Annotated in this window: 90 protein-coding genes and 7 pseudogenes (1 of these 97 running past the window's edge); 55 read left to right on the top strand and 42 right to left on the bottom strand. The window is 59.5% G+C overall.

Features of this window, described 5'->3' with window-relative positions:
- Positions 1-287 carry the final stretch of a winged helix-turn-helix domain-containing protein gene (locus tag E4K65_RS04615; protein WP_135173095.1) on the top strand. The gene continues 1,426 nt to the left of window position 1, outside the view, so only the last 287 of its 1,713 coding nucleotides appear in the window; its start codon lies beyond the left edge, outside the window; the stop codon is at positions 285-287.
- A gap of 15 nt (positions 288-302) precedes the next feature.
- Here E4K65_RS04615 and E4K65_RS04620 read toward each other — a convergent pair whose 3' ends face one another.
- The gene (locus E4K65_RS04620; RefSeq protein ID WP_135173096.1) at positions 303-1,061 is read right to left on the bottom strand and encodes a helix-turn-helix domain-containing protein; all 759 of its coding nucleotides are present in this window, start codon (positions 1,059-1,061) and stop codon (positions 303-305) included.
- Positions 1,062-1,130: 69 nt separating this feature from the next.
- Here E4K65_RS04620 and E4K65_RS04625 point away from each other — a divergent pair, with 69 nt between their 5' ends.
- On the top strand, positions 1,131-2,009 hold the full coding sequence (locus E4K65_RS04625; RefSeq protein ID WP_283813811.1) for an autotransporter outer membrane beta-barrel domain-containing protein: 879 nt from the start codon (positions 1,131-1,133) through the stop codon (positions 2,007-2,009).
- Positions 2,010-3,170: 1,161 nt separating this feature from the next.
- On the opposite strand, the gene E4K65_RS04630 is transcribed toward E4K65_RS04625, so the two are convergent.
- The 3 genes and pseudogenes from E4K65_RS04630 to budC form a co-directional block, all read right to left on the bottom strand.
- Entirely contained in the window at positions 3,171-3,353 is a 183-nt protein-coding gene (locus tag E4K65_RS04630) for a hypothetical protein (protein ID WP_135173098.1), read from the bottom strand.
- Between the two features lie 174 nt (positions 3,354-3,527).
- On the bottom strand, positions 3,528-3,809 hold the full coding sequence (locus E4K65_RS48465) for a hypothetical protein (RefSeq protein ID WP_135173099.1): 282 nt from the start codon (positions 3,807-3,809) through the stop codon (positions 3,528-3,530).
- A 379-nt stretch (positions 3,810-4,188) separates the two neighbouring features.
- Positions 4,189-5,126: pseudogene (gene budC / locus E4K65_RS46920) on the bottom strand (meso-2,3-butanediol dehydrogenase).
- A gap of 111 nt (positions 5,127-5,237) precedes the next feature.
- Between budC and E4K65_RS04660 the strand changes: the two are divergent.
- A complete protein-coding gene (locus tag E4K65_RS04660; protein WP_135173103.1) occupies positions 5,238-5,798 on the top strand; it encodes a type 1 glutamine amidotransferase domain-containing protein in 561 nt (186 codons plus the stop codon).
- A 5-nt stretch (positions 5,799-5,803) separates the two neighbouring features.
- A complete protein-coding gene (locus tag E4K65_RS04665; protein WP_135173104.1) occupies positions 5,804-6,256 on the top strand; it encodes a PPC domain-containing DNA-binding protein in 453 nt (150 codons plus the stop codon).
- Positions 6,257-6,465: 209 nt separating this feature from the next.
- Here the strand turns inward: E4K65_RS04665 and E4K65_RS04670 are convergent, their stop codons facing one another.
- Positions 6,466-6,768 (bottom strand): plasmid stabilization protein, encoded by a 303-nt coding sequence (locus E4K65_RS04670; protein WP_167770518.1) that lies wholly within the window; start codon positions 6,766-6,768, stop codon positions 6,466-6,468.
- Between the two features lie 129 nt (positions 6,769-6,897).
- Positions 6,898-7,146 carry a hypothetical protein gene (locus E4K65_RS04675; protein WP_135173106.1) on the bottom strand — a complete coding sequence of 83 codons (249 nt, stop codon included), beginning with the start codon at positions 7,144-7,146 and terminating at the stop codon, positions 6,898-6,900.
- An 857-nt stretch (positions 7,147-8,003) separates the two neighbouring features.
- Between E4K65_RS04675 and E4K65_RS04680 the strand changes: the two genes are divergently transcribed.
- The 3 genes from E4K65_RS04680 (at position 8,004) to E4K65_RS04690 (ending at position 9,288) form a co-directional block, all read left to right on the top strand.
- The gene (locus E4K65_RS04680) at positions 8,004-8,210 is read left to right on the top strand and encodes a cold-shock protein (RefSeq protein ID WP_135173107.1); all 207 of its coding nucleotides are present in this window, start codon (positions 8,004-8,006) and stop codon (positions 8,208-8,210) included.
- Between the two features lie 597 nt (positions 8,211-8,807).
- On the top strand, positions 8,808-9,008 hold the full coding sequence (locus tag E4K65_RS04685; protein ID WP_135173108.1) for a hypothetical protein: 201 nt from the start codon (positions 8,808-8,810) through the stop codon (positions 9,006-9,008).
- A gap of 49 nt (positions 9,009-9,057) precedes the next feature.
- Entirely contained in the window at positions 9,058-9,288 is a 231-nt protein-coding gene (locus tag E4K65_RS04690; protein ID WP_135173109.1) for a DUF6894 family protein, read from the top strand.
- An 88-nt stretch (positions 9,289-9,376) separates the two neighbouring features.
- On the opposite strand, the gene E4K65_RS04695 is transcribed toward E4K65_RS04690, so the two are convergent.
- Positions 9,377-9,619 carry a hypothetical protein gene (locus tag E4K65_RS04695; protein WP_135173110.1) on the bottom strand — a complete coding sequence of 81 codons (243 nt, stop codon included), beginning with the start codon at positions 9,617-9,619 and terminating at the stop codon, positions 9,377-9,379.
- A 273-nt stretch (positions 9,620-9,892) separates the two neighbouring features.
- On the opposite strand from E4K65_RS04695, the pseudogene E4K65_RS04700 reads away from it, so the two are divergent.
- Positions 9,893-10,494: pseudogene (locus E4K65_RS04700) on the top strand (transposase); the annotation flags it as partial.
- A gap of 96 nt (positions 10,495-10,590) precedes the next feature.
- Here the strand turns inward: E4K65_RS04700 and E4K65_RS04705 are convergent.
- Complete coding sequence (locus E4K65_RS04705; RefSeq protein WP_135173227.1) at positions 10,591-11,229, bottom strand: LabA-like NYN domain-containing protein; 639 nt, start codon at positions 11,227-11,229, stop codon at positions 10,591-10,593.
- A 693-nt stretch (positions 11,230-11,922) separates the two neighbouring features.
- Between E4K65_RS04705 and E4K65_RS04710 the strand changes: the two genes are divergently transcribed.
- A complete protein-coding gene (locus E4K65_RS04710) occupies positions 11,923-12,159 on the top strand; it encodes a hypothetical protein (RefSeq protein WP_135173111.1) in 237 nt (78 codons plus the stop codon).
- A gap of 87 nt (positions 12,160-12,246) precedes the next feature.
- Positions 12,247-12,456: a DUF2934 domain-containing protein gene (locus tag E4K65_RS04715; protein WP_347340944.1), complete on the top strand. Its 210-nt coding sequence runs from the start codon at positions 12,247-12,249 to the stop codon at positions 12,454-12,456.
- Here the strand turns inward: E4K65_RS04715 and E4K65_RS49970 are convergent.
- Both E4K65_RS49970 and E4K65_RS04725 read right to left on the bottom strand, forming a co-directional pair.
- Positions 12,446-12,826 (bottom strand): hypothetical protein, encoded by a 381-nt coding sequence (locus tag E4K65_RS49970; protein ID WP_135173112.1) that lies wholly within the window; start codon positions 12,824-12,826, stop codon positions 12,446-12,448. The genes E4K65_RS04715 and E4K65_RS49970 overlap by 11 nt on opposite strands.
- Before the next feature lie 489 nt (positions 12,827-13,315).
- Positions 13,316-13,516, bottom strand: coding sequence for a hypothetical protein (locus tag E4K65_RS04725; protein ID WP_135173113.1), 201 nt, complete (start codon positions 13,514-13,516; stop codon positions 13,316-13,318).
- 313 nt (positions 13,517-13,829) lie between these two features.
- Between E4K65_RS04725 and E4K65_RS48475 the strand changes: the two genes are divergently transcribed.
- The 3 genes from E4K65_RS48475 to E4K65_RS04735 all read left to right on the top strand — a co-directional run bounded on the left by E4K65_RS48475 (position 13,830) and on the right by E4K65_RS04735 (position 15,530).
- The gene (locus E4K65_RS48475; RefSeq protein WP_235885492.1) at positions 13,830-14,027 is read left to right on the top strand and encodes a hypothetical protein; all 198 of its coding nucleotides are present in this window, start codon (positions 13,830-13,832) and stop codon (positions 14,025-14,027) included.
- Positions 13,997-14,242, top strand: a complete 246-nt coding sequence (locus E4K65_RS48480) for a LysR substrate-binding domain-containing protein (protein WP_235885489.1) — start codon at positions 13,997-13,999, stop codon at positions 14,240-14,242. Before E4K65_RS48475 ends, E4K65_RS48480 begins: the two co-directional genes overlap by 31 nt.
- 415 nt (positions 14,243-14,657) lie before the next feature.
- Positions 14,658-15,530: a YihY/virulence factor BrkB family protein gene (locus E4K65_RS04735; RefSeq protein WP_135173114.1), complete on the top strand. Its 873-nt coding sequence runs from the start codon at positions 14,658-14,660 to the stop codon at positions 15,528-15,530.
- Between the two features lie 452 nt (positions 15,531-15,982).
- Here the strand turns inward: E4K65_RS04735 and E4K65_RS04740 are convergent, their stop codons facing one another.
- Positions 15,983-16,165: a hypothetical protein gene (locus E4K65_RS04740; RefSeq protein ID WP_135173115.1), complete on the bottom strand. Its 183-nt coding sequence runs from the start codon at positions 16,163-16,165 to the stop codon at positions 15,983-15,985.
- Positions 16,166-17,121: 956 nt separating this feature from the next.
- On the opposite strand from E4K65_RS04740, the gene E4K65_RS04750 reads away from it, so the two are divergent.
- The 3 genes from E4K65_RS04750 to E4K65_RS04755 all read left to right on the top strand — a co-directional run bounded on the left by E4K65_RS04750 (position 17,122) and on the right by E4K65_RS04755 (position 18,975).
- Positions 17,122-17,586, top strand: a complete 465-nt coding sequence (locus E4K65_RS04750; RefSeq protein WP_135173229.1) for a hypothetical protein — start codon at positions 17,122-17,124, stop codon at positions 17,584-17,586.
- Positions 17,587-17,718: 132 nt separating this feature from the next.
- Positions 17,719-17,874, top strand: a complete 156-nt coding sequence (locus tag E4K65_RS46930) for a hypothetical protein (protein ID WP_167770520.1) — start codon at positions 17,719-17,721, stop codon at positions 17,872-17,874.
- An 873-nt stretch (positions 17,875-18,747) separates the two neighbouring features.
- Positions 18,748-18,975, top strand: a complete 228-nt coding sequence (locus E4K65_RS04755; RefSeq protein ID WP_135173116.1) for a hypothetical protein — start codon at positions 18,748-18,750, stop codon at positions 18,973-18,975.
- A 1,190-nt stretch (positions 18,976-20,165) separates the two neighbouring features.
- On the opposite strand, the gene E4K65_RS04760 is transcribed toward E4K65_RS04755, so the two are convergent.
- Positions 20,166-20,366: a hypothetical protein gene (locus E4K65_RS04760; protein ID WP_135173117.1), complete on the bottom strand. Its 201-nt coding sequence runs from the start codon at positions 20,364-20,366 to the stop codon at positions 20,166-20,168.
- A gap of 921 nt (positions 20,367-21,287) precedes the next feature.
- Between E4K65_RS04760 and E4K65_RS46935 the strand changes: the two genes are divergently transcribed.
- The 3 genes from E4K65_RS46935 to E4K65_RS04775 all read left to right on the top strand — a co-directional run bounded on the left by E4K65_RS46935 (position 21,288) and on the right by E4K65_RS04775 (position 22,804).
- Positions 21,288-21,452, top strand: a complete 165-nt coding sequence (locus E4K65_RS46935; protein ID WP_167770521.1) for a hypothetical protein — start codon at positions 21,288-21,290, stop codon at positions 21,450-21,452.
- A gap of 590 nt (positions 21,453-22,042) precedes the next feature.
- Positions 22,043-22,555 (top strand): hypothetical protein, encoded by a 513-nt coding sequence (locus E4K65_RS04770; RefSeq protein WP_235885469.1) that lies wholly within the window; start codon positions 22,043-22,045, stop codon positions 22,553-22,555.
- A gap of 39 nt (positions 22,556-22,594) precedes the next feature.
- Entirely contained in the window at positions 22,595-22,804 is a 210-nt protein-coding gene (locus E4K65_RS04775) for a hypothetical protein (RefSeq protein WP_135173118.1), read from the top strand.
- Between the two features lie 561 nt (positions 22,805-23,365).
- Here E4K65_RS04775 and E4K65_RS04780 read toward each other — a convergent pair.
- Positions 23,366-23,578: a hypothetical protein gene (locus tag E4K65_RS04780; RefSeq protein ID WP_135173119.1), complete on the bottom strand. Its 213-nt coding sequence runs from the start codon at positions 23,576-23,578 to the stop codon at positions 23,366-23,368.
- 167 nt (positions 23,579-23,745) lie between these two features.
- On the opposite strand from E4K65_RS04780, the gene E4K65_RS04785 reads away from it, so the two are divergent.
- A complete protein-coding gene (locus E4K65_RS04785; protein WP_167770522.1) occupies positions 23,746-24,057 on the top strand; it encodes a hypothetical protein in 312 nt (103 codons plus the stop codon).
- Between the two features lie 218 nt (positions 24,058-24,275).
- On the opposite strand, the gene E4K65_RS04790 is transcribed toward E4K65_RS04785, so the two are convergent.
- Complete coding sequence (locus E4K65_RS04790) at positions 24,276-24,914, bottom strand: hydrolase (RefSeq protein ID WP_135173121.1); 639 nt, start codon at positions 24,912-24,914, stop codon at positions 24,276-24,278.
- Positions 24,915-25,107: 193 nt separating this feature from the next.
- Here E4K65_RS04790 and E4K65_RS49455 point away from each other — a divergent pair, with 193 nt between their 5' ends.
- A complete protein-coding gene (locus E4K65_RS49455; protein ID WP_283813807.1) occupies positions 25,108-25,242 on the top strand; it encodes a hypothetical protein in 135 nt (44 codons plus the stop codon).
- 18 nt (positions 25,243-25,260) lie between these two features.
- On the opposite strand, the gene E4K65_RS48485 is transcribed toward E4K65_RS49455, so the two are convergent.
- Positions 25,261-25,488, bottom strand: coding sequence for a hypothetical protein (locus E4K65_RS48485; protein WP_135173231.1), 228 nt, complete (start codon positions 25,486-25,488; stop codon positions 25,261-25,263).
- Positions 25,485-25,712 carry a hypothetical protein gene (locus E4K65_RS04800; protein ID WP_135173122.1) on the bottom strand — a complete coding sequence of 76 codons (228 nt, stop codon included), beginning with the start codon at positions 25,710-25,712 and terminating at the stop codon, positions 25,485-25,487. Before E4K65_RS04800 ends, E4K65_RS48485 begins: the two co-directional genes overlap by 4 nt.
- A 236-nt stretch (positions 25,713-25,948) precedes the next feature.
- On the opposite strand from E4K65_RS04800, the pseudogene ku reads away from it, so the two are divergent.
- The 4 genes and pseudogenes from ku (at position 25,949) to E4K65_RS46940 (ending at position 28,981) form a co-directional block, all read left to right on the top strand.
- Positions 25,949-26,908, top strand: a pseudogene (ku, locus tag E4K65_RS04805) (non-homologous end joining protein Ku).
- Complete coding sequence (locus tag E4K65_RS04810; protein ID WP_135173123.1) at positions 26,856-27,098, top strand: hypothetical protein; 243 nt, start codon at positions 26,856-26,858, stop codon at positions 27,096-27,098. The pseudogene ku and the gene E4K65_RS04810 overlap by 53 nt, the downstream one beginning before the upstream one ends.
- Positions 27,099-27,130: 32 nt before the next feature.
- Entirely contained in the window at positions 27,131-27,868 is a 738-nt protein-coding gene (locus tag E4K65_RS04815; RefSeq protein ID WP_135173124.1) for an HAD family hydrolase, read from the top strand.
- Between the two features lie 849 nt (positions 27,869-28,717).
- Positions 28,718-28,981, top strand: a complete 264-nt coding sequence (locus E4K65_RS46940) for a hypothetical protein (protein WP_028171502.1) — start codon at positions 28,718-28,720, stop codon at positions 28,979-28,981.
- Positions 28,982-30,052: 1,071 nt separating this feature from the next.
- Here E4K65_RS46940 and E4K65_RS04835 read toward each other — a convergent pair.
- Both E4K65_RS04835 and E4K65_RS04845 read right to left on the bottom strand, forming a co-directional pair.
- Positions 30,053-31,069 carry an ATP-dependent DNA ligase gene (locus E4K65_RS04835; protein ID WP_135173232.1) on the bottom strand — a complete coding sequence of 339 codons (1,017 nt, stop codon included), beginning with the start codon at positions 31,067-31,069 and terminating at the stop codon, positions 30,053-30,055.
- 916 nt (positions 31,070-31,985) lie between these two features.
- Entirely contained in the window at positions 31,986-32,216 is a 231-nt protein-coding gene (locus E4K65_RS04845; RefSeq protein WP_135173126.1) for a DUF6894 family protein, read from the bottom strand.
- 450 nt (positions 32,217-32,666) lie between these two features.
- Here E4K65_RS04845 and E4K65_RS04850 point away from each other — a divergent pair.
- Both E4K65_RS04850 and E4K65_RS46945 read left to right on the top strand, forming a co-directional pair.
- Positions 32,667-33,743 (top strand): annotated as a pseudogene (locus E4K65_RS04850) (flavodoxin family protein).
- A gap of 16 nt (positions 33,744-33,759) precedes the next feature.
- A complete protein-coding gene (locus E4K65_RS46945; protein ID WP_167770523.1) occupies positions 33,760-33,933 on the top strand; it encodes a hypothetical protein in 174 nt (57 codons plus the stop codon).
- A gap of 9 nt (positions 33,934-33,942) precedes the next feature.
- Here the strand turns inward: E4K65_RS46945 and E4K65_RS04855 are convergent, their stop codons facing one another.
- The 8 genes from E4K65_RS04855 to E4K65_RS04895 all read right to left on the bottom strand — a co-directional run bounded on the left by E4K65_RS04855 (position 33,943) and on the right by E4K65_RS04895 (position 40,856).
- A complete protein-coding gene (locus E4K65_RS04855; RefSeq protein ID WP_135173233.1) occupies positions 33,943-34,665 on the bottom strand; it encodes a DUF72 domain-containing protein in 723 nt (240 codons plus the stop codon).
- Positions 34,666-34,720: 55 nt separating this feature from the next.
- On the bottom strand, positions 34,721-34,948 hold the full coding sequence (locus E4K65_RS04860; RefSeq protein WP_135173127.1) for a con-10 family general stress protein: 228 nt from the start codon (positions 34,946-34,948) through the stop codon (positions 34,721-34,723).
- A gap of 82 nt (positions 34,949-35,030) precedes the next feature.
- On the bottom strand, positions 35,031-35,264 hold the full coding sequence (locus E4K65_RS49720) for a DUF305 domain-containing protein (protein WP_135173128.1): 234 nt from the start codon (positions 35,262-35,264) through the stop codon (positions 35,031-35,033).
- Between the two features lie 72 nt (positions 35,265-35,336).
- Positions 35,337-35,504 carry a DUF305 domain-containing protein gene (locus E4K65_RS49975; protein WP_135173129.1) on the bottom strand — a complete coding sequence of 56 codons (168 nt, stop codon included), beginning with the start codon at positions 35,502-35,504 and terminating at the stop codon, positions 35,337-35,339.
- 274 nt (positions 35,505-35,778) lie between these two features.
- A complete protein-coding gene (locus tag E4K65_RS04875) occupies positions 35,779-36,471 on the bottom strand; it encodes a hypothetical protein (protein WP_135173130.1) in 693 nt (230 codons plus the stop codon).
- 665 nt (positions 36,472-37,136) lie between these two features.
- Positions 37,137-39,344 (bottom strand): xanthine dehydrogenase family protein molybdopterin-binding subunit, encoded by a 2,208-nt coding sequence (locus E4K65_RS04885; protein WP_135173132.1) that lies wholly within the window; start codon positions 39,342-39,344, stop codon positions 37,137-37,139.
- Between the two features lie 7 nt (positions 39,345-39,351).
- Positions 39,352-40,368 carry an FAD binding domain-containing protein gene (locus E4K65_RS04890; RefSeq protein ID WP_135173133.1) on the bottom strand — a complete coding sequence of 339 codons (1,017 nt, stop codon included), beginning with the start codon at positions 40,366-40,368 and terminating at the stop codon, positions 39,352-39,354.
- Positions 40,365-40,856 (bottom strand): (2Fe-2S)-binding protein, encoded by a 492-nt coding sequence (locus E4K65_RS04895; RefSeq protein ID WP_167770547.1) that lies wholly within the window; start codon positions 40,854-40,856, stop codon positions 40,365-40,367. Before E4K65_RS04895 ends, E4K65_RS04890 begins: the two co-directional genes overlap by 4 nt.
- Before the next feature lie 584 nt (positions 40,857-41,440).
- Between E4K65_RS04895 and E4K65_RS49725 the strand changes: the two genes are divergently transcribed.
- Positions 41,441-41,926, top strand: a complete 486-nt coding sequence (locus E4K65_RS49725) for a hypothetical protein (protein WP_347340941.1) — start codon at positions 41,441-41,443, stop codon at positions 41,924-41,926.
- Complete coding sequence (locus E4K65_RS49730) at positions 41,923-42,192, top strand: hypothetical protein (protein WP_347340942.1); 270 nt, start codon at positions 41,923-41,925, stop codon at positions 42,190-42,192. The genes E4K65_RS49725 and E4K65_RS49730 overlap by 4 nt, the downstream gene beginning before the upstream one ends.
- A 408-nt stretch (positions 42,193-42,600) precedes the next feature.
- On the opposite strand, the gene E4K65_RS04910 is transcribed toward E4K65_RS49730, so the two are convergent.
- Positions 42,601-43,533: a LysR family transcriptional regulator gene (locus E4K65_RS04910; RefSeq protein ID WP_135173135.1), complete on the bottom strand. Its 933-nt coding sequence runs from the start codon at positions 43,531-43,533 to the stop codon at positions 42,601-42,603.
- A 130-nt stretch (positions 43,534-43,663) separates the two neighbouring features.
- On the opposite strand from E4K65_RS04910, the gene E4K65_RS04915 reads away from it, so the two are divergent.
- From E4K65_RS04915 to speB, 5 genes are read left to right on the top strand one after another with little or no spacing between them, the layout of a single operon-like run.
- Positions 43,664-44,521, top strand: coding sequence for a transporter substrate-binding domain-containing protein (locus E4K65_RS04915; protein WP_135173136.1), 858 nt, complete (start codon positions 43,664-43,666; stop codon positions 44,519-44,521).
- 30 nt (positions 44,522-44,551) lie between these two features.
- Positions 44,552-45,205: an amino acid ABC transporter permease gene (locus E4K65_RS04920; protein ID WP_135173137.1), complete on the top strand. Its 654-nt coding sequence runs from the start codon at positions 44,552-44,554 to the stop codon at positions 45,203-45,205.
- Position 45,206: 1 nt separating this feature from the next.
- Positions 45,207-45,857, top strand: coding sequence for an amino acid ABC transporter permease (locus E4K65_RS04925; protein WP_135173138.1), 651 nt, complete (start codon positions 45,207-45,209; stop codon positions 45,855-45,857).
- A 5-nt stretch (positions 45,858-45,862) separates the two neighbouring features.
- Positions 45,863-46,651 carry an amino acid ABC transporter ATP-binding protein gene (locus E4K65_RS04930; RefSeq protein WP_135173139.1) on the top strand — a complete coding sequence of 263 codons (789 nt, stop codon included), beginning with the start codon at positions 45,863-45,865 and terminating at the stop codon, positions 46,649-46,651.
- Between the two features lie 18 nt (positions 46,652-46,669).
- On the top strand, positions 46,670-47,626 hold the full coding sequence (gene speB / locus E4K65_RS04935) for an agmatinase (RefSeq protein ID WP_135173140.1): 957 nt from the start codon (positions 46,670-46,672) through the stop codon (positions 47,624-47,626).
- Positions 47,627-48,498: 872 nt separating this feature from the next.
- Here speB and E4K65_RS04940 read toward each other — a convergent pair.
- From E4K65_RS04940 to E4K65_RS04965, 6 genes are all read right to left on the bottom strand, one after another.
- The gene (locus tag E4K65_RS04940) at positions 48,499-49,845 is read right to left on the bottom strand and encodes an integrase arm-type DNA-binding domain-containing protein (RefSeq protein ID WP_135173141.1); all 1,347 of its coding nucleotides are present in this window, start codon (positions 49,843-49,845) and stop codon (positions 48,499-48,501) included.
- A 540-nt stretch (positions 49,846-50,385) separates the two neighbouring features.
- Positions 50,386-51,735, bottom strand: a complete 1,350-nt coding sequence (locus tag E4K65_RS04945; RefSeq protein ID WP_235885471.1) for an undecaprenyl-phosphate glucose phosphotransferase — start codon at positions 51,733-51,735, stop codon at positions 50,386-50,388.
- Between the two features lie 237 nt (positions 51,736-51,972).
- A complete protein-coding gene (locus E4K65_RS04950; RefSeq protein WP_135173143.1) occupies positions 51,973-52,920 on the bottom strand; it encodes a hypothetical protein in 948 nt (315 codons plus the stop codon).
- Between the two features lie 120 nt (positions 52,921-53,040).
- Positions 53,041-54,186 (bottom strand): acyltransferase family protein, encoded by a 1,146-nt coding sequence (locus E4K65_RS04955; RefSeq protein ID WP_135173144.1) that lies wholly within the window; start codon positions 54,184-54,186, stop codon positions 53,041-53,043.
- The gene (locus E4K65_RS04960; protein WP_135173145.1) at positions 54,183-55,196 is read right to left on the bottom strand and encodes a hypothetical protein; all 1,014 of its coding nucleotides are present in this window, start codon (positions 55,194-55,196) and stop codon (positions 54,183-54,185) included. Before E4K65_RS04960 ends, E4K65_RS04955 begins: the two co-directional genes overlap by 4 nt.
- Before the next feature lie 29 nt (positions 55,197-55,225).
- Positions 55,226-56,455, bottom strand: coding sequence for an O-antigen ligase family protein (locus tag E4K65_RS04965; RefSeq protein WP_135173146.1), 1,230 nt, complete (start codon positions 56,453-56,455; stop codon positions 55,226-55,228).
- Positions 56,456-56,569: 114 nt separating this feature from the next.
- Between E4K65_RS04965 and E4K65_RS04970 the strand changes: the two genes are divergently transcribed.
- The 3 genes from E4K65_RS04970 to E4K65_RS04980 all read left to right on the top strand — a co-directional run bounded on the left by E4K65_RS04970 (position 56,570) and on the right by E4K65_RS04980 (position 60,005).
- On the top strand, positions 56,570-58,213 hold the full coding sequence (locus tag E4K65_RS04970; protein WP_167770524.1) for a GumC domain-containing protein: 1,644 nt from the start codon (positions 56,570-56,572) through the stop codon (positions 58,211-58,213).
- Between the two features lie 70 nt (positions 58,214-58,283).
- Positions 58,284-59,207 (top strand): glycosyltransferase family 2 protein, encoded by a 924-nt coding sequence (locus tag E4K65_RS04975; protein WP_135173148.1) that lies wholly within the window; start codon positions 58,284-58,286, stop codon positions 59,205-59,207.
- Positions 59,208-59,279: 72 nt separating this feature from the next.
- Complete coding sequence (locus E4K65_RS04980) at positions 59,280-60,005, top strand: FkbM family methyltransferase (protein ID WP_135173149.1); 726 nt, start codon at positions 59,280-59,282, stop codon at positions 60,003-60,005.
- 36 nt (positions 60,006-60,041) lie between these two features.
- Here E4K65_RS04980 and E4K65_RS04985 read toward each other — a convergent pair whose 3' ends face one another.
- The 3 genes from E4K65_RS04985 to E4K65_RS48500 form a co-directional block, all read right to left on the bottom strand.
- Positions 60,042-61,328 (bottom strand): lipopolysaccharide biosynthesis protein, encoded by a 1,287-nt coding sequence (locus tag E4K65_RS04985; protein WP_135173150.1) that lies wholly within the window; start codon positions 61,326-61,328, stop codon positions 60,042-60,044.
- Between the two features lie 211 nt (positions 61,329-61,539).
- The gene (locus E4K65_RS04990) at positions 61,540-62,550 is read right to left on the bottom strand and encodes a glycosyltransferase family 2 protein (protein ID WP_135173151.1); all 1,011 of its coding nucleotides are present in this window, start codon (positions 62,548-62,550) and stop codon (positions 61,540-61,542) included.
- Positions 62,551-62,965: 415 nt separating this feature from the next.
- On the bottom strand, positions 62,966-65,458 hold the full coding sequence (locus E4K65_RS48500) for an Ig-like domain-containing protein (RefSeq protein WP_135173152.1): 2,493 nt from the start codon (positions 65,456-65,458) through the stop codon (positions 62,966-62,968).
- A gap of 792 nt (positions 65,459-66,250) precedes the next feature.
- Between E4K65_RS48500 and E4K65_RS48505 the strand changes: the two are divergent.
- Both E4K65_RS48505 and E4K65_RS48510 read left to right on the top strand, forming a co-directional pair.
- A pseudogene (locus tag E4K65_RS48505) lies at positions 66,251-67,318 on the top strand (acyltransferase family protein); the annotation flags it as partial.
- A 225-nt stretch (positions 67,319-67,543) separates the two neighbouring features.
- Positions 67,544-68,455, top strand: coding sequence for an aldo/keto reductase (locus E4K65_RS48510; protein ID WP_430649022.1), 912 nt, complete (start codon positions 67,544-67,546; stop codon positions 68,453-68,455).
- 49 nt (positions 68,456-68,504) lie between these two features.
- Here the strand turns inward: E4K65_RS48510 and E4K65_RS05005 are convergent, their stop codons facing one another.
- Positions 68,505-69,671 (bottom strand): acyltransferase family protein, encoded by a 1,167-nt coding sequence (locus E4K65_RS05005; RefSeq protein WP_135173154.1) that lies wholly within the window; start codon positions 69,669-69,671, stop codon positions 68,505-68,507.
- Between the two features lie 254 nt (positions 69,672-69,925).
- Here E4K65_RS05005 and rfbF point away from each other — a divergent pair, with 254 nt between their 5' ends.
- The 6 genes and pseudogenes from rfbF (at position 69,926) to E4K65_RS48515 (ending at position 74,475) form a co-directional block, all read left to right on the top strand.
- Positions 69,926-70,768 (top strand): glucose-1-phosphate cytidylyltransferase, encoded by an 843-nt coding sequence (gene rfbF / locus E4K65_RS05010; protein WP_049823846.1) that lies wholly within the window; start codon positions 69,926-69,928, stop codon positions 70,766-70,768.
- 13 nt (positions 70,769-70,781) lie between these two features.
- Positions 70,782-71,840, top strand: a complete 1,059-nt coding sequence (locus E4K65_RS05015) for an NAD-dependent epimerase/dehydratase family protein (protein WP_135173155.1) — start codon at positions 70,782-70,784, stop codon at positions 71,838-71,840.
- 285 nt (positions 71,841-72,125) lie between these two features.
- Complete coding sequence (locus E4K65_RS05020; protein WP_135173156.1) at positions 72,126-72,896, top strand: LuxR C-terminal-related transcriptional regulator; 771 nt, start codon at positions 72,126-72,128, stop codon at positions 72,894-72,896.
- Between the two features lie 290 nt (positions 72,897-73,186).
- Positions 73,187-73,323, top strand: a pseudogene (locus tag E4K65_RS05025) (transposase); the annotation flags it as partial.
- A gap of 489 nt (positions 73,324-73,812) precedes the next feature.
- Positions 73,813-74,106, top strand: a pseudogene (locus E4K65_RS49735) (hypothetical protein); the annotation flags it as partial.
- 96 nt (positions 74,107-74,202) lie between these two features.
- Positions 74,203-74,475: a helix-turn-helix domain-containing protein gene (locus E4K65_RS48515; protein ID WP_235885472.1), complete on the top strand. Its 273-nt coding sequence runs from the start codon at positions 74,203-74,205 to the stop codon at positions 74,473-74,475.
- 128 nt (positions 74,476-74,603) lie between these two features.
- Here E4K65_RS48515 and E4K65_RS05035 read toward each other — a convergent pair whose 3' ends face one another.
- Positions 74,604-76,013 carry a glutamate-1-semialdehyde 2,1-aminomutase gene (locus E4K65_RS05035; RefSeq protein ID WP_135173234.1) on the bottom strand — a complete coding sequence of 470 codons (1,410 nt, stop codon included), beginning with the start codon at positions 76,011-76,013 and terminating at the stop codon, positions 74,604-74,606.
- A 364-nt stretch (positions 76,014-76,377) separates the two neighbouring features.
- Here E4K65_RS05035 and E4K65_RS05040 point away from each other — a divergent pair, with 364 nt between their 5' ends.
- The 5 genes from E4K65_RS05040 (at position 76,378) to E4K65_RS05060 (ending at position 80,475) form a co-directional block, all read left to right on the top strand.
- Positions 76,378-76,560, top strand: a complete 183-nt coding sequence (locus E4K65_RS05040; protein ID WP_135173158.1) for a hypothetical protein — start codon at positions 76,378-76,380, stop codon at positions 76,558-76,560.
- 30 nt (positions 76,561-76,590) lie between these two features.
- Entirely contained in the window at positions 76,591-77,172 is a 582-nt protein-coding gene (locus E4K65_RS05045; RefSeq protein WP_135173159.1) for a dTDP-4-dehydrorhamnose 3,5-epimerase family protein, read from the top strand.
- Positions 77,173-77,342: 170 nt separating this feature from the next.
- Positions 77,343-78,578, top strand: a complete 1,236-nt coding sequence (locus tag E4K65_RS05050; RefSeq protein WP_025576302.1) for a class I SAM-dependent methyltransferase — start codon at positions 77,343-77,345, stop codon at positions 78,576-78,578.
- Positions 78,579-78,607: 29 nt separating this feature from the next.
- Positions 78,608-79,969 carry a DUF4910 domain-containing protein gene (locus tag E4K65_RS05055; RefSeq protein ID WP_135173160.1) on the top strand — a complete coding sequence of 454 codons (1,362 nt, stop codon included), beginning with the start codon at positions 78,608-78,610 and terminating at the stop codon, positions 79,967-79,969.
- 173 nt (positions 79,970-80,142) lie between these two features.
- Complete coding sequence (locus E4K65_RS05060; RefSeq protein ID WP_235885473.1) at positions 80,143-80,475, top strand: VanZ family protein; 333 nt, start codon at positions 80,143-80,145, stop codon at positions 80,473-80,475.
- Positions 80,476-80,522: 47 nt separating this feature from the next.
- Here the strand turns inward: E4K65_RS05060 and E4K65_RS05065 are convergent, their stop codons facing one another.
- The gene (locus tag E4K65_RS05065) at positions 80,523-82,556 is read right to left on the bottom strand and encodes an HlyD family type I secretion periplasmic adaptor subunit (protein ID WP_135173162.1); all 2,034 of its coding nucleotides are present in this window, start codon (positions 82,554-82,556) and stop codon (positions 80,523-80,525) included.
- Positions 82,557-82,625: 69 nt separating this feature from the next.
- Positions 82,626-84,767 carry a type I secretion system permease/ATPase gene (locus E4K65_RS05070; protein ID WP_135173163.1) on the bottom strand — a complete coding sequence of 714 codons (2,142 nt, stop codon included), beginning with the start codon at positions 84,765-84,767 and terminating at the stop codon, positions 82,626-82,628.
- A 349-nt stretch (positions 84,768-85,116) separates the two neighbouring features.
- On the opposite strand from E4K65_RS05070, the gene E4K65_RS05075 reads away from it, so the two are divergent.
- The 4 genes from E4K65_RS05075 to E4K65_RS05090 all read left to right on the top strand — a co-directional run bounded on the left by E4K65_RS05075 (position 85,117) and on the right by E4K65_RS05090 (position 89,998).
- On the top strand, positions 85,117-86,472 hold the full coding sequence (locus tag E4K65_RS05075; protein ID WP_235885474.1) for a glycosyltransferase family 4 protein: 1,356 nt from the start codon (positions 85,117-85,119) through the stop codon (positions 86,470-86,472).
- A 1-nt stretch (position 86,473) separates the two neighbouring features.
- Entirely contained in the window at positions 86,474-87,607 is a 1,134-nt protein-coding gene (locus E4K65_RS05080; RefSeq protein ID WP_135173164.1) for a radical SAM protein, read from the top strand.
- A gap of 17 nt (positions 87,608-87,624) precedes the next feature.
- Positions 87,625-88,830, top strand: coding sequence for a glycosyltransferase family 4 protein (locus tag E4K65_RS05085; protein ID WP_135173165.1), 1,206 nt, complete (start codon positions 87,625-87,627; stop codon positions 88,828-88,830).
- 400 nt (positions 88,831-89,230) lie between these two features.
- Entirely contained in the window at positions 89,231-89,998 is a 768-nt protein-coding gene (locus E4K65_RS05090) for a hypothetical protein (protein ID WP_135173166.1), read from the top strand.
- 39 nt (positions 89,999-90,037) lie between these two features.
- On the opposite strand, the gene E4K65_RS05095 is transcribed toward E4K65_RS05090, so the two are convergent.
- Positions 90,038-90,265: a cold-shock protein gene (locus tag E4K65_RS05095; protein ID WP_025576101.1), complete on the bottom strand. Its 228-nt coding sequence runs from the start codon at positions 90,263-90,265 to the stop codon at positions 90,038-90,040.
- 875 nt (positions 90,266-91,140) lie between these two features.
- A complete protein-coding gene (locus E4K65_RS05100) occupies positions 91,141-91,386 on the bottom strand; it encodes a DUF1488 family protein (protein WP_167770526.1) in 246 nt (81 codons plus the stop codon).
- Between the two features lie 404 nt (positions 91,387-91,790).
- Between E4K65_RS05100 and galE the strand changes: the two genes are divergently transcribed.
- A partial coding sequence (gene galE / locus E4K65_RS05105) for a UDP-glucose 4-epimerase GalE (protein WP_135173167.1) occupies positions 91,791-92,677 on the top strand: 887 nt, incomplete at its 3' end.

Below are 92,677 nucleotides of genomic sequence, written 5' to 3' on the forward strand. Positions count from 1 at the left end.
GCTATCTCGCGAATTGCTATTATCTTGCCGGGCGATATAGAGAGGCGTTGGAAACCAGCCGGACAGCGGTGGACCGTTTGCCAGCGGTGTATCAAGCGCGCGTCTGGCACGCGGCCGCGGCGGCACAGGTAGGACTGGAAGATGAAGCCAGAACGGCCGCGGCCGCGGCAATGCGTCTTCGCCCCGATTTGACGATCGCCCGCTTCCTGAACACGATCCAGCTCGCATCAGCCGGAGATTCGGAGCGCTTGCGCGAGGGGCTGAGCAAGGCGGGTTTGCCTGAATAGCCGGTTCTTTGCAAATCAGTCGCGGTCCGTTCGAAGAGTGCGAGCCGCATTTCGGACATCGCTCGGCGTGCAACCAAACCTCCGGTGGAACAACCTGTTGAAGTGCGCCACGTTGGCAAACCCGCAGTCAAACGCGATGGTGCTGACCGGCAGATCCACCGGCGCGCGGCGGCGAAGCGCCTTGTAGGCAGCGGCAAGCCGCTGCTCGATGAGATACGCCGTGAACGTCAAGCCGCTTTCCTCGAATATCTGCTGCACGTAGCGGACGCTCAGCCCGTGCCGCGCGGCGATGGTGTGCACCGACAGCTCCGGCCAGCGCAGATTGGCCGCAATGTCGTCTTTGATGGCTTGCAGCCGGGCGGCGGGAAGGCCGCGCGTCCTGGCCTGTTCGGCCGCATCGCGCGTCGGCCCCAGCGCGAGCGCCAGAAGATCGCAGACGTGGTCCGCAAAGGCGGTTGCGAGCTCGGGCGTGGTCACGACATTGTCGCGGCGCGCGAGCTCGAGATACCGTACCAGCATCTGCAACGCCGGGCTTGAGGCCGGTATACGACGCGCGAACGTTGCGCCGATGTCGGGGACGAGAGATTTTATGGCGGTTCGCGGAATAGAGAACGCCAAAAAGCGGCATGCCTCGGGAATCATGATCTCGCTGACGTCGCTATTGCTCAACAGCGACCAGTCTCCCGGATGCAGATCGAGGCTGCGGCCGAGTTGTGACGCGCCCCATCGGGAGGTCGTCACGCCGACGACAAGCTGCCCTTTGTCGACGGCCATTTCGGTGCCGCCACGGGCGGCGGTGTCACCGCCTTTGCGCCGGAGCAGCAGGCCAACCTGCCGCCGGAAATCGCGCAGGCCTACGCATCGGTGTTCAAGGCGCCAGCACCTGCCAATTTCGAGCAGCGCTGGAGCCTGTGGAATGCGGCGTTCGGCGGCAGCGGCAAGACCAGCGGCGATCCCGTGATCGGCTCGACCGACACCCGGCTCAGCACCTACGGCTTCGCGGGCGGTCTCGATTATCGCCTCTCGCCCGCTACGGTGACCGCGGCCGGCGGCGGCACCAATTGGGGATTGTCCAACAGCCTCGGCAATGGCCGCAGCGAGTCCGCGCAAATCGGCGCTTATGCGAGGACGGTGATCGGTCCGGCCTACATCGCGGAGTCGATCGCCTTTGCCAACCACTGGTTCACGACCGACCGAACGGCGCTCGGCGGCAATCTGCGCGCGACCTTCACCGGCCAGAGCATTGGCGGGCGCATCGAAGGAGGTTATCGCATTGCCGTGACGCCCAACTTTGGGATTACACCTTATGCGGCGGCACAGGCGCAGGCATTTCGCTCCGGCGCCTACAGCGAGACCGACGTGAATAATCTGGGCTTCGGCTTGACCTACGCAGCGAAGCAAGCGACCGATGTCCGCACCGAGCTCGGGGCCCGTTTTGACCATCCGACGCTGCTCGGCGGCACGCCGCTGATCTTGCGCGCACGACTGGCCTGGGCACACGATTTCGTCGATACGCCCTCGCTCAATGCGGCGTTCCAGGTGTTGCCGCTGTCGAACTTCACCGTGTTCGGCGCACCGATCCCGCACGACTCCGGTTTGGCCTCGATTGGTGCGGATTGGTATCTGAACCAGAACTGGAAGCTGCTCGCCAAGTTCGATGGTGAATTTGCCAAGCGCTCGGACCTCTACGCCGGCACAGTGGCGCTGCGGTACTCCTGGTGATGGGGGCGCTTCAGGAAAGGCCGGCTTGCCCGATACCGGCGCTGGCTGGAGCGCTCAGATCCTCACTTGAACCGAATGTCGGTATCGGTGGTTGCGCCTCCCTGATTTGAACCTACTCGCTGAAATTTTTGGCGGCGACGGAGCGCACGACGCGAAAGGTGGTTTTTGGCGGCCTATCGAGACCCTAGGCTGCTCTCCGGTAAGAAAACAGGGCTTCCGAAATAGTGGGTATCGCGATGTAGCGGACCAGGGACTCGAACCCCCGAAAGCTAGAGTTCTGGGACAATGCTGATGGACGGGGCGGGGAGTTCAATGGCGTCATTGCTCCCTGGAAGATGTCGCGCGCTCCAACATCCATCTAGCGCGATATCCCGGCAATCGATGCGCATCGCGCTGAAGTGCTGTCCCGGGTCTTGGGCCTGTCTGATGAGGCGATTGTGCTCTCTCAAGCCTCGATCAGGGCGTTTGTGGACTGCATCGAAGGGGCGGATTCGAACCAGCGCAAATCGATCACGCGGCGGATCTTTTGTATTTCGGCAGGATCGGCCGCCGGCACCGACAATGCCCTCGGGCGCGCCAGCGCCGCCACAGGTGCAGGCGCGCGGGTCGTCCCAGGCACGGTCCGGATGGTTGTCGCAACCCCAGCCGCGATCGTCACAGTTGGCGCACGTCGTGGCCATTGCACCGGCGGCTAGGGGCTTTTCCTCGTTGGACATCAGGCCGAGCCCGCCAGGGCAGCGCTAGCTGCATGTCGAAGCGCTTTGTGGCGTTAGCGGCGATGAAGGCTTGTAGCGCATTCGACGACCACCATTATGGCACTCGATGCCGCGAGAGGGGGCCATCCACCCCATCAGGTGGTGGTCGGTTTCAAGCTGGCGGGCCTACGCTTGGGCGCGATAGCCCTGGACGGTGAGTAGCTCTCTGATCCGCGCCACCTTCTTTTTGGCGCTGCTCGGTCCCTCTATGGTCTTCCGGATGTCCTCGACCAGGCCCTCTAATCTCAGTCGATGCGCGCGGTCAGCTTCGCGGCGGCTGGCATCTGCAATCTCATCGAGAGCAACCATACGGCGAGTATTGTCGATTTTTCCCGACTCGTCAAAGCGCCGTTGGCGTGCCCTGACCCTGATCGGGCTCCTCGAAAGGCCGCCCCCAAGTCCGCCTTCATCGGGTGCTCTTCACGCTTTCCGCGATTGCGCGTTCAACTTCTGAGGCGAGAACCGTCAGGTGATCAGCCAGCTTCGTAAAAAGCTCTCGTTTCTTCGGGTCGGTCGCCAAGTCACGGATGAGAGCGCACTCGGCGGCATCTGTGCGGAGCTTTTCCAACTGAGCCTGCATGTCTTTCATTGCAGCTACTCCGTTCCCTGAGGGGAACTGTACTGCCAAGGTATGAAAGCGAACAGAGCTGAATGCCGAATTTTCCTAGGCTCGGGTCGCTGGATCGACGCAGTCCAGCACCTCCAGCGGCCCCGGCCTTCCACACCTCAAAAGCCCCCACGGCCGGGGTCGCCTCTTAAGTGGCTATCGATAGCCCAAGCCACCGAAAGGCGCTTTGCCGTTCCAGTCGAAGTCCGGCCGAACGTCGGCACCGCGAGACCCACAGCCCTGGCAGATAAATCGCGGCTCGAGATCCGATAGCCTTACCTTGTCGGGCCAATGGTCGGCATCCAGAGCAACGTGATGGCCGCAATGACAATAGACAAGGACGCCACGCAGGCCCATTTCGCGCATCTCGCCGAAGGTGATCTTGACGGGGCGGCCGTCAACGTGTGCAGGCGTGTGGCGTCGAACAGGACGAGGCATACCGAGATCAAAGCGCCGTCGTGAGCACCTTGCAAATTATCCATTACTGGTAGACAGAAAGGCGCGCGATCTACTGCCGGTCGTGGGCGTGGAAAACGCGCGCACCACGAGTCGAAAAAGGAGGCTTTCGATATACCGAAATTCCGCTTGCTCCGTCGGGCAAAACAGTGGTTCATAAGGCGCTGGCTCGAACTGTCGTAATAGGAACCAGCGCCATGGCGACTGAAGTCGAGACTTCTTCCGAGCTGTCCAAGATTGCGAAGCTCAACGGGGACTTCAGGAGGAATTACGGAACTTTGCTTGGAGCATTCCTGTATCTAAGATCTATCAGTGTAGTCCGTGGGCGTTCTTGGCTGTGGGCCGGCCTATTTTCTCTCGTCTACTCGGCCGTGTTAGGATGGCTGGGCAAGCACGGCTTTTCATTGCTTTGGTGACGCACCAGACGGAAGTGGAGTGGCTTTGTAGCGGAGGCGCGCATGGCCAACGCCCTGATCATTCGCCCTAGGTCCGATCTGCTATTGCCCATAGGCTTTTCTTGAGGCGGCTGACCATTGGAGGCGGATACGCCCCCGTCCACCGCCACGTTGGCACCGGTCATGAAGCTCGCGTCGTCACTTGCCAGGAAAGCTATCAGGGCGGCGACTTCCTCGGGTTCGCAGACGCGGCCTAACGGGATCCGCTCGGCGAACTTCGCCAGCAGCTTCCTGTCGTCCATCATGTCTTCCGTCATGCCCGTACGCGTCAGACTGGGACAGAGCGCATTCACGCGGATGCCCTTCTTGCCGAGGTCCAGGGCAAGGGCACGCGTCAGATTGACGACGGCGCCTTTCGCCGCGTTGTAGGGGGCTCATGCCCCAATCGCCACCGGTGCCGGAGACTGACGCCGTGTTCACGATCGAGCCCTTGGTCTTTTCAATATGGGAAGTGCCGCGCGACAGCCGTAGAACACGCCGTCGACGTCGATCGACATCACCTTGCGCCATTTCTCGTCGGTGATCGAAGCCGGGTCGCCGCCTTCATGGACGCCGGCGTTATTCACGATGACGTCCAGCCGGCCCAAGCGGTCGACGACAGCCGCGACCATTCTATCGACGGCACGCGATCCGACACGTCGGTGGCTTGCACCATTACCTGGTCGGCGGGCAGACTCTTGGCGACCTCTTCCAGTGAGGCTTTATCGCGATCGACCAGCGCCACTTTCGCGCCCTCCGTAACGAAGCGACGCGCTGTCGCCTCTCCGATACCGGAAGCCGCTCCAGTGACGATGACACCTTGCCGTGGAACCTGTCGACCATGCGAAACTCTCCTGCTGCTCATAACCGTCGTCGCGGCGGTCGGGTCCTAATCGCCGACCGATCTGGCCTTTTCAGGAACGATGTTCGAGAAGATCGATTGTTGGACAAAACCGCAAAACGAAGGATTGGACCCATGGATCTGACCGGCAAAAAGATCGCCATTCTCGCCACAAACGGCTTCGAGCAGGCCGAGCTGGAAGTGCCGCAGGAGCGCTTGAAGAAGGCTGGCGCAACGGTCGATGTCGTCTCGCTCGCCGCAGGCGAGATCAAGGGCTGGAACAAGAAGGATTGGGGCTGGCCGGTAAAGGTCGACAAGACGCTCGACGAGGCATCGGCCGCCGACTACGACGCAATCGTATTGCCCGGCGGGCAGATCAATCCGGATCTTCTACGGGTTGAGCCCAAGGCGCTGAAGTTCATCAAGGATATTTTCGATGCCAAGAAGATCGTCGCCGCAGTGTGCCACGCCCCTTGGCTTCTCATCGAGACCGGGATCGCGAAAGGTCGCAAGATGACCTCCTTCAAGTCGATCAAGACGGATGTCGCGAACGCAGGAGCGAAGTGGGAGGACGCTGAGGTCGTCGTCGATCAGGGCGTCATCACTTCTCGCAACCCGGGCGATCTCGAGGCCTTCTGCGCCAAGATCGTGGAAGAGGTCAAGGAAGGTCGACACACCCAGCGCAGCGCGGCCTGACGACGATGAAGAGCGCCAAGATATCGGGCGAGGCAGGCTTGGAGACCCGCGTCGCAATCCTCGAATCCGGCGAGGAAGCACTCACGACGCTCACCAAGTTCGCGAACGACGCCGGAATCACCGCGGCGTCGCTGACCGCCATCGGCGCCTTCGAAAGGGCGACCGTTGGCTGGTTCGATTTCGAGAAGAAGACCTATAAGAAGATCGAGGTCGCGGAGCAGTGCGAGGTGTTGAGCGCGATCGGCGATATCGCTGTCGGCGACGACGGAAAGGCGAGCCTCCACGTGCATGTGGTCCTGGGTCTGGCCGACGGCACAACCCGTGGCGGACATCTTCTCGAAGGAAGGGTGCGACCGACACTCGAGGTGGTCGTCGCGGACACACCAGCCCATCTTAGGCGGAAGAAGCAGCCAGATCTCGGCATAGCGCTGATCGATATCCTAGCAGGAAAGACGTGACGGGCTGCTGTGTCGACGTCGACTAGACCTGGCGTCGCGCTAGGTTTCGTTCTTTCGATACCTCTCACGCGTGACCTCTTCGGCCACGCGATCCAATGCCCGGTTTCGGTAGCGATAGCCGAGGACGCCGTAGATCAGCGCCGTGAGGAGTACGAGCGCTCCAAGGAAAACGACGGCTTCGAGACCTATCTCGCTCTCCTTTCGATGATTTACGCCGCGCGTCGTTTTCTGGTCTTGGCCGCCTTTTTGGCTGACTTTGAACGCTCCGATGCCGGCCGCTTGGCCGAGGCCGCGCCGCCCAATCGGCCGCCTTTGCGGGACGGCGAGTGATCTTCCTCAGTGCCGCGACCCGAGCCGCTCTTCTTCCCACCGTGGGTTTCTTTGTTCACGGTTGCCCAGGCGCGCCGTTCGGCTTCCTTCTCCGGAACCCCGCGGTGCTCATAGCCTTCCTCGATATGCTCAGCCTGTCGCTTCTGCTTGTCGGTGTAACTGGACTTGTCGCCACGAGGCATGACACTCCTCCCGTCGATCGGAAATATTCGGTTTAAGACTGGGAAGGTCCCCCGGTTCCAATCTCAAAACGCCCCTTAACGCGGCGAGGTCCAAAACATGCAAGCCGACACTGATCAGGAGGCGGAGCATCAATCGTAATGCCGCTCAATGTTGGGAAACATCGTTTCTGCTGAGGCTCGCAGCATTTCAAGCAGCATTCGGGCCTCTCGAAGCTGATGCTCCAGTTTGTGTCTATTGTCGCTCCGAGGGCAGTCCTCGATCAGCGCACGGGTGTGCTGCAGCGAGAGGTCGAGCAGAAGTATTGCGCGGCGAAAATGGTGGGCGGTTTCGCCCGCATGCCTGGAAGCAGCTTTCGGAAACGGCACAACGTTGTGCATGGAAAGAAACCAAATGCAATTTGTCGGTAAGTTAATCTACCATTTCGCGTTTAACGCGATTTCAATTTTCCTCTCGCTTTTTGTTCGTGTTCTGAGAGCGACATTAGGAAAAACGTAACGATAGATTAGGGCACCGCCGTGAAGCTATACCCGTTCGGCCTCGCACACCCGGACGTCCTTTCTGGCAAGCTTTGACTCCAGCGTCGATCCTCAACCCGGCGCTGGGGTCATTGCATTCGAAATGCAAAAGCCGCCCCGGATCAGGAGCGGCTTTGCCTTATTTTGTGGATGTCCGCGCGCCACTAGGATGCGGAGCAGCCGGTCGAATTTCGGCTGGCGGCGGTTCGTTCTGGGATTGGCTCGGATTTGGTAGCGGCTGCGTTGTTTTGCCGTCCGGCAGCTTGATCGGATCGTCGAAGGGCCGCCCCCAGCCATTGGTCATTGGTGTTGCGATATCGCATCGCCAGCAGAGGCGGCTCGTCTCCATCGAAGTTCGGCTTGACCTCGGCGCCGCGCTGACCGCAGGCGGTGCAGACGAGGCGCGGCTCGACGTCAGAGATCCGCCTGCGAAGAGGCCGCTTCCCGTCGATCTCGCACGGGCGTTGGGGCAAACCGAACGATGAACTTGCAACTAGCTCAACGCCCTTAGCGTCTTCCGCGACGCATGGGAGCGCTTGGCCGCGATCGATCGGACGTTGTCCAATGCCAATGTCGCCGGGAACAAGGTGCCGCCGCGGGTCTTGCATTCAATACGTGGCACCCGGCGGTGACGAGCCGAGCGATCAACATGGGGATCGGTCTTGCGGGAATGGTCCAGCTTGATTTACTCTATCGTATTGCTTAACTCGGAGATGAACGTGGCGACGGGTATTGTGAAGTGGTTCAATGCGACCAAGGGATTTGGTTTCATCCAACCCGATGACGGCGGCCAAGATGTTTTTGTGCACATAAGCGCTGTTGAGCGCGCCGGTCTGTCCGGGCTGGCCGAGGGGCAGACGGTCTCTTATGAGGTCCAGGTTGATCGAAAGCGCGGCAAGAGCAGTGCGGAAAATCTGCGTATCTGATCTGATGTAGTCGACCAGATGCAGCGTCAGCAAAATCGGCAACGGCTTCTCTCGTCGCCGCAACACTAGGAAGCTGGAACATATCGGACGACGCCCAGTGCCAGATGCTCCTGGGCTTCGGCGACTTTCAGCAGCCGCACATAGTCCCGCTCTCGTGTAGTTTGAGCCGGCCCTCTCAGCCGCGTGCTGATGCCGGCGGATCTCCACTGAGGGCGGTCCCGCCAGTCTCGAAATAGGACGCTGCCGGGCTCGAAATTCATGTCCCGGCAGCGTTTCATTCTCAAACTGAGTGCTGAAATCCCAGTTGGGTTCGAATTGGCAATCTTTATGCCACAGCCTTGTGACACGGCCCGCCGGTTCACGCTGCCGGGCCATACTTCGCGCCTACGAATGCGAGCCCAATAAAGAAGCGCTCCGCAAGGTCCATTTCCATGGCTTGTTCCTCCGGCTGCCCGCTCCCGTCAACGCTTGCATCTGAACACTAAAGTTCTTCCGAGGGCCCGAGATTCCAACATTTGTAAATGGCAACCGGTAGAGCTCTGGCTAAAATATGGACTGCAAACCAATCGGTTAGGACCCGTATGCACGAGGCGAATCATGACGAAACGCCGCAGGTTTAAACAGACCGTCGTCCTCGAAGAACGTCTCGGCCAAGAAGCCCAGCGATTGAGAGATGAAGCCAAGAGGCTCCCGCACGGCCCTGAGCGCGAAATCCTCCTTCGCAAAGCCAGACAAGCCGAGACCGGCTCTCACATCAGCGACTGGCTGAGATCGCCCGGGTTACAGCCGCCGGAATAGGAACAGGTGGACATTTATTCCATTGCTCTCCCTCGAATGAGGGCGGCGCATGACCCGGTACTACTTCGACATCCGGGACGACACCGGTTTGTACCCGGACGAGGAAGGGATGGAATTCGACACTCAGCAAGAGGCCGAGGTCGAAGCCGCGAGGTCGCTTGCGAACTTGGCAAAGGACTTTGCCACCATACGGCAGGACGTTTCCGTGGAAGTGAGGACAGAAGTTGAGCGGGTGTTTCAAGCCGCATTCATTTTCGACAGAAGTATGACGAAGCAGTAAGGACGGTTCAGTTGGCGGTTTATTACGGCTACTACCTTCCTAGGAGCCAGCAGATATTCACGGGGGCGGGCCCTGGGATTCACCTATCTTACCCCACATGCGGACCGGCTTCTCCTGCATGCCAACCCTTCTCTGTAGGCTGATAACGCTCTCCCTGTTTCACCAGCCAGCCGCCTTCAACCATCTTCTCTGCTAAAGCCTTCGAGCATGCCGGCTGGTTGCTGCCGGGGTAATACAGGCCGTCTCTGCGCTCGACCATAAAGCCGTAAACGCGCACCAGACGAAGCGCTTTCAGCATCCCGGGAATGAGAACTACGGTCGTGCTCGTCATTGCCCTCCAAGCAACCCCGCCACGGAAAGTTCCCGAGCCACTCGGCAAACCTGCGTCAAATTTATCGATTCCTGGCGGCTTGGAGACGGAGCACGAGCTACTGCCTGTTGTGAAATAGTTCAGGGACACCGTTGATGTCCGCTGAGACTCTGATAGCGGCGCGAAAGCGGACATCGCGGACTTCCTCGTTGGGCCGATTCTGTTGAAAAAGGCGGCTGTTGCGACGCAGATAGATCAGTGATTCAGTCTGTCTAGTTGCCAGGACTGAAGATCATGATGGGGAATCGGCAAGTCGAGCAGGCCGCTTTGTTCTGAAGCATATTCCCGCCGATCACCTGCTCAGGTCGATCGACAGGTTTGTTGACCTCGAAGAGATCAAGCGGGACCTGGCACCTTTCTACAGCAACATCGGTCGGCCTTCGATCGATCCGGAGCTCATGATCCGGATGCTGCTGATCGGTTACTGCTTCGGCATCCGATCAGAGCGGCGCCTGTGCGATGAAGTTCACCTTAATTTGGCCGACCGGTGGTTCTGCCGGCTCAGTCTCGACGGGGCGGTGCCGGATCACTCGACGTTCTCCAAGAACAGGCACGGCCGCTTCCGGCAAAACGATCTTCCGACGCGTGTTCGAGTGCGTGTTGCGCCGCTGCATCGAGGAGCGGCTGGTGGGCGGTGAAGGGTTTGCAGTCGATGCGAGCCTGATCAAGGCCGATGCCAATCGGCAGAAGGGCATCGAAGGCGACAAGGGACTTTCGCCGGCGGCTGCCGGACGAGCCATCGATGATTATCTAGCTGTCGTCGACGATGCAGCCTTCGGGGCAGTGAAGTCACCCCGAAGTTCGTGTCGCCGTCCGACCCGGCGGCGCGCTGGACCATTATGCCTGCGAGGTTCATGTGAGCAGACATTTCGCTGGTCAATTAGGTTGCGGCTAAGGGCAACCGCCTGACGCTGCTCACTGGCACTTCGAGATCATTCCTCAACAACGCTATCATTTCCCTTGGGTGGCACGGCCGTCACGCGCTGCAAAGATTGCGGCGCGGATTGACGCACCTCACGCTCGCGCGGGGCAGCTCGTTCAGAGGCGGGCCGCTCGATCCTGGATCGCAGCTCGACGAGGTCGGTGAACAAGTCGGACTGGCGGCGCAACTCATCGGCGATCATCGGCGGCTGGCTCGTAATTGTTGACACAACGGTGACCCGCACACCACGCCGCTGCACGGCTTCAACCAGAGAGCGGAAATCGCCGTCACCGGAGAACAGCACCACCTGGTCGATGTGCCCTGCGAGCTCCATGGCGTCCACCGCGAGCTCGATGTCCATGTTGCCCTTGACCTTGCGGCGGCCGCTGGCGTCGATGAATTCCTTGGTGGCCTTGGTCACCACGGTGTACCCGTTGTAGTCGAGCCAGTCGATCAGGGGACGGATCGAAGAGTATTCCTGGTCCTCGATGATGGCGGTGTAGTAGAACGCGCGGAGAACCGACCCGCGGCTATGAAATTCACTCAGCAGGCGCCTGTAATCGATGTCAAAACCCAGCGTTTTCGCCGTGGCATAGAGATTGGCTCCATCGATGAAGAGCGCAATCTTGCTGGTAGATGACATTTTGATCTCTGAAGCTTGAAGTGCCAGGCTGCGGGATGTGCACGTCAACCCGCCAATGAGGCGGCACTTCCAAAGTCCTCATCAGAGCCCCAAGCCCCGATGCTATACTTGGGTCCTTCAACCTTCAAACAGTTTTGCTGTAGCCAAAATTAATTCGTAACACCCGAAGGCTCCGAAAGCTCCCAGCGGTATTTAGGGGGATTTTCTGTCGCTGTGGACGGGGGCAGCGCTGTCGATTATTCTTGGCCTATCCACAATCTTTTGCAGTGCAATGACTGGCCAGTTCAAGCTCTTTGATATCGCTCTCTCGCGCCGCGGGGCCGAAGATGGAGCTGGTGCGTGTGCACCAGCGACGGAACGACCATAGTCTCAGGTCGGGAGGGCAGCCGCGCCGCCGCCAGATACAAAGCGGCCAGGGCGCTTTTTCTGCTGCTGCTTTCGGCATCCTATCAGTCCACCGGATTGGAGCACTCCAACAAGAGGTCCTGCTCATAGGGCGCGACGCCCGATGCAACGCAAACGCGCAAGCGTTTTACAAGTCTCATCGGTGAGTGGGCGCTGCAAGTTTTCCCGGGCGAACGGCAGACCCGCTTTATTTGTCCCAGTGTGCGATAAGACGGCATGGCTGACTTTTTGCATTTTAGGAACGAGGCAAGAACGCGGCGTGTTGATTGAGAGGTGGGCGCGCGGAGCCTCGCAATGGCCAGTATGTCAAGGAAAGACCTGGAGTTAATTGCCCTGCAGGAGATCCGGAGCTTTCCGGGCGGCGAATTGGTTATCGCGGTTGAAGTTGAATGCGATGAGGACAACCCAAACACTATGAATTGGCATTTGAACGTTACTGCGGCTGATGGCGCCGACATTGACCGCATCGATTATGCTGCTCGGACGACAACCGAAAGATTAAAACGTCGATACGCTCTCCAGCGACACTGAATATCAACCGCGAGACCGTCTGGAGCCAAGGTTTGCACCAGTGGGTAGGAACAACCGACGCCCAGCTTAGGTCAGGAGGACATTCGTATTCGTGCCTGCGAGGTTTGGCGTGCTGCGGGCAAGCCAAGCGGAGACGTGGATCGCTTCTGGTATGCAGCCGAGAAGCAGCTTCTGACGGTGCGGTCGCAGCCAGATGATCTGCCGCCCGGCATGACAGACAATTTGCCGGTCAGGGACCGATCAAGACGCGTGACGACTACGCCACGCGCCTTCGAGCAACGAACCGTCAACGTTTAGCGGGCGGGCCGCTCTTGTTTCCCGGCAGACCTTTGATATTCGATGAGTCCTGTTGCTGGGTCGACGTATTCTGACCGACAGTACCTTTTGGAGAGGGGCCGCTTTTGCCACCCGGTGCCCCGGCAATTCCTGTTCCGGAATTTTGAGCGCTAGGTGTTGTCGTCGTGGAATCGGCGCGACCCGAGCTACTGCCAGGCATTTGCGCTGCGGAACCTGGTCTGTCCTGTTCACCGACGTAACCCGATGCACCGGAGTTTTGAGTCTTGATGCCTTTATCGGCTTCGTTTTGCATGTTTGGCGAGGTCTGTTGAGCCACCACTGGCGTCAGGCCAGCGGCAAGAACGATTGCTGCAAGTGCGATTCGACGCATTCTTTCCTCCTCAGATGGTTTACTCAACAACGTGAGAAGGACCCGCTGTTTCCTAGTTTCTGTAATTCTTTGAAGATCGATCGCACCCAAGTTTCACGAGGGCGACTTTCTGGCGCTTCGAAGGGATAGCTCACCGCGCGTGCGCGATGGGTAATCTGGTCATGGCGATCTGACGCCCCCGTAGAATTCGGGCGCTATTTCAGTGCGAGCAGCCGCTTCGCTTGGCCGGATGGCGAGCTCGCCCGCGAATTGCCGCGACGACCATGAGGCGACATTTTTGATGGGGAAAGCGGCCCGCCGACACGGCGCCGGGGTTCTTCCATACCCTCGGCTGGACTCCGGAGACCGATCTTGTGGTCGTCGCGGCCGCCAAGGATGACGTCGACTCCACCTGCTGGTCAGTCTCGGCGAAAAGGTCCGGGTGATCGCGGAGGGCGCGAGCTGGCCCGTCCCTGAGGTCAAGGATGCTCTCAAGGGCGGCTGAACGGCTCAGGACTCGCCGGAGCCGGAGAAGGCCGCGTTGGGCGGCATCGCCCTGGGTGGAGGAGCGACCCGAGCGCCATGGTGGCCGGGCTTGCTTTGCAGGTCGCACCGCCTGGCCAATTCGAGCAGCCGACGCCTGGTAAACGGATCGGCTTTCTCGGCCAAGTCGCGCGCCTGCTGCGCGAACCCCAGGTAAAACTCTTCCATGACGCCATCCTACAACATCACTGAAGGCTCGATTTCAGTACGTCGGCTTCGCCTCGTCAAGCGTCGGAACGGCGCTTGGTGCAGAGGCCAATCGGGCTTAGGCTGAACGCGGCATGAGGAAAACAGATGTGGTTGCTGCATCGGACGAGAAAGGCACGTCCTCGCTGCGGACGGCCGATGAAGCTCGTGTACGACGAGACCGTCGACGGGGGCAGGGGCCTTGTCTGCCCGGAATGCGATAAGGATCCGATGCGCGACCCCGCAGCGCAGAAGTGGATCGAGGGCCCGCTAAGGCCGCCGGCCATCGTAGTAAATGATCTCGACCGGCACGGAGGCGGAGGCGATCGAGCAGGCCGCGGTCGCAGCGCGGTCGGAGCGGGCCGGCGTGTTGAAGGTGACCGTTCCTCTGCCGATCGGCGTTCACATCGTTGCACCCGTCCTGCCGCGCTTTCGCGAGCGCTATCCCAAGCTTCCGTCGACCTGCGCCTCGGCGACCAGTTCGTCGATCTGATCGGCGAGGGCGTCGACGTGGCGATCCGCGTCGGAGATATGGAAGATTCCCGGCTGATTTCCCGGCAACTAGCGCCGCACAGTATTTGCGCCTTTGCCGCGCCCGGTTACCTGGCGCGGCGCGGCACGCCGCAGCGTCCCGAGGCTCTCACGGAACATGACTGCGTGAACTTCCGATTTCAGAGTTCGGGTCAGCCTTCCGCTGGCCCTTCATGAGAGGTGAGCGTCCGCTGGAATGGCGTTATCACCGATAATCGCGACGCCGTAGCCGCCGTGATCGCTGCGGGGGCGGCATTGGCATCACGCCCACATTCGTGGCCGCGCCCTATGTGCGACGAGGGGAGCTGGTGCCGCTTCTGAGCGAATTTCTGCGGCCGCGCTCCAGCATCACGGCCCGTGCGGCGACCTCATAAGCCTAGGCCCAGCGGTGGAAGTCCATTCTAGGCAGGATCAGAGAACGGCTTCAATCACGATCGGAACGCAGGCGTCCCGGACGAATTGGTCCAGCGGGCCGTGCGAAAATGCGGGCCTGCGTGGCCTGGCTCCCAGCCCACATAGGCCCCCAAAGGCGGGGCCGCGCCCAGAAGCGGTGGCTCGCTGGTGTGCGAGTCCACGTGCGGATAGAGAATCCATGGGACGGCTGTGGCAAATACTAAAGGCGGCGTTCTCAGGCTTCCTGGACAACGATGCCCTGAGCCGCGGCGCGGCCATCGCGTTCTATGCCGCGACCTCACTAGCACCCGTGCTTCTGATCGTGGTGGCAATTGCGGGCTTGGCCTTTGGGCAGGATGCCGCTCGCGGGGCGATCAGCGATGAGCTCGGCCAGCTCCTGGGTCCGGCCGGCGGCGACTTCATCAAGTCAATCCTGGAGCGGTCGAGCGATCCGGGCTCTGGGGCCGTGGCTACGATCTTGGGTGTGATCACTGTGCTGATCACCGCCTCCGGCGTATTCGGCGAGATGCACACGGCGCTGAATGCGACCTTCAAGGCCAGCCCGATCGATGAGCCGATCTCCGCCTTGATCCGGACCCGCGCGGCGAGCCTGGGCCTGGTCGCAGCGCTCGGCTTCATGCTGGTGGTGTCGCTGGCCGCCAGTACCGCGTTGTCAGCGCTCGGTAGCGTCTTCGAGGGACTGTTCGCCGGCAAGATCCTGCTGGCCGTCCTCAACACCGTCGTGTCGCTTGCCATCTTCACGCTGCTGTTCACCGCGATCTACAAGGTGCTTCCGGATACGGCGATACCCTGGCGCGACCTGGTGCTAGGCGCGTTCATCACGGCCGTGCTGTTCGCCGTCGGAAAATCGCTGATCGGGATTTATCTCGGGCGCGCAGCGCCCAGTTCACCCTATGGAGCGGCCGGCGCGCTGATCGTATTGATGTTCTGGACCTACTATTCGGCGCAGATCTTCCTCCTCGGCGCCGAGCTCACCAAGGCCATCGCCGACGAGCGCGCGCCCACCGATCGCCGGGCTCGAAATGAAAAACCCAACAGCGAGCGGGCCTGAAGATTCTCCGTATTGGAGACCTTCAATTTCCGCTTCTGTAACAAACTCGCGCGTTGCGCATTGTCTGTGGGACAGGGCATCGAACCAAGATGACGCCACGCCCAGCAGTAAGGAGTTTTTGTTGGAGCAGATCGCCCGCGCGCGGCGCTTCGCGGCAGCCATGAATACCGCGGCAGACCGGGAGCGCTTCGATAAGATGGCGGCCGACTTGGAAAGCGAACTGGAAGGCGCCGAAGGGGCGGAGAGTCAATCGTCCGTCGCCCGAACGCATCGGAAGACGCGGTCCAAACGAATGGAGCTGCCGAAGTGCAGTCCGAGACTGCAAACTCGGATGATACCGACCCAACGGCGAACGCGGAAGGCGATCAGGGGCCGTCGACGGACTAGCTTGTTGGGCCGTCCAGTCGCCCATGCTGAAGCTTATCGGTACGCTCAACGACGACCAGGGCAGATCAGGCTGACCACTTATCTTCTTCGCGCCGAGCTTCGTCGTCGTTAAGGCGCTCGGCCACGTCGGCAGCGAGATCTGCATCCTCCGTGCTTGCGATCGGCTTGCCGTCCTGTTTTTTTATTTTTTGGCCTTCGGCAGTCACCGGGAAATCAGTGGGTTTCAGCGGCTTCTTGGCAACGGACATCGCGTGTTTCCTCCTGTGCCCAGTACGATAGCACAGTCAGGAAGGCGCGGTGCCGACCAAAATTGAGGCCGGCGCCTCCTACCGGAAGCGCGGCTTAGAATGCTCCCAAACCGCGTCGTCGGGGCCGACGTTCTGACAGGTTCGATCGCGGCCTAGAAGCGAGCCGAACCAAATCGGCTCACGGCGACGGTGACGTTCGGCTCGCCAGACGGCATGCTGACGGCGGAGGACGCCTGCGCGGATATTAGCGTTGCTCGAACGCCGGCGGTCGGCGCCGGGCGCATGGGAAACCTTGCCGCGATCGAGGGCGCTGCACCGCGCAAGAAGCAGGCGCAGAGGGCTAGCCTGCCTCGCGCAGCGCTTCGACGACGAATTCGCGGATCAAAGGGTCGTCCTCAACGAGAAGTACGCTCGCGGGCGGCTCATATCCGATAGCACTTGTTCTCATGTCGAACGGCCAAAATGCCTAGCCGTTCCTGTTCGGGTAGCCCGCCGACGAGTATGACTGGAAGCCCGTTCTGGTGGTCTTATGGCGGCTGCGGAGGTCCCCTTGAAGGCGGCGCTGGCGGTGGCGTCAGGGTTTCGGAGCTGGTTGCGGCGTTGGTGAAGCTTGCGGCGCGGGGCTGCGGTGCAGGGTGGTCGCGGGCTGCTGGGAAGGCGCGGCAGACGGCTGATCGTTTCCGCCGTAAGGGACACATGGCTCAGCGGCCGTTTGGCCCGGAGGTCACGTGCCTTCGGATACTCACGTCGCCGGTCGATGTTTGCTGCGGCCCATCGATCCCATGCCTCGAACGCGTCGGCGTAGTGCTTTCGCACTGCTTCTCGGTGGAGAGGCATTGATGGCGAAGGATCAGGCCTCTTGGAACGTAATTGGCCTCGCCGCTTTTCCTGGTAAGAAGGGATGCAGCCGGCTCGCGGCCTATGTCTCGGTGGGGGTCTGCGAAGGAGGAGCTTTGATGAAAGCGACAACTCTGGCAATGGCCATTTGCGCTGTCTCGGCCGCCTCGGTTTCGGCGCAGCCCATAAGGTGGACGATCTACCGCATTCCACAGACGGGCACGTCGGTCGACTTCCCTTCTTCGATCTTCACCGAAGAAGCGGGCCGGCCGGACGGTTACGGGCAACGCTTTCGAACTGCCGACGGCCGCGCCGACCTCACGATACAGGCTGCTCCCAACGTCGGGAGCGATTCGCCCGCTGTTTTCCTCGCGAAAAAAGGACCGCCGGCGCGCATTCAATACAAGAGAGTGACGCCGCGGTTTTTTGCGGTTTCCAGCTACAAGGGCGACAAGGTCTGGTATGACCGCTGCAACTTCTCCGGCAGGTTGGTCCATTGCGTGCTGATCAATTATCCGGCCAGCGAAGAGCGCGCCTGGGATGAGATCGTTACGCGCATCAGCCTCTCGCTGAATGGCGGGTGATCCATCCGTCTTCGCGTCGGACGACGGTTTCTGGAATCTTGGGCTCGGCGTTCGGCCAAGCCGCTCAAGAAGCCGAAGAAGGTATCGGCTGGCCAGAAGGAAATGTTGATGTCGATCACCGGGTAGACGCCGGTGAAGGAAACGGCCGCCAAGAAGCCCTTGGCCAAGCCGCAGCGCGCGAGCGCCAAAACCGAAAGCGAGTGCGAACTCTATCGGAGCCGGATCGAGCGCGAGCAGCGGCTGCTGTACGAGCTCCAAGGCGTCCTTCCGGCTCGGTTCGCGGCGTGAACAGGATGTCCTGTCATTGGCGGGTGTCGGACAGCGTTCCGCTCAGGTAGCCGCCGCCTAGGTCCGCTCCTATCCTCATATCGTTATAGGCCGGTCACCTGTCGCCGCGTGATGCGACGTTGGTGCGGCTCATCGGGTCCAGGAATATGGGATGGGAGGCCAGGCAGTTGCCCAGCACGCTCGTGTCTTCCACCCGCTCGAAGCTCCGCTGTTAACGGCTGAGGAAGAAGACCGAGATGATATCGGATGTGCGGGATCAAGATGTTTTAGCGTAGCATAGGAACAACAAACGGCTTCATGCCAGCGGCGCAGGACTCAAAGACAAGCGTCCGCATCTGGCGCTTCGCGGACCTGAACCGCGGATTCGGTGTGTCCGCTCACAGCGGGCAGAGCAGACCATCACCCTGGGCCCGCCGACTTCCAAGTTTGACCCGTGACGGACCCGGGGCGATCTGTCGCGCCATCTCGGCGGGAACCCTTTATCATCCTGATCGTCAAGCCGGCGGACAGGGAATCATCAGGGTTAAAGCCAGTAACGAATTCAAGCGTGGCCGCCGGCAGGCTGCGCCGACGGAACCGCAAGACGATGTCGGAACCGCAAGGCAACGTCTCGGCCGTTGAGGTTGATATCTACACTGAGCTTCGCACGGCGGAGCGCTGGTGGACCGAATTCGAGCGACGCGCCGAATGCACCGTATTTCAGAGATTTGCGTGGCTTGCGGCGTGGCACAATCACATCGGCCGGCATCAAGGCACGACGCCGGTGATCGTGCGGGGGCGCGATCCCAATTCGGAGAGCACGGACAGACGCTGACTTGACCATGGGTTCTCGGCGCAGCAACCTCTCGGCGTTCGCGGGTAGAGGAGGCGAGCATGATCCTCATGTGGCTTGGTGTGCTCCTTGTTTTCGGCGGCGTGCTCCAAATGGCGTTTCAGCCCATCTGGCGAGGCCGACTCAGCGGTGGAAGGTGGCTTCGCTCTAGGCGTGACACGCTGGAGCCTGAAAGACCGGGTAGCGGCTTCGGCATCAAATCGAACTGGCCTGGACTTGTGATGGTCGCGCTTGGCGGCGCTTTCTTGCTGGCCGGAGCAGCCATCTGAGTTGAAACGAATGTCTCAGGCGTTGCCCGTTATCTGGCCAGACCAATGTGCTAGAGCCATGTCTCTTCCTGAACAGCGGGTCCGGTGATGTCCGCTCACAGTGTGACCAGGCCCTCTAATCTTAGTCGATGCGCGCGGTCGGCTTCGCGGCGGCTGGCATCAGCAATCTCATCGAGAGCAACCATACGGCGAGTATTGCCGCGTTTTCCCGATGCGTCAAAGCGCCGTTGGCGGCCCCTGACCTGATCGGCTCCTCGAAAGGCCGCGCCGGCCCGCCTTCATCAGGCCGGCTTCACGCTCTCCGCGATTGCGCGTTCAACTTCTGAGGCGAGAACGTCAGGTGATCAGCCAGCCCTCGTAAAAGCTCTCGTGTCTTCGGGGCGGTCGCCAGGCGACGGATGAGGGTGCCCTCGGCGGCCTCTGTGCGGAGCTTTTCCAACTGAGCCTTCATTGCAGCTACTCCGTTCCCTGAGGGGAACCGTATTGTCAAAGTGTGAGAGCGAACAGAGCTGAATGCCGAATTTTCCTAGGCTTGGGTCGCTGGACCGACGCAGTTCAGCACCTCGAGCGGCCCCGGCTTCACACCTCAAAAGCCCCCCACGGCTGGCTATCAATTAGTCCAAGCCACCTTGGGCCTCGGAACGCGCGCGAGCTACTGCGGATCGAGAGGTGTGGAAAAGCGGTTGACCCGCCGCAAGATCCTGACAGGGACGGGGAGAGCCCGACTCAAGAAACAGCTGCAGAGATAATGGGCCGCAGCTGGGACATGAAGCCCCGGTCACGATCCCGCATCGACTCAAGCGCGCTCTTCCACAGCGCAATTCTGCGCTGTCTGGAGACGAGCATGGGAGCGACGCTTTACTTTCGCTTTGGCTAATTTCCAATCAGCTACCGATCTAGATCGACCAAATATACTGGCAGACCAGCATCTGCAGATCGCGCTGAAGTCTGCTCTCGGTAGCGGTTCTTTTCTCCGGGATTGGCAAGTCGAACGCGCAATGTAGCCAATTCGTCGCAAAGAGGCTTTCCACCCGACCGCGCCGCGTTGAGTTTAGTGCGTATTCTTTGGTCGGCACAGATCGCCTCAGCATCCGAATATTTTCGAGCAGCGAAGGCAACTACCGGCTTTCGATCGACCTCGATTGTGAACACCGATAGCGAAAGCCTATCATCGCGCATGACTTTCCTTGCTAGATCGCGCCGATTTTCACGCAGATTACATAAATGATCACAAATATTGGGAGCGCGCCCAAAAACCATGCGACCGCATCGCCCTCGCGATCCGACGCAAACTCCCGGTTTGCATCGGTCTCGGTGCCGTGACGGATGATGACCGAATAGGCTCTGCTTGGGCGGTGGCGCTTGACCGCTTGCCTCAAGAGATGCTTCACGGCGGTTCATAGAGCTTCAGCTCGTAACCTTTGCCGACGGGAAAAAGGACCTTGAGCACTCGAGGTTGGTTACAAACCATGCATCCGGCTTCGCCGTTCACGATAGATCCCCCGGAAAAGCAATTTGGTCGAAATGAACGGAACGAGATCTGAGTCTGGATCCAGAGGCAATAGGTCTGCCATGCCGCGATGAAAGCGGCCCGGTGAGCATTCTGCAAATTGTCGATCGTTGATGGCCCGGGCGTCAGCCCGCTATTGCCTCCGTATGGGTGTGGAGAAGGCCCCTCCCGAATCGGTGGCGACTTACAGGAATCGGCTAGTCTGTCGGCAGCGACGGAATCCGGCCGGGGCTGGACAGTTGCAGCCAGGGCCGTGCGGCATAGATCCCGCACGGCCTTGGTTCAAATCTGTGGATTAGGATGCCGGCTAGGCCCTCGCACATTCCGACTTATTTCGAGCGCCTGGGTCTTGAAGCGACCATAAAAGTCAGCCGATCCCCGGCGAAGTCGGTCCCCGCACTGTGATCAAAATGCTCGCGAAGGGCTGGATCGAACCGGCGGGGCCAAACCGAAAATATCGGATCACAGAGGCTGGGTTCGATGCGATGAAGCGCAAGATTCCATCCAAAGGCTAGACGCCGCCATCCCTCCGCGCGCGAGAGTGCCGAATGTAAACAAGCCCCTGCCGGTGCACGCGACAGGGGCCGTGCAGATGGATGGCGCGAGGCTCTTGCGAGGTGTCGTGCCAAGGACCCGCCTTGATAGAACGTTGGATTGAAGCTTTCGGAGGGCGGGAATGTTGGGCATCTCGCGCAAATAAGAGGCACCGTCCCCGCGGGCTCAGTGGGACAGTTCGAACTTCCGGATCTCCTGCACCCGCGTCAGGCAATAGTCTCGATACAATTCTTCAATGAATGCCCACATGATCGAATCCCCGTTGGCCAATGTACGCGAGCTTGATCAGGTTTTGTTTCGGGAGTGCTTCGCGGAGCCGGCAAAATGGTTTCAGGATCCCGCCGTGGCAAATTCGGGGGGCGGCCTTGCCCTTTTTTTGCCCCTGGCCTGGCAAACCAAAAGCCCGGCATGAAGGCCGGGCTTCATTGGGAATATGCTCTGGTACGCCGCAATGGGCCTACCTTACAACAGCTCACGCTGCCGTCTGTCTGTTTTCGAACATTAGCATTCTGGAATTTGGCGCATTAGGGGTACTCCTCTTGCCGTTGAAACGGCCGCAAGCGCTGCATTTGAGCGGCGCCTGCGGCCTGCGCTGCTACCGTTCCGCACGATCGGTGCAGCGATCTCCGTTCCGTCACAAGACGAGCGCCTGCGGCTTGCATTCCAGCCCCGATGCTTTCAGTGCGACTTCCACAACCCATGGAAGCGCTTCGTCCAGTCATAACCACCCTTGGTGACCCCGCCGCACGCAGTCGCCATCCCGCTAAAGCCGCAGGCGATATCCATCGTGTTTTATTTCATAAAACCACTCGGCGCCGGCGGGAACCGCCTTGCCGAGCGTCGGTAGGCAAAACTCGAAACGCATAGGCCGACATAGGCATCCACCTTCCAATTGCGACCGGCGGGGACATTTCCCCTTGTCTCGGCGGTCAGGAACCAGCCAGGCGAAACGCGATGCCGATCCCTGCTTCTCTGCGGCGGGCCGTGCTAAGAGGTGGGGCAATGAGCGAGTATACGAGCCGACGAGATATGATTTTAAGCACTCACGCAGTTGTCGGCGGCGCCATCGCTAGCCTGTTCCCGTCGCACCCAGTCCTCGTTGCGGTTGCGGCGTTTGCAAGCCACTTTGCGATCGATGCGATCCCGCACTGGGACTATCCACTTCGAGCGATCAAATTAAAGCGTGATGTCAACAATCGCGGCCTGCCAGCGGATCCGAGGCTTTTTTACGATTTGGCTCTTATCGGCTTCGATGCTTGCGTGGGTCTATTGATGACAATTTGGCTTTTCGCGGCACCCGCGACGACTGGGGTGATCGTGCTCGGCGCTCTTGCAGGAATGTTGCCCGACCCCTTACGGGTCGCGCATAGAATGTTTCCGAAACAGCCCCTGACGACCTTGCAACGTTTCCATAGATGGGCCCACACGAAGCGGACGCTTAGCTGGCCGCTCGGCATCAGCTCGCAAGCACTCTTTGCCGCATCCGTGTCCTGGATAGTTTTGACAGTCGGCTGAGGACGCTCGCAAGGCGGATTGCTGAGTACAGCGCGCGACATGAATGAGTTGGTGCACATCGCCTGTCTCGCCTGTATCTTCACGCTGGCTGGCTTTTCATGCGTTTGTGAACTGCTTCACAAACGTGCGAGCGTTGGCGGTTTTCTATATATTCCCTCGGCCTACGCAGTCGCGATCGACACAAGAGGGGATGTTCATGAAGCTTATTCTTTCAATCCTCATGATTTTTCCGGCGAGCGCTTTCGCTAACGATTGTCCCGGATTCTTAAACTACGTGAAAGCCAATTCGCAGCTAAAACGGTACAATAACAGTCAGATTCAGTGCTTTATGACTAAGCCGCCCAAGCAGCACACCGCACTATTCACTTTATCATCCGGCAACGTGACCGTCTCTTGCACCGTCTCGGGATCTTATCCCTACCGACAATTGTCCTGCTCTGACGGCGGCCAAAGCTTCGGAAGGTCGCTCAACAACTAAGCCCTCGGTCAAGCACCGACGCGAAGCTTGCCGCAAATTGTCGGCGCCGCCGGTTCACGCTGGCGGACCTAGCACTCCCGGCGCTCTAATCCGCAATTGGATCGGCAGCCGGGAGCATCGGGGCTGGAAGAGTGAGCGGTGCCATGTTCGGCCGTTAATTACAACGGGTGGACCAGCGGACTCCGGTAGTTATCCGGAGTCCTTATTCGGAACGGGGTGTTCTACTGTGAGAACACCGGCGAGATTTAAGTATCAGCCAATTTCAAGTTGCCCGGGATATGGCCGCAGTGGGGCTGGAACCACGCTGCGGCTTTTCCCATTGAGGTGTGTTCCTAGCCATCGCGGCACGGGACACCGAAGTTGTCGCAGGTGAGAGCGAAGGTTTCTTTCGCCTTCGCGTCTTCAAAGCAGAAGCGCGTGCCGACATCGGCGCGATCGATCCACCAATCAATTTTACTGTCCCTTGCAATGCGGGAGGCCTCTCCTCGCAGCAGATCCAACTTTCTTCCAGCAACGTGGACGATCAGGCAATTTTCCTTGGTCATTTATGACGTCCTAATTGAAGCAACGGATCAATTTGATTCCGACAAAATGAAAATCGTGTGGCGTCCCCTCGGAGAAGGACGATCATTGATCCCGCTTCAGCTTGCGTCGTCTCCAATGCGGTTCCTTGCCCTTGGGAGCTCCGGGAGAGTGTCGGTTCAGCGCCCGCATGTCCCCAATCGCCAGCATGGTCACCGGCGAGAGCATCACGGCAGCTGCCGCTAAGGTCGTGGGTCTAAGCCGCGAACATCTCAGCCGCGAGCTCGGCAAGCCTCATGTAGCCGCATTCATGCACCAGAAGGTGCAGCGCAATCTGGCCGTTGCCGCGACGCGGGCCGGCGCTGCCAAGGTCGAGTTGCTCGACTGCGACAACGCCATGGTGAGGGACAGGGCTAGTTCGTTCGTCCTGGGGCTTGTGGGGATCCAGCCGGCCAGCCAGCTGAGCGTCAACCTCGGGGCCGATCTTGAGCGGCGTGAGTAACCCTTCGACCAGGGATCCGGTTCCGGTCGAGCTTGCAGGTCATGCCAGATGTCGGGGCCCGCTGCGCCCGTGGTTGAAGGCGTAGCCCGCGCAGAGGCCATCGATCCTAGCTTCGGATGCGGTGCAGCAGTAGTTCGGCGGCCGCGGTCGCGACGTGGCAGTTCGGCGAACTCGGCGACATCGTGACATTCTCAACCGCAGCCAAGTCTCCGCATGCTTCAAGCCGACTTATGCAGACGGCGATGCTGAGGAAAATACCATCGCATGACTTCTCGCAGGTTGTCGGAATCTCCGCGCGCCCAGTTGCGCATGATCTCGCAGCCGAAGGAGATCGTCGTGATGGGTCTTGCCCCGGCCTGAATCATTCGATCAAACGCGCGTTCGTGCGCGGTCGGCGAGATGCCGCCTACGGCGTCGGCAACCGGATAGACCTCGTAGCCTTCGGCCAGCATGTCGAGGGTTGGAAAGGCCAGGCAGACCTCGGTCCAAAGCGCGCCGATGACCACCTTGCGCCGCCCCGTGTCCTGGACCGCCTTGCGGAAGTCATCGTCCTGCCATGCATTGACGCCCGTACGGTCGATTTCTTCCACTCCCGGCAGAACCGCGCGGATCTCCGGAATCGTGCCTTCGTTCACGCCCATGTCGACCGCCACCGTCGAGAGCACCACGGGGATGCTGTAGGCTTGAGCGAGCTTGCATAGCGCAACTGCATTGAGGGTGATCTCCTCACGGGAGGATGAAGTAACGCTGGAATACTGCTCAGGCTGGTAGTCGATCAGGACCAGAACGCAGTTTTGAGGGGTCAGAAGGTGATCGGCCTTCGGATCGCGGACGGGTTCGGGCTGGGTCTTTGCCACGTTATTCCTCTTTCGAATTGAAACGAAGCGGTCGTCATTGATGATCCAAATCTTTATCAGAAAGATCTGCTGTGCGCGATCTTCACCACTGTGTCGAGGAGCCGGACGTCGGCCAGATCATGATGGAGCACGGACCTCAGAGCTAGGCCATCCCAGCGCGCTGAGATCGTCCGGCACGTCGCTGAATTTGCGGATGATTCTCCTGGCGCAACTGGAGAGCGATCCCGGGCCGAACGAGCGCGAGGAAATCGAAAGGCAGCTTGCGCAGATCGAGACCGCACTGAGCTTGCTGGAACCGGGAGATGCCGTCGGTCGGGTGGACGAGTGACGCGGCTTTTGCCGTCGGTCAAAGTGCGCTCAGATCGTCCGGCACGTTCCCGAACTTCCGGATCAGCTTCGCGCCTGTTGCGGGGCCCCCGCTGCGGCTGAACGCGACGGCGCCGGCGTGTCCGGGCTTGCGCGCCAGCGCCTCGGTCCGCATGACCGCGGCATTAGCGCTGAAGCACTCCGTCGCCTCGCCCGCAGCGAGGCCGTCATCGGAGAAAACGAACGGTAGAGCGACGAAGTAGGTCAGCCATCTGCCTCGTCCTTGCGTTCCCGAGACGGTGGGAGCCGTCCGCAGGCGTAGCCGGTCGACACCTTGGCCCGGAGCTCGTCGAGCTGCTGCTCCAGGAAGTCGTTCGCGACCAGGAGCGCCTTGACCGTCTCCCTTGCGTCGCCGCCACAGGCCGCTATTGCCTGGTCCGCAGCGAGGTACAGGTCGGCGACGTGGAATGAGTTTTCGGGGGCTGCGGACATGGCCCATTGTTCCCTGTTTGTTCATGTCGAGTCAAGAGCGGGGGCGGCCGCGGAGGGCATCGTCGGAAGATCGTATGGACGTGTCGGAACCGGGCCCACATGATCGTCTTGAATCCAGGCCGCGTATCCGGAGTATGGAAGTCATGGCCCCTTGAGCCAACTGGAAAGGCTTCCTGCGACTGTCTCTCGTCACCTGTCCCGTCGCGCTCTATCCGGCGACCTCGGAGAGCGAGAAGATCTCGTTCAACCAGCTCAACTGGGCGACCGGTCACCGCATCAGATATCTGAAGGTCGCCGACACCGGCGACGAGGTGGCCAACGAGGATATCGTGAAGGGCTACCGGCTCGAGAAGGACCAGTTCATCGACGTCACCAAAGAGGAGCTCGAGGAGTTCGCGCTGGAGTTGACCAGGACGATCGAGATCGACGAATTCGTGACAAGGCCGACATCGACCCGCGCTACCTGATCCGCCCCTACTACCTAAGGCCGGATCGCAAGGTCGGGGCACGATGCCTTCGCCGTGATCCAAGAGACCATCCGCGATATGGACAAGGTCGCCATCGGACGGGTGGTGCTGACCAACCGAGAGCACATCATCGCGCTTGAGCCACTCGACAAGGGTCGGGTCGGCACGCTGCTGCGCTACCCGTACGAAGTGCGATCGGAGCAGGAGTATTCTGACGAGATCCAAGACGTCAAAATCACCAAGCATATGCTCGACCTCGCAAAGCACATCGCCAACCAGAAGTCCGGCACGTTCGATCCCGAGATATTCGAGGATCACGACGAAACGGCTCTGATCGAGCTCATCAATCAGAAGCGCGCCGGCAAGCCGATCACCCCGAAGGAGCGTCCGCGCGGTGGAAACGTCGTCGACCTGATGGAGGCGCTGCGGCAGAGTGTCGGGGGCGCCGCAGCCGAAGCCAAGGCGCGCCGCAGCCGAAGCCAAGGCTCCGAAAAAGTCGCACAAGAAGGCCAAAGAGGCCTCCGCCGGTCAGAAGGAGATGTTGATGCCGATCGCCGGCAAGAAGCCGGCGAAGGAGGCGGCCGCCAAGAAGCCGGTGGCCGGGACGCGGCGGAAGACTGCGTAGGAACGAGCCGTCGGGAGATCGGTTGCTTTGACACCATCATAGGAGGGCCGCATGGATATGAAAGAAACCTCGGCAATGACGGAAGCTTCCGGGCTGACGAATGATGACGGCGGCATAGAGCAGGCCTCCTTAGCGAGGCCGAGCCGCCAAGCGGACGCGAGCCGTCGCCCGTGGCATTCGCAGGATGCCGCGATGCGGTGGGCCGAACAGTTGCGCGAGATGACTTTGAAGGCGCCGCTGCAATCCCTACTTATGGCTTTTCTGCTTGGGATCTGGGTCGCGCGTCGGCGCTAGGCGCCCCCTTCCTTGGGACCGGAAACCTTGCGATGCCCAAAGCCGCCATCTTCGATCTCGACGGGACCTTACTGGACTCGGTCGACCTGCACGCGCTCGCCTGGCAGGAGGCGATGGTCGAATTCGGCCACGACATCACGTTCGAGCAGGCGCGAAGCCAGATCGGAAAGGGCGGAGACAAGCTCATTCCTGTGTTTCTCTCTGAGGCCGAGCAACGGGACCATGGCAAGACACTCGATGAGTGGCGCGGCAAGCGCTTCAAGTCGGCGTATCTACCGCTCGTCCGTCCTTTCTCGGCTGTTCCGGACCTTTTGCGGCGCGCGCGAGGCGCAGGACTTCGCATCGCCATCGCTTCCTCCGCCAAGAAGGACGAACTGGAGAAGTATCTTGCCATTGCCGGAATCGTCGATCTGGTGGACATCGCGACCTCGTCCGAAGACGTCGACGAGTCCAAGCCGGCACCGGACATCTTCGAAGTCGTGCTGGAGAAGCTCGGCATCGAGGGCGGCGCAGCGGTCGCAATCGGCGACACGCCGTACGACTCCATCGCGGCCGGCAAGGTGGGTATCCCGACCATCGGCGTCCTCTGCGGCGGCTTTACGGAAAGCTCGCTGCGGGATGCCGGTTGCGTCGATGTGTACCCCGGACCGGCCACCCTTTATGCACGCTTCGATGACACGCCGCTCGCGGATAAGACGACGGCGGGCTCCTTGGCTATTCCTGCAGCGGCGGCCCGTTGGAGGCGAGGCTCAGTAAGAAAAAAATTGTAAGCCAGAGCGTCAAGTATCGCCGAGCAGAGTGAGATCCAAGCCGAAGCCGACGCCAGCGATGATAACCGGGATGACAAATACCAAGGACACATTCGGAATGGACACCACCGACCGTCACAGTCGTCGCCACGGCGGTCATCGCAATTGAAGCAAGATAGCGCATCCACTCCGATGCCATGGGATCGGCATTCGGCGTCTGAATGACGTACGACTGCAGTTTCGAGTCAAAATCAACTACCGTTTCGACTCCCATTGGCACTTGAGTTTGCGTTTGCTAGAGCGACTTGCAGCGACAGGGTTATGGATCGACGCCGACGGGCTGATGCTGACGGTCAGAGGGCGACCTGGTAGTGGTCGAGACGGGGCGTCACTCCTGAGCAACGGCCCGTGCGAAACATGATTCATCTCGCTGGAAGTCCGGCCGCGGACAGCATGGCCCTTCCCGGCATTGAAAGAGTGTGGATCGTTGAGACTGCGGAAAAAGTGCTTTTCCGCCTCTATATGAATGATCGCATTTCCCATGATTATCCGGTTCCGAAAAGGACCGTGTTCTTGCGGATGAGCTTCGGATGCTGGCTGACCCGATGGAGGCGCGCAGTTCGGCGAAGGCCACACATCCATCGCCCGATGCCCAAAAGCGCAAACTGAATTAGCGGATGGCGCACCAACCTCTCAGCAGGTTTGGTGCTGGCTTGGATCCATCAAAAATCGGGGAACTCCGAACTGTCGGGCGAGTTACAGAACCGCCGAGGGGATTGAAGGATGAGCGGTCGTGTGCGCAGTAGCGCACGGCGTTTCTCTTGATCGCGCTCGTCCTCCATTCGGCAGTACTTAAATGGAGAGGCGACAATGAAAGCACCACTTCTTCTTGCTGGCGCATTAATCATCGGATGCGCCGCCCCAGCATTAGCAGATGAGTACTACGTCGTACAAGGTCCGAGCCATCAATGCACGATTACCACCACACGTCCGGCGGACAAGGAAGTCGTGACGCAGATCGGTCCGATGGCCTTCAAGACCCGCGTGGAAGCTGAAGACCGCATCAAACAGACCAAAGTCTGCGAGGAAGGCACTGTTGGTAGCAGCAGCACGACCGTTATCAAAGAGAAGTAACCGACGGCCTTGGCGAATTCGAGAAGGGTCGCGCCTATTCCTCTCGGCGCGACTTTTTGTTTGCAGGCCACCTAGCTGGAGCAGCGGTTCTGAGGCTTGAGCCAACTGCTCCTGCGGCTGTGACGTATTGCGAATGTTGGCGACTGGCGGGCCACCTGTGCGCGGCGGTGGTGGCATTCCCTCGTGCATCAGCGCCATCTCGCTTCCGGCTTCCGTGTTTCGGATCATAGGCGCTGGATAGGGCATCGGCGGCAAGTTGTCGACGTAACGGTTGAGGGGGCAATTGCTTCGCTACGACCACAGGGAGGACGCGCATGGACATGAGGGAAGCCTCTGCAATGACGGAAGCCTCCGGCCTCGTGAACGATCAGGGCGGTATTGAGCTCGCTTCCGAAGCGATGCCAGCGGCGAGAGGGATGTGGTAGGGACGCCAGGCCGACGCGAGCCGGATTCCCAACAGACAGCACTGCGGTTGTCCGACCGTTTGCGCAAGATGGCCGTGGAGGCGCCGCTGCAATCGCTCTTGTTGGCGTTCTTGTTGGGAGTATTGGTAGCCCGTCGGCGTTAGCGGAGGACGAATGATGGAGCTGCGCAGGCTCCATGGCTGGAAACTGAAGACCTGCCAGGCGTTGTAGGCTTCTTCGATCTCGCGATCGCGGCGCCCTTCATGAAAGGGGGCCCTTCAGGCTTGGGGCACGGCAGCAATCTCTTCCATCAGGGTATGGCCAGGGAGACGGGCGACCCGACGCGGTCGCCGCGGCCATGGCAAAGCCGGGCGTGGCCCTAAAGCGCTCCGCAGGATCGAGGTGCGCTTCGCCGAACAGTCTGACCTGCCGACTGACCTACGTGATGGCGAGTTCGGCGACAGGCGTTCGCGATGAAAATCTTCTTCTCTGGAAATAGCTTCGGCTGGATACTGGATCAGGTCCTTGGCCATCAGGATTCCGAGGAGGACGATCATGGCAATCCAGATCGTGATGGACCGTACCGGCGACAGGTGAGGCGGTCTTCGGCGATCAGCACGTCGAGAGGGGAGCGCGAGGGCAGCCAAGCTGTCCGGCGTAGACGTTCCTACACTGGAGCACGAAGCAATGCCGCAGGCAGAACCGATTTCTGTTCAAGTTGGTCCATAGTGCATTGGCGCGGCTTTTTGTCAGGACGCCACCGGATGATCGTGGTGCCGTGGCGAAATCGTCCGGCGGTGAAGTGGTCATAGGAAACTTCAACAACGAATTTCGGTTTCACCGACTGCCATTCCGTCGATCGTTTGGTCGACCACCGGCTGCGGCCGCCTGGCGCGTTTCCGGTGAAGCTGCGGTCGTTCACGATGGTCTCAAGCTGATCCGTCAAAGCCGCCTTCGCTGCAGACTTGAGCCCGGACGTGAACCCGACATGGTTCAATTGGCCCTTTTCATCATAGAGGCCCAACAAGAGAGAGCCTACGACTTTGCGCCCGGCAGTACGCCTCTCTCCGTACCGAAAACCCCCAATCACGCAGTCCGCGGAGCGGATGCGTTTGATCTTTTGCATGCCTTCGCGATTGCCAGTCTGGTAGGGAAGATCGATGCGTTTGGCGATGACACCATCGCTACCACCACCGGCCCGAGCGAGCCACCGTTCGGCATCGGTATGATTTCGACTTGCCGGAGAGAGGACAAAGATCTCGCTGTGCTTGAAATGCCGTTTGGCGAACCGTTCCAGCGCAGGGCGCCGTTTCGTGAGCGGGAGCCCCGCAATGTCGTCGGTCCCGCAGCCAAGAAGATCAAACGCGAGAAAGACGGCCGGCGTTGCCGTGGCAAGCCGTTTGACGCGGCTTGCCGCTGGGTGGATGCGCTGCAGCAGATCATCGAACGAAAAGCGCTTGCCGATTGGAATGACTAACTCGCCGTCCAGCGCAAATTGTGTTTCGGCAAGGTTCAGGGCCGCGACTGCCACTTCCGGAAAGTAACGAGCAAGCTCTCGTCCCGATTTGGACTGCATTCGAAGGCGCGATCCGCTTCGGATCAAAAGGCAGCGAAAGCCGTCCCACTTCGGCTCATATTGCCACTCGGCCCCCCTCGGCAGGCGATCAACCGACCGGGCCTCCATGGTGAGCATCAACGCCTTCCTTAAGCACACTTGAACGTGGAGTAACCGGAACGGCGGCTTTCCGTTCCAGGAAAGTGAAGGATGCTCTTGCAAGAGATTCCTCGCCCGCTTCCGAGCGTGACCTCACGAAGACCAACTAGCCGTACCAAGCGCGTCGCCTTAGACGACCAAGCTTTCCGGTCATGGCCAAAGCGGATGTCGCGGTCGGATGTTCCATTGTCCGCAACACTGCGCCAGCTCCGGTGGAAGTAGCCCGCGCTTTGACTTTGGGGGTCGACGAGAACGTCTTCTGATCCTTGCGGTGGTTGGCTGGCTTGCTGTCGCGCGGCCGCATACATTTTCCAATGTGCCGGCTCGCGAGCATCAACCTCCCGCGTTCACCCGTCTCCTGCAGCCGCACCGACCTTTCCAGACGCTCCACGCAATGAAGAAAAGACTCCGCGGCCACACAGCGTACCCCGTGAACTATAACCGCAGCGCATCAACGCCGTTCCTTATTTGCCGCTAAGTCCAACAACAGAAGCCACGCCACAACCGATTCAAACTGACATGGCTTCAATCGTTCCGGAACCCGTGAAGCCTGCGGCGTTGCATGACCATCCAGTCCTTGAAGGAGGATCAGATGGCGCAGTGACGAGGTCGGTGTCGGTCTCGCGCCAGGCGCAGCCCGCCTGCGCTCAAAAATCTTCAAGCATCCGATAGACGTCGCAGTCGAGCCGGTCAGAAGGCAGACCAGGAACGCATACGCAAACTCCCCGGGCGGCCTTGATCCAATCGCAAGTGCTGGCCAATCGCTCCTCTGAAGGGGACTGGCCGAAATGCGCCGCTCGGCAGCTCGGTCACAGGCGTGGCGATTGTCCTTAGGCAAATCCGATATTGAAGCTTGGCATCCTATCCAGCGGAGCCAACTGAGGCCTTACTTCGGCTTCTCGGCCCGAAGGTGCAGAACGTAGAGCGTGTTCTGGAACGCATCCGTAACTTCCATGCGCCAATCGCGATCGCGCGCCAGTTTTCCGTCTATGCTCTGATGCATCTGCCCGGCTGTTACGGTGGCTTCCTTCCACGCCGCGTGCTTGTCCGGAAGCTCCTCGCCCTCGTGGTCGATCTCAGCGCGTTGGTGCGTGATATGAAAGAAATATCTCGGCATGCCCACGGAAATGCGACAGGCGGGATGATGTCCCAACTAGACCAGTGCTCGCATTGGCGAAATCAGATACTTCTTGCAGTTCCGCGTTAGCCCTCGTTCATGATGGAGCATGCTATGCCGGGGCCGGTACGGTATCTTTCATCTCGGACTTATTGAAATCCGGGTGGGGCCGCTGCTCCAAGGTAGCGGCCGGACGCCCGTGCGATCGTGAAACGTAAGCCCGGTCAGCGAAGCGCGCCTTCGATCGGTGGCTTTGCCGTGTTGAGCTCTCCATCGCTGTCGCGCAAAAATTGCCGACCAAGATCAGCTTCGCTGAAGAACAACAATCTCGCGGAGATGACTTATCGGCGCTAGCTTGCTGCTGCAGCCAGCCAAGCGTGCGCGACGCGCTTTGGAACTCGCCGCGACAACCTCGGTTAGTTGAACTGCACCAACTATCAAGGGGCCAGCATGACGGAACCGGATGTTCGTAAAGGGATGCCGCCCGTCAAGCTGTCGCGTCAAGAGTTCGAGAGCCGCTACAAGAGCCGGTTCGTCGATCCTATCTTTGCATCGCTCAAGCCCGAGATCGATGCCATCGTCGGTGCTGCCTGGGACGCCTACAGTCATTCGCGCAAATCGCCTGTGACCCAGAAGGCGGGCGCAGGATTCGTCGATCCCGATTATGACGTTGCCGTCGATTGGCTTGCGGCGCGCGCCGCCGTCCTTGAGGCGCAGCGACGGCACGACGATGCCAACGCGACGCCGCGCATCCTGATTGTCAACGGTTCGGCCCGCAGCGAGCATACTTGTCCCGGCGAGATGTCCTAGACGTGGCGCATGGTCAAGCTCGCCGAGCCCGTCTTCGCCGAGATGGGATTTGCCGTCGACATCCTCGACCTCTCGCGCCTCACTTCCGAGTTCGGCAAGAACATCCATCCCTGCAAGGCCTGCGTTTCGACAGCCATGCCGCTGTGCCACTGGCCGTGCAGCTGCTATCCGAACTACTCGCTCGGCCAGACCAGCGACTGGATGAACGAGATCTATCCGCTCTGGGTGGCAGCCCACGGCATCCTGATCGTAACGCCGGTGAATTGGTATCACGTGCCGGGCGGGCTCAAGGCGATGATGGATCGCCTGGTTTGCGCCGACGGCGGTAATCCCGATCCGACATCGACCCACGGCAAGAAAGCTGATGAAGCCAAAGCCCTCGAGTTGAAAGGCTGGTCGTACCCACGTCATCTCGCCGGCCGTCATTTCGGCTTGATCGTCCACGGCGACAGCGTCGGCGCCGAAGGCGTGCGGCGAACCCTGTCCGACTGGCTGACCGATATGCACTTGATCTCGGCGGGCCGCTTCAGCGAGCTCGACGGTTACGTCGGCTACATGGAGCAATATGCGGCCTCACATCGCGCATTCGATGAAGACGGCGAATTCCAGCGGGAAGTACTGAACGCGACGCGGGCGCTCGGCAATGCCGTCCGGCTCGCGCGGAACGGACAGCTCGAGGAGCCGGGTAGCGAACTCGAAGACCCGAATCCAAAATGACGGACGGAGAGAACAGATGCTGGAAGAGAAACTCAAGGAATCCATTATCGGCGAACTCAAGCGTCAGGCGGCCAACCGGCCGCAATCGCTGAAGGTTGAAGGCTCTTCAGAGGAGCTGGTTGTCAACGGAAAGATCGACCTTGCCGAGCTTGTCATGGTGATCGCAGGTTCAGTTGCCGGCGGGCCGTAGTTGCGCTCGCTAAAGAAGCGCCTTCAGCTTCAGCGCATCGGCTGGGGCTGCGCTCTTCTGATCGTTGTCAAAGTAAACATAGACGTCGCAGCCTTGCCGCTTCCAGGAGTTGATGCGCCGGGCCCATTGCGTGAGCGTCGGTCGCGTGTAGTGGCCGTGATACCGCCCGCTCGGACCATGGCCACGCACATAGACAAAGTCCGCCGTGCGCTTCCAGGGTGCCGGGGCATCGTGGTGGTCTGACAGGCAGAGTGATATGTTCTCGTCGGCCAGCATCCGCAGGATGCGGGGCTGATACCAGCTTGGGTGACGAAATTCGAAGCTGTAGCGGCGCTTTCTCGACAACAGCTTGAAGAAGAGCGCGAGCCCGTCGGCATTCGCCTCAAACTGCGGTGGCAGCTGAAACAGGATCGGTCCCGCCTTGCCGCGAAGCAGGGAAATGCGGTCCTCCAGCAGCGCGAGGCTGTTTTCAGAGCGGTCGGACAAGCGTTTCCAGTGCGTGATGAATTTGGACGCCTTCCATGCGAAGACGAAATCGCCGCCGGTCTGTTCTCGCCAGGTCTCGACTGCTTCCGGTGTCGGCGTCCGGTAGAATACACCGTTCAGTTCTGTGGTCTCGAACTGGCCGGCGTAGTAGCGAAGCTCTTCTTTCAGCGGCAAGCCTTCCGGGAAGAAGGGGCCGCGCCAGGAATCATAATGCCAGCCGGAGGTGCCGATGAGGACGCGCGCCATTTCCACACGCTGGGCGGGATGTGCGCCGACACCCGCCCGTTCTGTTGCTATCGCATTACGATTGGCCGCCCTTGCGGCCTGCCTCGCTGGCCTTGTCGCGATCGTTGGCGAAGTTTCCAGGTTTACCCGATGAGCTGCTGCCCTGCTGGCCGGGTTTGTTGCCGCCCTGGCTTTGCTGTCCTTGCTGGCCGTGGCTATGTTCGCCCCTCTTCTTGCCCGCTTCGGACGCGCGTTGTGGATCGTTCGCAAAGTTACCGCCACCGCCGCGTTGTTCGTTTGCCATGTCGATGCTCCTGCTTTGTTGCCCAGCCTCCGCAAAATCCCAACCGAAGAGGGGCTGTCTCGTTCCTGGGAGCGTCACGACATTAAAGATTATTCGCGAGCATGTTGCGCGCGGCCTGGCGCCGCGCCTCGGCGCCACCGACGCCGTGCATCAAGGCGATCTCGCCCTGTTGCTCATGGCGCATCGCATGCGCCATCAGCCGAAGCCGGGGATCACCGGCTGAATGCCATTCTTGGTCCATCATCCGAGCCGCGCCGGCATAGTGCAGGCTCGTGAGCCGGATAAAAATCGAGCCGCCGCTTGTCGTCATGCGCATCGCGTGCTTCCGCCATCTGTGCCGCCGTCAGGTAGCCCGGCATTGCCGACATCTCTTCGGCCGAGCACACCGTCATGGGATCACTGACCCACCCCGCCAGCGCGCGAAGATCATGTTCTGTCCGGCTTGGGATGCCACCATGAGAGCGGCCAAGGCACGCAGATGGGGATCCTGTGCCCACGCGACCGCAAGGCGGGCAAGCGTGATTCCCTGCTGATGGTGCGTCGTCATGTGGCGCATGTAGCGTTGATCCTCATCCCGGGATCTGCTTAGGAGCGGCAGAGCAACTGAAAGCGCGTCGGCCAATCCAAGGCTGGCCGACAAAGCCAGAACGGAGCGGGCGCCCAATGCCCAACGTGTGCGAACCGTACCGTTGCCGGTGTGGGTGCCCGATCGGCCACCGGAGCCATGCAAATAGCGGATACATTATGGCCGATGACGGATGGACCAGGAAGCCAATCCAGTAGGGCTGCTGTAGTTTGAAGATCGGTTGCAGCGATCACTGTTCGTTGTATCAGTCACGCGACAGGATGGCCTCTCGAACAGTTCGGCTCGAGCTTAAGACGGAAACGAGCCCCAGAGCCATCAACACCAGGCCAGGCCAGTTTGCCGTCCAGCTCCGCCCGTCGTCGCCCGCCTCGGCAATAGGATGGGCGACGGGTGAGGCCGGAGTCATGGAGACGGCAACCGCGTCACTGGCGGCCGGCGCAGCGGCCAGAGGCGTCTCAACGTCCACCTGGCGCGGCGTGGGGCGATCAAGGTTGAGCTGATCAGTCGCGCGGTCGGCGACGGGTGCCAATGGGACGAGGGCCGCGGCCCCGATAGCGGCATCAGCCACCTTTAGCTTGGACGCGGGCGGCATCGGTTGAGTGGAGTACAGTAGCTCGGCACGCGCATCCACGAGCGCCTCCTGCTTGACACGATCCTTTGCGGCGTGACGATGCACCGGCTTTTTCACAGTCGCGATCCCCTCGGCCGCCAGGAACCAGCACCTGCGGTGGCCGTCCAAACGATAAACCCAGCGTTGACCGTCCGCGGTCGACTTGCCGGGCCGCGGCAAGCACTCCGTTTCAGTGGATGCAGGCGCAGCGGCTGTCTGGGGAGCGATACCGAAGAAATCTGCAAATGGATTCGAAGATGCAGGCGCCGTTGAAAATCCTGCGAGAAGGACAAAAGCGCTGAAGCAGAATCGCAAATGACCGGACATGAAAACCCCCGGTGTTGCGCCCCCCAGCAGGATCCTTCGCTGCGACCTGGGTCACAATGCGGCTCAAATCGGGCAATGCGGTGGATACATTCTGGCCCGGACGAGATCCGGCCGCACAAAAGCACCCACTATTGCGCGCCGGCTATGATCGGTGCCGGACTATCCGGATAAATGATCCTGAGCATGCCCGTAGACAGGCCAATCGAAAGAACAGCTCAGCGAGCTAATGAGGCCAAATCATAGATGGCGCGCGTACTTAGTTAGGTTGCGAGAATGTTCGAAAGCGGACAGACGCGATTTTTGCGCTGGACTAGCTGCGACCGATTCCCGGCGCCCGATGCGCTTGGGACGTGACGGTCTCGTTTTTTCTCACGCTGATCCCACGCGCAGACGTCATCGTTTGCGACACGGCATTCGCTGTAGGACCGACGTTGCTCTGTTTCGGCGGCCTTCGAGGCCAAGCAGCGCCGCGCCCGCTCGATCTTCAGCGAGGCGCGACGTGCGCAAACCAAGCCGACCGTATGATCGTTGACCACCCCTTTCGCGGCTAAATGGGCCTTTCCGTGACATTCTCGACCGGCTTTTCGTCTTTGACGAGACAGGCCGACGGTGAATGTATGCGAGCAGCCGTCGAACCAGGCGAGAAGGGCAAATAGTCTGTCGCATCAGGTGAGCAGCTTATCCAGCGTGATCGGGAAGCGGCGGATGCGTTTGCCAGTGGCGTGATAGACGGCGTTTGCGATCGCCGCGGGGACGCCGACGATGCCGATTTCGCCCAGGCCCTTGACGCCAAGCCGGTTGATGTGGTCGTCGCGCTCATCGACGAAGATCACATCGATGTCGTGAATGTCGGCATTCACGGGGATGTGGTACTCGGCGATATTCGCGTTCATGATCCGGCCGAACCGGTGATCCATCACCGTCTCCTCGTGCAGGGCCATCCCGATCCCCCAAACCACTCCGCCCATGATCTGGCTGCGGCCGGTCTTGGTGTTGAGAATCCGCCCGGCTGCGACGGCGCTCACGACTCGCGTGACGCGGATGACGCCGAGCTGCTCGTCGACCTTCACCTCTGCAAATACGGCTGAATGCGTGTTGCGGGCGTGCGATTTGTCCTCCGCGAAGTGATTGAGCTTGTGCTTCTCGATCCGTTCGAGCTTGCCGTAGCGCATCGCATCCGTGATCGGGACCGCACGGCTCTTCTCGCCGTTGCTGGCGATGGTGCCGTCGACGAGGATGACTTCGGCCGCATCGATACCGGCGAGGGGCGAAGAGGGCATTGCACTGGCGAGGCGCGCGAGCTCCTGGCGAATGTCTTCGGCTGCTCCCAGTACCGCATGCGCGCTCGATGCAGCCATCCAGGAACCGCCCTCGACGGGAGCTTGCGGCAGGGTCGAGTCGGCGAGCTTGACGCTAATGTTCTCGATCGGCAGCCCGAGTGCATCGGCCGCCACCTGCGCCACGATGGTGTAGGTGCCGGTGCCGATGTCGGACGCCGCGCAGAATACCTCGGCATGGCCATTGGCGGTCAGCACGATGCGGACCGCGACCGGCATCTGCAGCGCCTCCCACACGCCTGTCGCCATACCCCAGCCGACCAGTTCCTTGTCATCACGCATCGAGCGCGCGGCGGGATTGCGCTTGCTCCAGCCGAAGGCCTCCGCGCCGCGGGCGTAGCATTCGCGCAGCTGCTTGCTGGTGTAGGGCAGGTCTTCGCTCTGGTCGCGATCCGAGTAGCATTTCAGCCGCAGTTCGATGGGATCGAGCTTGAGCGCGACGGCCAGCTCGTCCATGGCGCATTCGAGCGCGCAGACGCCCGAAGCCGCGCCGGGCGCGCGCATGTCGCAGGGGGTGGAGACGTCGAGGCGCACGACCTTGTGGGAATAATGGCTGTTCCGGCTCTTGTAGAGCTGTTCCGCCCAGCCGCTGTCGTTGCGCGCGAAATCCTCGTAGCGCGAGGTGACGGCGGTGGCCTCGTGCATGACTGCCTCCAGCGCGCCGTCCGGCTTTGCGCCGAGCCCGACATGCTCGATCGTCGCCGGCCGGTAACCGAGCCCGTACATCTGCTGGCGCGTCAGCACGACGCGTACGGACCGCTTCAAGGCAAGTGCGCCCAGCGTCGCCAGCACCACCTGGTATTGCGGCCGCAGACCGGAGCCGAAAGCGCCGCCGACATAGGGCGAGAGCACGCGGATCTCGTCCGGCTGCTTGTCGAGCACGCCGCAGAGATATCTGTGAACGTTCAGGACGCCTTGCGTCTTGTCGTAAACGGTGAGCCTGCCGTTGCCGTCCCAGACAGCCGTGGTCGCAAAGAGTTCCATCGGGTTGTGATGCTCGGTCGGAACGAAGTAGTCCGCCTCGTGCCGCATGGCCGCTCCGGCAAGCGCTCCTGCGGCGTCGCCCCGCGGCTCGTGCGGCCTCTTCACTTCGGTCGCCCTGTTGCGCCCGGTTTCGAGCTCGGTCGCAAACGTGTGATCCTCTTGATATTCGACACGCACCAGGGTCGCGGCGAATTTCGCGGTTTCCCACTCCGTCGCCACGACCAGCGCGATCGGCTGGCCGTTGAATTTGATAATGTCATCGTAGAGCGGACGGAAGGGCGAACCTTCGTCCGGCGCCACCTCGTCCTTCCAGGCCTCGACCTTGTCGGCGAGCGGCGGGCGATGCGCGTGGGTGAGCACGTCGAGCACGCCCGTGACCTTCAGCGCCTCGCTGGTGTCGAGGCGGGCAATCCGCCCGCGTGGAATTGTGGCCTCGACGACGAAACCATGGACGAGACCGTCGACCGTGAATTCGCCGGCATATTTGGCGGCCCCGGTGACCTTGGCCCGACCGTCGACGCGAGACGTTGCTGTTCCGACATAGGCGTTCATCGGTCCCTCACGCAATCTTCTTGTGAGCTTGCGATTGCGGCGTGGCGCTTGCGGCCTGCATCAGCGTCCGCACGATGGCCCGGCGCGCGAGCTCGACCTTGAAGCCGTTATGGGCAGAGGCCCTTGCGCCCTGCAGCAGGAAATCCGCAGCGTGCGAGAAGTGCTCCACTGTTGCCGCTTGGCCGCGTAACGCCGCTTCGGCCTCAAAGCTGCGCCAGGGCTTGTGGGCGACGCCGCCGAGTGCCACGCGCGCCTCGCTGATGGCGTTGCCCTCGAGTTCGAGCGCAGCCGCGACCGAGACCAGGGCGAAGGCATAAGACAGGCGGTCGCGGACTTTCAGATAGCTGTAGTTATGGGCAAAGCCGCGTGGCGGCAGTTCGATTGCCGTGATGATCTCGCCGGTATCGAGGTTGGTATCGATGTGAGGCGTGTCGCCGGGCAGCCGATGGAAATCGGTCAATGCTATCGTCCGCTCACCGGATGGGCCTGCGATGTGCACGAACGCGCCGAGCGCAGCCAGCGCCACGCTCATGTCGGACGGATTGGTTGCGATGCAGGCGGCGCTCGTGCCGAGGATCGCATGGTTGCGGTTGAGGCCGTCGATCGCCGAGCAGCCGCTGCCGTGAGTTCGCTTGTTGCAGGGCGTTGCCGTATCATAAAAATAGGCGCAACGCGTTCGCTGCATCAGATTGCCGCCGACGGAGGCCATGTTGCGCAATTGCGCCGAAGCTCCGGCGAGGATGGCGCTGGCGACCAGCGGGTAGCGCTGCTCGATGAGCGGATGGTAGGCAAAATCGGAGTTCGGCACCAAGGCGCCGATGCGCAGACCTCCGTCGGCAGTCTCCTCGATCTTGCGGAGCGGCAGGCGAGAGATGTCGATCAGCCAGGACGGCTGCTCGACGTTCTCCTTCATCAGGTCGATCAAATTGGTGCCGCCGGCGATGAGCTTGGCACCGGGATGGGCGGTGAGCAGGAGAATCGCATCGGCGACGTCGGCGGCGCGGGAGTACTGGAAGTTGATCATGGCCGCCCCACTGCCTGCTGGATGGCGGCGACGATGTTGGGATAGGCGCCGCAGCGGCAGAGATTTCCGCTCATCAGCTCCCGGATCTCGTCAGCATCCCCGGCGCGACCTTCGGCGAGCAAACCGGCCGCCGAACAAATCTGTCCCGGCGTGCAATAGCCGCATTGGAAGGCGTCGTGGTCGATGAAGGCCTGCTGCAATGGATGCAGCGCTCCATCCCTGGCAAGACCTTCGATGGTCGTGATCTCCGCGCCGTCCGTCATGACGGCGAGCGTCAGGCAGGAATTGACCCGCCGACCATCGACCAGTACCGTACAGGCGCCGCATTGACCGTGATCGCAGCCTTTTTTGGTGCCGGTCAGCGCAAGATGGTCACGCAATGCGTCCAGCAGCGTGGTCCAGGGCACGAGGTCCAGCGTGCGCCTGACGCCATTGACGACGAGGTTGGTTGGGATGCGATTGGCAACTTGATTTGCGACATCAGCCATGTCGTTTTCCCTGCGGTGGAGGCCGAGCTGAGAAGTCAAACCTGCTGGCGAGAGTGCGCCAGTTTCCGCTCGCCATTCGCGCCCAACGGTCGGCCAATCGCTTTGTTCCATGCAGCTCTCCGGAACGGAACCTGAGCCCTCATGATCTCATTGGAATCCCGGGTGGGGCAAGTGGTGCATTCGACGAGGGACAGCGAGTCGGAAATCCGTCTGGGAAACTCCCTGGCTGGACCGGGTTTTGCCTGCGATCACGGACATAGCATCACGCTACATCTCGCATTTCCGTTTTCGGCTGAGCCTGCACTCGATGGGTGCCGAAAGCAGAATGTCGGGGCGGGGAAGCGGCTTCTGGCGCTAAGCGGCCATTGAGCAAGCGAACGGGCTAACGGGCGCGTTTGAGCGACGGCGAGCCAATCGATAAGCTGCCGAGAGCCTATTCGGCGACAGTCGCAGCAATGACGCACGGCAATCGCAGCGAATAGCGCTGGCGTGTTGCATGGCATCATTAGCGTCCGACAGGAACCTTCCGAAGCTCCCACGCTCATCGAGGACGAAGCGCTGACAATTCCCGATCAGGGCGACATTTGCGATGGACGCCCGTCGTCGCAGGCGCGTTCGTCGCAACGGCATTTACCTTTATTCTGGTGACCTTTGGCGTCGCCATCGGTCTCGGTGTCAGCTCAACCTCGCCAACCTGGCGAGACGCGTCTCCCGCGCTGTCGCTACTCTCTGGGCTCTATTTGATCTCGCAGGCGATCGTCAGTTTTGGTCTGGGCGGCTACATTGCGGGGCGAGTTCGCGGCGGCATCGATGCGACGAGCGGTGCCGAAAGGGAGATGCGCGACGGACTTCATGGGCTGGCGGCATGGGCGCTCGCGGTCCTACTTGGCGCTGTCCTGGCAGGTATTGTTGGCGCGGCCGCGGTCAATCGCGCGTCTTCATCGACGACATTGGCCAACAATACGGTTGCCGAGCCGCTCCTGAGCTACGAACTCGATCGGCTGTTGCGCTCCCCGCGTCGGCCTGCGAATGCCGATATCAGCGCCGAACGCGCCGAGGCGGGCCTGTGAACGGAGATGACCGGACCTATCTGATCCAGCAGATCCAGGCGCTGACGGGCCTTTCGGCCGGCGACTCCGAGCGGCGGGTCGATCAGGCCATAGCGAGCTCGAAAACGGCAATCGCTCATGCGCGTCGCAGCACGATCGTTCTCGCGTTCTCCTTGGCCGTGGCCACACTGCTCGGGGCTGTGAGCGCTTGGGCGGCGGCAGTTGCCGGCGGTCGGCACCGCGACGGCGCGCCGCTCCCGGAGTGGATGGCCTTGCCGACAGATTAGAGCCAAAGAGAACGGCCGTGCCATAGGCTCAGTCCGTGGGCCGGCGTGCCAGCCCATTCGATCGTGGCGGTGCCGCCGGACGCCAGGGCAGCGATTGCGGCCTTTCGGGCCAGATAATCGTGCGGCAAATCATCAGAGAATTCCGGATCAGAGAATTCCGGCGAAATGGCTGAGGACCTCGAATTCGCGTCCGCTTGCGACGCCGACCAGCGTGATGCCGTTGCAGCCGTCCGTATTGCGAGCGCGGTAGGCGCGATTATGACGCCGGCGCCCCCCGTGCTCAGATAGGAAGGCCAAGTTGCGGCTCTTTGGTCGTCGGACTGCAGAGAGCATAGCGAGATCCCCAGAAGCCGGACCGGTTTGGGAAATGGGTCTCGTTCCGCAGGGGGCCGATCGAAATGCGCCGCTCTATCGGAGTATGTCCCTGGCGAGCACTCCATGCAGCCGCTCGGAAGCGATACCCGCAAGCTCCTGAATAAAGAGGTCGAGCACGGACGGAGCACGCTCCGCCAGGCGGGTCGCGATCACGAACTTCGACGGGATGTTGGTTTCACTGGACAGGAGCGCGCGCAATCGCGCCTGCTTCACCCAGGCATGGGCATAGTGATCGGGCAGATAGCCCAGATACTGGCCAGAGAGCACGAACATGGCTTGCGCCTCCATGTTCGAGGCTGTGGCGCGGGTGACGGCGTTGGGAAAGTGCTGCAGTTCTCGCTTGTTGGCGTAGAGCCTGACGACGAACGCGTATTTCCCGATAGCGGTCGCGCTCAAAGCTTCTTCTGGCACGGTGAAGAGAGGGTGTCCGGTGGCGCAATAGAGCGAATGTCGCTCATCCCGCAGATAGGAAAATTTGAGGCCCTGATAGGACTGAACCTCCGGCAGGATGGCGATGTCGATGCCGCCATTGCCGAGTTCGGTGACGAGCGCCTCCGGCGCATCGATGACGATCTGAACCGTCGCGTCCGGCGCCTTGCGGCTGAGCGCGGCGATCACCTTGTAGATCGGCAGATCTTCATCGGTGATGGTGTTATCGACCAGCCCAAGGCGCAAGGTTCCGGTTATCCGGTGTTTCAGCGTGCCGATGTCACTCTCGAAGGCGTTGAGAGAGAGGAATAGCACTTTGGACTTCTCGTAAACCGCCGCGCCGCGGTCGGTGAGTTCGAAGCCGCCGCGACCGCGCCGGCAGAGCCGGAAGCCGAACCGTTCCTCGAGCGCCTTGATGTGGAAGCTGACGGCCGACTGACTCAACCCCAGCGCGATCTGTGCTCCCAGAAAGCTGCGATGTTCCACGACGGCCCGGAACACCGCGAGCGAACGAAGATCAGATTGCGCGACCTGCATGAGGACCTCAATACATCACATTTTCTGATATAAGCATAAACACTTTCCTATCCTTCTGTAGTGAAATCCGTGGTGCGCTTTCCCTATCAGGAATGTACCGCCGCGGCGGCTGCAAAGAGGGGAAACGGACATGTCCACCACCGCGAATTTTGGCAGGATCCTCTTGTCCGGAATCGCTGCCGCTGCGTGCGTTGCAGCTTTCGCCGTACCGGCCACGAGCGCCGAGCTTCTGGCGACAGTCAAATCCAGGGGCAAGCTGACAGTCGGTACCGAGGCCCGGTTTCCGCCTTTCGAATTCGTTGAGAACGGCCAGATCGTCGGCTACTCCGCCGACATCATGACTGAGGTGATGAAGACGCTACCGGGCGTCCAGCTCGAACGGCTTGACCTGCCCTGGCAAGGGATACTACCGGGCCTCGCCGCCAGCCGCTTCGACTATGTGGTGACTTCGGTCACGGCGACGAAGGAGCGCTATCAGACCTATCACCTGTCGGTCCCGATCGCCGATGCAACCATGGCGGTACTGAAGCGCAAGGGCGACGCCGAGATCGCCAAACCTGACGACATCGCCGGAAAGCCGGCAGGTTCACAAGCAGGTTCCGCGCAGCTTCAGGCGCTGGAAACGCTCGCGGCCGATCTCAAGGCGAAGGGCACGCCGGTCGGTCGCATCACGACCTATACCGATTTCAGCGAGGCTTATGCGGATCTCGCCGCCGGACGAATCCGCGCGGTGGTCAACTCACTGCCAAACCTGCTCGAGGCCGCGCGTCAGAGGCCCGGCCTCTTCGAGGTCGTGCTGCCGACCTTTGGGCCCAAGACATATTTTACCTGGGCCGGCCGCAACGATCCCGACAGCGCCACGCTTGACGCGCTGATCGATTCCGAACTCGTCAAGCTCAACGTCTCGGGCAAGCTCGCTGAGCTGCAGACCAAATGGTTCGGCGCACCGATGCAGTTGCCCAACACCTTGTCCGTTCCGGAGAAATAGGAGAGCCGCCACGGACCGGAATTCCACGTCATGTGGGACTTGATCGCGCAGAACGGCGCCGTGCTGCTGGACGGACTGGCGGTGACGCTCGCCATCAGCGGTGCAGCGCTTCTGGTCGGTTGTCCGCTTGGCGTCTTTTTGGCGCGAGCGACGCTGTCGGGTCGGCCGATAGCCGTCGCCACGAGCGGACTTTACCGATCGTTCTGGCGCGGCACGCCGATCCTCGTGCAACTGCTGATCGTGTTCTATCTGCCGGCGGCGCTGGGCCTCACGCTGGTGCCGACGATCGCCGCCATCATCGGGCTCTCGCTCAATACCGCCGCTTTCCAGTCGGAAATCTATCGTGCCGGACTAGTAGCGGTTCCAGCCGGCCAAAGCGAGGCCGCCAGGATGCTCGGCCTGTCGCGGCGCGCCATCCTTCTGCGGATCGAACTGCCGCAGGCGGTGCGGCTGATGCTGCCGGCGCTGGTCGGAGAGGCGCTGACTCTCATCAAGAATTCGTCGCTCGTCTCGGTGATCGCCGTCACCGAGATCACGTGGCGCGCGCAGCAGATCGCATCGGCGACCTTCCGCCCGCTCGAAACCTACGCGATCGCGCTGATCGCCTATCTCGCGATCGCCGCGCTGTTGGCGGGTGCGGGTCTCTTACTCGAACGCCGCCTCGCCAGCGCCGGGCGAAGCTGAGATGGGCACATTCCTCGAAACCTATGGCGGGCTCTTCGCCGCGGCCTTCGCAACGACGCTGACCCTCACGGCAGCTGGACTCGTCGTCGCGGCGCTCGTCGCGCTGCCGCTGGCGCTGGGCCTGCGTTCCCAAAGCTGGCTGATTGCGGTTCCAGCCCGGCTCTATGTCGAGCTGATGCGCGGCGCGCCGCTCGTGATCCTGCTGTTCCTCGCCTATTACGGAGGCCCGTCCTTCGGCATCGTGCTCGATGCCGAGACGGCCGGCATCGCCGGGCTCGGCCTCTATGGCGCAGGCTATTTCGCGGAGATCTACCGCGCCGGCCTGAACGCAGTGCCGCGTGGCGAGATCGAGGCCGCCGCAGTGCTCGGCCTGTCTCGAGGACAGATTTTCCTGCATGTCCGTATACCACGAGCGGCGCGACTCGTTCTGCCGCCGGCCATCGGCCAGGCCATCAACCTGCTTAAGGAATCGGCCGTCCTTTCGGTCATTACCGTGCCCGAGCTGACAAAGGTCGCCGGAGAGGTGAGCAACCTCACCTTCTCCGCTATCGCGCCCTATCTCACCGCCGCGCTGCTCTACTGGATCGCCGTCGAGGCGCTGGCGCGTGCCGGCGACGCGGCGGAACGTCACCTCGCAGTTGGGAAGTCATGAGCCGCATGTCGCAAGCATCACCTGTTCCGGCCATCCGCATTCGCGGCCTGATGAAGCGGTTCGGCGATCGCACGGTGCTCGACGGCATCGACCTCGACGTCAGGGACGGCGACGTCCTGTGCATCATCGGCCCCTCGGGCTCGGGCAAGAGCACGCTGCTGCGCTGCGTCGCTTTCCTCGACGCCTATGACGAGGGCGAGGTCAACATCCTCGGCCGCTTGATAGGCTGGCGCGAAACGCCGATGGGACGAGAACCGGCCGGCGAGGCCGAACTCGCAGCCGTGCGGGCCCCGCTCGGCATGGTGTTCCAGCATTTCCATCTCTGGCCGCACCTTCCGGTCCTCGCGAACGTCACACTTGCGCTGCGGCTGGCGCGCGGCCTTTCCAAGCAGGGGGCGGAGGAGACCGGGCTTGCCATGCTCGGGCGCGTCGGGCTCACCAGCCATGCTGGGCACTTCCCTGATCAGTTGTCGGGCGGCCAGAAGCAGCGCGTGGCGATCGCGCGGGCGCTGGCGGTGAGGCCGAAGGTGATGCTTTTCGACGAACCGACATCCGCGCTCGATCCCGAGCTGGTCGGCGAGGTGCTTTCGGTGATGAAAGCCCTGGCGGCCGACGGCATGACCATGGTGATCGTAACGCACGAGATGGGCTTTGCAGCCCATGCGGCGAACCGCACGGTCTTCATGGATCGCGGTCGGATCGTCGAGGCGGGGACGCCGCAAGACCTCTTCAGGGCACCGCAGAGCGAACGGCTCAGACAATTCCTCGAAACCTGGCGCGAGCGCGCTCTGTGAGGGACGGAAAGGACGATCATGACCACTCACGCTTACGAGAAGGGTCGTCTCGACCTGCCCTTCGTCGGCATCGCGACCTTCGCCAAGAGTCCCTATGTCCAGGACTGGGACCGGATCGAGGCGGATGTCGCGATCCTCGGCGCGCCCTTCGACTTCGGAACTCAATGGCGTGCCGGTGCGCGCTTTGGGCCTCGGGCCATTCGTGAAGCATCGACGCTATTCTCCTTCGGCCATGCCGGCGCCTACGATCACGAGGACGACGTCACCTATCTTGAAGGTGTGCGCATCGTCGATCTCGGCGACGCCGACATCATCCATACCGATACGATCGCAAGCCACGCCAATATCGAGCTCGGGGTCCGCAATATCCTGGCGGCCGGCGCCTTGCCGGTGGTGCTTGGCGGCGATCATTCGATCAATATCCCCTGCATCGCCGCCTTCAGCGATCAGGATCCGATCCATCTGGTCCAGATCGATGCTCATCTCGACTTCGTCGACGAGCGCCACGGCGTCCGCTACGGCCATGGCAGTCCGATGCGGCGGGCCGCCGAGAGGTCCTGGGTCACCGGCCTGACGCAGCTCGGCATCCGCAACGTGTCTTCGACGGCCAAGGAAGGCTACGAGGCGGCCCGTGCCATGCGCTCCGACATTCTGTCCGTGCGACAGATACGCAAGCTCGGCGTCGAGGCAGTGCTGAAGCGTATTCCGGCTGGAAGGCGCTATTATCTCACGATCGACATTGACGGCTTCGATCCGTCGATCGCACCCGGCACCGGCACGCCGAGCCACGGCGGCTTCATCTATTACGAAGTGCTGGAACTGATAGCAGGCCTTGCCAGTCGAGGCCGCATTGTCGGGATCGACCTGGTCGAGGTCGCGCCTGACTATGATCACACCGGCTCCACTGCAATCCTCGCCGCGCAGATACTGCTCAACGCGATCGGCAGGACCTTCGCAGGTCGCGGCCAGAGATGAGATTTGGAGCGACCTGACAGCCGCGCAACTTCGAGCAAAGGCGCTGGCGCCACATAGATCGCGCCCGTCGAGGCCAAGCTCAAAGCCAGCACGACGCATCGCGACGACGTGGCAGTTCCGCTTGGTGACGTAGCGCGACCATTCGGCGACAAGACCCAGAAATTCCGTGAGCTTGTCGAGCCCGCGATCGGGACGTCAGCGCGCGACGGGGTCATGGACCTGGTCGACGGGCTGGATACGCTCACGACCCACGAGCCTCCGAGGAAGACACTTCGCCGATCATTTTGGGGTAAGGACTGCACCACCCACCGAGTGGTGTCGAAACTGGCGCACCCGACACGATTCGAACGTGTGACCTTTGCCTTCGGAGGGCCGAGTCCCCGGGAGAGGGCCGAGTCCGGGCTGCCAATTGCGGAGCAACGTTTCCACTAGCTGCCAGAACGGTACAAGTTGCGCCCTCTGAAATAGTGGGTTTCGCGATGTAGTGCACCACTGACACGAACCCCCGACAGCCGGCGATAGCGGCCCACGGCCCCCCACACACAAATGCGGAGCGAGCGCGGCCCCTTCGGTCAGTTAGCTTCGGCCGGAGATATCCTGATCATCCAAAGATGCCCATGAATCACCGACGCCCGTTCCGCTTCAAGAACGCCGCAACGAAATCGCAACGAATTGGGTGAAACGACGGTGAACAAAACGGGACGGGAACGACTGCCACATCAAGAAATATCAATAACTTAAAAGATGTTCGCTGCGTTTGGGACGCAGGAAGCCGGATGTTGGAATAGGTGATTGCGTGCCTGCCTTTTAGATGCCGAGGTGCGCTGCACCAGCGACGTCGAACACCAAAGCTATCCGACCTATGCGTGGATTCAGGCTGCAGGCCGAATTCTGTCTTGAGCCTCACCTAGATCGCCTCGCTTCATCTGGCGCCCGCCGGCTACACGGCTTGCGCAGCGTCCGAGCCAATCTCGCAAGGCGGCGTCCTTCGTAAGCATTTTACCGATAGCGCAGAACACAGCGGTGCCGATCGCTTGTTGCTGGCTGCGCAGGTGGTCCTCAAGCAGTTTGTGGCGCGTAACGTAGCCGGCATTCACGCCTGGGATTGAATGGTTCATCAGCAGCTTTGCGTCGAATTCCGAAACTCCAGCGGCTGTTGCAATGGTCCGGAATGTTTGACGAAGATCGTTACCCCACTTCGAAAGGGTATCGCGATCCTCTTTGGTTTCAGCAAGATGGCCCGACTCACTATCGCCGGGAAAGATCCATTTTCGCGACTGCAACGGATACATCTGCCTACCGAAGCGTATTGCCCGAATGAGGCACAATATCATCTCTCTGGAGAGTGGGATGTCGAAAGCTCGCTTCCTGCCGCGCAGAGTTCGGCGGCGAAAGTCGACGTGACACGGCTTTACCTGCTGTAACGCGGCAGTCCGAGATCCACAGAGCAGCGTGAGCAGATGAAATTCGCGGCGGACCGAATTCTCGAGGGCAGCCAACTCTCGGAACCATTCGGTCAAGTCGCTCGCGCCCATGCCAGTATCTCGGCGCTTCTCCTCATTCCAGTCGACGGCGTCCGCTGGATTGTCGCGGGGCAGTGATCTGTTGGTCTTGCAAGCATGATTGTAAATTGCGCGCAGCGTTCGCATACAGCCATTTGCGATATAGGGACCGTTCTCATTTGTAATGTCGTCGTGCTTCTTGGCGACGCGAGCGGGATCGATCGCCAGTTCGCCCAGTGAAGTATCAAGCCACTCCGCAAAGAGACGTTCTACGTGGTCACGATAACCACTTATGGTCTTTTCACTACGACCCTTCCGGATCAGGTGAGCTTCCAGATATCGCTGCCATGCTTGCCTAAGGGTAACGGTCGCGACGTCCGTATTCGCCTCGTTCCCAACCGGGCCAGGGCCAGTATCTCCGTCTTGCTTTGCCTTTTTCGGGTGCTGTCCCCTGCTGATCTGAGCGAGATATTCCTTCGCGATCGCGCGCGCTGCTCGGGTCGTCAATTCGCGCGTGTCGCCGATAGATACTCTGATCGAAGAGGCTCGTTTTCCTCCTTGCCGAAGGTCGCCTTGGACGGTGAAGGTTCTTTTCCTCTTCCCAACGACGACGAAGAAGCCCTTCAGTTCGGTGTCGCGGGCTAGATACCAGCCGTCGCTCGGGGTGGATAACTGAGCGATGTTCTTATCACTCAGGGGAATGCGAATGTCGTTCATTGGAGGGGAGCTAGTCGACTAAAACGGTTTTCAAACGGTGTTGGCGGATCGGGATGTTTGGATGTTTGGGTTCGATGTGCCGCGAAACTATGCGACAAAACCCCATAAAATAAAGGACTTCTGAAAGATCATCGTAGCGTGGAGCAGATTCAGAAATCGCAGCGAAGTGCCGGTTTTGAACTCTTAATCAGCGGGTCCCAGGTTCGAGCCCTGGTGGGCCCACCACCCAAAACTCATTTCTCTTCAATGCGTTATTGGCAGAGGCGTTGAGAACAGAACGGGTCTCGCGCGACACTTTTTGTGGTCGCACGCCGTGCGACGAGTGGCGAAATTCGTAAAACGTTCGTGCTGAAATCCCGCAAAGGGTGGCACCGATTGGCAGCGTGTCTCGCGGCGACAATCAACGAGAGAACTGCGCGCGGTCGGTCTGCTTTTGCTAGGTCTTCCGGCGGGCGATGGGAATGGTGATCCCACCTGCAATTCGAGCAGATCGATGCCGGAATCGGCGCGACCCTCGTCGCGAGCTACGACAAGAATGGTTCAATAAACGTCCTGACCCGAGAGCGTTACCACGGTCCGGATCATGATGCGAATGTCCAACCAAATGCTCCAATTGGTGACGTACCAGACATCAAACTCAACGCGCTTCTTCATCAGGTCGATGGTAGGTGTCTCGCCGCGAAGGCCGTTCACCTGAGCCCAGCCGGTGAGGCCGGGTTTGACGTGACGGCGACAGGCATAATTGCCAATCATCTGGTCGTAATAGTTGTCATGCGCGAGAGCGTGCGGCCGCGGACCCACTAGCGACATTTCTCCGCGCAGCACGTTCCACAGTTGAGGCAATTCGTCGATGCTGGTCTTGCGCAAGATCCGCCCGATCCTGGTAACCCGCGCATCCTGTTTGCTTGCCTGCTTGATCTCGGAACCATTCTCCGAGACCGTCATGCTGCGGAATTTCCAGATGTCGAACAACCCGCCGTTGAAGCCGCGGCGCGTCTGACGAAATATGATGCTGCCCGGGGAGTCGAGCTTGACCAGGAGCGCCGTCATGACAAGCAAAGGGGCAAGGAACAACAATCCGAACGAGGCAAGACCAATATCGACGCCGCGTTTCAAGGCTCGCTCGCTGACCGAAAGAGGCGCTCGCTGGATTTCGATCGCGACTGATCCGCCAATGGGTACGAATGGCCGCGATACAAGGTCGGCGATTTCAAAATCCGGCAGCAGGCGAACCGGATTTGGCACCTGGCGCAGACATTGGCTTAGGTGTTGAAACAGCGGCAGGTCGTTCCAATTGAAGGCAAGAAGAAATTCGTCGGCGCTTGCTGTGCGCGAAATTCGAATGATGGTCGTCAGCTCGCGCTCAATTGCTGCGTCGTCAGACTTTAGCGTAGCGTCCAGAACGAAGTGACGTACCACCTGAAAGCCGTTCTTGCGCAAGTCCTTGAAGCGGCTTGAAGTAAAGTCGAGCGGCTCGCCGCTGATCAGCACGACCCTTCGTTTGACGGAATGTCTTCGCGCGAAAGAAGAGTTCAAGGCGAGGCGCCAGATCGCGCGATGCGCGCCCAGACCGACAAGGCCGGCCGCTGCAAACAGAACGATAGTGATGCGGGAGAGCTCGGCGGTCGATCTAAGCAGGAAAGCAGAAAATGCGAGAATCGCGAGTGAGAGAAGCCACACGGATGAGGCCTTACGCAACTGCCAGCTCGTATTGGCCAGATTGTGGTTATCGTAGCATCCTCTGAAGAAGGCGATCGCGACGAACGCGGTCGCCACAAGCAACGCGACGCCGACCGAAAGTTCTCGCTCGGCCAGTGTTGCCATGAACTTGCGGCGAATTTGGTTGGCGGCAACATAGCTGAGCAGGATGAGCAGGAAGTCGCCTGCCATAATGGCAAATTGAAGCGGTCTTTGCAGTGAGACGCCGCGTCTTACCAACATCGAGGATGAGGACTTCGAACCGTATGTGGTTAATGACATGAAGGGCCTCATTCCAAAGACTGCACGCGGCAATGCACTAACGAAAGCAAGGGTATATTCAAAAGCCTACATCGAGAGACTACAGACCCGATGATATCGTGGCTCCTCGCGACATTTCGGCGACGGAAATCGCGAGTATCAACTGCGTTAGGGTGCCTGTCGCGGCGTCAAGGTCCGCAGACACGGCGAGGGTCCAGCTGCAGTGCGCTGCGTGCCGGCGGCTGTAGCAGGAAGCGGAGACTCGGCCAGGGGTGGAGGCGGGTCTGCGACAAACTGCGCGGTGCTGCCCGAAAAGAAGTAGAGTGTGGACCAATCTGCCGAGAGCTCGACCCAGTTGCTGTTGCCGGCCCCTCGATTATTGGCGCCGTTGTGCGGCGAGTCCGGAGAACGCCACCAGTCGGCCCCAACGTTGGCAACCACTTTCATTTCGGGGTCCGTCGTCTTCATGTCTATCTGGACGTAGACAGAATCGACGGCTCCGGCGGCGAAACCGCCGCGTCTCACGAGCCACATCAGGTCGTTGCGGCCGGGAGGGGGACCGTCAACAAGGGTGCCTCCATCCGTCTGAACTTCGATCTTCATCTGGACAGCAACGTTCTTGGGAACCATCGCGTCAAAATGGGCTCCAACGATCTCGTTCTCTGTCTGGTCCTGCACTAGGATCCATTCCTTCGTGCTGCGAAGGCGTACATATGTCTTTCCGTTGGCGACGAGGATCTTGCCGTCCTTGTTCGGTGTGTTCGCCCCGAATTTTGGAAATACCGATGCCATTCCTGTGACGGCAGTGAAGTCGGCGGGAGGTTCGCCGTTCTCGGGCTTGGAGGCGCCGTTGCACCAGGAGGATGTCTTGGGGGCGCCGGCAGGATATGCCTGGCTATACCCAACGCTGTTTTGCGCGATGACGCTCGAAGCGAGACTCGCAGAGGTGACGGCGTCCGGTCTCCCGCTCGCCGCATCGGCACTCTCCGTAGAGACGGCCAGAATTCCAATGAGGCCGAGCGACAGGAGCCAACCCGAGGCAGATCGCTCGAGGACGTTACGCGCAATAGCAGCGGGCGGCGAGCAGGACGGGACAAAATGGCAAGTGTCAGACATGGACCGACCCATAACCAGTTAAGCGTCTTCTCATATCGTAGGCACCGGGCGCGCGGCCGACTTGACGATCGTCAAGAATGGATCTGCGATTTGGGGCCGATCAGCCGCGTGTTGCTACGGTTAGCCTGTTTGACGTCGTAACCCTTCGTTCTCGGATACAACGACGTCTGCGACGCTACGCTTATTCGCTCGCCCGAGACCGTCGATATAGCGCCGAGCCGGCGTTTCAATCACAAAGTAGGAGAAATAGGAGATAGCGAATATGATCAACCAGGAAACTATGCAGAACGGGACCATCAGGCCGGGCGACGCGTGAAAGAGCTTATCGGCGATCGCATTCATGACAATCAGAATTACCAGGGAATGCCACATATAGATTGAATAGGTGAGCTGGCCTAAGGGAGCGAGGCGTTTCACCAAGGGTGGCGCAGTCCTCTGGTCGGCCGCCATCGCGGTGATCGCGACGACATAGACGAGCCCCAGCGAGATGAGATGATGGGTAGAGGTGATCATCGAGATCAGCAATAGCGCCATTGACAATAGCAAAGCTCGCCCCGGCGCAGGAATGATCTGAAGTTCGTGCCGAAAGCAAAACAGGCAAATGCCAATCATGAAGGAAGGAAGCGCCCTGAAGGGCGGCAACACGTCGACCCACGAGCGGTCGACGGAATTCTGAGTGAGATCGACGGCGATCATGGCGACAAGAACAAGGAAGGACGCCACCAGAAGCCCAAGCCTTGATCTGATTGCCGCCCAAGCGAAGAGCGGAAACATCAGATACATCACCATTTCCGCGCCAATCGACCAGGATACACTGCTGAACGAAATTCCGTTGCCGCAGGTCAACATCGCATTGAGGAGAAGGGCGGTTTCCGCGATGCATGTCGCCTCAAAAGATGGTTGGTGATTTCCCGCCTTGCCGAGCACGACGAATACAGACCAGACAATGATAGAAGCCGCCAGCGTCAACCAGTGCAGCGGCATGAGCCGGCCGACACGTCGTTGGAGAAATGATCCATAATCGGCGAGAGACTCGACTTTTCCCTGATAGACATGCGCAATAACAAATCCGGAGATCACGAAAAAAAGGTCAACGAACAGGGCAAGGCCGCTCGGTAGCGTAGGCCGAATGGCCGCCGGAAAGAAGAACTCGAAAGAATGTCGAACTACGATGCCGATAGAGGCGATGAATCGAAGCAGATCCAGATGCAGCATCTCATCGGATGCAACGCGAAGAACTGGAATTGTCCACGCTTTGACTGTCATGTCGCTGCGTTCCGGCTTGTTCGTTGGCGACACGGCGGGTTGTTACGGCGGACTTTGGCCAGTGTTCCCAGTGTCAGAGCAAAGGCCAGAAGGCAGTCGTTTGAGAAGGCTTGCGCGGTTGCTGTTGAATCGGCAGGGATGGGGCGTGAACCGGCCCCAATAAGCTGCTGCCCTCCGTCTGCCGACGGAGAAGATCTATCTTTGTCGTTGTCCGCTGAATTCTTCCACCGGCTGGAACGGGCCCCGGGAGCAGCCGATTTGCCTTGGATGAGAATCTCGCCGCTTCGGGTCGGTGTCGAAGGGGGCGCGGGCAGTATCTCCTTGACCAATCCGCGCAGCGGCGGAGCTGGGCTCGCGCGAAAGCCATCAGCGCTCATGGAATAGAATCCGATCGTCTTCCACTGAGTCGAAAGTTCGATCCAGTTGCTGCCACCGATCCCTGGATTATTGCTGTGGTCGTCAAGATAGGGTGCTCGCGCGTCGCGCCACCAGTCGGCGCCGACCATGGCCACGAGATGCAGGTTCGGATCGGTAACCCTCATCTCCATCTGGACATAGACGGCATCCACAGCGCCAGCCGGATAGGTTCCGCGCGCCTTGTACCAAAAGTGATTGTTGTAGCCGGCCGGAGGCGCACCAAAGGCGATCGTCGTGCCGGCCACAGGGGTGGCTTTCATCGGAATGGCAACATTACCAACGAAGTCTGGGACGAAATGTCCTCCAGTCAATTGCGTCCTCGACTGGTCTTGCACCAACGTCCATTCACCAGTGTGCTTGAAGCGAACGTAGGTCTTGGCGTTGGCGACCTCGACGGCCGCGTCAGGATTTGAATACGGCGGTGACCCCACCTTCGGATAGACTTGTCCCCAGCCTTCGACCGCGGTGAAATCCGCGGGCGGCGACCAAAGCCCGCCATCATTCCAACCTTGGTACCAGTTGTAGCTTGGGGGCACGCCTGCAGGAAAGCCTTCGCTATTCCCAGGAGTGTTCTGTTTGATGAGATCTGACATTGAGAAGTCCATCAACTACACTTCCTTGCTCATGCGCTGGACGGGCTGTGTGCAAGCCATTTCGGCGACGTAAACCGGCCCGCGTAGCAAAAGAACAACGTCATCGATGTGAAATTATCGATGAGGTTCTCGGATAGAAAGTAGATGAGGAGCACCGTGTACATGGTCTTCGCCGCCCGATCCTTCAGCGAAAAAACGATGGTGAAGACGAAGATGGCGAAGACCAGGAAGTTCAGCAGCCCGTACTCTGCCAATACGCGCAGGTAGTCATTGTGCGGCGGTAGCGGCAGGACAGTCAGGACACCGGTCTGACTTGCGCCATATCCGAACAATATTCCGCCGATTCCGAGCGATGAATATATCTGCCATATGTTCGTCCAGTGTGTGACGCGGAAGAACGCAGACATGTCCGTCGTTCCGGTCAAATCGATCAACTGTTTTGTCGACATTCGGGCGACGGTGCTCGGATCGAGGCTCCAGATTAGCGCGATTGCGTTCAATCCGGTTATCAGTCGATCCAGCGCGCCGACGGCGTAGGCTGCAACGCTGGCGCATGCCAACAAGATGAGCGCGACGAAGACCTGTGGTCGCAATGGGAAAAAAGACCAAAGGCCAATGGAGATGATGGTCGCCAGCGCTGGGCCAACACGATTCATGATGGCAGCGTTTATGAACTGTGCGACCAGGACCTTGTTTCCGAACCAGGGAGACAAGGCAAAGAACAGGGCCGAGAAGTACAGCGCTGCCGTGTTTGTGTTCGGGAAGTAGGAGAACACGTCAGGATATTCGATACCGGTATAGACTTGAGTGTGGCCGATCACCTTGAACAGGAGCGGCAATGCCGCGAGCACATAGATGCAACGCTTTTCGGGCGGCTGCACCCGCTCGGCCATACCGCGGCCCGCTACGTAGAACGAGTAGATTGAGACAAGCTTCAACCCATCGGACAGCTCGAAAGCGCCAAAGTTCACCAGGTAGCTCGCGCCTGTGAAGATGCAAGCGAGCGTCAACAGGGCATTGTAAAAGTAGCTTCTCTCGTTCGCGATCAGCACGTGGCGCGCGGACCACAGGATCAGAAGCAGGCTTGTCGAATTACTCAGGACGTTGAATACCGTCGAGCCGGTGAAATGATAGAGAAAGGTCAGGCAGTTCAGGAAGACGAGCCCAAAGCAGGTCACCACGAAGAAGCGACCCTGCATGGTCGTCGAACCGGAAGCGAGGTGCGGTGTACCCTCTCTTCCCAGAGCTAGATCGTTCACAGCAGGCGTACTCCGCGCTTCTGACCTTTCGGTTCCGCGTCGCCCCTCCGAACGGGAGCGCTCTATCCGGGACCGACCTGTCGGATCAACATGTCGGGAATTGCCGAGTCTGAGTTGACGATCGTCAATACCCGCCCGAACGCTTCGGTGGACCTTAAGCTGTCAGAAGAATTGGAGTCGACAGTGGAACGTGGCACGAGCAGTGTATTAGCCAGCGCGTTCGGTCTGTTATGGCGTCGGCAATGGGTCATATATCTGTGCCTGTTGCTGACGTCCGGCGCGGCCTTTCTTTACTACGCTGCGGTTGGAGAGCGCTACGAAGCATACGTCTTGCTTCGCGCCGGGCAGGGGATCAAGGAACGATCTTCCACTAACGCGGCGGCCACGCCGTTCGGGGAGGGCGTTGACCTCCAAAGCCGAATGGAATCACTGTCGCGCATCGCCAAGATCGATCTGGTCATCCTGGAGGCGGCGAAGAACGTCGGTTACGAGAGACTATCGTCCGACTCAAACCCGACGCGTCTGGCCAGAGTTATGGCATGGGGAAGGGAGATTGATCTTCGAGACGTGTTCGCCAAAGAGCCTGCAGAACCGAAGGCGCAGGCGAAGCCGGTTGACGAGACGGAAGAGGACATAGAGCGTAATCAAGCGGGCATTCTCAGCTTGCGAGACCGCGTGAACGCGAAACAGGAGGGGCGCTCTGATCTATTGAGGATAACGTTCCGTCACAAGGATCCGGTGATCGCCGCGAGCTATCTGAACGAGCTCGCGAACGCGTTGGTTACCGTGCAAAGCCTCGACGTGCAAATGCCGGGTGCACAGGAGTTCTTCCAGCAACAAACGAAGCGGCTGGAGGAGGAGGCCGAGATAGCAGCTGCAGAACTGAAGCGCTTCTCCGTCGAGGCCTCGATCTATGCCGTCGACGACCAGCGGCAGCTGCTTCTCAAACGTGCCAGTGATCTGTCTGCGCTGATCGCCACGACGCGAGGTGCGATCGAGGACAAGAAGGGGCAGAAACTGTCGGTCGCCGACCAATTGGCCGTATTGCGGCCAGTTGCGCAGAACAAGGCCGTCAGTCGGATGGTAACCACGCTCGGAGGGCAGGATGGCCGTAAGGGTCTTGACCCGGTCGCAAAGCCGCCTGAGCAGTTTGAGGAGCAGCCGCCGTTGCTTCTGATCAAGGTCTACCAGGACAACATGGCGACGCTGATGAAGCTGAATGCCGAACTCAATGGGCAAATGGAGCTCCTGAATCAGCTCGGTACTGAGCTCGAGAAGGTAAACAAGGAGCTGGCGTCGCTTTCCGCGAAGGAAGCAGAATACGGGAGATTGAAACGAGTTCTCACGACCTCGTCGTCGGCCGCCGCACAGTATGCAACTCGAATTCTCGAAGAGCAGATAAGCTCCGAAGTGGCCAAGAAGAGCCAACTCTCCAGTCTTAGAGTGGTGCAGAAGGCGATAACGCCAACAGCGCCGGTGTTTCCGCAAGTCTCGCAGCTTGTCGCATTGGCAGTCGCTGGCGGAATTCTGCTTGGCTTAGGTGGCATCTTCGGTCCCGAGCTTGCCAAGAGCACCATGTCTCCGGCGCCCAACCCGGTCACCGCCGTTGAGGATCACGATCCGATAAAGAACTTGTTGATGGCCGTTCAAAGAGGGGATGGGATGAGGGGGCTTCATCCCGTCGGATGGGCTGACTACGAGGAAAACGGCGCCGGGATTGGCGCACGATCACCCAGAATGCCTCCACTGAAGGGGTGAATACAATGTGCCATGAGAGTGCCATGTGACGCGTCGGTAGCCGTCGCCGGTACCAAGGGTAATCCTCGACATGAAGATATTCAGCATTTGTTGCGTTCGAGACGAGAACGACATTGTCGGCGAGACGTTGAAAGCGGCTCTCGAATGGAGCGATCGGATCTTCGTTTTTGACAATGGAAGCGTCGATGGAACCTGGGAGACGCTTCAGGACCTCGCGAATTGCTATCCCAAGATCGAGCTCGTTGGCCACGACGATCGGACGTTCACCGATGAGCTCCGTGGCGAAATATTTGAAACGCGACGGCATGTAGCGTCGCCGGGAGACTGGTGGTGCAGGCTCGATTCTGACGAGTTCTTCATCGATGATCCGGCGCAGTTCCTTGGGAACGTGCCCCAAAGCTATGGCTTCGTTCTTTCGGCGACAATGAATTTCTATTTCACGGACGCCGATTTGAAGAACTACGAAGAGAACCCGGCTGAATGGCTCGCCCGCCCCGTGCAAGAGCGGCTCAGGTACTATCAGAACAACTGGAGCGAACCGCGATTCGTTCGCCATCGAGGCGATCTCCGTTGGGGCGGACTGATCTGGCCACATAATCGCGGACGGACATCTCCATCGCGGATACGTTTGAAGCATTTCCCATACCGCTCTCCGGCGCAGATATCCAAGCGACTGGCGATACGTCAACAGCAGCCGGGGCTATTCAAGCACGAGGCGAACCGAGCGCTTGCGAAGGGCTTGCAGCCTGACTGGATGGAAAAAGGTCCAGTGCCCCTGCATGAGCTGGCATCCTGGCGCGATCGCGTGAGAGAGGTCGCTGAATGTGACGTTGATCGGGGCGATGGAATGTTCTTCACGCGCGATGACCTGATGCCACCCCTTCCATCGCCGGCCTTGGACCTAGTGAAGGTCGGCCTGAGGCGGACTCAAGTAGGGAGAGCAATTGTGTCACCGCTCCTGAGATGGCGTCGAAGCCAATTCGGCAGGCGGTGAGCCGTCTGTCCCACCTGCGCGCGATATCAACGGCCTAACCGAGCTGGACGAAACTGACAGGAGCAGAGAAATATGGTGGTGAAAGATCGACTGAAATCGTTCGTGAGGTCAGCAGGATACGAAATTCGCCGTCATCATCCGAATTTGGCGGAGTTCCTCCGATCCCGTTCCGTAAACCTTGTTCTGGACGTCGGAGCGAACGAGGGTCAGTTCGTACACGATCTCAAATCGCAAGGTTATGCAGGGAGGATTGTCTCCTTCGAGCCTGTGGTTGATGTGTTCAAGAGACTCGAGAAAAGCTGCGAGGCCGATCAGAAATGGGAGTGCCGAAATGTGGCGCTGGGCGATGTCAACGGCGTCATCCAGATCAATGTGAGCAAGAACACGGCCATGAGCTCGATCGTCAGCCAGACAGAGATCGGTCGGAACAGCATCTACGAATCCCAAGTGGTTCGCGTCGACAAGGTCCAGATCGCCACGCTCGATTCGATATTTGAGGAGTTCGTCGGCGAGCGTGTTTTCCTGAAGGTTGATACGCAGGGATTTGAGCAGAGCGTCCTGCGCGGGGGTGCAAACTCGCTTCATCGCCTGCTTGGCGTTCAACTCGAATTGCCCCTGATCCATCTTTATGAGGATACCTGGAAGTTCGATGAAGCACTCCGCTTCATGCGAGAGGCTGGCTTTACGCTGAGCCAGCTGCGTCCGGTGACCTACTACTCCCGGGATCCAGCGTCGCTCCTTGAGGTAGATTGCCTATTTAGGCGGACTCATTACGCCGATGGTCTCAGCTACGACTAATTGCCGAACATTCCTGAGATGGCTCTGAATCTGCAATTAGGCGCCCACTCGGCGGGAATAGGCGTTCGAGATCGGCAAGCCGAACAGCAACCAGTAGCGCCATAGTGCCATGATGAGCGACGTCAACAGGATTGCCGCTCCGGCGCCATGGAGTCCGGCGAGCGGCAACAGCACCAATTGTGCTATCACCAGAACCCCTACCGAGGCCAGGTTCGTGACCGTCGTCAGGCGGTCAAGATGCGCTGTAAACAAGGCCAAGACGCCGAAATCGGCCATATAACGAACAGCCAGCCCAGCTACGATCAACCAGAATGCCGACCACTGGGCGACGAGCGCGGGCTGAGCGACCCATGGCAGAAGGACCTGGAAGGTAAATCCGACCGCCGTGCTGAGCGCAGCGGTCGTGAGCGCGGTTGTCTGCAGGAAGCGCCAGGCCAGCTGACGGTGCGCCGAGGGGCCGCTAGTCCGATATGCGCTGATCAGCGATGGGCGCTGCTTTTGTTGAAGGACCAGAGCCAGGAAGGTGGTTGCGGAACTGCCGACCGTCCAGAAGAGGAAGTAGATGCCGGCGACTTTCAAACCCAGGAACAGTGTGATCAGGTAGCGGTCGATATACTGGCTCGTAATAAAGCCGAGGTCGCTCAACAGCATGAGGAAGGACTTTCGGATCGCGTCGGTGATCACTGAACGTCTGAACGGCCGGGAGAAGGATGCCAGCCATGGCCATGACCGGCTCAGGAAAGCGAACAGCCCTACCGAGGCAACGCCTCCCACCAACCAGAAACCGAACAGATACGGAAGCGATCTGAAGCTGGCGTCCCAAATGGCGAGCGGAACATAGAAGAGGATCCAGGCCGCGCCGCGGATGAAACCGATGGCGTTTGCCCAGACGTGCCGCTGCAGGCTGGAAAGGAGGTAGAAAATGTCGTTGCCAACATGCTCGAACATGATCACGGCGACGATGAGGATCCAGAGAGGCGGAGTGCCGAAGAGGACGGTGGCCAGCGTCGTGATCGTCAGAAGAACCGTGTATGCTAACACCACGAAGCACCAATAGTGGCGCATGCTGTCGATCATTTCGCTGGTGGAGGCCGTTACGGCGTCGCGCATCAGCAGGTGGTTCATACCGAGATTGACTACGATCGGAACGGCTGCGATCGCGCCGGCGGCGAGGCCATAGAGACCCAGCGACGACAGATCAAGATAGCGGGCAATGAACAAGGTGAGGCCGAATTTGCAGCCCATGACGCTCGCCCGCATGGCCATGACCATTAGATCGACGAGGAGGCGGCTGGGTGAGTCCGGCAAGGCTTTTGTGCTCATGATGCAGGCAATGAATCAGGCATAACAGATCACCATCGCATTCATCTCGCGCCCGGTCCGCTCGATCGGAAAACCAATGACTCTCGGGGTAGCCTATGGGTGCGAGAGCCGGCCGAATTTGAGAGGCATCAATAACGGTTTAAGCCGACAAACTGTGGCCGACCGTGCGATTGCTGTCAGACTCGTGGACCGGGAGACGGACCACTTACCGTCAAGCGAGTTGTTCCGGGGGGCTGCGCCTCAGGCGACGCAAGCGGGCGGCGAGAAGCGGCGGACAAAGGGCGACAGCAACGAAACGAAGGACGGCTTGCAGGCTGACGCCGTGAAGATCCCGGCGAAATTGCCAGGCCACGCTCGACATCTCCACTATGCTCGCACCGCCCTTACGAAAATCTGTCAGCGTGATCAGTCCCCGACGAGCAAAGCAGCGCCTGGCCTGGAGCTGGATGGTTTTGCGCAGCCGTGTGTCCTGGACACTGGATTCCGCAGTCTGCGCGATCAAATCGGCTACCTTGCGTCCGTCGTGCAGAAGCTGTTCCACCCCCAATCGAGCCGTCTCGGAATCGTCGTGATAGGTGTAGGTCGCACAGGCCTCGTTGATGAGACCTGCTTTGCCGAGAAGTAGCAGCGGCGCCCATGCAGCGACGTCGGCTGTGTGCGGTAGATCCAGCGGGATGCCGCCGCGCTCGCGCAGGAGGGCAGTGCGCATCACTACGCCGCATACGTTAACTGTGATCTGGTCGGTCAGGAACGCATTCAGAATCGTGGTGCCGTCCCGAATGCCGGTATCGAGAGTCCGGCTGACGCGCGGCGGGCGCGTCTGGCCGAGCGAGGCGGCATGTAGATTGCTTAGGGTAATGACGATTGGAAGTTGCGGGTATTGGTCAATGAGGGCCACGCATCGATCGAGCAGCGACGGCATTATTCTGTCGTCATCGGAGACGAGGATGATGTATTCGCCTCGGGCATTCGCGAGACATGCATTCCAATTCGGGAGCAGGCCAATGTTCGTTTCCTGGGTGATGACGCGCAATCGTGGGTCGCTAAATTCGTCCAAGGTCTGTGCGGTATCGTCGGGCGAAGCATTGTTCGAAACGAGGACTTCGAAATGGGGGTAGGTCTGCGCCAGGGCTGACGCAATGCATCCCTTCAATAGGGCGGCCCGGTTATACGTGGGAATTGCAATCGTCACGTAGGGATGGCTTGTCGTGGCCGAAGGCATACGACTCGCCATCGCATTCGCATGGTTCGAGGGCAGACACTCCGTGATATTTGCCGAATGTGTCATGGAATTTCGATTGTCAGACGTGTCGTCGCGGCAATCGCCATGAGAGGCTCGATCCGGTGTTGTTTGGTTCGCGACCGGAAGTGAACTTGCTGGAATGCACGGCCGGCTCCTCCCACGTGTGAAATCGCAAAAAGGCGTCATGGACGGCGAACGGCATCATTCTGGGCGCGCCCGGCATCATCTAAACTGCGACAGACGGGGTCCGAGTTGACGGCTATCAATTCCGTCGGCCGTTGTTCGCCAGGCCGCGGCTGCTTGTGTGAGGGCGTTCCGCGCGGGCGGACGCAAAACAAAATGCGGGGGCCGTGAAACGGCGCCCCGAGGTTTTGTCTATCCCATTGCGAGAAAACTAGTGTTGGGCAGGCAACGAGAGCGTCTGCACGAGTGAAGCGTTCGGATCGACCGCGAGAGGCCCGTTCGTCACGGCGCCGGCTGTGGTCGCATCGGTCGCGGTATACTGGCTCAGTAGCGCGAACGCCTGATTTGCACTGCTCAGCAGAGACGCCGAGGCAGAGCTCGCGGGCTTTGCAACCAAAGACACATTGTCATAGAGCGCACCTAGCCCGTCACTGCCTTGGCCCGCAACCTCGCGGAATGTCACGCGATCCTGTCCGCCTGTACCCGTCACCGTGAAATCATAGTTTTGCCAGGTGCTGTCGGGCGGAACGACCCCAAGGATCGAGCCATTCCAGAGGACTTCGATCGAGCAGGTCGAGCTTGTGAAGCCCGGCCGCGAGCGCGCATCGAAGGAAAGAACGTATTGCTGGCCGGCCACGGTTTCCACATCCTGGTAAAGTCCGTCGCGAGCTCCGGCATAGTCCAATTCGCCGTAGTTGACGCCGTCACTTGCTTTCACGCCGTTCAGATTATTCCAGAGCTCGATGGTTCCGCCGCTGATGGCGTGCCAGCCCGGAATAGCATCGAAGGCCCCCCAGCGGCCGGCTTGGAGGGGCGCCAGCGAAGATGATTCGAACGATCCGTTCACCAGGAGATTCTTATCCGCGGCCCCCGGTAGTGAATCGGTCGGCGTCGCCGTGGCGACGGTGAGTTGGATATTGTCATAGAGGGCACCCAGACCGTCGCTACCCTGGCTGGCTACCTCGCGGAAGGTAAGGCGATCGTTGCTGCCGGTGCCCACGACCTTGAAATCATAGGCGTCCCAACTACTGCTAGGTGGAACGGTCGCAATGACTGAGCCATTCCACAACACTTCGATCGAGCAGGTCGCGCCGGTGAAGCCGGGTCGTGACCGCGCATCGAAGGACAGCTGATAGACTTGTCCCGCGACGGTCTTGACGTCCTGGTAGAATCCATCTCGCGCGCCGGCATAGTCGAGCTCGCCAAAATTGCCGCCGTCGCTGGCCTTGACCCCACCAAGATTGTTCCAGAGCTCGATCGTGCCGCCGGAGATCGCGGTCCAGCCGGACACCGACTTGTAAGCTCCCCAACGGCCGCCAGCGAAGGGCGCCAAGGCCGTTGCCTCGAATGACCCGTTGACCAGCAAGTTGTCTCCATTTGCCGGTGGTGAGGTGACGGGCGCGCTCACCGTCACATTCAGTGCGGCAGATTTCGTGCTAACGTTGCCCGCAGCGTCAGTGGCCATCGCAGCAAAGGCATGGTTCCCGGCAGCCAACTGGGCCGTTGTCAGGCTCCAGGCGCCGCCCGCGTCAGCTTTGGTCGTGCCAATCACGGTCGTTCCCTCAACGACCTTAACCGTGCTGCCCGCTTCCGCCGTGCCGCTCAACGTCAGTTGCCTGGTGTTCGTCGTCCTGGCCGCGACGGTACCACTATCCGGTGTGAATGCCGTGATCCTGGGGGCCACCGGCGCCAGCGTGTCCACAAGGATACTGCGAGCAGCGGATTTTGAACTGACGTTGCCTGCAGCGTCTGTGGCGGTTGCGGTGAAAGCATGATTGCCGTCCGGTAATTGGGCTGTGGTCAGGCTCCAGGTGCCGCTCGCATTGGCCTTGGCCGTGCCAATCACGGTGGTGCCCTCAAATACCTTGATGGTGCTGCCCGCTTCTGCCGTTCCGCTCAACGTCAATTGCTTGGCGTTGGTGACGTTGTCTCCGGCGGTACCTGTATCCGGCGTGAGTGCGGCTATCGTGGGCGATGCCGGTGCCACCGTGTCGGAAGGCTCGACTGGAGGTGAAGATCCAAGCAACGGCGGAGGCAAGTCTGCCTGGAACGCCGCAGTGCTCAGGGAATAGTAACCGATCGTCTTCCACTGGGTTGATAGCTCAACCCAATTGCTGCCTCCGACACCTGGATTGTTGCTGTGGTCGGCAAGAAACGGAGCCGTCGCGTTGCGCCACCAGTCCACGCCGACCATGCCCACCAGATTCGCGTTGGCATCGGTCGTCCTCATATCCATCTGGACGTAAACGCCGTCGACCGTACCGGCCATGTAGGTCCCGCGCGATCCATACCAGAAATGATCGTTGTATCCGGTCGAAGGCGCATCAAAGCTCGCCGCTCCGTTTGACAGCCGAGTCACCGTCATCGGATAAGCTGAGTTACCGGCGAAATCAGAGACGAAATGCCCGCCTCCGATGCCAAGCTTTGACTGGTCCTGGACCAGCACCCACTGACCGGTCTCCTTGATATGAACGTAGGTTTTTGCGTTCGCGACTTCGACGTCCGCACTTGGAGACGCGGGAGTGCCTTCTTCCGTATAGACCTGCCCCCAACCTTCGACCGCGGTGAAGCCGGCAGGCGGTGTCATTTGACCACCGGGATTCCAACCCTTGTACCAACTGTAGCTGTGCGGAACACCGGCAGGATACCCATCGCTCTGCCCAAGCGTGTTCTGTTTGATCAGCTCCGATAACGAAATCCCCATTTCACTTTCCTAGTCGTTCGAATGTGTGGATGTGAGACAGCATTCAAGGCTGCCCGCGAGCGTGCGGGGACAGAAGGCACGATCGACGTCACGCCGTTCGCGCCAACTAAACGCTGTTTCTGCTGATACTCGAAAGTTGCAAGAACCGGCCGAACGCCCTGCGGCCATCGTCCCGCATTACCGAAATCGGACTTGCCGAATCACCTTGAGCCTTTCCAGAAAGCATGAACCAAGCCGCAGTAAAGTTCAATCGACGCGCCGCAACGAAATTTTCGCAGCTTCCGTGATTGCACTCATTTTGAGCAATGGTCGTCAGCGCAACGACCTGCAAATGCAACCCGGCGCATTCGCGAGTTCACGCTTGCAACAGAATCTGTCGTCAATGTGATTGATTTGTTGCGGAATGGGGTGGCAGTGAGGCGTTCTCTCATCATTACCGTCTAATGGTGACGTTTGCCGCTTGAGGCAGCAGGAGCTGTTTGATCACCACGTTTGCTATCACGAGGAAATACCGGCTGTTTTTGTGTTTCGCTCGCTGTGTGTGGTCGCATGTTGAGCGCATTGCGTCGAATTGTCCCGCCTCGGTGAGACGCATGCCGCTTCTGACATTTGCATCGACCCTTCGACGAGTGCGGCGGTCGAAATCCGTGCGACGAGAGGTGTCCGCATCTCTTATTGTTGCACCGCTCATTATTGAGCATCGTCAACTCGATTGGAACGGTTGGGTCTAAGCGAGAGGGATGGCGTCTCTTCTGTGGTTCGCCGAAAAGGGTTCGAGACGGAAGGCATCACGTGATCGGCTTTCGTGCACAGACCGGAATTTCGAATGTTCTATCCGACTGGCTCGATCTTGCGCGCGGGCTCGCTGCCGTCGAGGTCCTGGCATTCCATTCCTATCAGTTGATGTTCATGGAGAAGCTGCCGGGCGAGGGTTACGACCCGGCAATGAGAGCGGTCTATTCCATTCTGTGGGCCGCAAGCGCGAATGGCCCCGCGGCTGTTCTCGTTTTCTTTGTTTTGAGCGGTTACCTTGTGGGAGGGCCCGCTCTGGTTAGAGCCTTGCGAGGACGGCCGAACGCTGTCGACTATTTCTCGGCGCGCTTATCGCGCCTCTATGTCGTGCTCCTGCCCGCGCTGACGATATCCTTCTGCCTCTATATCTCGGCGCGGCAGTCAGCGGGGTGGCAGGTATATGTGTCCTCGCATCAGGACCTCTACAACAATGCGGTCATCTTTCACGCGCCTGTTGGCGCAGCCGCTGCGATCTGCAACGGCCTGTTTCTCCAGACGATAGCCTGTTCGGAATTCGCAGGAAATGCCGCCCTCTGGAGCTTGTCGAACGAGTTCTGGTACTATGTGCTGTTTTTTGCGCTGATTTCGGTGCGTAAGAAACCGGCCTACATCGCGATGATCGTCACGGTCTTCGGGCTGTTTGCGCTCGCCGAACACCATGACACCGGCGGTACGCATATCGGTCTGAAATTCATCTTCTTTTTCTTCATCTGGTGCCTCGGCGTGATCGCCTATGCGGTGGTTGCGCCGGCCTGGGCGTGGTGCTGCGGCTTTCTCTTGAGTATGACGGGACTGTATTTTCTCACATTGAAGGGCCTCTTCCCTCAATGGGCCTCGTTCAGCATGTCGGTCGGATTAGGCACGGCCGCATTCATTGTTGGCGCAGACCATCTGAAGGTGTCGCTGCCTTCATTTCTTCGAGCCGGCAGGGAGCTCGCAAAGTTCAGCTTTTCGCTCTATGCGATACACTATCCGATCCTGCTGCTCCTGAACGTCACCGTTGCCAGTGATCGCCAGGAATTCACGCTGGCCTCGATCGGGCTTAACGCAAGTTTCATCCTGGCCTGCCTGTTCACAGCGGCAATCTTCTATTGCGTTTTTGAAAGGCGCACCCCAACGATCCGTGACTGGTTGAAGGCTAAGATGCTTCGCGGCTGGATCGACGGCCCTCTGCTGCGTCCGACGGTGGTTGTTGACGCCGCCGCTCTGCCATACGTACTCGCATCTGATCGTGCCACGGCGCCCCCTGCTGCTGCTGGAGCCGGACCGTCCTTACCGTCGGCTGCCTCTGGAATGCCGCTGAGGCAGGCAGAACGGTCGCGAGGGCACCTTGCAGCGGTTGCAACTCGAGTCCCGATGGCGTTGCTCAACGACGGTCATGTATTGCCCCAACTCGGCTTTGGAGCCTGGCAGATCGACAACGCGATTGCGCCGGAAGTCATCACATCCGCGATCAACGCAGGCTATCGCTTGATCGACACTGCTGCAGATTATGGAAACGAGAGCGGAGTTGGCACGGCCCTGAAGCGGGTAAGAAACCAGTTCTACATCACGACGAAGCTTCGCAATGAGGATCAGGGATACGACCGGACAATGCGTGCGTTCGACGCAAGCTCTGCCAGGTTGCAACTCGACGTAGTCGATCTCTATCTGATCCATTGGCCATGCCCTCAACGGCGGGCATATGTCGAGACTTGGCGCGCGCTCATCGAGCTCCAGAAGCAGGGACGTGTCCGGTCGATTGGTGTATCGAACTTCATGGCCGATCATCTGGAACGCATCATGCATGAGACCGGCGTCGTACCGGCGGTCAATCAGGTCGAGCTGCATCCAGCGTTCCAACAGCGCGAGCTACGAAATATCCACGAGCGCTATGGCATCGTCACTCAGGCATGGAGTCCGCTTGGGCGGGGCGCGGCTCTCACCAATCCGAGAATATTGGCCATCGCAGAGCGGTGCGGCTGTTCGCCTGCGCAGATTGTGCTTCGCTGGCACTTCGAAAATGGCACGATCGCGATACCGAAATCGGCAAACGCGGCCCGCATGGCCGAGAACATCGACGTGTTCGACTTTGATTTGACCAGCGACGACCACGCGGTCATCTCGAGGCTCGATCGGCCTGATGGAAGGATCGGCCCCGATCCTGCGACCTATGGGCAAATGGGCTTATTTCGTGGACTGACCCGTCGGCTCTCGAGGACTTGAGGCAGCTCGGGTTTTGTTTTCCGTGGCTCCCCCGGTTGGCCCATATCGCTCAGTTTGTCGGAGCCGGCGGCTTGGCAGGCGCAGTACCGGCTTCAGCAGGGCGGCGAAACAGCAAACCCCACGCGGTTACGAGCATATACCGCACTCGATCCACGAGCATTGAGACGAACGCCAGGATCGGCTTCTTCCCCGCCATCACCCTGGATTCGAGCAGATGCCAGGATGCAATCGCGAAGATCGAAGTCACGGCAAGGCTGATCCCAAAATTGACGTACCAAATGCGGTAGTTCGGCAAGAGCTGAGCAACTGTTTGCTGAACGGGAAACCCGTAAAGATAGATGCCATACGAGTAATCGGCCACCCGGGTGACAGGTCCGACGTTGAAATTGAGTAGCCCGAGATAGACCGTGAGGTAGCTGACGAAGAGTGCGGCCAGATCCTCTCCGGCGCGGTTCGAGGCGAGCACGGAAGCAATGAAGCCTACAAGGCTGACCAGCAGCAGCCAGCGCGAAAACACGATCCGGGTTCGGTTCAGGAACAGCGCCACTCCGCACAGGAAGGCGAGAACTAGCATCCGGCCCGGAGGAGCGGCAGGCGAGGCGGGCTTCCCGCCAACAATGTCACGCAGCGCCAATGCGCACACGACGAACAGGACTGCGAACAAGAAGAGCCGGTGACGCCTCGTCAAGCCGATTAACGCAGCCGCACTGATGGCAACATAACATTCGAGTTCGTGCGGAACGGTCCAAAGCTGGCTGTTGACCATGTTTGGCACGGGCAAGTCGGAAAATACGCCGGGCAAATAGAAGTGAACGTCACCGATTGCATTGAGGAAATAGCGAAGGAAGTCGGGGTCGGTGAAATATTGCGACAGGGCCAGGTTTGTGAAGAGCGGGCCGATCAGCATAGCCGAGATCACGACTTCTGCAGTCAGGGCAGGGAATATCCTGATAACCCGCAGCGTGACGAACGCCGGAAGGCTGTTCCGCTCGAGGCTTCCTGCAACGAGGAATCCGCTGAGGGCAAAGAAGGCGGGGACGATAAGCCAGACAACGGGCTTCAATGAGCCCCCATAGAACCATTGTTCGGCGGGCAAACCGTAGCAAACCGCGACTGAGTGCCAAAGGATGACGGCGACTGCCAATGAGATGCGCAGGAGATCGAAACCCGCGGGCCGTCCCTTCGCCGCTTCCCACTTGTCACCGATCGATGTCATCGCGTGTTCTGCCGGGGTAGTAGGCGTTCGCCTCGATCGTTGAATATCGGCAGCGCAGATCGGCAAGTTGATGAACGTCAAATTGTCATGCGTGCGAACGCTCGTGATGACGCGTATGCGGCATCAACTGATGTCGTCCTGCCGAGTTGACGGTCATCAACTTGGTCGTGCCCCAGCGAACTACGGTCCGAACTGCGCCATCCGAAAATGCATCTGCGCATGTTTCGGTGGGGAACCTAGGACAGGAGATCCCTATGAAGGTTGTTATTCTCGCCGGCGGCTACGGTACGAGATTGAGCGAGCAGACTTCGGTGGTGCCGAAGCCGCTGGTTGAGATCGGTGGTCGTCCGATCCTGTGGCATATCATGAAGCTGTATTCCCATTACGGCCTCAACGAGTTCGTCATTTGCTGTGGCTACAAGGGCACGGTGATCAAGGACTATTTCATGAGCTACTTGTCTCACCAGGGAGACTTCACGCTCGACCTTCAGCGCAACCGCATCGAAATGCATCGAAACGGATCGGAGCCCTGGCAGGTGACGCTGGTCGATACCGGAGAGAGGACGATGACCGGGGGGCGCCTCAAACGAGTGCGCGAGCATCTCGGGAATTCGACCTTCTGCATGACATACGGCGATGGCGTCAGCGACGTCGACATACGTGCGCTAATCAAATTCCACCATCAGCAGGGCGCCCTGGCGACGGTCACCGCGGTCCAGCTACCCGGCCGCTTTGGTGCGATCAATCTCTCGTCTGACCGCCCCCGCGCGGCCGGCTTTCGCGAGAAGGACGCGAGCGACGGTCAGGTCATCAACGGAGGTTTCTTCGTTGTCGAACCTCAGTCCCTCGATCTCATCGACGACGACAGTACGAGCTGGGAAAACGAGCCGCTCGCCCGTCTGACCGAACAGGACCAACTAGCTGTCTACAGGCACCGTGGCTACTGGCAGAACATGGACACCTTGCGCGACAAGGCCATTCTCCAGGATCTCTGGGATACCGGAGATCCACCCTGGTGCGTCTGGAATAAGGGCGGTGCCGCGAATGGAAGCACCAAGATATCGCACCCCGCAATCGCCGATCGGGCAACAATCTGAGGAGATGAAGCAGATGCGCGTTCTCTTCACTGGAGCTGACGGATATATCGGTGCGGTGCTCGGCCCGAGACTGCTTGAGCACGGTTACGATGCGATCGGGATCGATACGGGCCTCTACCGCCGCGGCTGGCTGTTCGATGACGGCAGGACGCGGCCAATGGTCATGTCGCGCGATACGCGGCAGCTGTCACTGTCTGATTTGGAGGGGTTTGACGCTGTGGTGCACCTCGCGGAGCTCTCTAATGATCCGCTGGGAGAGAATGATCCTGCGATCACGATGGAGATCAACCATCGCGGCTCCGTAGAATTTGCCCGCAAGTGCAGGGAGGCGGGAATCGGGCGATTCATCTATGCGTCCTCTTGCAGCATCTATGGAGCGGCCGGCAGCGAGGTGAAATCCGAGATGTCTTCTTGTGAACCTCAGACGGCTTATGCGCGATGCAAAGTGCTCGTCGAGCGCGATCTCGTCGAACTGACTGACTCCCGGTTCACGCCCGTGTTTCTGCGTAACGCCACCGCGTTTGGAGCGTCTCCCCGGCAGCGCTTCGATCTCGTCCTGAACAACCTTGCGGGGTGGGCGTACACAACAGGGAAAATTCGCGTCATGAGCGACGGCACCCCCTGTCGTCCGTTGGTCCACATCGAGGACATCTGCCAGGCCATCCTGTGCGCTTTAGACGCTCCCCGCGAAGCGGTTTGCGCCGAGGCGTTCAATGTCGGCGATGAAAGTCAGAACTATACGGTGCGCGAGATCGCGGAGATCGTGAACGACACTTTCACCGATTGCGATCTTTCGTTTGGCCCGAGTGGTCCAGACAATCGCAGCTATCGCGTCTCCTTTGCGAAGATTAGGGCCCACATGCCGAATTTCCGCTGCCAATGGAATGCGCAGCGTGGCGCGCGGCAATTGAGCGGGGTGTTCCAGCGCATCCAACTAGACGAAGCGACCTTCAATGCCGCGCCATTTACACGCCTTTCGGAGCTTCGACACCTGCAGCACACCGAGCAGTTGGATCTTCATTTGCGGTGGACGCCGATTCCCGAAATCGTGCCGGCGCTCGCGCGCACTTAGCGAGAAGGTTCGCGTATTTGTCTGCCGACGCCGATGGAGCCAAGTCGAGGCCCGTCGGCGCGGCAGCGTTGGGAAACGAGTTGCTATCACCAGTTGACTTTTCCACAACTAATCATAATATTTTTGCAATGCGGCAATCCTATTGGGTGGCAGCGTATAGCCGGAGGGAAGGGAACACCGAGCAGAAGTACCAATGGGTGAGGTTGTTTTGCCGTTTCATCAGTTCAAGCTGCCAACGATGTGAGAGTCCCGGGTAAGAGTACGGGATTGCTCGGAGATTGAGCAGTGCCAGTCATTCTAATAGTTGATCAGCACAGTGTTTATCGTAGTGGTCTCCGAGATGTTCTGGAGACCAGGTTTAAGAAGTCCCGCGTCTTAGACACGGCACAGCTCGAGAATTTTGAACTGGAGACAGGCATCGATTTGATCCTGATCGATCTAGGTTGTCTTAATCAACGTTCGCTCGCGGTTCTCTCGGAAGTCGTCGACTTGAGGCCCGCTACTCGTATTGCAGTGATGTCGGCTTCGAGCAGCCGCACGGACGTGCTGAAATGTCTTTCGGCTGGCTTTCATGGATTCTTGCCCAAGCTTCAGTCGGATGAGGAATTGCTGTCGGCGATAGGCGATTTGCTGTCTGGACGCATCTATGTTCCGCGGTGGTTAGCCGATGATGATGTAGGCCGACCAGAGCCCCCTCAGACGGTCAACTTCAATTTGGAGGCTCTGCGATTGACACGCCGGCAGAACGAAATTCTTCCGCTGCTGGCCCAAGGAATGTCGAACAAAGAGATTGCGCGCGAGCTAAGCATCGCGGAAGGAACCAGCAAGATCCATACAGCGGCGCTCCTGCGCGCGCTTTGTGCCCGGAATCGGACGGAAGCGGCCTTTATAGCCGCGAAGTTGGTCGGGCCCAGGGACAGGTTGGCTAGCAGAATGAGAAGCAAGAGGTTCTCGATCGACCGGGGTAACGGCTCAGGCCCAGGTTCGGAGTTGATCGTTGGCGATCGATGGGCGCAGCCCACGGATAGGCCTCTCTTTCGAAGACCAGCCGGGTAATCGCTGCATTTTCCAGCTTGCGCGCGCTTGGCAACAACGTCTTGCTCGGCGCTGGCTGCTAGAGATGCAACCCCGGGGCCGTATCCCCGGTGAATGGTGGTGGAGCTCGGCAGGGCAAAGCCCCCCTTACGCACCTGAGATCTTGTCCTAGCGGGTCGGCAGCTTTGTGGAGACTGGAGAGTCGCCGGTAGGATTGGGTTGCGACACGCCAACGCAACCGAGGAACCACCGATGTTCGACGGTATCATGAAGCTCCGCACGCTCGTGGACGAACAAGGTGAAAGCCTTATCGTCCGATCAAGGGCGACTGGCCATATCTGTGGATCGACGCCACCCAAGTGAAGGGCTAGCCAGCAGGGGATGCATCGTCCGGGTCGCGGCGATCGTCGCGGTCGGCGTCAACACCGACGGCCGGCGCGAGGTTCTCGGCAACGGATATTCAGTCTCCTCGAGGTCGACGCAGCCTTCGCGGCGTCGTCTCCGACCCCCAACGAGGACAAGGTTCTCAACGCCAGCTGGCAGCGTTGCCGCGTCAACCTCATGAGCAACGCTCTGGCGCACGCGACTGGTTGCCATGGGAATGTGGAAACCTCCTGGGGGCTCGTAGCTTCGGATGAAATCGTGCAGCAAGGGCAATTGCGCTCCTCAACCGCAACTCTTCCGAAAAATCGAACCGACAGAAGGCGCTGTGTAATTGGGCACAGGTGATAAACGCGTGAGCACCTTTACCGCAGGCTTGCACGAGCTTTTTGCTCTTTTGAGCGCGGCATAGGCAGCGAATAGTTTTTTCGCCCGACGGACTAGGCCAACCGGCTTATACGGAACCCGTAGAATCCTAACGCTTTAGCCTGAATATCCTTCGGATTAGGTCCGCCTACACTTCAACGTATTGGGTTACGTATTGAGGTGAATTCAAATGCTTACAGAATCCGCTTTACTCCAGGGTAAACTTTCTTCGCAAGTTCATAGATCGACCAACGTTCCCGATTTTCGACGCCCGTCTACGTCCTTCGTGCCTCGCTGCAGGGCTCTCTTTTGGGAAGGAGAGGAAGAAGCTCAGAAGATCGAGATCGTTGAGGGGGTCGTACGGGCAGTCCGCCTTCTTGAGAACGGAAATCGCCAGATACTTGCTTTCTACTGGCCCGGCGATGTCGTTATGCCGACCCATTCAACCCATCAGCAGTTTACCGCAGAAGCCGTGACAGATTGTCGCGTTATCCGATCGAGGACTTCTGGAGTGTGCCGGAGCGATGAACCCTGTGGGGCCCACCAGGTGCTGGCAGATACTCTCACCTTGGTGATGACCATGAGCCAAAAGAACTGCGTGGCGCGCATCGCCTGGCTCTTGTTGCGCATTCGGCCACACTTGCCTGCGGACCCCAAACGTCCTGGCGCGCTCCGACTTCAGTTACCCCGGGCTGATATCGCCGATCACGTTGGGACGTCGCTCGAAACGGTTTGTCGTACCCTGGCCGAGTTCAAGGCGAAGAAGGTCATCGATCTTCCCAATCGCAAGACGATCAAGTTCACCGATCTTGAGGGGCTCGCGAGGATTTCCAACGGGCGAGCCGTTGAATAAACCGTCTCGTGTTGTGAGTGTCTCGCCGCGACTGTTCTCTGTGGTTCGCGGCGGGCTTCCTCGGATGCCGAACGTGATCAGATTGGGGCTATTACAAATACAGCCCGCCGCGCGCGAGGCTTGATCGATTAACTGGCTTTCGCATCGCTTGAACCGCGAACTTTCGTTCTCGGCGTTCCGGCCGAAGTCGAAGTGGCCCGTCGACGGAACACCGGCGCGACCGGTCTGCCAATCAGATGGGCTTCCGGCCCGTCCTCCAACGCCTTCTGATATACGGCGAGTGCGCCGTCGATGGCCTCGATGGTTCGGTCGATATCGTCGTTGGTGTGCGAATAGCTTGTGACCAGTGAGGGCGCAAGCAAGCCGCGGCGGATTGTCTCCTGGAGAAACAATGTGCGGAAGGTCTGTGATGGCACTCCGTCACGATCACAACAAGCATAGACCATATTGGACGTCCGGCCGGCGAGCTTGAAATAGCGGGTCAGTCCGCGGCGCTGCGTGGAGTTTTCGATGCCGGCCTTCAGGCGACTTCCTTGGCGGTGGAGCGTCTCGATGACCGGTTCGTCCCGATAGGTGTTCATGACGGCCAGCGCCGCAGCCAAAGCGTGAGTCTCGGCACCATGTGTCGTCGAAAGCAGGAAGACGCGATCGCGATCATGATTGAGGCCGCCCAGCTCCATGATTTCGCGTCTGCCGAGCAGCGCAGAAATTGCGATGCCGTTGCCCATCGCCTTGCCGAAGGTCGATAGGTCTGCCTCAATTCCATGGTGACTTTGGGCAGAGCACCCCGGCCATCGAAAGCCTGTGATCATCTCGTCGATGATCAAGAGAGCACCGTTTCGATGGCACAGTTTGCGCAGTGTGGCGAGATATCCCGGCGTCGGCGGCACCTCCTTTTCGGCTTCGAGGATCAGGGCGGCCACCCGACCTGGGTATCGGGCAAACAGCGCCTCCGCCGAGGACAGGTCATTGTACCGGAATCCCTGTGTCAGCTCCGCCATAGCCCGGGGAACGCCGGCGTTCATGGGTGTCGTGCAGATCGCCCAGTCGTCGTAGGAGAAGAAGGGCTGATCGGAGCAAAGCGCTATCATGTCCCGGCCCGTATAGGCTCGGGCAAGCCGGATGGCGGCCGTCGTGGCCGTCGATCCGTCCTTGGTGAATTTCGCCATTTCGGCGGCAGGGACGAGCTCGATCAGGCGCTCCGCACATTCGACCTCAAGTGCCGAAGGCCGCGTAAAGTTTGTGCCTTGTGACATCTGCCCGACTGCGGCCTTCACGACAGCTGGAAAGCCATGGCCCAGCGACACCGCGCGCAGTCCCATTCCGTATTCGATGAACTCGTTGCCGTCGACGTCCCATACATGGCAGCCCAAGCCTCTCGCGATGAAGCCTGGCGCGAGGAGCGGGTACTGATCGTCGCCCTTCGCATAAGTATGTGCTCCGCCCGGGATCGCAGCGCGCGCTCGAAATCGCAGCGCTCCAGACGTCGCGAAGTTGTCCAGATTTGTTCCCGAGAAAAAACTCGACCTGATGTTCATTGCCAAAGCCCTCTCAACGCGTGATTTTCGAAGAACCGCAGTTGCGCGCCGCCCGGCTGCATTTGATGACACAAGGATGTCACGTATTTGAGAGTTCTCAACTTGGCCGCAGCCGCGACCAGGATTCCAGGCGATCTTTTCCAATTGCCGCAGTTCGGCTCAGGCGGAGCGCAAAGGTAGTCGGCCTTTCGACGATCTCCGTTTTGGGGCGGACGCCGCTGGCCTGGCGGGGTACAGCACCCCGCTACCCACAGCATCGCTTGAACGCCGCCGTTGCATAGCCCACCGTTATTGAGCTTTGTCAGATTGGCGAATTCAGCTCTGGCTAGGCTGTCGTGAGGTCACGTCACGGATTGGGCGGGCAATGTCTGACTTCGATCAACTCAGAACCGCAACCTACGCAACCCAGTTCAGGGCCGCGAAAGCGGCGAGCCGAATTCTCGACTGGCCTGTCCTCGGTGTCGCATTTGCGCTGGTCAGCGTCGTTGCGTGGGATCTAGCTCTGCTGTGGCTTGCCGTCAAACTCTGTCGGATCGTGTTCCTCTAGTCGCCTGAACCCAGCTATTTCATCTGCCGCATGATATTTTCCGAAACAATCCTCGCCGGCGCCTACACGGTGGAGATAGATAGGCATCAGGACAACCGGGGATACTTCGCTCGGGTATTCTGCGCCGACACATTTCTTGCGCACGGTCTCAAGCCTGTCGTCGCACAGGCAAGTATCAGCTACAACGCAAAACGCGGTACGCTGCGCGGCCTGCATTTTCAGTATCCCCCGGCGACGGAGAACAAGTACGTCCGATGCACCAAGGGGGCGGTGGCCGACGTGATCGTCGACCTGAGGCCGGAATCGGCGACCTACTTGCGACATGTCATCGTTAACCTCTCGGCGGACAATGGCCGCGGGCTCTACATACCGGAGCGCTTCGCGCATGGTTTCATCACGCTCACTGACGATACGGAGCTGATTTATCTAATCAGCAACTATTACACGCCAGGCGCGGAAGGCGGGTTGCCGCATGACGATCCTTCGCTTGGAATATCCTGGCCGGCAGAGGTGCGGGTGCTCTCGGATCGTGACAGGGCATGGAAGCCTCACAGCAATATCGGGGACGAATTGAAGGCCCGCATGAATATCGCTGTCCCCAAGAGGTCGTAGGTGAGGGCCCCACGTTCGCAAAAAGCAAACGTGACTTGACGACCGTCAATAGCTCTGCCCCGACCAACGCTAGCGTGTCGGTGACATCACAGATCGCCCCCGGCAGGAGCCATAAAATGCTGAAAGAAGCGGCATCCACCCTTAACGTCAAAGCACCAACTGCGCATGCAATGGAGTTGAGCTGTTGTCGTTTCTGCAGCGCGCCTCTTGAACGCGTGTTCATCGATCTCGGAATGTCTCCGTTGGCAAACTCCTATCTTCGGAACGAGAAAGCCAAGCAAGACGAGCGTTTTTTTCCGTTGCGGGCTTACGTTTGCGGAGAGTGCTTCCTTGTCCAGCTCGAGGAATGGGAGGCGCCGGAGAATATCTTTGGAGACTATGCCTACTTTTCATCCTACAGCGATTCATGGCTGCAGCATGCTAAGTCCTACGTCACCCGAGTCATCGAAAGGTTCGCACTCGGGGCAAACAGCAAGGTCGTCGAGATCGCGAGCAACGACGGCTATTTGCTGCAGTACTTTGTCGAAGCCGATGTGCCGGTCCTAGGCATCGAGCCGGCTCAGAACGTCGCTGCCGTTGCGCGCGCGAAGGGCATTCCCACTCGTGTGGAGTTCTTCGGCGAACGTGCTGCCCGTACCTTGCGACGCGAGGGGCTGCGCGCTGATCTGTTGATCGGAAACAATGTCCTGGCTCACGTGCCAAATTTGAATGACTTCGTCAAAGGCATGAGCCTTCTTCTCGCCGACGCGGGGGTCATCACGATGGAGTTCCCCCATCTGATGCGTCTGTTTGACGAGTGCCAGATTGACACGATCTATCACGAGCATTTTTCATACTTCTCGTTTATCGCTGTCGAGAAGATCTTTGCGGCCCACGGCCTGACATTGTTTGATGTCGAAGAGTTGCCGACCCATGGTGGCTCGTTGCGAATCTATGCTCAGCACGCCAACAAGGGATGGCATCCGATCTCCCATCGGGTGCTGGATCTCAGGCGCCGCGAAATCGATGCCGGATATGCCAACCTTGATCACTACGACGCGTTCGAAGAGCGCGCTATGGAAACCAGGCAAAAGCTTCTTTCCTTTCTTGAGGATGCAAAGCGACAGGGCAAGCGTGTTGTCGGGTACGGCGCCCCAGCCAAGGGCAACACACTCTTGAACTACTGCGGCATTACCTCGGACCTCATTGAGTATACGGTCGACCGAAACCCGCACAAGCAGGGGTCGTTATTGCCGGGATCTCACATTCCAATTCTTGAGCCCGAACGCATCAACGTGACAAAGCCGGACTACATCCTCATTCTACCCTGGAACCTGAAGCGGGAGATCGTCAGCCAGTTGTCATTCGCCCGCAGCTGGGGAGCTCAGTTCGTGGTGCCGATTCCCGAGCCCAGGATTGTGGATTGAGCCAACCGGATACCGGAGGGTCGTGGAGCATGGATGACATTGCAAGGCATGCAGACCTCGCGGACCTCAGGGAGACTGACGCGGCCGTTGACCTGTCGGCGGACAAGACGGGACGGGCTCTCCACGAGTTTATTGCGGATATGTATCCCATCTCCCGCAGCATAACGGGGGATGGGACCCGAAGAACGATCGATCTCATCCGAAACTATGTCCCGCTTACCACGTGCGAAGTACCGTCCGGTCTGCAGGTATTTGATTGGACCGTTCCACCGGAGTGGAACGTGCGTGATGCATATGTCAAGAACAGCGCCGGCGAGCGCGTGATCGATTTCAGGAAGTCGAACCTGCACCTCCTTGGCTACAGCATACCGGTGAGCGCTCACATGACGCTCGACGAGCTTAAGCCTCACCTCTACTCGGATCCGGAAAAGCCGGACTGGATTCCCTATCGGACAAGCTATTACGAGAAGACGTGGGGCTTCTGTCTGCCGCACAATGAACTATTGGCAATGCAGGAGGACGTCTACGAGGTTTGTATCGATTCCAGCCTCGCACCGGGTCATCTGACTTACGGCGATCTGAGACTGCTTGGACGTACCTCGGACGAGGTGCTGATCTCCTGCCATATCTGTCATCCGTCGCTCTGCAATGACAACCTGTCCGGGATCGCGGTCGCAACCGCGCTGGCGCAGCACCTGCGGAAGATGGAGCTCAGGTATACCTATCGCTTCGTCTTCATCCCCGGCACTATTGGAGCGATCACCTGGTTGGCGCTCAACGAGGCTCATGTCGGTCGGGTGAAGCATGGATTTGTGTTGACCTGCGCCGGCGATTCGGGGGCGATGACCTACAAGAGGAGCCGCCGCGGCAACACAGAGATCGATCGAGCCTGGTCCTATGTGCTTGAGCAGAGCGGCGAACCGTACGAAATTCAGGAGTTCTCACCTTACGGCTATGACGAGCGGCAATATTGCTCGCCTGGCTTCAACCTACCGATCGGGACCGTGATGCGAACGCCCTTCGGTAGATTCGCGGAGTATCACAGCTCGGCCGATAATCTGGACTTTGTTCGCCCTGCTGCGCTGTACGACACTCTAAAGAAGGCGATTGCAGCTATCGACGTCATCGAGAACGACGCCTGCTTTCGGAACGAGAAGCCGTTCTGCGAGCCAAAATTGGGCAATTATGGCCTTTACGGTGGATTGGGCGGGCTCGCGGCCGGAGACTTCCAGATGGGGCTGCTATGGGTCCTGAACATGTCGGACGGGGATCATTCACTGCTCGACATCGCCGAACGATCCAAATTGCCCTGGGCGGTGATAAAGGAAGCGGCCGCCGCGCTGAGCCGAGCCGGTCTCATCAAGCAAAGCGAGCCGGGCCCGACAAACTAGTTTCGTTAGGGCGGGTGGTGTTTGCCGGCCGATAGAGGTTGAGACAGCTGAAGGGCGACGAGTTGACGGTGTCCGCTGGAAACGGCTCGCCAGCACGTCGAATTTGAGCATTCCCGGACCAGCGAGAGGTCATGATCCAAAGGGTAGCGCTCATTGTCGGGTGGGTGGTACTCGTGTTCATCACGTTCGCAACGCTGACACCAATTCAAGGTCGTCCGAGGTTGGCTGGCCTTCAACTGGAACACTTCGCTGCCTTCGCTGTAATGGGCTTTGCGTTTGCGTTCGGCATAACACGTCGTACATGGGCTGTTCTTGCCATGGTGATCCTCAGCGCGCTTGCCCTCGAAGGCATGCAGTTGCTAACGCCCGATCGGCATGGTCGGATTCTCGACGCCGTAGTGAAGGTCATTGGAGGAGTATGCGGGGTCGGCGCCGGCCGTTTAGCTCCGAGCTGGCGGCATCTGATCGATATCCTGACCTCGCCATCCGCGAAACGTCATCAGTAACAGCGCGTGGTATTCGCGGCGAATGCCCTTGCACAGTTGCTCGCGCGCTACCGCTCCCGCAAGCTTTCCTGCTTATACCGCATGATCGGGGATAAGAGATAGCTAATGACACTGCGTGATCCAGACTTGATCTCGATGGTGGCGGCCATACCGGGAGAAAGGCTGACACGCTTGTTCTCGATGTTCATGTAGCTGCGGTCGAGCGACACCCGCGCCGCGTAGACAAGCTCCTGTCCATTGGGTTCGCTGCTTGTTGTCCCGGCGCCGAGAGACCTGGTGCTGCCGTTCTCCGGTGGCTTGTTCCGGGGAATAGCATCCTGGGAGATGTTGATCACCTTGCCATGTAGCAGTCCGTACCGGGTGAAATTGAAGGTATCGATCTTGATGGCGGCGTCCTGGCCTGCCTCGACGAAGCCGATATCCTGATTCGAGATCATGGCCTCGACTTCGAGATTGCTATCGATTGGAACGATCATCATGATTGGTTGCGCCGGCGTGACGACACCCCCGACGGTATGAACCGCGAGTTGCTGTACGACGCCATCGATTGGCGCGGTCAGGTTTTGCAGGCCGGTGTGCCGTTCGGCTTTGATGACGTCCTGGCTTAGACCGGCAGCCTTCTGTTCCGCCTTGGCGAGTTCCTCGAGCAAGGTTCGTTCGTATTCGGCGATGGCCTTGTTGCGGTTCTCCACCAGGACCGCGATGGCGGCATCTGCTTCGCCAAAGCGGCTTTGCTGAACGAGTATCTCCTGTCGCTGACCGAGTAGCTCTTGGTAGTCGGCCAAGTATTGCAGCTTGGAACCGAGTTCTTTCTGGTACAGCTGCTCGCGTATCTCGACGCGCTGCTGGAGCGGGCCAATTGTGGCTTTCAGCTTATCCATCGACGCTTTCGAAGTGGCTCGCTCTGCCTCCTTTTGTGAGATTTGGCGGTCAATTGCAGCGAGTTTGGCAGCCTGCTCGGTGGCTTGGCTGACGAGAAAGCGACGATGCATCTCGATCAGAGTAGGTGTGGCGGCTGGGGGCGGGTTAAACGCCGAAGCGAGATTAGGCTTATTTGACAGTAACGCCTTCAAGCGGGCGGCGTCGAGCTGCGCACTCATCAGATCGCTCTTGAGGTGGTTCAGCTCTGCAGCCGAAACGGTCGCATCCAGATCAATCAGGCGTTCACCGGCTCTGACGGTTTGGCCGTCGTGAACGTAGATCGCGCGAACAACGGCGGTCTCGAAGGGCTGGATGGTCTTGGTTCGGTCGCTCGGGATGATCTTGCCAGGAGCGATAGCAACAATGTCGATGGTTCCAAGGCAGGCCCAGAGCAGGGCGACAACGAAACCCGCCGTGATGCTGACCACGATGGTACGTCCAACCGGCGAAGGAGGGGTCTCGATGATTTCGAGCGCTGCGGGGAGGAAAGCGAGTGCTTCGCTCGGATGAATCCCGCGGGAAGGCGTTAGCCCGACAACGGCGCGCCCGAGCTTGCGGGCGTGATCCGCGAAAACAATGACCGCATTCCCGCTGTTCGCATTCCGGGCCGGCTCCGTCGGCGCGGCCGGCCGCTGCTCAGACGTTGCAGGTGCGCGATCGGTGCGAGACGAGAACATACCAGCCAGTCGTGCCCCGACAATCAGGGAGCGCTCCTTTGAACGCCGAATGAATTCCAGGCAGGATCGTGAAAAGCGCAGAAGCCGAGCGATGATGGCGCGTCGTTGGGCGATCACGACGAGCCGTCCGTCCCAATTGGACTCAAGCTCGTATCTGGAAATGATAGATGGCCTTTCGGCGCCAGCGGTCATCACCACGGCCTCGTGGCCATGTACTTTTCCGAGTAGGAGAAAGCTCCCGTTGCGAATCGGGAGGATGCCAGGCAGGGCTGATGCCGATAGTCCGTCCCAATCGGTCAGAACACAGCTTGCGGAGAGATTGAGCTCCCTCGCATAAGCGAGCATTTCCGGGACACCAATAAGCGTGTAACCGGACAACTGGCGAATGTGATCCAGGCTGCTGTCGACACCACGCAATCGGAGCAGGAGGTCGAGCACAAACAGCCCCGGATCGTCGAACGTCTCTGCGGGTGTCTGTCTCATGCGGCCTCGTCGATGCCGGCGTGAGCTCGACCGTCTCGCCTGTTCGTGTCGACGCAAGCGAAGGACAGTCTATGTAAGGTCATGGAAGCTCGACTGTAGGCGGAAGAGCTTTGAATAACGTCCTCCGCGCTTGACCAGCTCTTGATGAGAACCATCCTCGACCAGGCGGCCATCTTCAATCGTGATGATCCGGTCGGCCATTCGTAAGGCCGATAGCCGATGCGCAATGATCAGAACGGTACGGCCCTGCACGATTTTGGCCATGTTCTGTTGAACGATGTGCTCACTCTCGTAGTCGAGTGCGCTGGTCGCCTCGTCAAAGATCAGGATCCGTGGATCGGTTACCAGCGCGCGTGCAATCGCAATGCGCTGACGCTGTCCGCCGGACAGGCTGCTCCCGCGTTCGCCGACTATGCTGTCGTATCCGTTCGGTAGCTGTAGAATGAAATTGTGTGCACCGGCCATCGTGGCCGCTTCAACCACACGCTCCGTCGATGTCGCGGGATCCGCGAAGGCGATATTGTCCCTGATCGAACAGTTGAAGAGGACACTGTCCTGGAGAACTACACCGATCTGTCTGCGCAGCCAGGCGGGGTCTACCTGAGTCACGTCGATCCCGTCGACCAGAACCCGGCCTCGCTCGGGGATATACAGCCGCTGCACCAGTTTGGCCAAAGTGCTCTTCCCCGATCCCGAGGAGCCCACTATTCCAATGACCTGCCTTGCCGGAACGTGCAGCTGCACATCTCGAAGGATCTCGGGCCCATCGATGCGGTAGCGAAAGGTCACCTGTTCGAACGCAATATCACCTCGGATCGTAGCCAGCGCCATTTTGCCAGGCCTGTAAACAGGCTCCGGCTCTGTATTCAGGATGTCGCCGAGGCGCGCGATCGAGAGTCTGGCTTGGTGAAAATCTTGCCAAGTCTGGGCTAGTCGGAGGACTGGAGCGCTGATGCGACCGGAGATCAGATTGAAGGCAACCAGCTCGCCAACGGTAAGATCGCCAGCGATGACGAACCGAGCGCCGAAATAGAGGATGGCGACGCCGACCAGTTTGTTGACAAGCTGGACCGATTGGCTGGACACGTTCGCCAGGCTGATGACGCGAAAGCTCGCTGCGACGTATCCGGCGAGCTGTTGCTCCCAGCGGCGTTGCATCTGAGGCTCCACAGCCATCGCCTTGAGCGTTTCCATCGCGGTTACGCTCTCCACAAGAAAGGCCTGGTTCTCCGCACCCCGCTGAAATTTTTCGTCGAGCCGCCGCTGAAACAGAGGCGTCGCTCCGGCAGAAATCGCGACATAGACCGGAAGCGAGGCGAGAACGATCCAGGTTAGCGTTGGCGAGTAGAAGGCCAGCACTGCAATGAAGACAACCGAAAACGACAGGTCGATGACCAAGGTCAGAGCGGAACTCGTCAGGAAATTGCGGATATTTTCGAGTTCCCTGACCCTCGCGACAGAGTCACCCACCCGCCGCGCCTGGAAGTAGCCGATCGGCAACGCCAACAGGTGGCGGAACAGCCGAGCGCCGAGTTCGACATCGATTCGGTTGGTGGTGTGAGAGAAAAGGTATGTACGTAGAACTCCAAGGATCGTTTCGAACATCGCGGTCGCTACGAGGCCAATGGCAAGTACGTCCAGCGTGCTCATGCTGCGATGTACTAGAACCTTGTCGATAACCACCTGGAAGAAGAGCGGCGATACCAGGGCAAACAGCTGAAGGCAGAACGATGCTGCAAGGACTTCGAGGAGCAATCGCCGGTATTTTCTGATTGCGCCGAGAAACCACGTGATGTCGAAACGCCGCGCCAGATCGGAAAGAGAGGCTCGACGCGTCATCAGAATGACCGCGCCGTCCCAGACGGCCTCGAGTTCCATCCGCGACATCATGACCGGTTGCGGGCGGCCCGGCTCGAGCGCGATGACCCGCTCCTCGGTGGCCTTTCCGAAGATAAGAAATCTATCCTCCCGAAGGATGGCGAGCGCCGGCATCGGCAGACCGGAAAGCCTAGACCAATTGGTCCTGACGACACGTGCCTTCAGCCCAAGCTCCTTGGCACAGCGGAGAACCTCGGCGACCCTGATGATGGTCCCAAACTGATAACGGATGCGCTCAGGATCTATGGCGAGGCCGTTAAATCGGAGCATCATGACCAACGCGATCAACCCTTGATCGGGGATTACGCCAATTGGCTCAAGGTGCTCGGGCATCCTCTCTCCGCATTGCATCGAGCAGTTGCGATCCGGCAGTCACCATGCAGTTCGCGCCGATCATGAAGATATGTCGTTTTGACGCCCGAGCGCGTCCTTAGAAGCAGCTCGTATCCTCAGAATTGGGCGGCATTCCGACTCGAAGAGGGCCAGCACCCCATCCTAGGCCGCGCACCGATGGCGAGTTGACGGCCGTCAATATCGGCGCATGGCGGCCGCCTATCATCCTACTGATGGTTGTAGTTGCGACGAGATCAGCCTTGCACCGCCCGACCGAACATCATTCTGCAGGCGTTAGTGTCCGCCCCGCAGTGTGGCCTGTTTCGGTCTCCAGATAAGGACCGCGGCGATGACGGAGCCTTCGTTCGATTTCAGCGAAGAGGTTGCTGTTTCGGTGGCCCGATCGAGGCTGAGCCCGGAGCAAGATGTCCCGTCTTCTAGACGAGAACGGCTTGATGGATCGGATCGGCACGTTCTGAAAGTGTTGTTTGCGAACAAGTTCTTCTTTCGTAACGGCGGCTCCGAAGTCGTGATGTTCGACGAGATGGAGTTGATGCGCAGGCGGAATGTTGACGTCGTCGAATTCTCCATGAATGACGATCGAAATATTCCATCACGCTTCCAATCGTACTTTGTTTCGCGGAAATCGTATCGCGCATCATCAAGACGCGAAAAGCTGAGATCGGCATTATCCTTTATTCATTCATCCGAAGCTGTCTCGCAAATTACGCGCCTCATCCGAGATGAGAAGCCGGACATACTGCACTGTCATAATATCTATCACCAGCTCACTCCCTCGATCGTCACCGCAGCAGCGGAAATGGGGGTTCCCGTCGTCCTCACGCTTCACGACTACAAACCGGTATGTCCCGTCTATACGCAGCTTAGCAACGGACAGGTGTGTACGAGATGCGGGGACGGCGCCTTTGAGACGATTCTCGCTCGCCGCTGCGCCGACGGCTCTCTTGGGCGCAGCGCCTTGCTTTGGGCGGAGGCGCGCTATCACGCGCTGCTGGGAAGCTATCACCGCGTCGGAAAATTCATTGCGCCGAGCAAGTTCATGTATGAGGCCATTGTCCGTCGGTTCGGTGCCGATAAGGTGGTTCATATTCCGAACGGGATAGACGCATCGCGTATCGATACGTCTGTCGGAGATGACGGATACGCACTGTATTTCGGGCGCCTGTCGCCTGAAAAAGGCGTTGAGGATCTCCTTAAAGCTCATGCGACAGCCCAAGGAGCCTGGCGGCTGGTGATCGCTGGCACTGGACCGCTTTTCGATGAGCTTCGGCGGAAATACCCCGCGGCGGAGTTCAGAGGGCATCTCATGGGCATCGACCTCGAGCGCACAATCAGGGAGGCGGGTGTGATTGTCGTGCCCTCGGTGTGGCACGAAAACAGTCCTCTCTCGATCCTTGAGGCGATGGCGCATGGCAAGCCGATCGTCGCTTCCCGCATTGGCGGAATTCCCGAGTTGGTCAGAGACGGGACGACAGGTCTGTTGTTTGACCCTGGCGACGTTGTTCAACTCTCCGAAAAAGTCAGAACTCTTCTCGTCGATCGCAGTCGTCGCGAGGTGTTCGGTCGCAACGCACGCAAGACCGTCGAGAACGAGTACTCGCTTGAGGAACACGGTGCGACGTTACTCTCGTTATACGAGGATCTGATTGCATCAGTCGGCTTACACAGGAAAGTTGGATCATAAAATGGACCTTACCGTCATTTCCACGTTCCGCTGCAACTCCAAATGTCAGATGTGTTACATATGGCAGAATCCGACCGAGCCAAAGGAAGAGGTGTCGCTGGCTACGTTGTCGAAGCTTCCATCCGGCTTCGACAATCTGAATGTGTCGGGTGGAGAGCCGACGCTTCGCAAAGACCTCGGAGAGATGATCGATCTTCTCTATCCGAAGGCAAGAGTGACGGAAATATCGTCGAACGGGCTGCATCCGGAGCGCCTCGTTCCGATCATCAAGAAACACCCCAACATCAAGGTACGCTTTTCGCTCGAGGGCGATCAGGAGACCAGCGACAGAATTCGCGGCGAGAAGGACGGTTACAACACCAAGATCGCGGGACTTCGTATGCTGCGCGAAGCCGGCGGCACCGACCTTGGCTTCGCGATGGTCATCCAGGACGAAAACGTCGATCAGCTCGTCAATGTCTACGAGTTCGCACGCAAGGAGGGATTCGAGCTGGCAACTTCCACGCTTCACAATGCGTGGCAGTTCTACAAGAACGACAATTACTTCTATGATCGGAAGGCAGTCGCGCGGAAAGTTGAGGGGCTTATTTCGGCGTTGCTGCGTAGTCCGAAGCCAAAGAACTGGTTTCGGGCCTACCTGAACCTTGGCCTGATCGAGAAGATTCTCGGTCATGATCGGTTGATCCCGTGCAGTGCGGGTAGGGATTTTGCCTTCATCGACCCGTGGTCGGACGTATGGGCCTGCAACGTCCGCTCGGATCTCCCCATGGGAAATCTTGCGCGGGAATCATGGAACGAGATCATGAATAGCGAGGCCGCCCAGCAGACACGGAAGAAGGTCGCGAGCTGTGGGCAGAACTGCTGGATGGTGACGACCGCGCGGACCGCGATGCGGTCCAACTTGGTCCCTCAGCTTCCGAAAGGCGAGCCGTTGTTATGGGTCATCAAGAACAAGCTCAAGGTCTCGATCGGCAAGAGCATATGCTTTGACAGCTATATTGATTATTCCGACGTGCGTCCATCGCCGCACGTCGAGCGAACGTCGTTCTTGAACAAGAATGTCAAGGCCCGGCTGGTCAAGGGCCGCATAACCCCGGACGAGCATTACCCGTTGCGAACATTTATGAACAATTAGATTGGGAGGAAGTCCAGATGAGAAGGCGTGAGATCTACATGTTCGGCTTCCGTGGCTTCCCTCAAATTCAGGGTGGTATCGAGACGCATGCAGAAAATCTCGCACCAAGGTTGGTCGAGCTAGGCAGGGGGGTTACCGTCTGCATGCGGTCTCCTTACGTCACCTCGAATGTCCCCAAAGTCTGGAGGGGGGTGCGGGTACTGCGACTGTGGACTCTAAGTAACAAATATCTGGAGACTCTGCTGCATTCCGTAGTCTGCGCAATTGTCGCAATGGTGCGGCGGCCGGCGTTGGTGCACATTCACGGTATAGGTCCTGCAATTGTAACGCCGTTGCTTCGTGCTGTCGGCCTGCGGGTCGTCGTCACGCATCATGGTGAGGACTATAATAGGGAAAAATGGGGCTGGGCGGCGCGTATGGTCCTGAGGACCGGCGAAGCTGTCGGAATGCGCTATGCTAGCAAGCGCATTGCGGTCAGTCGCAGCATAGGCGACCTCGTCACTTCCAAATATGGCAAACCCTGCGAGGTGGTGCCGAATGGCGTGGTGTTCTCGGACTTGCCGCAGCAAAGCGAACAGGTGGTCGGGTTGGGATTGGAGCCAGGACGATACGTATTGACGGTCGGCCGGCTTGTTCCTGAGAAGCGGCAGCTCGATCTTTTGCGCGCATTCCTGGCTACGGCAATGCCGGGATGGAAGCTCGCCATAGTTGGAAAGATCGACCACCAGAATGAGTACGCGGATCAGCTGGTTAGAGAAGCGGCCGGCCACCAGAACGTTGTCATGGCCGGGTTTCAGACCGGCGATGGGCTGCGACAACTCTACGCCCACGCGGCACTGTTTGTTTTGCCGTCGTCGCATGAGGGGCTGCCGATCGTGCTGCTTGAAGCGCTCAGCTATGGATTGCCGGTGCTGGTAAGCGATATCGCACCTAATCTGGAGGTGGTGGGTGATCCCGAACACATTTTCCATGTCGGTGATTGTGAGGAGTTGGGTGCGAAGCTGTTGGTGCTGACGAAGACGCGTCTGAGCGCGTCTGAGCGCGAAATAGTACGTCGCGAAAGCGCCTCGCGGTACGATTGGTCCGATATCGCATCGAGAACGTCGGATATCTATGATGACCTGCTCGGCCGGACGCGGCAGCAAGGCAATCTGTCGCGCGCAGGCTGGCGCGCCAGCGCAAGGTCGCAACAATCGGCATACGGCAGACCAGCCAACCATTGAGGCATTGCCAGCGCTTTCGACGACATAGTCTGGCAGCATGTTGGCGTCCCATGCGTTGATCGGGTTGAAGCGATGCCGCGCCCGGGCTGGCGGCGCCGAGGATTGTGGCTGTTACTCAGAGCCTGATTTCAGGTCGGGCGTCCCGGTTCTCAGTGCTGAGATCTCAGCTTTTGTGGTCGTCCCGCTAAGGTTGGCGATAGCGCCGGCCATGGTCGATGGGCGTGGCGTCCAAAGTCTGCAGCCAGCGATCGAAATCCTGGCGAGTCACGGGCGCTTTTGTGACTGGATCCTATCGGTGGGCTAAACTATCCGCCAGCACTAGCTCGAGTCCCCTCCCATTGCCTAGATATGAACATAGATTGGGGCTTCCGAAAGCGGCTGAACCCTGAAAGGCTTCGGGTTGGGGATTCGCAAGCTCGACTTGCGCCAGGCGTTGCTGGATTATGTGAGAATGAGCAGGGTGGATGAGCTAACGACCGGTGAGATTGACGAGCGGATTGTTTCGATCATCGAACTGGCCGGTGAAAATTTAGTGCGCTTGTCCGATCCGTCATTCGAGTTCGTGCCGGAGCGGATGACAGGAGCGATATCGGCCATTCATCAGCGCCTGAAAGCGGAGCTTGCTGCGCTTCTTAAGCTGCGGACCGTATACGGCGATCTGATTGTTTGTCGCATTGTTGCCGGCAGCTATCCCTGGAACCATGACCGATTGTCGCCGTACCAACATTTGAGACTCGCGTGGCTACAGCTCACGCAGCTGAGCAGCATGTTTGATCATTCCATGACTGAGCTCGATCGCCTTCACAACGAAACGCTAGAGTTGCTTTCTGTCGATGTCGAAAGAGCAGTTGCTGATGGCTCTCCTCGAACGAGGGCGGGCGAGCGGAACACGCGGGTAGATCGCTGGTTCGAAGTTGTGCCGCAGCACGAAGCGACAACGTTCAAGACCATGAGGATAGCAAGCGAGTTGTCGATCGCTGACGCACTCATTGCGGAGTACTGTGACGCTGCGCGACGCGAGCTATTGGAAGAGATCGACGCGACTGTACAAATCGTTAGTTCCAGCATCGCTAGTTTTTTGTCGGATCATGGGGGCGAGCTGATAGACCTTATTGGTCGTTACAACGACATGGTCGAGAACCTCGAACTCCGGTATCGCCGAATCTGAGACGAAGATTTTGAACTGTCAGCGACACGAAATATCCATTCATCCTGCAGATTTTGATTCCTGGGTGCCGACTCGCAGCTGACTGGCTGTTACCTTGCCTGCAACGGAAGCGAGCTCGTAGCTCACTCTTTGCCCTTCAATCAACGTCGAAATGCCGGCTTCCTCGACGGCGGACATATGAACGAATACATCCTTGCCTCCGCCGTCGGGCCTTATGAAGCCGTAACCCTTGAACTTATTGAACCAGACTACGAATCCGTTAGCCAAAGTTCCTCCGGCATCCGCATGATCTAGTCCGACGTAAAGATTGAAAGCGTAGAAAGTTCACATCGGGCGTAGAATGACTTCTTTTTGCTCAAACCCCGGTTGTTACCCCTTGGTCCGGTGAGGGTCGAGTTTCGTTCATCCAGACTGACCGGCGCTGCAATATGCCGCGCATAAATCGGAACTCGCCGTCCAAAGCTCACGTCCTCACAATAGACTCGTCAATTCTTGCTGCGCAAATAAGCAATATGCCGCGTTTATTTGCAGATGCGCTTGCTGCTTTGCATGTGTTGTAGGCGCAAGCGCCTCTCGAAATGCCTCCGTCGATCGACCTGGAATAGAATATGCGGCATCTTGCTATTAGTTGCAAAGACGCAGTGACAAAGTGATCGCGATCTGAAAGCCCAGTTAAACTCAAAAAGAGCTACGGCAGTATGAAATGTCGCGCAACGCACCCCTTTCGCGACAACCGGCTAGGGTCTGGGGCGAAAGCGATCCGCGACGGAGAGGGATGAGTAGAGCAGGCGCCTGCCTTGGTCTCGTCGGGAGGCGCAAGTTTGACAGGTATGTCTGATATTCTCCGACCGTCCGCGTGAGATGACGTCAGTCGAGTGCCGGAGATTGAAGCCGATTCACCTCGTCAGATCGACAAGCCGGAGTGGGAGCTTTAGCCTGCTAACGATCTTTCTCACAGCTTGTGGTGTTCTTCCAAGGCGTCGTGAGACGGCGTGCAAGCTCTTTCCCTCTAAAATGAGGAACCGTACCTGCTCGATTTCGTGATGACTCCATGGCGGAGCAACCTTTCGCTTGGTGGTCTGCGGGGCCAACACTATGGCGCTCCTTTTCAGGCGGTTACGAAGAGGCAACGGTCTCGAGGGTCAGGGAAGCGGGGTGAGCTGGTAAGTCGTGACAATCGGGCTTGCTTGCCCCGCATCATAGTTCTGGCTGGCTATAGCCTGGATGGCCTCGCGATGCCGATGAAAGGTCGCGCGAATGTCCATTTCATCGGCGCCATCGACCGCTGCGCGATCAATAAGAGCGTCCCAATCAACTCTGCAGATCACTCGTTTGGGACCGTCAAACATCGCGAACAGGATGCCTGAATGTTGGTCAACAACGGTCATCTCTCCGGAAGGGTCATGCTGAAGGGGCATCGCAGCGGATCTCCGTTGTGCAATTCTTCGTTGCCGTTTGCTCCGGGGGCTCAGGAGTTGCTTTCGCACTACGCCCTATGCCGGCGAAGACTGCCTTGCACGAGATGGAAGCTAGGCAAATACAGCAATGTTGAATCTGATCACGGTCAAGTTGTGGGACCGGCCCCGGGCATCAAATCGCCTCATGCCAAAGGAGTTCGCTATCGACTCTCCGCAATAGCTGTCTCTGGTCCGCTTGTCCGAATCACCGTCGTACTCGATTGCGCCGGAAAGGATCCTGGATGGTTGAAGCTCGCTCTGCTTGCGCTCTGCGCAGATTTTATGCTGTCGACGATTGATTGGGCGATTAATGACTTCGCTTCGGGGTAGCAACCATGACTGACCAACCGACCGTCCTCGTCACAGGAGGCGCGGGCTATATTGGCTCGCATGCCTGCCGCGCCCTGGCCGCCGCCGGCTATCAGCCCGTCGTTTATGACAATCTCTCGACAGGTCATCGCAGCTTCGTTGCCGGCCCCCTGGTGACCGGCGACCTTCTTGACGGCGTAGCGCTGGCGCGCGCCTTCGCCGATCACAAGGTCAAGGCGGTGATGCATTTCGCGGCGGCGAGCCTAGTCGGCGAATCCATGACCGACCCGCAGAAGTACTACATCAACAATTTGCAGGGCACGCTGTCGCTGCTCCAGGCGATGCGCAACGCCGATTGCCATCGCATCGTGTTCTCCTCGACCGGCGCCGTCTACGGCAACGCCGATTCCAGGGAGCTGCCGGAAGACTTCCCCTGCGCGCCGATCAATCCCTATGGCGCGTCGAAATGGATGATCGAGCGAATGCTCGCCGACTATCGCGCCGCCTATGGCTTCGGCGCGTTCTGCCTGCGCTATTTCAACGCCAGCGGCGCTGATCCGGCCGGCGGCATCGGCGAACTGCGCGACAACGAGACCCATCTCATTCCGCGGGCCCTGATGGCGCTGCAGGGCCATGTCGACTTCGCGGTGTTCGGCGACGACTACGACACGCCCGACGGCACCGCGATCCGCGACTACATCCATGTCACCGACCTCGCCGCCGCGCATGTCGCGGCGCTGAAGCTGCTGGAACAGGGACATGCCGGCGGCAGCTTCAATCTCGGCACCGGCTCCGGCTTTTCGGTGCGCGAGATCCTGGGCGCCATCAGGCAGGAGACCGGGCGCGAGGTGCCGCACACCGTCAAGCCGCGCCGCGCCGGCGATCCCACCTATCTGGTCGCCGACCCCTCCGC

The sequence above is a fragment of the Bradyrhizobium niftali genome (assembly GCF_004571025.1).
In the GTDB taxonomy this organism is placed as follows: Bacteria; Pseudomonadota; Alphaproteobacteria; order Rhizobiales; family Xanthobacteraceae; genus Bradyrhizobium; species Bradyrhizobium niftali.

Coding starts and splice junctions, on each gene's coding strand:
- E4K65_RS04620 (WP_135173096.1), bottom strand. CDS start 1,061: ATGGCCGTCGACAAAGGGCAGCTTGTCGTCGGCGTGACGACCTCCCGA.
- E4K65_RS04630 (WP_135173098.1), bottom strand. CDS start 3,353: ATGAAAGACATGCAGGCTCAGTTGGAAAAGCTCCGCACAGATGCCGCC.
- E4K65_RS48465 (WP_135173099.1), bottom strand. CDS start 3,809: ATGCCTCGTCCTGTTCGACGCCACACGCCTGCACACGTTGACGGCCGC.
- E4K65_RS04660 (WP_135173103.1), top strand. CDS start 5,238: ATGGATCTGACCGGCAAAAAGATCGCCATTCTCGCCACAAACGGCTTC.
- E4K65_RS04665 (WP_135173104.1), top strand. CDS start 5,804: ATGAAGAGCGCCAAGATATCGGGCGAGGCAGGCTTGGAGACCCGCGTC.
- E4K65_RS04670 (WP_167770518.1), bottom strand. CDS start 6,768: ATGCCTCGTGGCGACAAGTCCAGTTACACCGACAAGCAGAAGCGACAG.
- E4K65_RS04675 (WP_135173106.1), bottom strand. CDS start 7,146: ATGCACAACGTTGTGCCGTTTCCGAAAGCTGCTTCCAGGCATGCGGGC.
- E4K65_RS04685 (WP_135173108.1), top strand. CDS start 8,808: ATGACGAAACGCCGCAGGTTTAAACAGACCGTCGTCCTCGAAGAACGT.
- E4K65_RS04690 (WP_135173109.1), top strand. CDS start 9,058: ATGACCCGGTACTACTTCGACATCCGGGACGACACCGGTTTGTACCCG.
- E4K65_RS04695 (WP_135173110.1), bottom strand. CDS start 9,619: ATGACGAGCACGACCGTAGTTCTCATTCCCGGGATGCTGAAAGCGCTT.
- E4K65_RS04710 (WP_135173111.1), top strand. CDS start 11,923: ATGGCCAGTATGTCAAGGAAAGACCTGGAGTTAATTGCCCTGCAGGAG.
- E4K65_RS49970 (WP_135173112.1), bottom strand. CDS start 12,826: ATGCGTCGAATCGCACTTGCAGCAATCGTTCTTGCCGCTGGCCTGACG.
- E4K65_RS04725 (WP_135173113.1), bottom strand. CDS start 13,516: ATGGAAGAGTTTTACCTGGGGTTCGCGCAGCAGGCGCGCGACTTGGCC.
- E4K65_RS48475 (WP_235885492.1), top strand. CDS start 13,830: ATGATCTCGACCGGCACGGAGGCGGAGGCGATCGAGCAGGCCGCGGTC.
- E4K65_RS04735 (WP_135173114.1), top strand. CDS start 14,658: ATGGGACGGCTGTGGCAAATACTAAAGGCGGCGTTCTCAGGCTTCCTG.
- E4K65_RS04740 (WP_135173115.1), bottom strand. CDS start 16,165: ATGTCCGTTGCCAAGAAGCCGCTGAAACCCACTGATTTCCCGGTGACT.
- E4K65_RS04750 (WP_135173229.1), top strand. CDS start 17,122: ATGAAAGCGACAACTCTGGCAATGGCCATTTGCGCTGTCTCGGCCGCC.
- E4K65_RS04755 (WP_135173116.1), top strand. CDS start 18,748: ATGATCCTCATGTGGCTTGGTGTGCTCCTTGTTTTCGGCGGCGTGCTC.
- E4K65_RS46935 (WP_167770521.1), top strand. CDS start 21,288: ATGATCGAATCCCCGTTGGCCAATGTACGCGAGCTTGATCAGGTTTTG.
- E4K65_RS04770 (WP_235885469.1), top strand. CDS start 22,043: ATGAGCGAGTATACGAGCCGACGAGATATGATTTTAAGCACTCACGCA.
- E4K65_RS04775 (WP_135173118.1), top strand. CDS start 22,595: ATGAATGAGTTGGTGCACATCGCCTGTCTCGCCTGTATCTTCACGCTG.
- E4K65_RS04780 (WP_135173119.1), bottom strand. CDS start 23,578: ATGACCAAGGAAAATTGCCTGATCGTCCACGTTGCTGGAAGAAAGTTG.
- E4K65_RS04785 (WP_167770522.1), top strand. CDS start 23,746: ATGTCCCCAATCGCCAGCATGGTCACCGGCGAGAGCATCACGGCAGCT.
- E4K65_RS49455 (WP_283813807.1), top strand. CDS start 25,108: ATGATTCTCCTGGCGCAACTGGAGAGCGATCCCGGGCCGAACGAGCGC.
- E4K65_RS04800 (WP_135173122.1), bottom strand. CDS start 25,712: ATGTCCGCAGCCCCCGAAAACTCATTCCACGTCGCCGACCTGTACCTC.
- E4K65_RS04810 (WP_135173123.1), top strand. CDS start 26,856: ATGGATATGAAAGAAACCTCGGCAATGACGGAAGCTTCCGGGCTGACG.
- E4K65_RS04815 (WP_135173124.1), top strand. CDS start 27,131: ATGCCCAAAGCCGCCATCTTCGATCTCGACGGGACCTTACTGGACTCG.
- E4K65_RS46940 (WP_028171502.1), top strand. CDS start 28,718: ATGAAAGCACCACTTCTTCTTGCTGGCGCATTAATCATCGGATGCGCC.
- E4K65_RS04835 (WP_135173232.1), bottom strand. CDS start 31,069: ATGGAGGCCCGGTCGGTTGATCGCCTGCCGAGGGGGGCCGAGTGGCAA.
- E4K65_RS04845 (WP_135173126.1), bottom strand. CDS start 32,216: ATGCCGAGATATTTCTTTCATATCACGCACCAACGCGCTGAGATCGAC.
- E4K65_RS46945 (WP_167770523.1), top strand. CDS start 33,760: ATGCTGGAAGAGAAACTCAAGGAATCCATTATCGGCGAACTCAAGCGT.
- E4K65_RS04855 (WP_135173233.1), bottom strand. CDS start 34,665: ATGGCGCGCGTCCTCATCGGCACCTCCGGCTGGCATTATGATTCCTGG.
- E4K65_RS04860 (WP_135173127.1), bottom strand. CDS start 34,948: ATGGCAAACGAACAACGCGGCGGTGGCGGTAACTTTGCGAACGATCCA.
- E4K65_RS49720 (WP_135173128.1), bottom strand. CDS start 35,264: ATGCGCATGACGACAAGCGGCGGCTCGATTTTTATCCGGCTCACGAGC.
- E4K65_RS49975 (WP_135173129.1), bottom strand. CDS start 35,504: ATGCGCCACATGACGACGCACCATCAGCAGGGAATCACGCTTGCCCGC.
- E4K65_RS04875 (WP_135173130.1), bottom strand. CDS start 36,471: ATGTCCGGTCATTTGCGATTCTGCTTCAGCGCTTTTGTCCTTCTCGCA.
- E4K65_RS04885 (WP_135173132.1), bottom strand. CDS start 39,344: ATGAACGCCTATGTCGGAACAGCAACGTCTCGCGTCGACGGTCGGGCC.
- E4K65_RS04890 (WP_135173133.1), bottom strand. CDS start 40,368: ATGATCAACTTCCAGTACTCCCGCGCCGCCGACGTCGCCGATGCGATT.
- E4K65_RS04895 (WP_167770547.1), bottom strand. CDS start 40,856: ATGGCTGATGTCGCAAATCAAGTTGCCAATCGCATCCCAACCAACCTC.
- E4K65_RS04910 (WP_135173135.1), bottom strand. CDS start 43,533: ATGCAGGTCGCGCAATCTGATCTTCGTTCGCTCGCGGTGTTCCGGGCC.
- E4K65_RS04915 (WP_135173136.1), top strand. CDS start 43,664: ATGTCCACCACCGCGAATTTTGGCAGGATCCTCTTGTCCGGAATCGCT.
- E4K65_RS04920 (WP_135173137.1), top strand. CDS start 44,552: ATGTGGGACTTGATCGCGCAGAACGGCGCCGTGCTGCTGGACGGACTG.
- E4K65_RS04925 (WP_135173138.1), top strand. CDS start 45,207: ATGGGCACATTCCTCGAAACCTATGGCGGGCTCTTCGCCGCGGCCTTC.
- E4K65_RS04930 (WP_135173139.1), top strand. CDS start 45,863: ATGTCGCAAGCATCACCTGTTCCGGCCATCCGCATTCGCGGCCTGATG.
- speB (WP_135173140.1), top strand. CDS start 46,670: ATGACCACTCACGCTTACGAGAAGGGTCGTCTCGACCTGCCCTTCGTC.
- E4K65_RS04940 (WP_135173141.1), bottom strand. CDS start 49,845: ATGAACGACATTCGCATTCCCCTGAGTGATAAGAACATCGCTCAGTTA.
- E4K65_RS04945 (WP_235885471.1), bottom strand. CDS start 51,735: ATGGCAGGCGACTTCCTGCTCATCCTGCTCAGCTATGTTGCCGCCAAC.
- E4K65_RS04950 (WP_135173143.1), bottom strand. CDS start 52,920: ATGTCTGACACTTGCCATTTTGTCCCGTCCTGCTCGCCGCCCGCTGCT.
- E4K65_RS04955 (WP_135173144.1), bottom strand. CDS start 54,186: ATGACAGTCAAAGCGTGGACAATTCCAGTTCTTCGCGTTGCATCCGAT.
- E4K65_RS04960 (WP_135173145.1), bottom strand. CDS start 55,196: ATGTCAGATCTCATCAAACAGAACACTCCTGGGAATAGCGAAGGCTTT.
- E4K65_RS04975 (WP_135173148.1), top strand. CDS start 58,284: ATGAAGATATTCAGCATTTGTTGCGTTCGAGACGAGAACGACATTGTC.
- E4K65_RS04980 (WP_135173149.1), top strand. CDS start 59,280: ATGGTGGTGAAAGATCGACTGAAATCGTTCGTGAGGTCAGCAGGATAC.
- E4K65_RS04985 (WP_135173150.1), bottom strand. CDS start 61,328: ATGAGCACAAAAGCCTTGCCGGACTCACCCAGCCGCCTCCTCGTCGAT.
- E4K65_RS04990 (WP_135173151.1), bottom strand. CDS start 62,550: ATGCCTTCGGCCACGACAAGCCATCCCTACGTGACGATTGCAATTCCC.
- E4K65_RS48500 (WP_135173152.1), bottom strand. CDS start 65,458: ATGGGGATTTCGTTATCGGAGCTGATCAAACAGAACACGCTTGGGCAG.
- E4K65_RS48510 (WP_430649022.1), top strand. CDS start 67,544: ATGCCGCTGAGGCAGGCAGAACGGTCGCGAGGGCACCTTGCAGCGGTT.
- E4K65_RS05005 (WP_135173154.1), bottom strand. CDS start 69,671: ATGACATCGATCGGTGACAAGTGGGAAGCGGCGAAGGGACGGCCCGCG.
- rfbF (WP_049823846.1), top strand. CDS start 69,926: ATGAAGGTTGTTATTCTCGCCGGCGGCTACGGTACGAGATTGAGCGAG.
- E4K65_RS05015 (WP_135173155.1), top strand. CDS start 70,782: ATGCGCGTTCTCTTCACTGGAGCTGACGGATATATCGGTGCGGTGCTC.
- E4K65_RS48515 (WP_235885472.1), top strand. CDS start 74,203: ATGAGCCAAAAGAACTGCGTGGCGCGCATCGCCTGGCTCTTGTTGCGC.
- E4K65_RS05035 (WP_135173234.1), bottom strand. CDS start 76,013: ATGAACATCAGGTCGAGTTTTTTCTCGGGAACAAATCTGGACAACTTC.
- E4K65_RS05040 (WP_135173158.1), top strand. CDS start 76,378: ATGTCTGACTTCGATCAACTCAGAACCGCAACCTACGCAACCCAGTTC.
- E4K65_RS05045 (WP_135173159.1), top strand. CDS start 76,591: ATGATATTTTCCGAAACAATCCTCGCCGGCGCCTACACGGTGGAGATA.
- E4K65_RS05050 (WP_025576302.1), top strand. CDS start 77,343: ATGGAGTTGAGCTGTTGTCGTTTCTGCAGCGCGCCTCTTGAACGCGTG.
- E4K65_RS05055 (WP_135173160.1), top strand. CDS start 78,608: ATGGATGACATTGCAAGGCATGCAGACCTCGCGGACCTCAGGGAGACT.
- E4K65_RS05065 (WP_135173162.1), bottom strand. CDS start 82,556: ATGAGACAGACACCCGCAGAGACGTTCGACGATCCGGGGCTGTTTGTG.
- E4K65_RS05070 (WP_135173163.1), bottom strand. CDS start 84,767: ATGCCCGAGCACCTTGAGCCAATTGGCGTAATCCCCGATCAAGGGTTG.
- E4K65_RS05075 (WP_235885474.1), top strand. CDS start 85,117: ATGACGGAGCCTTCGTTCGATTTCAGCGAAGAGGTTGCTGTTTCGGTG.
- E4K65_RS05080 (WP_135173164.1), top strand. CDS start 86,474: ATGGACCTTACCGTCATTTCCACGTTCCGCTGCAACTCCAAATGTCAG.
- E4K65_RS05085 (WP_135173165.1), top strand. CDS start 87,625: ATGAGAAGGCGTGAGATCTACATGTTCGGCTTCCGTGGCTTCCCTCAA.
- E4K65_RS05100 (WP_167770526.1), bottom strand. CDS start 91,386: ATGACCGTTGTTGACCAACATTCAGGCATCCTGTTCGCGATGTTTGAC.